The sequence below is a fragment of the Streptomyces kanamyceticus genome (assembly GCF_008704495.1).
Lineage (GTDB): Bacteria > Actinomycetota > Actinomycetes > Streptomycetales > Streptomycetaceae > Streptomyces > Streptomyces kanamyceticus.
This window is the reverse complement of sequence record NZ_CP023699.1, coordinates 2,007,286-2,120,906: the sequence shown is the minus strand read 5'-3', so window position 1 is coordinate 2,120,906 and position 113,621 is coordinate 2,007,286. Positions and strand designations below refer to the sequence as shown.

The window sequence follows — 113,621 nt, the reverse complement described above, 5'->3', positions numbered from 1 at the left end:
GAGCTCCGGCAGGGGCTTGTCGACGCGTCGGCCGTCCGCCCCCACGACGGAGAACTCGTCGCGCACCGGGGCCAGGACCGAGTCGACGATGCGGGCCGCGGGCACGTCCCACAAGTTCTCCGGGACGCCGAAGGACCGGTTGACCGGCTTGGGATTCTTGGCGTAGTCGGCGCGCCGTACCCGGATGCCGTTCACGTACAGCCAGGTCCGGCCCGTGCCCTTGGAATCGTGACCCACATCCGTCAGGAGGAAGCGGCGCCGCTTCAGGCCGAGTTGATCGATGAGGCCGGTCACCAGGGGATGGACGTCCGGGATGCGCATCGCACCGGCCTCCGCGTACTGCTTCGGGTCGGCGAAGGGCTGCTCGGCCTTCTCGTGCCCCCCGGTCCGGAACGTCTTGATGCGGCCACCGGCCCGGTTTCCGTTGGCCTCGATCACGGTGACCTCGTGACCGGCCTCGTTGAGCAGGTGCGCCGCGGTGAGCCCGGCCGCCCCCGCCCCGACGACCAACACCTTCTTGGGCCCCCCTCCGGCCCGCGGCAGCCCACCGCCCAGCAAGATCTTCTTGTAGGCGGGGACGAGTGGCTGATCGTTTCTGTCCAGGACCAGGAGGGCTCGTGCCACGTCCGCGGACGCGTCCTTGGACGATGGAGATGCGGGAGGAACACTGCCGCTTCTGTCCGCGGCACGGCCGGGAAGCGGGGCCACGGTTGGTACGCCGGCCGTGGCCAGACCGGCAACGGTTCTCGTGAAGCCGCGACGGGTGGGGCGATGGATGGGCATCCATCCGGTCTAGGGCCTGGACCGAACTCCCTCGCGGCGGCACACAGGAGCCAGGCACTCAGCTCACCCGACCGGCGGTCAGTGGTGATGGCATCCCAGGACGCGTAGGGGTGGCTCGGTTGACGGCACGCTCGGTCGAGCTGTTCTGCGATCTGATCCTTGTCACGCCCCTCAACGGGCCAGTGGGGCGGTGCCCCGGCCGGGACATTTGCTCATCGCGCGGGTATAGCGTGCTGTCCGTGGGCTGCTACTGACCCCAGCCGTTCAGTGAGACTTCCGGGCCTCCGTCGAGGTAGCGGTGGAGCGCACTGGCGGTGGTGTCCACGAACTCCTCGGGGTATGGCGTCGGCATCTGCCCAGCGGCCCGGGCCTGCTTGCGCGGCTCGCCAGTGCTTGAGGAAAGGTGAACGGGTGGCACAGCACATGCTGTGCCACCCGTTTTAGTCTGTGGACTCCGCGACGAGCCGCCAGGGTCAACTCGTGAGGCTCTTGCGGCGAACACGCCGGGTGTACGTCCTCCTTCCCCCAGGTGGGCCACTGCTGCCCCAGCCGCCGCTCTTGGCCACGTCCCACCCCTGCTGCTCCTTGATCTGAGCAGCGAAGGTACGCAGGTCGTGAATCTCGCAACCGCAGTCCAGCGTGACGTCGACGCTGATGTAGGGGCTTCGAGGGCTGTCGTTCGCGTGGGATGCCGGCTCCCACCGCACGTCGTGGACGTGCTCCTTGAGTCCGGTTCGCTGCTCGTCGTGCTTGACGCCGTGCGCCTTCGCGTACTCGTCCAGGTCGTCGATCACGAACAAGTGGCTCGACCACTCGCCGGGCCAGACCGCGAACAGGCGGGACTTGCCGGTCATGGTCCGCTCGTACGCGGCGTGGCCGCCCCCGTGCGTCACGGTGCCGTCTTTGTGAATCTCGATGTAGCACGTCGTACGTGCGGTGCAGGGGAAGTCCCTCCCTGCCGCCGCGGCACTCCTCGGTTCTAACCAGTCCTCCCCGTGCCGCGGCTTGCGGAATGGCTGGCGATGCGGGCGGCGTCTCGCTCCCCAGCGCCGCTCATTCTCCCCAGATTCCCCCAGGGGGCTCGATGGAGCCCTCAGAGTCCTTCGCATACGCGAAATTGATCAGGTGTCGAGACTCCCTGCTACAGCCAATCCCGCCGCTTGAAGATGAAGTACAAGCTCACACACACCACGGCCATCAGCAGAATCGCGAACGGATACCCCGCCGCCCACTTCAGCTCAGGCATCGTCTCGAAGTTCATGCCATAGATCGTTCCCACCAGCGTGGGAGCGAACAGAATCGCCGCCCACGAAGAGATCTTCTTGATCTCCTCGTTCTGCTCGAACCCCGCTTCCGCCAGCGCCCGCATCTCCGCGTTCTGCTGTTGCGTCACCAAGGTCGCGTTGACCGTGAGGATGTCGGCCAGGGCCTGGCGGAAGCCGTCGACTCGTTCGCTGGTGTGGGTTACGTGGTCGGCGACGTCGCGCAAGTAGCGTTGGAGTTCCTCGTCCGTGCCGTACTTGGCGAAGCCTGCCATCAGGGCGTGGAGCATGCTGACCAGGGGGCGGGTCGCTCGTTGGAACTCGACCATTTCGCGGGAGAGTTCGTAGATGCGGCGCGAGACCTCGGGGTCGCCGCTGAAGACCTCGGTCTCGATCTCGTCGATGTCGTTCTGGACGCCGGAGACCACCGGGGCGTAGCCGTCGACCACCGCGTCGAGTATGGCGTAGAGGACCGCCTCGGGGCCGAGTTTGAGGAGGTCGGGGGTCTCCTCCATGCGGCGGCGGACCGCCGAGAGGTCGGGGGCCGCGCCGTGCCTGACCGTGATCACGAAGTCCGGGCCCACGAAGACGTGCAGCTCGCCGAAGTCGACCTCCTCGGGGGCGTCGAGGTAGCGGGCGGCGCGCAGGACGACGAAGAGCGTCTCGCCGTAGCGCTCCAGTTTCGGGCGCTGATGGGCCTCCATGGCGTCTTCCACGGCCAGTTCGTGGAGGTCGAACTCGGCGGCCAGAGAGAGGAGTTCCTCCTCCGTCGGGCGGGCCAGGCCGATCCACGCCATGCCGTCCCGCTGCTCGCGCAGCTCCCTGAAGGTATCCGCGAGGGTGGCGGGGGTGGCCACCCGGACGCCGTCGCGGTACAGCGCCGCCTGCACCACGCTGTCGGCCGCTTCCGGGTCCTCGGCCGACGTCGGCGTGGCGGAGGTGGGGTGTGCGTTCGTCGGTGGCGGGGGCGTCTGGGGTGTCGTTCGGCGCCACACGTGTTTTCTTCCGTTCTTCGGGGGTGGGGCAGGTGGCGTGGGTGTCGTGGGGCGTGTGGGACGGGCTCGGCGTTCCGCCATGCTGGGCGCCTCCCATGTCGAACGTCTGTCTAGATGGCCACGGAGCAGGATATACGTCCCAAAAGGCGCGGGCGTGGCGACATCGCGGACGCGACGCGGACACCTTGCGGACCGTAGGTGTCCGCAAGGGTCGTTAGCGTGCGGGTATGACGAAGACGAAGGTGCAGGAGGGTGTGGGGCGTGGCTCGGGCGGGTCTGGGAAGCGCGCGGGCAGTGGGGCGCCCGTCCTCGGGGCGCTCGCGCTCAATCGCGCCACCCTCGACCGGCAGCTCCTGCTGCGCCGCTCCACCGATCTCTCCGTCGAGGACGCCGTCGGGCACCTCGTCGGGCTTCAGGCGCAGAACGTCAAGCCGCCCTACTACGCGCTCGCCGCGCGGCTCCAGGACTTCGACCCGGCCGAGCTGTCCGGTCTCCTCGCCGACCGGAGGGTCGTCCGCACCGTCACCATGCGGTCCACCATCCATCTGCACACCGCCGAAGACGCCCTCCCCGTACGGCAGTTGATGCAGAACGCTCTCGAACGCGAGCTGACCGCCTTCCGCGCCGGGCTGGTCGGCGTCGATCTCTTGGAGCTCGCGGGGATCGCCCGCGAGGCCGTCGAGTCCGAGCCCCGCACCATGAAGCAGCTCCGCGAGGTGCTGCTCGTGCGGTGGCCCGACGCCGATCCGGCGTCCCTCGCGATCGCCGCCCGCTGCGTACTGCCCCTCGTCCAGGTGACCCCGCGCGGACTGTGGCGGCGCAGCGGGCAGGTGGCGCTGACCACCGCCGGGAATTGGCTCGGGATCCCCGAGGATTCCGCCGCGCAGGCCGGTCCCGACGCCATGGTGCTGCGCTATCTCGCCGCGTTCGGGCCCGCCTCCGTCAAGGACATGCAGACCTGGGCTCGGCTCACGCGGCTGCGGGAGGTATTCGAGCGGTTGCGGCCCGGACTTCGGACGTTCCGCGACGAGAACGGCGTCGAACTCTTCGACCTGCCCGACGCCCCGCGCCCGGACCCGGACACCCCGGCGCCGCCCCGCTTCCTCCCCGAGTACGACAACCTCCTCCTGTCGCACGCCGACCGCACACGCGTCGTACCCGCCGAGTACAAGGGGCGTACGTGGAAGGGGAATTACCCGTACTGCGTCTTCCTGCTCGACGGGTTCCTGGCCGGGTTGTGGCGGCTTGTGGAGGACGCGGGGAGCGGGGGAGCGGTGCTCGTCATCGAGCCGTTCGGGAAGCTGGGGCGGGCTCAGCGGGACGCGTTGACGCGGGAGGCCGAGCGGATGCTGAAGCGGATCGCGGAGACCTCCACCTCGTACGACATCCGTTTCGGGACCGTCTACGGGACGGTCAAGAACGGGAGTGCCCTCGGTCAATAGGCTGGCCCCATGGAACTCCGGCAGCTCAGCTACTTCGTGACCGTCGCCGACGAGCTGCACTTCGGGCGGGCGGCCGAGCGGCTGCACATCGTGCAGTCGGCCGTCAGCCAGCAGATACGGCGCCTCGAACGGGAGCTCGGCGCCGAGCTGTTCGACCGATCGCCGCGGCACGTGCGGCTCACCGGGGCCGGGCAGCGGCTGCTGCCCGAGGCGCGGGCGGTACTCGCCGCCGCCGAACGGGCTCGGGAGGCGGTCGAACGGCCGAGTGGGCTGCGGCTCGCCACCAGCACCGGGCTCGGGGAGCACCTGGACCGGGTCCTCGCGGAGTTCGCCGCGCGGGCGCCCGGCGTGCCCGTCGAACTGGTGTCGGCGGGAGCGCGCGAGCGGCTCGAACAGGTCGTGGCCGGGCGGGTCGACGCCGCGTTCGTACGATCTTGCGGGCCGGTGCCCGGCGTACGGATCGTGCCACTGTGGGACGACCCGCTGGTGGCCGTCCTGCCAGCCGCGCATCCGCTCGCCGCACGGCCCGAACTGGCGCTCGGTGAGCTCGCCGGGCTGCCCCTGAGCATCACCGCGCGCCGCACCAATCCCGCCCTCGTGGACCTTGTCGTGGGGGCGTGCCACGACGCCGGGTTCGAGCCCGTGCCGGGGCCGGTCGGCGGTTCGCTGCAGGACAGGCTCGCCACGATCGGGGCGGGCGTCGTGCCGCAGTGGACGGTCGTCTACGCCTCGCACGCGCGCGTGCTGCACAGCCCGCGGGTGGCCTTCGTGCCGTTCGGCGGGCCGGGACTCGCGCTCGCCACGGGGCTCGCGGTGCGGGTCGAGCGGGCCGTGGGGGAGGAGCTCGGGGAGCGGTCTGAGGGTGAGCTCGGCGTCTTCATCGAGGCGTGCTTGGCAGTGCCCTCCGCCGCCTCTTCGGCCGCACCCTCGGGTGCCCATACCCATACCCATACCCATGCCCTGTGACCTGCGACGATCACCAAAGCTGATCGCTGCTGTCGCCGACTGACTCTTGGTCGCGGGGCGCGGCCGGGCTGAACTGGGGTCGTACCGAAAACCCGGTCCTGCCGGGAACGGAGCCGGGTGATTCCGGCCCTACGCAAGGGAGTTCAGCCATGCCCATCGTCACCGTCCAGCAGGGTCCCCGCGACATCGAGCTCAAGCGGGAGCTGGTCAAGCAGATCACCGACGCGTTCGTGGACGCGTACAAGATCCCGGCCGAGACCGTGCAGGTCTGGATCCAGGAGACCCCGGCGGACAGCTGGGGCGCGGCGGGCGTGCTGACCGCCGACAAGTAGCGGTTGGGGGCGACTGGGGGCGGCCGGAGGCGGCTGGGCGGAGCCACGGGGGTGTTCCCGCCCAGCTCGGCCTGGCCTTGCGGGGCGGTGGCGAAGGCCCCGCTCAGCCCGCTGGGCGACGGTAGAGACCTCGCCCGGCTCCGTCGGGCCACGGCAAGGGTCCCGCTCGGCCTGTCGGGCGTTGGCGAAGGCCCTGCCCAGCTCTGCCGGGCCACGGCAAGGCCCCTGCCCAGGTCTGCCGGGTGACGGCGAAGGCCCTGCCTAGCTCCACCGGACTACGGCAAGGGTCCCGCTCGGCCTGCCGGGCGATGGCGAAGGCCCTGCCCAGCTCTGCCGGGCCACGGCAAGGCCCCTGCCCAGGTCTGCCGGGTGACGGCGAAGGCCCTGCCTAGCTCCACCGGACTACGGCAAGGGTCCCGCTCGGCCTGCCGGGCGATGGCGAAGGCCCTGCCCAGCTCTGCCGGGCCACGGCGAGGCCCCTGCCCAGGTCCGTCGGGTGACGGCGAAGGCTCAGCCCACCCCCACCCCACCCCCCCCGCCGGGCGGCGGGAGAAGCCCAGCCCCCACCGGACCACAGCCGAAGCCCCACCCACCGCCCTAAGGTAAAAGCCCCGCCCACCCCCTAAGGCAAAAGCCCCGCCCGCCGAGCCGCCACCACCGCCTCAAGGCGCGTATGCGCCCCCAACTTCCGCATCGCGGAGCGTAGATAGCCCTTCACCGTCTCCGGGCGCAGCCCCAGCCGCGATGCGGCCACCGCGTTCGTGACGCCCGTGGCTACGCACGTCAGGACGTCCATCTCGCGCGGGGCGAGCGACACGGGGCGTTCGCCGTCGCGCTCCCGGAGCGTCGATGCCGACTCCAGGCGTCCTGTCACCGAGAGGAGTTCGGCCCGCAGTTCCGGATCCACGATGCGCGGGGCCAGCGCGCGCAGCGCCCCGTGCGCCTCGCGGACCTGCTCCCACGCGCCGGGCCCCGCCACCGGCTCACGGGCCGCCGCGAGCAGTGACCGGGCCTCGTCCCGTACGACGAGGGCCTGTTCCACGTCCCGTGCCGCGGCCACCGCCGCCGAGAGCGTGCGGTCGCCGAGCGGCTGGGCCGCCCGCAGCGCGCCGTACAGGACGCCGCGCACCTGGCGGCGCACCACCACCGGCACGGCGAGCACCGACCGCAGGCCCTCCGCCTCGACCGCCGCGTCGTACTCGTGGCTGATGTGCCGGGATTCGCTGTAGTCGGTGACCGCGCACGGCCGCGACAGGGCGGCCGCCTTGCCGCCGAGGCCGCTGCCCGCCGACACCGCGAGCCCGCACAGGGCGCGCGTCGCCGTGCCGCTCAGCTCCCCGATGCGCAGCTGCCGCTGGCCTTCGAGGAGCCCGCCGAAGGCGACCGGGAGCCCCGTGCCGCGGCGCAGCCGCAGTAGCGCGGCCCGCATCTCCACCGTCTCCCCGCCGTCTGCCGACACGCGTTCGCCCTTTCGCCTCGTGACACCCCCGTCCGGGGGTGGTGAGATCCGCATCACGGATTACACGATGTTACGTAGCGTCCGGCGATGAGAGCGGCAACTAGGTACGGGAGTGCAGATGACGACCACCGGGACGAGTGCCACCGAGCAGTTCCGTACCGCGCGGGACTTCCTCCTGCGCCACCGGGAGGACTACACCACCGCGTACGAGGGCTTCGCCTGGCCCCGGCCCGAGCGGTTCAACTGGGCGCTCGACTGGTTCGACGTGATCGCCGAAGGCAACGAGCGGACCGCGCTGCACATCGTCGAGGAGGACGGCACCGAGTCCCGTTCCTCCTTCGCGCGCCTCGCCGAGCGCTCCAACCGGGCCGCCAACTGGCTGCGCGCGCAAGGCGTACGGGCCGGTGACCGCGTCGTCGTCATGCTCGGCAACCAGGTCGAGCTGTGGGAGATCGCCCTCGCCGCGATGAAGCTGCGCGCCGTCGTCATCCCCGCGACGCCGCTGCTCGGCCCCGTCGACCTGCGCGACCGGATCGACCGCGGCAGGGCCAGGCACGTCGTCGTACGCCCCGGTGACACCGCGAAGTTCGCCGACGTGCCCGGCGACTACACCCGGATCGTGGTGGGTGGCGCGGCGGGCGCCGCAGGCGATGAGGACACTGGTTGGATCTCGTACGACGGGGTCGACGACGCCCCCGCGGCCTTCGAGCCCGAGGGGATCGCCCTCGCCGACGACCCGCTGATGCTCTACTTCACCTCGGGCACCACCGCCAGGCCCAAGCTGGTCGAGCACACCCATGTGTCGTACCCCGTGGGTCACTTGGCGACGATGTACTGGATCGGGCTCAAGCCCGGCGACGTCCATCTGAACATCTCGTCGCCCGGCTGGGCCAAGCACGCCTGGTCCAACCTCTTCGCCCCGTGGAACGCCGAGGCCACCGTCTTCATCCACAACTACAGCCGCTTCGACGCGGGGCGGCTCATGGCCGAGATGGACCGCGCGGGCGTGACGTCGTTCTGCGCGCCGCCCACCGTGTGGCGCATGCTCATCCAGGCCGACCTGACCCAGCTGCGGACCCCGCCGCGCGAGGTCGTCGCCGCGGGCGAGCCGCTCAACCCCGAGGTCATCGAGCAGGTGCGGCGCGACTGGGGCGTCACCATCCGGGACGGCTTCGGACAGACCGAGACCGCCGTACAGGTCGCCAACTCCCCGGGCCAGAAGCTGAAGCCGGGCTCCATGGGCAGGCCGACCCCGGGATTCGTCGTCGAGCTGCTCGACCCGGTGACCGGCGAACCCGGCGCGTCGGAGGGCGAGATCTCCCTCGACCTGGGCGCGGACCCGGTCGGCCTGATGGTCGGCTACCACGGCGACCCGGAGCGCACCGCGGAGGCGATGACGGGCGGCTACTACCGCACCGGCGACATCGGTTCGCGCGACGCCGACGGCTACATCACCTACGTCGGCCGCGCCGACGACGTCTTCAAGGCGTCCGACTACAAGATCTCCCCGTTCGAGCTGGAGAGCGCGCTCCTGGAGCACGAGGCGGTGGCGGAGGCGGCCGTCGTCCCTGCGCCCGACCCGGTGCGGCTCGCGGTCCCCAAGGCGTACGTCGTGCTGGCGAAGGGCTGGACCCCGGACGAGAAGACGGCGCAGGCGATCTTCGAGTACACGCGGTCGGTGCTGGCTCCCTACAAGCGCGTCCGGCGGATCGAGTTCACCGAGGAACTGCCCAAGACCGTCTCGGGCAAGATCCGGCGCGTCGATCTGCGGGGGCGTACGGCGGCGGGGTCCACGGACGAGTGGACGGAGCAGGGGAAGGGCTGAGTCGGAAAGAGGTACTCCCGGCTCGGGTGGCGTTGGACGTCAGTTCGGGCGGTGCCACACCGTCATGTCCGCGGTGAGGAACGCGATGTCCGGCACCGCCGTCGACTTCACCTGGACCACCAGCAGGGCGATGTCTCCGTTGCGGTGCTTGACGCAGATCTCGCTGCCCGCCGCGGCCGCGGCGAGGGGGAGGCGGTGCTCCTTCGCGCCCGTGAGTTCGAAGCGGCACTTGTCGAGGTCGGCGCCCGGCTTGGCGTAGCGCAGGAGCAGGACGCTGGTGTCGCTCTCCAGCGCGCAGCCCGCGTCCTGCGCGCAGGTGAAGCGGATGTCCCCGGTGAGGTTCTCCTGACGGGTCGGCTCCTTGAGGCTGACGGAGGTCTTCGCGTCCAGCCATTGCCCGGGGTGGGCCTCGCCCCGCGTCGAGTCGGCCGCGGAGGCGGGAGCGCGCGATGTTCCCTTGCCCTCGCCGGATCCGCCGGATCCGCCGGACCTGCCGGATTCGCCCGAACTGTTGGATTCGTCGCGGGCTTCGGCGTCCGCGTCGTCGGACTTCGACGACCCCGACCCCGACTTCGACCCCGACCCCGATGCCTTCCCCAACGGGTTGGCGGACGTGTCCGCGTGGCGGGCCCCCGACGCCGTGTCCTTGTCCCGGCCGCGGAACACGTCCGTCGCGTCCATGACCGTCCACGCCAGCGCCGTGAGCACCAGCACGCCCGCCGTCACTGCCGCGGCCGCGACCAGGCCGGTCCTGCGTCTTCGCGGCGGTGCCGCGTCCGGTGCCGTCGGGTACGAACCCGGAGGCAGGTGCCGCGTGGGCAGCGGTGACGCGGGGGCGGGAGCGGGGGCCGTGACCGGTGACGGAACCGTCGGCTCCGGGCCGATGACCGCACGCCAGACCGTCGGCCCCGCTCCCTCCTCGGCCTCCTGGCCCAAGTGCTGCCTGCACCAGTCGATGATCTCCGCCGGAGTGGCCCGCTCCGCCGGGTCGGCGGCCATGCACCGGGCTATGAGCGGTCGCAGCTGCTCGGGCAGCAGGGACAGGTCGGGCGCGGAGTGGACGATCCGGTAGAGCACGCTGACCGCGGGGCCGTCCCCGTACAGCGATTCGCCGAGTGCCGCGAACGCCGCGGTCTGTCCCAGGGCGAAGACGTCGGTCGCCGTCGTGACCGAGCCCCCGGACGCCTGCTCGGGAGCCATGAACTGGGGCGTGCCGACGGCGGCCCCCGTGGCGGTGTACGAACTGACGCCGGAGGCCAGCGAGATGCCGAAGTCGATGACGCGCGGCCCGTCGGAGGAGAGCAGGACGTTCGACGGCTTCAGGTCACGGTGCACGACGCCCGCGTCGTGGATGGCCTGCAGCGCCTCGGCCACGCCCGCCACCAGCCAGAGGACCGCGCGCACCGGCAGCGGGCCGCGGCGCCCGACGGCCTCGGACAGGGAGGGACCGGGTACGTACAGCGTGGCCAGCCAGGGCGGTGCGCCGTCCGCGTCGCCGTCGATCAGCTCGGCGGTGTACGCGCCCCTGACCCGCCGCGCGGCCTCCATCTCCCGGCGGAAACGGCGCCGGAAGTCGGGGTCGTCGGCCAGCTCGGAACGTACGACCTTGATCGCCACCGGTCGGCCGCCCTGGGTGTGGGACAGGTAGACCCGGCCCATGCCGCCCGCGCCGATCCGGGCGGCCAGCCGATATCCGGCCACCACGTGCGGATCGTCCGCCCCCAACGGTGGGAACACCACGTTCGCGTCGGTCATCTACCCGTACCCCCCTGCTCCCCGGAACCCCTGCTCCCCGGAACCCCTGATCCCCTGGTCAAACCCGTGGGTCGACCACGGAAGCAGCCTAAGGCGTGTGGCCGAAACCGATCACGGCCGGACTCGCCCCTCCGCCACTCGGTCCTGCCCCGGCCACTCCCCGCACGATCCGCACCAAGCCGATCCGGCCCCGGCTCCGAATCACCGGTACGGGGCTCGATCGCCCCGACGTCGAAAGAGGGGCGGCATGACGCGCAGGCAGCGGACGGCAGTGGTGGGGAGCGGGGTCGCGGGGCTGACCGCGGCGTACGTTCTGCGGGGCAGACACGAGGTGACGCTGTACGAGAGCGACGGGCGGCTCGGCGGGCACGCGCACACGCGCGACGTGGTCTCCGGGGACGGCAGGGCGCACCCGGTCGACTCGGGATTCATCGTGCACAACGAGCGGACGTACCCCCATCTGCTCAGGCTCTTCGACGAGCTGGGGGTGGTGACGCGGGCCACCGAGATGAGCATGTCCGTGCGGTGCCAAGGGTGCGGCCTGGAGTACGCGGGGGCGCGCGGCCCGCGAGGCCTGTTCGCCAGGACCGCCAACGCGGTCACCCTCCCGTATCTGCGGATGCTCACCGAGGTGCCCCGGTTCCACCGCGCGGCGCGGCGGGTCCTCGCCGACGAGGAGCGGGACGACCGGCTGACCCTGGGCGACTTCCTGGCCGGGCAGGGCTTCTCGCGGTACTTCGTGCGGCACTTCGTGACGCCGGTGGTCTCGGCCGTCTGGTCCTGCCCCGCGGCGACCGCGCTGAGCTATCCGGCCCGCTATCTCTTCCGCTTCCTGGACCACCACGGGATGCTCGCCGTGAGCGGGTCGCCGAGCTGGCGCACCGTCGTGGGCGGCTCGCGCGACTACGTGACGCGGATCGGCAAGCAGCTCGACGCCGTGCACACCTCGACGCCGGTGCGGGCGCTGCGGCGCGGCTGCGACCGGGTCGAGCTGACCACGGAGGACGGCGCCACCGCCACGTACGACTCGGTGGTCGTCGCCACCCACCCGGATCAGGCGCTGCGGCTCATCGCCGATCCGACCGAGGCCGAGCGGCGGGTGCTCGGCGCGTTCCGCTACTCCCGCAACCGGACGCTCCTGCACACCGACACGTCGGTCCTGCCGCGCCGCGCGGGCGCCCGTGCCGCGTGGAACTACCTGCTGCCCGCGTGCGAGGCCGGTGCCGGACAGGTGCGCGTGAGCTACGACATGAACCGGCTGCAGGGCATCGAGGCACCGGAGACGTACGTGGTCAGCCTCGGTGACCACGACATCCCGGCGGACCGGGTCCTGGACCGGATGGTCTACGAACACCCCCTCTACACACCGGAGTCGGTGGCCGCGCAGCGCAGACTGTCCGCCCTGAACAGTCAGGTGGCCGTCTTCGCCGGGGCGTACCACGGCTGGGGCTTCCACGAGGACGGCTGCCGCTCAGGGGTGGCGGCGGCCGCGGCCCTGGGAGTGCGGTGGTGAGCCCGGACGTGGTGCCCGCGCTCTATCCGAGCGTCGTCACGCACGTCCGCACCCGGCCCGAGCGGTACGTACTGACGCACCGCACCTACCTGTGGCTCGTCGACCTCGACCGGCTGCCCGCGCTGCCCCGGCCGCTGCGGGCGCTCGCCCGGTTCGACGGGCGCGACCACTTCGCCGGGCGTCCGGACGGCATCAGGGTCGGACTCGAACGCTTCCTGGCCGCGCACGGCGTGGACCTGGCGGGCGGGCGCGTCCTGATGCTCGCCAACGCGCGCGTGCTCGGCCACGTCTTCAACCCGCTGACGCTCTTCTGGTGCTACGACTCCGGAGGCGAGCTGCGCCGCGTGGTGGCCGAGGTGCACAACACCTACGGCGAGCGGCACGCCTATCTCCTGGAGCCGGACGGCGCGGGCCGTGCCGAAGTCGCCAAGGAGTTCTACGTCTCGCCGTTCTTCCCGGTGGACGGCGCCTACCGGATGCGCCTGCCGGTGCCGGACGAACGGCTGCGGATCGCCGTCGAGCTGGCGCGCGACGGGGTCAGCGCCTTCACCGCGACCGTGCGGGGCGAGCGGCGCCCCGTGACCGCGAGGAACCTGCTGCGCACCCTCGCCCGCCACCCCTGGCCGACGCTCGCGGTGAGCGCGGCCATCCGGCGGCACGGGATCCGGCTGTGGCTGCGCGGCCTGCCCGTCCAGGACAGGCCCGACCATCGCGTACAGAGAGGAATGCAGTGACCACGCACGTCTTCGAACCCGACGGTGGCATCGACGCCGACCGGTGGCCCGACGTGGCGGCGGTGCCGCGCTGTTCGCCGGTGCGGCAGGCGATCGCCCGCGCGATCGTGCTGCGCGCGCTGCGCCGTCTTCCGCTGCGGGTGCGCCTCGGGGACGCCGAGGAGTTCGGTGCGCGCGGCCCGTTGCTGGTGGTCCGCGCGCCCGACGCGTTCCTGCGGCGGATCGCGGTCGGCGGGCTCATCGGCTTCGGCGAGTCCTATCTGGCGGAGGAGTGGGACGCCGACGACCTCGTGGGCGTACTCGGCGTGCTCGCCCGGCACGCCGCCACCCTGGTGCCCGCCCCGCTGCAGCGGCTGCGCGGGCTGTGGGCGCCCCGGCAGCCCGACGCCCAGCGCAACACCCTGACCGGCGCGCGGGCCAACGTCCACCGCCACTACGACCTGTCCAACGACCTCTTCGCGCTCTTCCTCGACGAGACGCTCAGCTATTCGTCGGCGGTCTTCGACCGGTCGCGGGGCAGCTGGCGGGAGCTGCCCGCCGCCCAGCGCCGCAAGATCGACCGGCTGCTCGACCTGTGCGGCGTGACCGAGGGCAGCAAGGTGCTCGAAATCGGCACCGGCTGGGGCGAGCTGGCGATCCGGGCGGCGGCGCGCGGCGCCGTCGTCCACTCGGTCACGCTCTCCGCCGAGCAGCGGGAGCTGGCCCGTGAGCGCGTCAGGGCGGCCGGGTTCGCGGACCGCGTGCGGGTCGAGCTGTGCGACTACCGGCAGGTCACCGGACGTTACGACGCCGTCGTCAGCGTCGAGATGATCGAAGCCGTCGGCGCGGAGTACTGGCCCGCCTACTTCCGCGCCCTGGAAACCCTGCTCGCGCCGGGCGGGCGGGTCGCGCTGCAGGCCATCACCATGCCGCACGACCGCATGCGCGCCTCGGCCGACACCCACACCTGGATCCAGAAGTACATCTTCCCCGGCGGCCTGATCCCCTCCCTGCGGGCCATCGAGGAGACGGCGGCCGCGCACACGTCGCTGCGCGTCACGGCCCGCGAGGGGTACGGGTCGCACTATGCCGAGACCCTGCGCCTTTGGCGCGAGCGCTTCGCCCAACAGGCCGCATACGTGGATGAGTTGGGGTTCGACGCCACCTTCCGGCGGATGTGGACCTTCTACCTCGCCTACTCCGAGGCGGGCTTCCGCTCGGGATATCTCGACGTCCAGCAGATCCAGTTGTCCGGAGGACCGTCATGAACGGGTTCGCCTGGGGTGCGTTCGCCTGGAGTGCCTTCGGGGCCAACCTCGCCGTCGCGGCGGGCGCCGCTCTCGCGGTGCTGCTCGCCGCCTTCGCCGTAGGGCTGCGCACCGGGAAGCACCGGGTCGTCGACGTCGCCTGGGGAGTCGCCTTCACCGCCGTCGCCGTGGCGTCCTGCGTCATGTCCGCGGGGCACGGGGACCCCGGACGGCGGCTGCTCGTCACCGCGCTGACCGCGATCTGGGGGCTGCGCCTCGCCGCGCACATCGCCTGGCGCGGCCGGGGGCACGGCGAGGACCCGCGCTACGAGCGGATGCTGGCCAAGGCGCCGGACAGCAGGGCCGCGTACGCCTTCCGCATGGTCTATCTGCTGCAGGCCGCGCTCGTGTGGCTGGTGTCGCTGCCGGTGCAGGCGGCCGGGTACGTGACCGGGCCGATGGGGCCCGTAGCCGTCGCCGGAACCGCGCTGTGGCTGACCGGCCTCGTCTTCGAAGCGGTCGGCGACCACCAACTCGCCCGGTTCAAGGCCGACCCGGCCCGGCGCGGCCGGATCATGGACAGAGGCCTGTGGTCCTGGACCCGGCACCCGAACTACTTCGGCGACTTCTGTGTCTGGTGGGGACTGTTCCTGCTGGTGTGCGACGCTCCCGCCGCGGCGGCCGCCACGGTCGTGGGCCCCGTGACGATGAGTCTGCTGCTCACCCTCGGCAGCGGAAAGGCGCTCCTCGAACGGCACATGGCACAGCGGCCCGGCTATGCCGAGTACGTGCGGCGCACCAGCGGGTTCTTTCCCCGGCCGCCGCGCGAGAGCGGGTGAGCGGCGGTGCGGTGCGCGGCGGCGCGGCGGCGCGGCTCAGTGCACCCGCCCCGCCCGATGCTGCCGGACCCTGATGCGGACGTCCGCCGCCAGTTCGCGCGGAGCCGCTGCCGCCCGCGCCTCCGCGACGGCGTCCCCGGACAGCGTGCGCAGCACCGCCGACGGTGAGGCGTCCGGGTCCAGGACGAGGGTGATGGAGGCGCGCAGCCGGTGCGGACGGCCGAGGACTTGGACATGGGCCCGGCGCACACCGTCGATCGTCCTGGCCCGGTCGGCCAGCGCGGCGCCGAGGGCGGGCCCCGCCAGCGTGACATCGCCACGGCCGAGGGGCAGCGCGCGCAGCCGCCCCGCGCGGACCTGCGCGACCGTCCCGTACACGAGCAGCAGGAAGACGACGGACAGGACCGCGATCACGGCGGCGGGCCACCACGTGTGGTCGCGCCAGCGCTCCAGGGCGCTCGCGTCGAGCCACGCCCGGTCATCGCCCAGGTGCGGCCACCCGGCGGGGAGCCGGTCCCGTACGGGGTCGGTCGCCGAGGCCAGGGTGACCCCCGCGCCCAGGAGGACCGCCGCCGCGCAGGCCAGTACCGTCCGGTTGGCGCCGCCACGGATTCCGCTCGTCACCGGGTGCTCCCGCTTGTCTCGTGCGCCGTCGGGGCGCGCCATGTCGGTTCGGTGCGGACCCGCACGCGCAGCTTGAGCGGCCGGGCGAGGCCGAAGCCGTCCGTCGCGGCCAGCGCGGCCTGCCGCACCGCCTCGCGGGCGGCGTCCTGGTCCCCGAATCCCAGCCTCGTGCGCACCCGGGCGCCGCGGCGTCCCATGCGGACCCGCACCCGTGTGATGCCCGGAACGTCGCGCACCGCGTCCCTCAACAAGGCGGCCGCCGCGGCGCGTTCGAGCGTGGCGTGCACGCCGGGGGCGGGCGTCGCCAAGGGGATGCGGCGCCGCTTGCCCGGTGTCACCGCCAGGATCAGCAGCCACACGCCGAGGGCGAACACGCCTGCCGCCGCGGCGAGATCGACGGCGGTGACGCCGGGGCCGTGCGCGGACAGCCAGTCCAGCAGGTCCACCCGCCACCGCGCGGGAGCGCGCCCGGCCGCGTGCACGGAGACCACCTCGTACAGCAGTACTCCGCAGGCGGCCGCCGCGGTGAGGGTGAACAGGCCCATGGGCAGGCGGCGTTCGGACCACGGACGCCGCGCGGTGCGCGCCGGGTCCGGGCCCGTCTCCGCCGCCACCGCCCGCGCGCTCCCCGCCGCTTCCGTGCCGTCCTGCCGCGACAGGGCGTGTACGTGGATGCGGGCCGACGGCACCGCGAGGCCGGTGAGCCGCGCGGTGCGGTCCACGACGTGGGAGCGCACCCGCTCGCCCGCCTCGTCCAGCGGACCGGGGTAGGGCAGCGTGACGTTCAGGGCGACCCGGGCCCGGCGGCCCCGGACGGACGCCGAAGCGCCCGACACCAGGACCGGGCCCGCCGTCCGTACCTCCGTCGCGGCGCGCTCCGCGATCCGCCGCACCGCCCGGTTCGCGACGGTCGTCGAACCGCGTTCATCGGGCCGGGTACGGGGCTCGGGCGGCATGCCCGGCGTACTCATCGCCGCCCCCGGTCACGGCCGCCGAGGAACTCCCGGACGTCCGTACCGTCGTCGATCAGCCGACCGATGACGAAGCCGACCGCGCCGAGCGCGGCCACCAGGAGGAACGCGCCGAAACCGCCGAACCATCCGGCGAATCCGAGCGCCATACCGGCCATCAGGCCCACCAGAGCTGTGCTCACCACTCACCTCAGCTGCATAGGAAGGGGGAAGGGGGAAGGGGGGAAGAGGGGCGGGAACGGAGGGGCGTTGCCGTGCTACTCCACGCGGGTCTCGCCCGAGGAGTCCCCCTCGTCGTCATCGGGCAGGCGTACGTCGTTGATCGCCACGTTGACCTCGACGACCTCCAGGCCGGTGATGCGCTCCACCGCCGCGATGACGTTCTCGCGCACGTCGTGCGCCACGTCCGTGATGGGCACGCCGTACTCGACCACGATGTCCAGGTCGATCGCCGTCTGGCGCTCGCCCACCTCGACCTTCACGCCGCGCCCCACGTTGGGCCGCCCGCCGGGCACGCGGTCGCGCACGGCGCCGAGCGTGCGGGACAGGCCGCCTCCCATGTCGTACACGCCGGGGATCTCGCGCGCGGCCATGCCCGCGATCTTCACCACCACGACGTCGGCGATGGAGGTCTTGCCGCGCGTGGCGGCCGGTTCGTCGACACCGGTACCGCCGGTGACGGTGGTGGAACCCGTGACGCTCTTCTGGACGGTGCCGCTCAGGCTCTTCGCGTCGCCCGCGGACGTCGCCGCCTTGGTGGTGAGGTCCTGTGTCGCCATGGTGTCTTCTCCTCGTCAGGTTCGGTTCCGTGCGTGGTCCTTCTCCGGTTCTGACCCGGCCGCCGGTCATCCGTTACGCGCCTGCGTCGGATTTCTTCTTCTCGCGTGTAGTGTGCCCGCGCCGCGTAACGCGGCGCGCTCCCGATGTGTCGTACGAGCACGGTCGAAATGAGAGGAGCCGCGTGTGCCGCGGGACCGGGGCAGAGCACTGGGGAAGTCGGACGCGGAGACGTACGCGGATACGGACTCGGATACGTACGCGGATGCGGACGTGAAGTCGTACGCGCGGTCGGACGCGGCCCTGCGGCGTGAGCAGGACCTGTTGACGGTCAGGGCGGCGGAGGGTGACGAGGAGGCGTTCGAGACCCTGGTGCACCACCACGCGCCCGCCCTGCTGCGACTGGCCACCCGGCTCCTGGGCAGCAGGGCCGAGGCCGAGGACGCCGTGCAGGAGTCGTTCGTGAGCGCCTGGCGGAAGCTGCCGGAGTTCCGTGGCGACGCCAGGTTCGGCACCTGGATCCACCGGATCGTCACCAACAGGTGCCTCAACGTGCTGCGGTCGCGCCGCTCCGAACTGGGCCTCGACGCCGTGCCCGAACCACCGGCGCCCGACCACCAGGTGTCACCCTCGCGTGCGGCGGAGGCACACGCCGCCGTGGCGGACCTGTCACGGGCCATGGAGGGCCTCTCCGCGGAGCAGCGCGTGTGCTGGGTGCTGCGCGAACTGGACGGCGTGTCCTACGAGTCCATTGCCGAGACGGTCGGCATCAGCCCGGAGGCGGTTCGCGGCCGTGTCTTCCGGGCGCGGCGCTATCTGACGGAGGCGATGGCCGCATGGCGATGAACGAGGAGGGCCGCGGGGCCATGGACGACGAGCCCCGGACGGTCGCGGACGAAGAGGCGCTGCCGTGCGGGCGTGAGCTCGCGCAGGTGTGGGAGCGGTGGGAGGCGGGGGAACGGGATCCGCACGTCGACGACTGCCCGTACTGCACCGATGCCGTCGCCGCCCTGCGCGCCCTGGAAGGAGTCGTGGCCCAGGCACGCGTGGCGGAACCGCCGGAGCAGGCGTCGCAGGCCGCGACGCTCGCGGGACGGATCATGGACGTCGTACGTCTGGAGCTGCGGCCCGGCCGTACGCTGCCGCTGGGCGACGAGGACGAGGACGCGTGGATCGTGGAGGCGGCCGCCGCCAGGACGATCCGGGCGGCGGTGGAGACGCTGCCCGGCGTACGGGCGGGCAGCTGCCGCATCGACATCGCGCCCCTGGGAGCGGATCGGGGACGTCCCGCGCCCGTGGTGCCGTCGGGGCGGCTGCCCCGGGGTCCTGTCAGGGTGCGGGTCGAGATCCAGGTCGCCCTCTCGTGGAACCTGCGGGACGTCGCGGACCGGGCCCGGCACAGAGTGCTCGCGGCGGCGGACACCGACCTGGGAATGCGGGTGACGGAGATCGACGTACGGATCGCCGACATCATCGACGACGACGGCGCGGAAGACGGCGGCGTGGGCGACGGAGTGGAAGGGGAGCGGCGGTGACGGAGAGAGATGCTGCCCGCGCGAAGACCGACGCGGTCCGGGACACGGTCCAGGACGCGGTCAGGGACACGGTCCTGCGCACCCCGGGCGTCGCCTTCCTCAAGCCCGGTCTCGCGGAACTCCTGCGCTCCGCGCCGCTGTTGCCGACGGGGCGCTCGGCGGGCGTGCGCGTCTGGCGCGACAGGAGCACCGGGCACTGGCACGCCGAGGTGCAGGTGGTGGTGCGCAGGGACCACCGGGCCCTGGACGTGACCCGGGAGATCCGCGCGGGTGTGACGGAGGCGGTGGCGCGGGAGACCGGGGGGATCGCGGAGACGATGACGGTGACGGTGACCGTGAGCGGGCTCGTGTGAACGAGCTCGCGTGAACCGGTTTCCGCTACCGGGCGGGTGTGAGCCGCGTCAGGGGACCGGAGCGTTGCTGGGCGCGGCGGGATCGGGCGCGGCGGGGCTGGGTGCGGCGGGGCTGGGCGCGGCTGGACTGGGCGTCGCGGGACAGGCTTCGGCGGGATCGGGCGCGGCGGGGCTGGGTGCGGCGGGGCTGGGTGCGACGGGGCTGGGTGCGACGGGACTGGGCGTCGCGGGACCGGCCGCGGCGGGATCGGGCGCGGCGGGATCGGCCGCGGCGGGGCTGGGTGCGACGGGACTGGGCGCTGCTGGACCGGGCGCGGCCAGACCGGGCGTCGCGGGACAGGCTTCGGCGGGATCGGGCGCGGCGGGACCTGCCACCGCAAGATCTGCCACCGCGAGATCTGCCGCCGTAAGACCCGCCGCCGTAAGACCCGCTGCCGCACCAGGCAATTCGGCGAACACCCGCGCCCCCCGGTCCTCGGCGAGGTCGAGTGAGGCGAGTACCGAGGGGATCACGATGCTGGGCAGCAGGTGCCGCATGAGGGCGGCGGCCCTGCGGTCCAGGTCCCGGTACCTGCTGGCCGTCTCGGACATGGACTGCACACCGGCGAAGCCGCCCACGACGACCTCGGCGCTCGCCGCGGTGTCGACGTGCGACAGGAGCTCGCCCTGGTCCTTGGCGGTCTCGAGGAGCTCGCGGACGATGTCCACCCAGGGGTCGAACGGACTCCGTCCGTCGGGCCGATGGCCCACCTCGTGCAGGGAGAGGCGCACTCCGGCCCGGACCATCGGGTCGCTCTGTAACCGATAGCCGTGCAGCAGTACGACATCGACGAGTTCCTGTGCGCGGCAGGTGCGCGGCGGCACCGCCAGGCGCCCGGTCTGCTCGGTCAGTACGCCGAGGGCCAGGTCCTCCTTGGACTGGAAGTGGAAGTAGAGGGCCCCCTTGGTCACCCCCGCGGTCCTGAGGATCTCGGTGATGGTGGCCGCTTGGTAGTCGTGCTCGTCGAAGACCCTCGCCGCCGCTTCCAGGATCGCGCGACGCGTCCGTATCGCCCGGGCTTGCTTGGCCACACTGCCCCTTCCTGGCCAGACTCCTTGGAGCAAGTATCAAACCAGAACGGCGGTTTGTGATCCAGGACTGGTCAGAGCCTTCTGGGCCGGACGTCCGATTTCCACTTGTCCTGCCCGACTGTGTTTCACTACTCCTGTGCCGGGAACGTGCTGGCTGTACGGGCCTTGGGGCGCGGGGGATGTGGATCGCCGCGAAAGATGCGGTGGCGACGGTAACTGGCGCGGTCTTTACGGCAACCTGGCTCCTTCAGTTTACAAACCGTGCAGTCGGTTTATAGACTCCCAACGGGACGCGCAAGCGGTCGGCACTTCGTCCCCCGGCGTGCCGACGGGCCGGTCGCGGTCCCCACCGCGGCCGGCCGCTCCGTGACCTCAGCGGTGGAGGAGTACCTCCACCGACCTGCGCAGGGCGGCGGCTGCGGTGTGCACGTCCAGGCTCTAGTCGGCCCCCGGGTGCCGAGGGCATGCTGAGCGTCATGGTGCAGCAAGTTGCGGAAGGTGCCGGTGGAGTGGCGCGAGGAGGCCTTCGTGACTGAGGACCCGATTGAGGACGCGACTGAGGACGCGACTGAGAGCGCGTACGCGTACGCGCACGGAACCGGTGGGACGCCCCTGCTCGGGGACACCATCGGCCGCAACCTCGACCGGGCCGTCGCGGCCTGGCCCGAGAGGGACGCGCTCGTGGACATGCCGACCGGCAGACGATGGACGTACGGCGAATTCGGCGCGGCTGTCGCCGAGTTGGCGCGCGGCTTCCTCGGCTCGGGTGTCGGCAAGGGCGACCGCGTAGGGATCTGGGCGGTGAACTGTGCCGAGTGGGTGCTCGTGCAGTACGCCACCGCGCGGATCGGCGCGATCATGGTGAACATCAACCCGGCTTACCGCGCTCACGAGTTGGACTTCGTCCTCAAGCAGGCCGGGATCTCCGTCCTGGTCGCCTCGCGGTCCCACAAGAGCAGCGACTACCGCGCGCTCGTCGAACAGGTGCGGCCGGGCTGCCCGGAGCTGCGCGCCGTCCACTACATCGGGGACGACTCGTGGGACCGGCTCGTCGACGCGGGGCAGCGGGTCACGGACGCCGAACTCGCCGCCCACGAGGCCGGGTTGAGCTGCGACGACCCCATCAACATCCAGTACACGTCGGGCACCACGGGCTTCCCCAAGGGGGCCACCCTCTCCCACCACAACATCCTCAACAACGGATACTGGGTGGGCCGTACGGTCGGCTACACCGAGCAGGACCGGATCTGCCTGCCCGTGCCCTTCTACCACTGCTTCGGCATGGTGATGGGAAACCTCGGGGCCACGTCGCACGGCGCGTGCGTGGTGATCCCCGCCGCGTCCTTCGACCCCGTCGCCACGCTGCGCGCCGTCGAACGGGAACGCTGCACCTCGCTGTACGGCGTACCGACGATGTTCATCGCGGAGCTGAACCTCCCCGACTTCGCCTCGTACGACCTGAGTTCGCTGCGCACCGGGATCATGGCGGGCTCGCCGTGCCCGGTCGAGGTGATGAAGCGGGTGGTCGCCGAGATGCACATGGCGGAGGTCTCCATCTGCTACGGCATGACCGAGACCTCACCCGTCTCCACCCAGACTCGCCGCGACGACGACCTGGAGCGCCGCACCGGCACGGTCGGCAGGGTCCTGCCGCACATAGAGGTGAAGGTCGTCGACCCGGCGACCGGCGTGACGCTGCCGCGCGGCGCCTCCGGCGAACTGTGCACGCGCGGCTACAGCGTGATGCTCGGCTACTGGGACGAGCCCGAACGGACCTCCGAGGTCATCGACGCCGGGCGCTGGATGCACACGGGTGACCTCGCGGTCATGCGCGACGACGGCTACGTCCAGATCGTCGGCCGCATCAAGGACATGATCATCAGGGGTGGCGAGAACATCTACCCCAGGGAGATCGAGGAGTTCCTGTACGGCCACCCGAAGATCTCCGACGTCCAGGTCGTGGGCGCCCCCGACGAGCGGTACGGCGAGGTGCCGCTGGCCTGCGTGATCCTGCGCGAGCCCACCGACGTACTGACACTGGATGATCTCCGGGCGTACTGCGAAGGGCAGTTGGCGCACTACAAGATCCCCGCGCGGCTGCGCATCGTGGACTCCTTCCCGATGACGGTCTCGGGCAAGGTGCGCAAGATCGAGCTCAGGGAGCGGTACGGCCCGCAGGGGTGAGGTCGCGGCGCATGCACAGGCGGGGCCAGCGGTCCAGGCCGAGTTCCGCCTCGTGCGCGCGGATCGCCCGCAGCTCCGGGGTGAGTTCGGCCGCGGCGAGCGGGCGGAATCCGATGCGCGCGTAGTACGGGGCGTTCCACGGCACGTCGGCGAACGTCGTCAGGGTGAGCGCGGAACGTCCCGCCGCGCGGGCGTGCCGCGCGGCGTGCTCGATCAGGGCCCCGCCGACCCCGCGGCGGGCGGCCCGCGGATGCACCGAGACCTGCTCGATGTGCTCGGCGTCCGCGTCGTCGACCGGCTCGCTGATCAGGTACGCGACGGGGGCGCCTGCCTCGTCCACGGCCACCCAGGCGCGCCCCGCCCGGCGGAAGCGGTCGAGATCCTCGACGGCGGGTGGCTCGTCGTCGGCGATCCGGGCCATCCCGAGGGCACGGAACGGCTCTCCCGCGGCCCGCTCGATGTCCTGGAGCAGGGGGAGTTCGGCGGCGGTGACGGGGCGGATGAGCAGGGGCCGGGTGTGCATGGCCCGAGTATGCCCCGGCCGAAATCGGTTGTGCGCGGGCGGGTGGCGCGGCGATCGTGGGCCGGTTGGTCCGCCGATTCCGTGGGGTACGTGTGCGTCTTTCGAAACCAGATGAGCCCGGTGAGCCCAAGGAACTTGGTGCACCCGGTGAGTCTCCGCGAGGGATCGGTCGCGGGATGGTGTGGCTGCTCGCCGTGGCCTGCGGCGTGGGCGTGGGCAACGTGTACTTCCCGCAGGCCGTCAGTCCGCTGATCGCCGACGGCCTCGGCGTCTCGCCCGACACGGCCGCCTACGTGGTGACGGCGACCCAGTTCGGCTACGCGGGCGGCATCTTCCTCCTCGTACCGCTCGGCGACCGCTTCCCCTACCGGCCGCTGCTCGTCACGCTGTTCACGCTCGCCGGACTCGGCCTGCTCGGCGCGGGCGCGGCGCCCGGCATCGGGTCGCTCGTCGCCGCGGGTGTCCTCATCGGCATCACGACCGTGATCGCCCCGATCGTCGCGCCCATGGCGGTGGGCCTGGTCGCCGACGACCGGCGCGGCGCGGTCACCGGCACGCTCCTCAGCGGGTCGATCGGCGGGATGCTGCTGTCCCGGGCCTTCGGCGGCAGCGTCGGCGAATGGCTCGGCTGGCGGGCCCCGTACCTGATCACGGCCGCGGTCGCCCTGCTCGTCGCGGTCGTACTCGCCCGCGCCCTGCCACGCACGACAGCCCCGTCGAGGCAGCGCTACCCCGCGCTGCTCACGGCCTCGCTCCAACTGCTGCGCACTGAACCGGAGTTGCGCCGCTCCTGCGTCTACCAGGCCACGGTCTTCGGGGGGTTCTCCGCGCTGTGGACCGGCGTGGCGCTGCTGCTCACGGGCCCGGAGTACGGGCTCGGCGCATCGGCCGTCGGGGTGCTCGCCCTGGTCAACGCGGGGACGATGCTCTGTACGCCGGTGGCGGGCCGGGCGGTGGACCGGCGCGGTCCCGACGCCGTCAACCTCGTCTGCCTCGTCGCGGTCCTCGTCGCGGCCGCGGTGCTCCTCCTCGGCGGGCTCGGCGGGGCGGTGGGACTCGTGGGCCTTGCGGTGGGCTCGCTGCTGCTCGACGTCGCGATGCAGTCGGGCATGGTCGCCAACCAGGTACGGATCTTCGCCCTGAGCGACGAGGCCCGGGCGCGGCTCAACACGGCGTACATGACGTGCGGTTACCTCGGCGGCAGCGTCGGTTCGTGGCTCGGCGTACGGGCGTACGACAGGTTCGGCTGGTCCGGCGTGTGCGGCCTGGTGGCCCTGCTCGCCGCCGTCGCGCTGGCCCGCCACGTGCTCGGCCCGCGCGCCGAGGAGGCGGCTACGCTCCGGTCGCGATGAGCTCGTCCGCCGCGGTGTTGACCGGCTGGGGCGTGCCGGTGAGGTCCATCGTGAAGAGCGGTACGCCGAGTGCGTCCGCACGGGTACGGGCCTCGTCGGTGTACCCCGCGAGCGAGAAGAACGCGCAGGCGACGGCGGTCTCGTCGGCCTCGGTCATCGCGCTCAGCCAGAGACACTCGATGTCGCGCGGCGCGGTACGCCGCAGGGAGGGCTCCACCTGGGCCACGATCCCGCGCGCGGTGATCCGCACCCCTGACGGCGCCCGGAGCGCGGCACTCCGGGTATTGAGGTACCCGAGCCACCGCAGATAGAGCGCGGCAACGGTGACGGCGTCACGCGCGTCGCGGATCGTCACGGGATGAAAGGCGGGCCGCGGGCGCGGAGCTGTGCGGGGGAGGGGAATGTGGGCGGGCCCGTCGGCCCCGGTGGGGCTGGCGGGGGCGGGGAGCTGCGCGGGGTCCACGGGCCCTGCGGGTGGCACCGGGTCCGAACGCGAGGGCGCGCCCGCGGGTGGCGGTGCCACGGGGTAGGGCGGCTTGGCGGAACTTGGGGGCTGGGGTGGGGCTGCGGGGTCCGCAGGGCCTGGTGATTCTGCTGGCCCTGCTGGCTCTGGTGGTCCTGAGGGATCTGCCGGTCCCGCCGGGGTCACTGGATCTACCGAGCCCGCTCGGTTCGCCGGATCTGCCGGATCTGCCGGGTTCGCTGGACCTGCCGGTCCCGCCGGATCCGCAGGGCTCACCGGACCCGCCGGGCCTGTTCGTCGCGGCGAACGCGCCGTTCCCGCAGTGTCGGTAGACGCCACCGAATGCGCCGTCCCTGCCGAGTCCGCCCTCGTCGGTTCCGCCTCCGCCGTGCCGCCCGCATTCGCTGAGCGTGCTGGATCCGCGGGTTCGGCCGGACTCGTCTGGTGTGGTGTGTCGGTGGGGTTGGTTGAGGCTGCTGGGGCCTCGGGGCCTGCCGGGCCTGTCTCGTGTGGTGCGCGGGCAGAGCTTGTCGGGTCTGCCGGACTCCCAGGTCCCGCCAGACCTGGCCGCTGCGCTGCGTCGGCGCAGCTGGTCCGAGCTGCGGATCCCGCCGACCCTGCCGGGTTCGCCGGACCGGTCGGCTTCGCTGGCGTCGCAGGATCTGCCGGACCCGCTGGGCTCACCGCGCCCGCTGGGCTCACCGCGCCCGCTGGGCCCGCCGGATCTGCCGGGCCCGCCGGATCTGCCGGGCCCGCCGGATCTGCCGGACCCGCCGGATCTGCCGGATCCGTCGGATCCTCTGGGCTCGCCAGGCCCTCGGGGCTTGTCGAACTCGCCGGGTCCCCTGGGTTCACCGGACCCGCCGGATCCCCTGGGTTCACCGGACCCGCCGGATCCTCTGGGCTCACCGGGTCCACCAGCCCACCTGGGTTCGGCACCCCCGTCAGGTCACCCGCCGGGCCGCCCGTCGGCCCAACCGGGGGCACCGCTCCCGTCTGACCCGCCGCGTCACCCGGCCCCATCGAGTCCGTCGGTCCCACCGAGTCCGTCGGTCCCACCGTGCCCCTCGGCCCCGCCGAGCCCCTCTCCGCCGACGATCCCGGAAAGCCCGCGCCCCCGGGCGGAGCCCACCGGAAGGGAGGGCGTGATGTTCGGACCGCCGGGATGACCGGGACGCGTAGGACCGCGCCGCACGTGCAGCCCAGTTCCGGCTGGGGCCACTGGGTGGGGCGGCCGCAGGCCAGGCAGCGCACCGTTACCCAGGAGTCCGCCCACGTCTGGTCCGTGATGACCGCCGCCGTCGCGCCGCGGGCGATCGGCGGGACCACGGGGGCGCCGCACGTGCAGGGGAACACCGGGGGCGCGTAGACGTGCTCGCACCGGCAGAGGGGACACCGCACCGGCACGCCGCTGTCAGCCATTACCGCCACCGCCTGCCGTCAGCCTTCGTCGCGCCTCGCTCACCGGGGTGCCGTCCGCCCCGTCGCGCCGTCCTCTCCCATCGTCCACCAAAGTGCCTTGCCGGGGTGTTGAGTTGACGCAATGCGCGGGCGCCGGGCGAGGCTCGCGCAGGCCAGGAGCACCGTCGCCACCGTGAGCGTCTTGCGGCGGCTGCCGGGCAGCGGGTGGCCCACCATGCGCGCGACCGTGCGAGGTGTGGGCCGGGCCGCCGGGTCCTTGGCCAGGCAGGCGGTGAGCAGCGGCAGCAGGGTCTCCGGGGCGCCCGCGAGGTCGGGTTCGCCGTACACGGTGCGCGGGCGCGGGCCGACGGCAAAGGGCGCGTGCCCCGTCGCGGCGAAGGCGAGCACCGCGCCCAGCGAGAAGACGTCGGCGGCGCGCGTCGACAGGCCCTGGGCCAGTTGCTCGGGCGCGGCGTAGCCGAGCGCGTCGGCACCCCCCTCCGAGCCGACAGCCGTGTCGTCCGCCGCCTCCACCACCCGCGCGATCCCGAAGTCGACCACTCGGGGCCCGGCCTCGGCGAGCAGTACGTTCGACGGCTTGAGGCCGCGGTGGACCAGGCCCGCACCGTGGATGGTGTCCAGGGCCCAGGCGAGGGCGCCCGCGAGGGAACGCAACTCGTCGAGGCCCAGTGGACCCCCGACGCCGACAGGACCCCCGCCATCACCCCGACCCCTTACACGCGCATGCAACGTAGGCCCCCGCACGTACTCCATAGCGACCCACGGCACCACCGACCCCACCCCCGCGTCCGCGTCGACGAGCGCGGCCGTGTGGCGGCCGTGGACCGCGGCGAGCGTGGCGACGTCGCGGGCGAAGCGGGCGCGGAACGCCGCGTCCCTGGCGAGAAAGGCGTGCACCACCTTGAGGGCGACGGCGCGGCCCGTCGCGTCGTGCGCGAGGCGGACCGTTCCCGTCGCGCCCTGTCCGAGTGGTGGTCCGGCCGTCCAGCGGCCGTACGTCTCCGGTGCTGTGGCCACGATCGCCCCCCGGTGGTGTCACGACGGTGTGGCCCGAATTCACCGTCTGGGACGCCGTCGCGGCGGGCCCGGTTCCCGGACGTCTCTTGACGGTCTCCGCAGGCCGCCTCTACATTGCTTCCATATAGCAGAACAAAATTTCCACAATGCGGAAACTGAAGCTCACCGCGGGGCGCGACGGGAGCCGAAACCGCCAGCCGTACGCGGCGGCCGCGAGGCCGCCACAGCTGTCGACGTTGTCGAAGCTGCTGTCGAAGCAGGAGACCTCCCATGGCTCGTATGACCGCTGCCCGCGCGGCAGTTGAGATCCTCAAGCGCGAAGGCGTCGTCAACGCGTTCGGTGTTCCGGGCGCCGCGATCAACCCCTTCTACAAGGCGCTCAAGGAGGGCGGTGGCATCGACCACACCCTCGCCCGCCACGTCGAGGGCGCCTCGCACATGGCCGAGGGCTACACCCGGACCAACCCGGGCAACATCGGTGTCTGCATCGGTACGTCGGGCCCGGCGGGCACCGACATGATCACCGGCCTCTACTCCGCCATCGGCGACTCCATCCCGATCCTGTGCATCACGGGACAGGCGCCGACCCACGTGATCCACAAGGAGGACTTCCAGGCCGTCGACATCGCGTCGATCGCCAAGCCGGTCACCAAGATGGCCGTCACGGTCCTGGAGGCCGCGCAGGTCCCCGGCGTCTTCCAGCAGGCGTTCCACCTGATGCGCTCGGGCCGTCCGGGACCGGTCCTCATCGACCTGCCCATCGACGTCCAGATGACCGAGATCGAGTTCGACCCGGAGACGTACGAGCCGCTGCCGGTCTACAAGCCGACGGCGACCCGCGCCCAGATCGAGAAGGCGATCGGCCTGCTCCTGGAGTCCGAGCGGCCGCTGATCATCGCGGGCGGCGGCATCATCAACGCGGACGCCTCCGACCTCCTGGTGGAGTTCGCCGAGATCACCAACACCCCGGTCGTGCCCACCCTGATGGGCTGGGGCACCATCCCCGACGACCACGACCTGAACGCGGGCATGGTCGGCCAGCAGACCGGACACCGCTACGGCAACGCGACGTTCCTGGAGTCGGACTTCGTCCTCGGCATCGGCAACCGCTGGGCCAACCGCCACACCGGCTACAAGCTGGACGTGTACACCCAGGGCCGCAAGTTCGTGCACGTCGACATCGAGCCGACGCAGATCGGCAAGATCTTCGCCCCCGACTACGGGATCGCGTCCGACGCCAAGGCCGCGCTGGAGCTCTTCGTCGAGGTGGCCAAGGAGCTGAAGGCCGCGGGCAGGCTCCCCGACCGCTCCGTGTGGGTCGCCTCGCACCTGGAGCGCAAGTCCACGCTGCACCGCCGCACGCACTTCGACAACGTGCCGATGAAGCCGCAGCGCGTGTACGAGGAGATGAACAAGGCCTTCGGCCCCGAGACGCGCTACGTCACGACCATCGGCCTCTCCCAGATCGCGGGCGCGCAGATGCTGCACGTCTACAAGCCGCGCCACTGGATCAACTGCGGCCAGGCGGGCCCGCTCGGCTGGACCATCCCGGCCGCGCTCGGCGTCGCGAAGGCCGACCCGGAGACCCCGGTCGTCGCGCTCTCCGGCGACTACGACTTCCAGTTCATGATCGAGGAACTGGCGGTCGGCGCGCAGCACCGCATCCCGTACGTCCACGTCCTGGTCAACAACGCCTACCTCGGTCTGATCAGGCAGGCGCAGATCGGTCTGGACATCAACTTCCAGGTCAACCTGGAGTTCGAGAACCAGAACTCCCCGGAGCTGGGCGTCTACGGCGTCGACCACGTCAAGGTCGCCGAGGGCCTGGGCTGCAAGGCGATCCGTGTCACCGAGCCCGAGGACCTGCTGCCCGCCTTCGAGCAGGCCAAGAAGCTCGCGGCCGAGCACCGTGTCCCGGTGGTCGTCGAGGCGATCCTGGAGCGCATCACGAACATCGCGATGAGCAAGACGGCGGACATCTCCGACGTCTCGGAGTTCGAGGAACTCGCGACGGAGCCGGGCCACGCGCCCACGGCGATTCGTCCGCTGAAGGTCTGACGCGACGCTGAGAGCCGACAAAGGGGCGGTCCACCAGAGGGGGGTGGATCGCCCCTTCGGCATGCCGGTTCCACGGCGTGCGCGGGGCGTTGTCAGTGCCGGGCCGCACACTGGGCGGCATGGAACCAAGGGCGGACGTGACGCTGGAGCGGCAACTGGACCTCGCGGCGGAGACCGCCGTCGACGCGGGCGTGCGGGCGAGCCTGGCCGCCGTGGCAGCGCACCTGCGCAGTGGAAGGAACGGCGGCATCAGGGGTGGCGAGAAGCTGCTCGTGCTGCTGGCCCAGGCGCGCGGCACGGCGGCAGCGGCGGACGAGTGGCATGTCGTGCGGCTGGTGCAGGACGCCCTGGACTACGCCGAAGGGCGCATCCTGAAGCCGGAGTTGGACGACCGGCTGCGGCTGTTCAGGGACGGCAGGCGCTCAGTGACCGACCAGACCTTCCTCGCGCGGATGACCGCGTCGAGCTTCGCCCACGCGGCCGACACCGCGGAGCAGTTCTACGCCGAGTGTCCCGATGCCGCCCCGCGGGACCTCGTAGCCCACTTGCGCGCCCTCGGGCAGGACGCGTTGTTCCTGGAGTCGCCGGCCGACCGCCCCGGGCGCTACGTCATCCCACGTGGCCGCGCCGAGACCGCGATCTGGCTGGAGCGCGTCCTGCGCGACGGCCGTGTCGATGTCGAGGACCCCGTCGGGGCCGCCCGGAAGATCGCCACATCGCCGGAGGCCCTCGCGCTGCTCGCGGCCGACGAGAAGGGTCAACTGTTGCTGCAGGCTGCGGAGTTGCGACGCAGGGCCGCGGGGCTTGATGCGTTGCGTACGGTCGTCGAGGACCCAGAGGCGTCCGAGAACGACCTCCAGCAGGCCCTTGAGGGGCAGTACTGGATCTTCGGCGGCCGCTTCGTCGGCGAGGCGGCGCACCGCAGGCTGGTGCCGGGCGACGAGCTGGACATCCCGCTGATCCGCGGCGACGGCGCCCTGCACGTGGTGGAGCTGAAGCGGGCGATGAGCCTCAAGGGCGCGCTGGTTAAGCGGCATCGCAACGCCTGGGTCCCGACCGCGCAGGTGCACGACGCCGTGGGCCAGGCCGTCAACTACCTGGTGGGCCTGGACGAGAACCGTGAGCGCGTACGCGAGGAGTTCGGCATCGAGACGCGCCGCGCCAGCGCCATCGTCCTGATCGGGCACCCCGACCTCCAGGCTGATGTGCCGGAGGCCGACATCAGCGAGGCCCTGCGCACGTTCAACACGCACGTGAACCGCGTCGAGGTCCTCACCTACAAGGAACTCCTGGACAACGCGCACCGCGCGCTCGGTACACAGAAGAGTGCCGGTACGGGACCGTCCGTTCCGGCACTCTGGTCTGACGTCGAATGAGCGTCGACGTTGTTGCCGTCCGACGGCGCGCGACTGGCGGAACATGCGTACGCGCTGCCGGACGGAGTCCGTGGGCCCCTCGGCGCGGGGGGCGGAAGACGGGACCGCGGCGGCTGCGACGGACCGGTGGGTTCCCTCCCTCAGGTCGAGAAGGAATCCGTCGGACCTTTACCACCGCACTGGCTCGCAGAGCCGCCGCGGACCATGCCTGCCCGCGTGTGTCACGTACCACCCCTCATCCGGGTCCGTGACGACGGTGCGGGCTCAGCGCCGATGAACTGACCTCCCGTCAATCCATCGGCGCAGCCTGGGAGTTGCCGCTCGCTCAGTCCTCGCGCAGGGCGCGGACCGCTTCCTGGACGCGCTTGCCGTAGTCGGCGTCGGCGGCGTGGAAGTGGGCGAGGTTCTTCTCGATGACGTCGTCGCGGGAGACCTGGGACAGGCCACCGGCGATGTTCGCCACCAGACGGGACTTCTCGTCGTCCGACATCAGGCGGTAGAGCTCGCCCGCCTGGAAGAAGTCGTCGTCCTTGGTGTGGGCCGGGGCCTCGTGCGTGCCCGTGTGGCCGTTGACGGCGAGCGGCGCGGAGAGCGCCCGGCCGGTTTCGGCGGGACCGTCGTACGAGTTGGGCTCGTAGTTCTTGCGGTCACGGCCGTACGCGTTGGACGCCATCAGGCCGTCGCGGCCGTAGTTGTCGGCCTTGGCCGCCTTGGGGGCGTTCACCGCGAGCTGGGTGTGGTTGACGCCCAGGCGGTAGCGGTGCGCGTCCGCGTAGGCGAACAGGCGGCCCTGGAGCATCTTGTCGGGCGAAGGACCGATGCCGGGGACGAAGTTGTTCGGGGAGAAGGCCGCCTGCTCCACCTCGGCGAACACGTTGTCGGGGTTGCGGTCCAGGACCAGACGGCCCACGCGCTGGAGCGGGTAGTCCTTGTGCGGCCACACCTTGGTGAGGTCGAACGGGTTGAAGCGGTACTCGGCCGCGTCCGCCGCGGGCATGATCTGCACGTGCAGCGTCCAGGACGGGTTGACGCCGCGCTCGATGGCCTGCAGCAGGTCCGTCTGGTGCGAGTTGGGGTCCTTGCCCGCGGTCTCGGCGCCCTGCTCGGCGGAGAGGCTGCGGATGCCCTGGTTCGTCTTGAAGTGGTACTTGACGAAGAAGGCCTCGCCCTGCGAGTTCGTCCACTGGTAGGTGTGCGAGCCGTAGCCGTTCATGTGGCGGTACGACGCGGGGATGCCGCGGTCACCCATCAGCCAGGTGATCTGGTGCGTCGCCTCGGGGGCGTGCGCCCAGAAGTCCCAGACGTTGTCCGCCTCCTGCTTGCCCGTGAAGGGGTCGCGCTTCTGGGAGTGGATGAAGTCGGGGAACTTGATGGGGTCCTTGATGAAGAAGACCGGGGTGTTGTTGCCGACGAGGTCGTAGTTGCCCTCTTCGGTGTAGAACTTCAGCGCGAAGCCGCGCGGGTCGCGGACCGCGTCCGCGCCGCCGAGGTTGTCCGCCACGGTGGAGAACCGCAGGAAGACCTCGGTGCGCTTGCCGATCTCGGCGAGGAAGTCGGCGTGGGTGAAGCCGGTGACGTCGTCCGTCACCTCGAAGTAGCCGTACGCACCGGAGCCGCGGGCGTGTACGACACGCTCCGGGATGCGCTCACGGTTGAAGCGGGCGAGCTTCTCCAGGAGGTGCTGGTCCTGGAGCAGGATCGGGCCACCGACGCCGGCGGTGGCTGAGTTCTGGTTGTCGGCGACGGGGGCGCCGGACTCGGTCGTAAGCACGCGCTTCGACATCGTGACCTTCCGTGCTGTGACTGCTGAGGTGTTCGGAGCGTAAGGACCCCTGAACTGCTACGTCAACAGTTTGTTGAAGTTGATGAGGGTGGTGGTGTTCCGGGCCGCGGCGACGCCTGGGCGCGACAGGACAGGTGTCAGCGCCACCGCGGCCCGGAAGTTCGAGAGGAGCTCTCTCCAGCGAGGTGGCTAGAGCTCGGCGCCCGAGAGGCGCTCGACGGCGCGCAGCAGGGCGGAGTGGTCGAGGCCGCCGTCACCCTGGGCGCGCAGCGAGGCGACCAGCTGGGCGACGACCGCGCCGACCGGCAGGGCGGCACCGACGTTGCGGGCGGCGTCGGTGACGATGCCCATGTCCTTGTGGTGCAGGTCGATCCGGAAGCCGGGCTTGAAGTCCCGGTTCAGGAAGTTGTCCTTCTTGCGGGTCAGCACGGTCGAGCCCGCGAGGCCGCCGTTCAGGACGTCGAGCGCGGCCGTCAGGTCCACGCCGGACTTCTCCAGGAAGACCACGGCCTCGGCGCACGCCTGGATGTTCACGGCGACGATGAGCTGGTTGGCGGCCTTGACGGTCTGGCCCGAGCCGTGCGGACCGCACAGCACGATGGTCTTGCCCAGGGCGTCGAGGAGCGGCTTGGCCTCGTCGAAGTCGGCCTGCTCGCCGCCGACCATGATGGAGAGCACGGCCTCGATGGCACCGGCCTCGCCGCCGGACACCGGGGCGTCCAGGACGCGCAGGCCCTTCTCCTTGGCGGCCTTGGCCAGGTCCACGGAGGTCTGCGGGGTGATCGACGACATGTCGACGATCAGCGCGCCCGACTTCGCGTTCTCCAGGATGCCGTCCGTACCGTACGCGATGGCCTCGACCTGCGGCGACGCGGGCACCATCGTGACCACGACGTCGGCGTCCTTGACGGCCTCGGCGATGGACTTCGCGACGGTGCCGCCGGCGGCGGCGAGCCGGTCCAGCTTGTCCTGCTCCAGGGTGAAGCCGGTGACGGAGTAACCCGCCTTGATCAGGTTCTCGGACATGGGGGAGCCCATGATGCCGAGGCCGATCCACGCGATCTTGGGAAGGTTGCTCATGAGGGTGCCTCTCTAACTGCTGTGTTACGCCTTGGAGTCGGCGCGGAGTATCGGGTGGGCGGGTGGGAAGGATCCGCCGCGGAGCGGCGATCTAGTTCCCAGCGGGCAGCCAACCGAAGGCCTCGGCGCTCGGCCGGTCCCCGGCCTTGTACTCCAGGCCGACCCATCCGTCGTACCCGGCGGCGCGGAGCTGATCGAGCAGCGACTCCAGCGGCAGCGACCCCGTACCGGGGGCGCCGCGGCCCGGGTTGTCCGCGATCTGCACGTGGCCGGTCTGGGCGGCGTACCGCTCGATGACCGACGGCAGGTCCTCGCCGTTCATGGACAGGTGGTACAGGTCCATCAGGAACTTGGCGTTGCCGAGCCCGGTGAGGGCGTTCACCTTGTCGACGATCTCGATCGCCTTGGGCGCGCTCACGATGGGGCAGAGCGGCGACTCGGGCTTGTTGAGGGCCTCGATCAGCAGGATCGCGCCGACGCGGTGGGCCTCGCGGGCCGCACGCGCCAGGTTCTCCAGGGCGAGCTCGTCCTGGAAGGACGGGTCCACGCCGTCGACGCGGTTGCCGTACAGCGCGTTGAGCGCCGTGCAGCCGAGCGACTTGGCGAAGTCGGCCGCCACCGCGAGGTTCGCGCGGAACTTCTCGCTCTCCTCGCCGGGGATCGACAGGGCGCCGCGGTCGGGGCCCGGCAGCTGTCCGGCGTAGAAGTTCAGGCCCACCAACTGGACGCCCGCGTCCTCGATCGCCTTTTTCAGGGCGTCGAGCTCGGACTGCTCGGGGGTGGGGGCGTCGACCCAGGGCCACCACAGCTCGACCGCGCCGAAGCCCGCCTTCGCGGCGGCCGCGGGGCGCTCCAGGAGCGGGAGCTCGGTGAAGAGGATCGACAGGTTCACATTGAAGCGCTGGTCGGAGTATCCCATGGGGCTTCCGCGCTCCTTCCGTATTGCGGAAGTTCATTTCTGCTTGATGGAAGAGTGCATGTGATCCGCGGAAGCTGTCAAGAGGGGGCTGCCGAAAATTCGAGGACCGGCAGTAGGTTGTTCCGCGTGCGATTGAGAGTGGAGTTCACGACCGAACCCTTCGATCTCGACGAGGCCCCCGCGCATGCGCTGGTGGCCCGCGACGTCATCGAGGGGGCCCCGCTCGACGCGGTGGACGTAGGTCCGTTCGGCAATACGGCGGAGGGCGACATCGACGCGGTGCTCACCGCGGTCGACGCCATGCTGCGTCAGTCCCTGGAGGCCGGGGCCACCCGTGTCTCGCTGCAGGTCAACGTGATCGGCGAACCGGGGGAGCCGCGAAAGCCGGGGGAGGCGGATAAGTGACCAGCTTCGGGGACGACCCCTTCGTCACCGCGGTCAAGCCGCTGGTGGACGCCATGGGCGGCGAGCTGATGCCGCCCGCGGAGGCGGGGGCCGACGACGTCGTCCTCGCCTGGGAGGGCGAGGACGTGGTGGCCGTGCGCCTTCCGCAGCTCGCCGACTCCCTGGATCACATCCTGCTGGCCCTGGAGCGCAAGCGGGGGCGGCCGCTGGCCGAGCTGGACCGCAAGGCCAAGCAGGAGGTCGTACGGATACTGGAGGCGCGGGGCGCGTTCTCCGTACGGCATGGTGTGGAGACCGTGGCCGGTGCTCTGGGCGTCAGCCGTTTTACCGTTTACAACTACCTGAACCGGGAGAACGCCGCGAAGGGGGAGTGAGTGCCTTCTGCGGGCCGGTTGTGGCTGGTCGCGCCCACGCGGCGGAGCCGCACGTGTCGCAGCCCCGCGCCCCTGACGGGGCGCTCCGAGTCACTCTTCGCAGCCGAGCCGTCACCCGTATCGTCGGGTGGCGGCTTCTTTGTTCAAGTTATTTCAACAAACTGTTGACGCGGTGTTGTTGAAGGTCTTAGCTGTTCCGCAGCCCGTCCAGCACAAGGCCACGGAGGCTCCCGTGACTTCGAGTACGACACCGGGCATTGCCCGGTTCAACGCCTTGGAGGAGGCCGCGGCCACCGCCGCCCTCCACGAGGTATGTGCCTCATCGGCCTGGGGAGGAAAGCTCCTCGCCCAGCGCCCCTACGCCACCGTCGAAGCCCTTTTCGCCGCCAGCGACGCCGCCATGGCCGAGCTCACCGCCGACGATCTGGCCGAGGCGATGGCGGGGCACCCGCCGATCGGCCGCCCGAAGCCCGGGGACCCGACCTCCGCCCGCGAACAGCGCGGCATGGCAGGGGCCTCCGAGGAGCTCAAGGCCGAACTGCTCGAACTGAACCTGGCCTACCAGGAGAAGTTCGGGCACGTCTTCCTGATCTGCGCGACCGGTGCCACCGCCGAGTTCATGCTCGGACAGCTCAAGACCCGGATCGAGAACGGGGCGGAGGGGGAGCGGGAGATCGTCCGTACCGAACTGGGCAAGATCAACCGCATCCGGCTCACCCGTCTCGTAGAAGAAGGAAGCGACGCATGAGCACCGCCACCACCGCCTCGGTGTCCACCCACATCCTGGACACCAGCGTCGGACGCCCTGCCGGGGCCGTCACCATCTCCCTGTCCGCCCGCAGTGGTACAGGGGAGGACTGGAAGGCGCTCGGCGGCAGCGCCACCGACGCGGACGGCCGCTGCAAGGACCTCCCGGCACTGCCGGAAGGCACCACACACGTACGTCTCGACTTCGAGACCGAGGCGTACTTCCTGGCCAAGAACAACCAGCAAGCCGAGGCGCAGCAGGACGCCCCCGCGAATCGGGACAGCGGTGCGACCGGAGCGTTCTTCCCGGAGGTGGCGATCACGTTCGCCGTCACGCCGGGCGAGCACTACCACGTACCGCTGCTGCTCAACCCGTTCGGCTACTCCGTTTACCGAGGGAGCTAGCAGACATGCCCACCATTCTGGGACAGAACCAGTACGGCAAGGCTGAGAACCGGGTCGTAAAGATCACGCGGGACGGCGACACCCATCACATCAAGGACCTGAACGTCTCCGTCGCCCTCTCCGGCGACCTGGACGACGTCCACTACAACGGCTCGAACGCCAACTGCCTGCCGACGGACACCACGAAGAACACCTGCTTCGCGTTCGCCAAGGAATACGGCATCGAGTCCGCCGAGCAGTACGGCATCCACCTCGCCCGGCACTTCGTGGACAGCCAGCCCTCCATCCACCGCGCGCGGATCCGGATCGAGGAGTACTCCTGGGAGCGCATCGGCGGCTCCGACGGCAACTCCAAGTTCATCGGCGCCGACGAGGTCAAGCACTCCTTCGTCCGCAAGGGCCAGGAGACGCGGGTCGCCCAGATCACCTATGACGGCGAGAACTTCGAGGTCCTCTCGGGCCTGAAGGACCTGACCGTGATGAACTCCACGAACTCCGAGTTCTGGGGCTACATCAAGGACAAGTACACGACGCTGCAAGAGGACTACGACCGCATCCTCGCCACCTCCCTGTCCACCTGGTGGCGGCACAACTGGACCAACGACGAGCAGCGCATGCCGAGTTGGGAGCGTTCGTACGAGCAGGCCAAGAAGCACATCCTGCACGCCTTCGTCGAGACCTACTCGCTCTCGCTGCAGCAGACGCTCTACCAGATGGGTTCGCGGGTCATCAACAACCGCAGCGAGATCGACGAGATCCGCTTCTCCGCGCCCAACAAGCACCACTTCCGCCAGGACCTCTCCGCCTTCGGACTCGACAACGAGGCCAAGGACGGCGCCGTCTACTACGCGGCCGACCGTCCCTACGGCCTCATCGAGGCCACGATCCTGCGGGACGGCGTCGAGCCGAAGATCCCGGTCGACATGACCAACCTCTGACGCGGGACGCGCGCCCCCACCTCACCTACGTTAAGCGGGGGCGCGCCACACCGGAGGGAACAGCAATGGCACAGCCTGCATCGGGGCCCGCAGAAGGTCCATGTTCCACCCCACTGGACATAGCTGACACAGCTGACGGCGGCTCAACTCCCGCCTGTCACCCGGTGGATGAGAAGCTCCACCCCTCGCGGCTCGTCCCCGCCGCGCTCCAGCACATCGCCGCCATGTACGCGGGCGTCGTCACCCCTCCGCTCATCATCGGCCAGGCGTGCGGCCTGGACACCGTGGCCCAGACCCGGCTGATCGCCGCGGGTCTCCTGATCGCCGGTCTCGCCACCATCCTGCAGACCCTCGGCGTCAAGGGCTTCGTCGGCAACCGCCTGCCGTTCGTGAACGCCGCGTCCTCCGCGGGCATCGCGCCCATCCTCGCCATCGCCGAGACCAACGCCAAAGGCGACCAACTCCCGGCGATCTACGGCGCGGTGATGGTCGCGGGCGTCTTCTGTCTCGCCGTCGGACCCTTCTTCGGCCGACTGCTCCGCTTCTTCCCGCCGCTGGTCACCGGCGTCGTCATCACCCTCATCGGCGTCACGCTGATGCCCGTGCCGGTCAAGTGGGCGCAGGGCGGCGACGAGACCGACCCGACCTTCGGCGACATGAAGTACCTCGCGCTCGCCGCCTTCACGCTCGTCGTGATCCTGCTCTTCCAGCGGTTCGGCCGCGGCTTCCTCAAGCAAGTCGCCCTGCTGGCGGGCATGTTCATCGGCACGCTCGCCGCGATCCCGTTCGGGATGGCCGACTTCACCTCCGTACAGACGGCGCCGCTCGCCGCGCTGCCCACGCCGTTCGCCGCCGGGGCGCCCGTCTTCCAGCCCGCCGCGATCCTCTCGCTCTGCATCGTGATGCTGGTCCTGATGACCGAGTCGGCGGCCGGGATGCTGGCCCTCGGCGAGATCTGCGAGCGCAAGACGGACGGGAAGACCATCACGCGCGGCCTGCGCACGGACGGCATCGCCACGCTCGTCGGCCCGGTGTTCGGCGGCTTCCCGACCTCCGCCTTCGCGCAGAACGTCGGTGTCGTCTCCCTGACACGTGTCCGCAGCCGGTACGTCGTCGCCGTCGCGGGCGGCGCGCTCATCGTGCTCGGCGCCTTCCCGGTGCTCGGCGCGGTCGTGAACGTCGTCCCCATGCCGGTACTCGGCGGCGCGGGCATCGTCCTCTTCGGCTCCATCGCGGTCAGCGGCATCCGTACGCTCTCCGAGGCGGGCCTGGACGACAGCTCGAACATCATCCTTGTGGCCGTGTCGCTCGGAGCGGGCATCATCCCGCTCGCCGCGCCCACCTTCTACGCGGAGTTCCCCGCGTGGGCCCAGACCGTGCTCGGCTCCGGCATCAGCGCCGGTGCGCTCGTCGCGGTCACGCTCAACCTGTTCTTCCACCATCTCGGCACCCGTGGCTCCAACGCCGCGGCACTCAAATCTTCCTAGGGTCATGCCGTGCCCACATCGCAACGCCACCAGTAGAGAAGGAAGCACCATGGCTGCATCGGCAACCCAGGAAGGCGCCGTAGAGCGCATCGTCATCGAGAACTGTGCCATCGCCACGGTCGACGCGAATGACACCGAGTACGCCTCCGGCTACGTCGTCGTCGCGGGCAACAAGATCGAGTCGATCGGCGCTGGCAAGGCCCCCGAGGGTCTGGCCGACGTCGTGCGCCGCGTCGACGGCACCGGACACCTGGTCACCCCGGGCCTGGTCAACACGCACCACCACTTCTACCAGTGGATCACCAGGGGCCTGGCCACCGACCACAACCTGTTCAACTGGCTGGTGGCGCTGTACCCGACCTGGGCGCGCATCGACGAGCAGATGACGTACGCGGCCGCGCAGGGCTCGCTCGGCATGATGGCCCGCGGCGGTGTCACCACCGCCATGGACCACCACTACGTCTTCCCGAAGGGCTCCGGCGACCTGTCGGGCTCGATCATCCGTGCCGCCTCCGAGATGGGCGTCCGCTTCACCCTGGCCCGCGGCTCCATGGACCGCAGCGAGAAGGACGGCGGGCTGCCGCCGGACTTCGCCGTCGAGTCCCTCGAAGGCGCGCTCGCCGCGACCGAGGAGACCGTCAAGAAGCACCACGACGCGTCCTTCGGCGCGATGACGCAGGTGGCCGTCGCGCCCTGCTCGCCGTTCTCCGTCTCCACCGAACTCATGCGGCAGGGCGCGGAGTTGGCGCGCCGCCTCGGCGTACGGCTGCACACCCACGGCAGCGAGACGGTCGAGGAGGAGAAGTTCTGCCACGAGCTGTTCGGCATGGGCCCGACCGACTACTTCGAGTCCACCGGCTGGCTGGGTGAGGACGTGTGGATGGCGCACTGCGTCCACATGAACGACTCCGACATCGCGGCGTTCGCCCGTACCGGTACGGGAGTCGCCCACTGCCCGTCCTCCAACGCGCGCCTCGCGGCCGGCATCGCCCGCGTCCCCGACATGCTCAAGGCGGGCGTCCCGGTCGGCCTCGGCGTCGACGGCACCGCCTCCAACGAGTCCGGCGAGCTCCACACCGAGCTGCGCAACGCCCTGCTCATCAACCGCCTCGGCGCGCACCGCGAGGCCGCCCTGAACGCCCGTCAGGCGCTGCGCCTCGGCACCTACGGCGGTGCCCAAGTCCTGGGCCGCGCACCGGAGATCGGCTCCCTGGAGGCGGGCAAGCTCGCCGACCTCGTCCTCTGGAAGATCGACGGCATCGGGCACGCCTCGATCGCCGACCCGGTGACCGCCATCGTCTTCGGCGCGGCGGCCCCGGTCACCCTCTCCCTCGTCAACGGCAAGCCGGTCGTCGAGAACGGCACCCTGCTGCACGCCGACGAGGACGCCATCGCCCGCTCCACGCGGGACCAGGCCCAGCGTCTCGCGCGGATCGCCGCCGGGAGCTGACCCCACGAACTCCGGTTGAGGGGGACGGCCCTCGACCGGACTTGAGCAGCCGAGCGGGCTGCTCAAGTGCCGCCCCGGAACGCGGCCCAAAGCTTCGCGTTCCCGGGGCGGTCAGCACTACCTGGGCGCATTTCCACCGGCCACGCCGGTACCTCTCAGCACCACCCACAACTTCATACCGAGCAAGTCCTTGCACGACGCACCACCTCCCAGAAGCGAAAAGTGCCGGCGCTCAGCCGGGACCGGAAAACAACCGGAGGAGCCACAGTGGCCAATCAGCCCAGGTTCACCAAGCAAGGCACCACCCCAGACCCAGCCGCCGACGAGGGCCCCGTACACCCGGCCGACGTACACCCGGTGGACGAGAAGCTCCCGCCCCTGAAGATGGCGACGACCGGCCTCCAGCACGTGGCGGCCATGTACGCGGGCGTGGTCGCACCCCCGCTCATCGTGGGCGCGGCGATCGGCCTCTCCGCCAAGGAACTCACCTTCCTGACCGGCGCCTGTCTCTTCACCGCGGGCCTCGCGACCTTCCTGCAGACCCTCGGCGTCTGGAAGATCGGCGCCCGCCTGCCCTTCGTCAACGGCGTGACCTTCGCCGGTGTCGCGCCCATGCTCGCGGTCGTCGACTCGACCAAGGACAAGGACGACGCCCTGCCGATCATCTTCGGCGCGGTCATCGTCGCGGGCATCCTCGGCTTCATCGCCGCCCCGTTCTTCTCCAAGATGATCCGCTTCTTCCCGCCGGTCGTGACCGGCACGGTCATCACCCTGATCGGCATCTCGCTGATGCCCGTCGCCTTCGGCTGGGCGCAGGGCCCGGTTCCCGGCGCCGACGACTACGGCTCGATGAAGAACCTGGGCCTCGCGGGCATCACGCTCGTCATCGTGCTGCTCCTGCGCCGCTTCACCACCGGCTTCGTGAAGCAGATCGCGGTGCTGCTCGGCCTGGTCATCGGCACGGTCGTCGCGATCCCGTTCGGCGTCACGGACTTCGGCCCGGTCGGCGACGCGGACATCGTCGGCTTCCCGACGCCCTTCCACTTCGGCGCCCCGCAGTTCGCGGCCGCCGCGATCGTCTCCCTGTGCGTGGTCATGGTGGTCTCGATGACCGAGTCCACCGCCGACATGCTGGCGCTCGGTGAGATCGTCGACCGCCCCGCCGACGAGAAGACCATCGCGGCCGGCCTGCGCGCCGACACCCTCGGCTCGGCGATCAGCCCGCTCTTCAACGGCTTCATGTGCAGTGCCTTCGCGCAGAACATCGGCCTGGTCGCGATGACCAAGATCCGCAGCCGGTACGTCGTGGCGGCGGGCGGCGGCTTCCTCGTCCTGATGGGCCTGTGCCCGATGGCGGCGTCGCTGATCGCGGTCGTGCCGCGCCCGGTGCTCGGCGGCGCGGGTGTGGTCCTCTTCGGCTCGGTCGCGGCGAGCGGCATCCAGACGCTGGTCAAGGCGAACCTGGAGAAGGACAACAACGTGCTGATCGTGGCGGTTTCGCTGGCCGTCGGCCTGATCCCGATCGCGGCGCCGGAGTTCTACCACGCGTTCCCGGAGACCGCGAAGATCATCCTCGACTCGGGCATCTCGACGGGCTGCGTGGCCGCCGTGCTCCTGAACCTGGTCTTCAACCACATCGGCAAGGGCCGCGAGGACGACGACGTCACGGCGCCGATGGAGGGCGGCGGGGCGATCGCCGAGACGCGGGTGCCGGGGCAGGCACAGGGGCAGGCGGCGGTGCACTGAGCCACAGGTCACCGGGTGCTCCGGCGCTTCGGGGCCCTTCGCGCGGTCAGGTTCCGCGCGAGGAGCCCCGCCGGACGTTCCTCAGTCGATGTCCATGGCGTCGCCCTGGCCCGCCGCCGCGCCGCCGCCCGGGGGAATGACCTTGATGACCTTGCCGTCCTTGTCGCACAGCTCCGCGCGCAGGATGTAGCCGGGCTTGACGCCCTTCCAGAAGATGACTTCCTGCTGTTGGACGAAGGACGTGGTGCCCAGCGTTTCCACCAGGTCGATGCCGCCGGGAGCGTTGATCACGTAGCGGTAGCCGCTGCCGTCCGGCTGCCGCGCCCAGTCGGGCACGTATCCGCCGGGGGAGCGGGTGGTGCTGACGAAACCGGTCTTCTGCAGCAGCTTCTGGTAGTGCCGCAGGCTCGCGGGGAGCTTCTCGTTCCAGGGCGCGAACCCCTTGCCGAGGATCTGGTCCGGCGTCCTGCCGTCCCAGCGGTAGAGCAGTTCGTTGTCCTTGCGGTACTGCAGCGGTGGGAGGGGGCGTCCGCCGCCCGCCTTGTCCTCGCGCATCGACTTCACCTTGCCCGGGTCGATGCCGTACTTGCTGTCGCCGAACCCGACCGCCTCCTGGGGCGTCGGCGTGGTGGACCGCGGGTACTTGCCGCGCTCGGCCATGAACGCCGGGAAGTCGGCCTCCTCCGCCTCGGAGTCCATTCCGCCGTCCGAGATCTCCTCGGCATCGGAGAAGTCCAGCTGGTCGATGTCCATGGCCATCGAGTCCTGCCCCGGCGCGCGCTGCACCACGGGCTGCTCGCCCCGCTGTCCGCCCTGCCGCCCGTTCTGCTGGAGCAGCTGGACGACGGCGGCGTTGCCCGCGGCGCCTTGCAGCGCCTGGAGCCGCTGCAAGGGGGAGCCCGCTCCGGCCGGGGCTCTGCGCGCCGCGGCTCGCGACGTCGCTGGGGCGTTCTTCCTGGCGTGGTCGTGTTCGCGCAACGTGAGGCTCCTCGGTGACAGAGGCACCCATGCTTCCCGATGGCCACTGGTCGGGGCCAGAAGTCAAAGGGCAGTGTCGGATGACCGAACGGGCAGGTGGGCGCGGTCGCGGCGATCAATCCGGGTGGCTTCGAGGTCTTCCGCAGCCGGGGTGCGCTGACGTAACGTCGGGGCGCCGCCGATCGCATGGCGGAAGTTACTTTCCAGTCGGTTAAGTCCGCCCGGTTCCGCGTCTCATGAACTCCCACGGAACGGGAGCGACTTCCGGCGTCACGCAACGGAAGAAGCGCCACCCATGAGTTCTGAAGCGAAGTCCACCGCAGCGCCTGCGGACGCCCCCGAAGTCCACCCCGTCGACGAGGTCCTGCCGCCGGGCCGGATGCTCGTCGCCAGCCTCCAGCACGTCGCCTCCATGTACGCGGGCGCGGTGTCCGTCCCGCTCGTCGTGGCCGTCGCGGCGAAGATGTCGCCGGGGGACACGGCCGTACTCATGGGCGGCAGCCTGCTGATGGCGGGCATCGCGACGCTGCTGCAGACCCTCGGCATCGGCAACTTCATCGGCTCGCGGCTGCCGTTCGTCAACGGCGTCTCGTTCGCGGGCGTCGGCGTGATGCTGACGATCATCTCGACCCAGGGCGGCGTCGAGGCGGGCATGCCGGTCGTCTTCGGCGCCATCATCGTCTCAAGTCTCTTCGGTTTCCTGGTCAGTTCGTACTTCTCCCGGCTCGTCCGCTTCTTCCCGCCCGTCGTCACGGGCTCGGTCATCACCCTCATCGGCGTCTCGCTGATCCCCGTCGCGTACGACTGGATCGTGGACGACTCCACGACCGGCACGCCGGAACCGAAGAGCATCGGACTCGCGGGCGCCACCGTCCTCGCCATGCTCCTGCTGCAACGGTTCACGCGCGGCTTCCTCAAGCAGATCAGCATGCTCTTCGCGATGGTCTTCGGCACGCTGCTCGCGATACCGATGGGCCTCGCGGACTTCTCCAAGCTGGACGGCGCGGACCCGGTGGGCATCCCCTCGCCCCTGCACTTCGGCGCCCCGGAGTTCAACATCCCGGCGATCATCTCCATGTGCGTCGTGATGCTGGTGATCCTCACCGAGTCGACCGCCGACATGATCGCCCTCGGCAAGATCGTCGAGAAGGACGTCGACGAGAAGACCATCGCCCGCGGACTGCGCGCCGACGCGCTCGGCTCGGCGCTCAGCCCCCTCTTCAACGCCTTCCACGCCAGCGCGTTCGCGCAGAACATCGGCCTGGTCGTCATCTCCAAGGTGCGCAGCCGCTTCGTCGTCGCCCTCAGCGGCGCCATCCTGGTCCTGATCGGCCTCAGCCCGGCCGCGGCCGCGCTGATCTCGGTGGTCCCCATGCCGGTGCTCGCCGCCGTGAGCCTCTTCCTCTTCGGCTCCATCGCGGTCAGCGGCATCCAGACCCTGTTCCAGGCCGACCTGCACCGCGGCGACAACGCGCTGATCGTGGTCGTCACCCTCGGCGCGGGCCTGGCCCCGGCGCTCTCCGACGGCTTCTACGAGGCGTTCCCCGACTGGGCGCAGATCGTCCTCGGCTCCGGCATCTCCACGGGCTGCATCCTCGCGGTGGCGCTGAACCTGGTCTTCAACCACCTCGGTACGAAGGGGAGTTCGCCCCAGAGTCCGTCGCCCGTGGCCCAGGGACTCACGACCGACGCGTCCTGAGGCGTCGTACGGTCTCGGGCCCCGTGTACTCCGTGACCCCGTCGGCGGCCCGCTCCTCCAGCTCGGCCACGGCCCGCTCGAAGAAGTCGGCACGCACGCCCGCGTCCCGCGCGGCCCGCAGCATGTTCTGGGTCCCGGCCAGTACGACGTCGAGCCCCTGGGCGAGGGCGGGCCCGGCGCCCGCCGCCGGGCCGTTCGGATCGGCGTCCAGGTCGGCGTCCACGTCGGCGGCGAACGCGGGCATCACCTGGGTCATGCTCGTCAGCCACGGCACGAGCAGCTCGGTGAACCCGCCGGCGCTGCCCTCCTCGTGCGAGGTGGCCATGGCGACCGAGTGGAAGAAACCGGCGAACATCATGTCCATCGCGGAGAGCAGCGCCAGGTCGTAGAGCGGGGCGATCCCCGCGTCCGCGCCCAGGTACTTGGCCGCGCCCAGAGCTTCCAAGGTCTCGCGGTGCGCGGCGAAGTGCCGCTCGGCGCCGCTGTAGAGCACGAACGCCCCCGGCGTCCCGACGGTCGCGGGGATCGCCATGATCCCGCCGTCGAGATAGTCGGCACCGGCCCCGGCCGCCCACTTCTCGGCCTCCCTGGCCTCGTCCGGCGTCCCGTTGGTGAGATTGACCAGGGCCCGGCCGCGCAGCGCACCGACGGCGGGCTCCAGAACGGCCCGGTTCGTGTCGTAGTCGAGCAGGCATACGAGGGTCAACGGCGAGGCGAGCAGTGCCTCTTCGGCGCTCGCGGCCCGCACGGCACCGCGCGCCACCAGCTCGTCGGCCTTGTCGGCGCTGCGGTTCCACACGGTCGTGGGATGCCCGGCGGCGAGCAGGGCACCGGCCAGCGCCCGGCCCATGTCGCCGAGCCCGATGACGCTGACGGGTGCTTTGCTGCTCATGGGGGCTCCTTGTGCGCGGGTGGGGGCTGGGAGGGGTCCCTCCACCCTTGGTCAGGCGCGCGTGGGCCACAAGTACGCACTAATTAGTGCGTACTTGAGCACTCGATGCAGGTGCGGGCGCAGACGCCGACGTCACGCCCACGTCCACGTCCACGTCGAATTCATGCCAGACCCCGGCAGGGGCCCGCTGATGGACTCGGCACCATGCTCCTCGTACAGACAACGCCCCGCCTCGGCTGGTTCGCCGTCCTCTCCCTCACCCTGGGACTCTTCTCGATCGTCACCACCGAGATCCTGCCCATCGGGCTCCTCACCCCCATCGGCGACACGTTCGGCGCGTCGGACGGTACGGCGGGGCTGATGATGACCCTGCCCGGCCTGCTCGCCGCCGTCGCCGCTCCGGTCGTCACGATCGGCACCGGCCGCGTCGACCGGCGTCGCATGCTCTGCCTGCTGATGGCCGTGCTCGCCCTCGCGAACTTCCTGGCCGCGGGCGCGCCCGCGTACTGGCTGATGATGGTCTCGCGGGTGCTCGTCGGCTTCGTCATCGGCGCGTTCTGGTCCATCGGTGTGGGGCTCGCGGAGCGGCTTGTTCCGGCGGATCAGGTGGGGCGGGCGACCGCGGTGATCTTCTCCGCCGTTCCGCTGGGCTCCGTCCTCGGCGTGCCCGCGGGCACGCTGCTCGCCCAACTCGCGGGCTGGCGCACGGTGTTCGTCGCCATGGGCGTGCTCACGCTGGCCGTCCTCGCCGCGCTCCTCGTGTCCCTGCCGCCGCTGGCGCCCCAGCAGGTCACCGGGCTCGCCGCCCTGCGCGACCTGCTCGGCACCGCCCGCACCCGCGCCGGTCTCGCCGTGACGTTCCTGGTCGTGACCGCGCACTTCGGCACGTACACCTACGTCACGCCGTTCCTGGCCGACGTGACGCACGCGGGGCCGGGCCTCATCACCGCGTTCCTGCTCGCCTACGGCACCGCGGGCATCGTCGGCAACTTCCTCGCGGGCGCGTGGGTCAGGCGCGCGCTCCGGACCACCTTCGCCCTCGCGGCGGCGCTCATCGCCGCGGCGACCCTGCTCCTGCCGCTCCTGGGCACGAGCCGTCCCGGCGCGCTCGCGCTGCTCCTGGTGTGGGGACTCGCGTACGGCGCCGTGCCGGTCTGCTCGCAGACCTGGTTCGCGACCGGGGCGCCGCACGCGCCCGAGGCGGCGTCCGTCGTGTTCACCTCGTCGTTCCAGGCGACGCTCTCGCTGGGCGCGCTGGCGGGCGGCGCGGTCGTGGACGCGGCGTCCGTGTCGGTGGTGATGGTGGCAGGAGGAGCCGCCGCGGCCCTCGCGGCGATGGCCGTGACGAGGGCCGCGAGGGCTGGCGACAGCTGACTTACAGGTACTCGGCCCTACTCAACCCAGCTTCACCGACGTCACCGAGGCCCCCGCGTTCTCGTCGTCCGTGCCGAGCAGCACCTCCCGCGTGCCCGGCACGGACTCCACCGCCTCGATCTTGTGACCCTTGAACTTCCGCAGGACCTCGGGGGACTTGGCGATGCTGAGCCGCACCTTCCCGGTGCGGGTGACGGACACCTTGCCCGCGTCGCTCACCGCGGAGTCGAAGGGGCCGTCGTCGCCCGCGTCCGACGCCGAGCCGACCAGCAGGCGGCCCGACGAGGTGACGCTGAGGTCGGAGGCGTGGCGTACGGCGCCCTTCGGGTAGGCGGCGCGGAAGCGGGCGGTGGTGACCGGTCCGAAGTCCGCCTCGCCGTATTTGTTGAAGGAGAACGCGGCCGCGCGCACGGTCGCGGGGCGGTCCTTGCCCGCGCCCCGGTCGGCCCAGACCGCCACGGTCTTGCCGTGCCGCGAGGCCAGCGTGAAGCTCTCGTAGTCGTCGCCGTCGGCGATCGCGGGCAGCGGCGAGGTGTCGAGGACCTCGGCTTCTGAGCCTGTGACCTTCAGGTGGTAGACGAGGCCGCGGCTGGCGAGTGCCACGTATTCGTCGGAGGTGCCGGGCACCGCCTCGACCGCCTCCAGGTCGATCGGCTCGGCGCCGCCCGACCAGGCGAGCGGTTCGACGAGCGCGGCCCGCCCCGGGCGGTAGGTGAGTTCGGCGACGCGGTTCTGACCGGGCTTCTTGTTGTCGCGTACGACGAGCGCGTGCGTGGCGCCGCCCGCGCGGCCGGTGAGGGCGAGGCCGCTGATGCCGGTGCTGATGTCGTCGCCGACCTGCTGCCAGCCGTCGTCGGCGACAGGGGCCCCCGATGTGAAGAGCGCGGCAGTAGCGGTGGCGGCGGCGAGCACAGTCGTACGGAGGAACATGGAGATCTCTCACCTCGGTGCAGGGTGACGCGCGTAGACAGGGAGTTGGCCGGGACCGTACCCATTTCAACCTGTCAGAGGCAAGAGGTGTGCGAGGACGCGCCCGAAGGGGCGCGGGGAACTGCGCGACCAGCCACGACATACCCGCAGCAATGGCCCCGCAGCTCCCCTCCGCACAGCGCAGCGGCAACGCTCAGCCGATGTGGTACGGCTCCCCGTACACCTTCCAGTCCAACGGAGTCTTCAGGCTGAGGTTGCCCTTCTTCAGGAAGACCCGCTGCGCGGTGTCGACCCGGCTGGTGTCCTCGTGCGCCTCCTCCTGCTTCATCGCCCAGACGCGCGCGTCGAGGAAGGCGTTGAGGTACTTCACCTCGTCGCCGCCCTGGGCCGGTGTCTTGGCCGAACGCAGCGCGCGCTTGCGGATGTTGCTGAAGCTGGTGGAGTCGCCGCCGTCGCCGTGCATGACGATCGCGTCGTAGTACGCGAACTGCCCGAGCACGCCGACGCCGTCGGTCTTGCCCTGCTTGACGGCCGGGTTGAAGTAGACGCGGTCGCGCTCGTCGTCCTGCGCCTTGCGGAACTCCGGGTCAGAGTCGGCGGCCCGCTCCCAGTCGGGCTTGAAGTTCGGGTCGAGCCCTTCGTGGGAGTCGCTGCCGTCGACCCTGCGCAGCGCGGGCAGGTACTTGGCGAGGATGTTGTTCGGCTTGCGCTTCGTGTAGAGCTCGACCAGGTCGAGCATGTCGCCGGTGCCGGAACAGAAGCCGATGATCCCGGCGGTGTAGCCGCGGCCGTCGTCGATGTCCTCGCAGTAGCGGTACTGCTTCTTCCATTCGAGCGAGGAATTCTCCGCGCTGCAGACGATCTGCATCGCGATCTCCTTCTTCGCCGGGTCGTCGAGCCCGCCCGCGGCGGCTCCGGACGAGGCGCCCCGGGACGAGGTCCCCGTGGCGGTGGCCGTCTGGGTGGCGATGATCGGGCCCGCCACGGCCGCCGCGCCGATGAAGGCGAGCAGGGTGCGGCGGGAGGTGACGTTGGTGCGCGGGGGTATGTGGGGGGTCTCCACGAGGGCCTCCTAGAGGGGGAGTTCGAGACGACTGCTAGGGGAGTGCTGGGGGAGTGCGCAGAGCGGTTCGCGGAGGAGTTCTTGGTTCCGCGTTCTGTTAGGAAGGTTTCCTACCAGAGATTCGACGTGACGTATACCCGTCAAGCAACGATGAGCCTGTGGCGCTCGAATGGCCGGACATCGCGCTGTCCGCCGGACCCATTGGTCCGTACGATCCCCTCGCTCACGCAATCCGCTCCAGGCGCCTGCAGCCCGCTCATCGCACTACAGCACTTCTCCAACTCCCCACCTCAGTAATGGAACGGAGAACCATGCCTGGTGCACTGCTGCTGACCGGCGCCGTCGCGGCGCTGTTCGGCTCGATGCTGCCCGCGCAGGACACGTCGGCGATCCTCGACCCGCCCCCGGACAAGATCGTCATCGAGGTCGCCACGGTGAACGGCTCCGGCTGCCCCGCCGGTACCGCGGCCGTCGCCGTCTCCCCGGACAACACGGCCTTCACGGTCACCTACAGCGAGTATCTCGCTCGTGCGGGTGCCGGGGCCGACCCCACGGCCTTCCGCAAGAACTGCCAGCTCAACCTCATCGTGCACGTCCCGCAGGGTTTCACCTACGCGATCGCCAGCGCGGACTATCGCGGGTACGCGTCGCTCCAGCCGGGTGCCAAGGGCACGGAGAAGGCGTCGTACTACTTCCAGGGCTCGCCGCAGACCGCCGCGATCAGTCACGAGTTCAAGGGCACGTACAACGACAACTGGCAGGCCACGGACAGCACGGACTGGGCTCAGCTGGTGTGGGCGCCGTGTGGCGTGCGGCGCAACTTCAACATCAACACGGAGCTGCGGGTGGATTTGGGGTCGTCCGACCCGGCGAAGTCCAGCTTCATGACGATGGACTCCACTGACGGTGACATCAGTACGGTGTACCACTTGGCGTGGAAGGAGTGCCCCGGTCGTCGTTGAGTTGATGTCAGGGCTGCGCCCCCTTGCCCCGCGACGGGGTTGGGGGGCGTGGCCGTGGGTTCTTTTGCTGCGGGCGCATCGTGGCTGGTCGCGCAGTTCCCCGCGCCCCTTACGGGGCGCCCCCCCGCAGCGCCGCGTTCAGGGTCGCGGCGAACCGTGGGGGCAGGCGGTGTTTTTAGGGGCGCGGGGAACTGCGCGATCAGCCCAAGCGGGCCCGCAGCTTGTGAACCGACCCGCAGGCGCAAGCCCTACGCGCCGGTCAAGAGAACCTTCCGCACCCGCGCCGCGACGGCATACGTGTCGCCCGAAGGGCGGGTAGCGAGGCGGCCGGGGTCCCGGATCCACGCCTCCTCGACGGCGAACCAGTCGATCCTGCCCGGGGCGCGGCCCCCCGCAAGCGCGGCCCGCAACTCCCCGAAGTAGCGCGACCAGCGCACCCGGTAGAGCCCCCCGACCAACCCCGCCCACTCACGGTTGGCGTAGTCCCGCAGACCCGCGTCCGCCCCGGACCGCGTGCCCCAGACCGTGAGCAGGGAGAGCTGGTCGTAGGCGAGTTCCGTACGTTCCTTGTCGGTGGCGCCCCACGCACGGGCGTCGGCGACCCAACGGCCCAGCAAGTGACCCGAGTCGGTGGCGGCCAGGCGCTCCAGCAGGTCCATCAGGTCCAGCCAGTCGCGGGTCAGCCGGTCGAAGCGGGCCGCGTCCCCCGCGTCGTACGCCTCCTTGATGCGGGGGAGCAAGACCCGGCTCCGGTTGGAGAGCGCCTGGCGCGCGACGTCGAGGAGGTCACGGCGGTACGCGGACGAGTCGCGCAACTCACGCCGCACCGCGAGGAGTTCGCCGAGCGCGGGCTCGAAGTCCGCCGGGTCGTAGCGCATCTTCTTGGGCGACCAGGCCGCCGCCGAGGTCGCGGACAGGTCGGGGCGCGCGCCGAACAGGCCGTCGGCGCCCTCGGCCCACTCGTCGACGCGGGTCGTGCCGTAGGCCGTGCGGCGCAGGATGTCCCAGGCGGCGGTGGCGTGCGGGTCCCGCGCGCCGTAGCGGGCCTTTGCCCACTCGCTGAACCACTCCTTCAGGTCCAAGTCGCCATCCCGCCAGGCTAGTTCGGAGAACAGCTCGAAGGCTGCCGGGTTGTTGTCCGCGGCCTCAGGCATGAGCGAAATGCCCCGCATCGTGCTGCCGTCCTTGGTGCGCCACTTCTCGTAGAGGGCCGCCCAGTCGGGGGTGTTGGCGCCGAGGGCGGTGTGTCCGCCGAAGTTCCAGATGGAGCCGAAGGTGTACGGCGTGGAGCCCCAGTCGGCCTCGCGGTCGGTGACGTGCGGGAAGCGGTCGGAGAGCCCGTCGACGACGAGCATCCGCTCCTTGTCGACGGCGTCGGTGATCGCCTTCGGGGGATTGTGCTGCCAGCCGAGGATGACCCAGGTGGCGCCGGGGTGGGCGGTCCGCAGCGCCTTCTCGACGCCCTTCGCGGCCTCGCCGACGGGCACGTCACCGGGTTTTCCGCCCTCGTGCAGCAGGTCCATCTTGTACATCGTGGTCGGGCCGAGGAGCCGGTCCTGCGCGCGGTAGAACGCGGCGGCCACGCGCGCGAACTGGCTGGTGCGCGGATCCAGCCAATCCGGTCGGGTGAAGCCCACCCAGTCGCCCTGGGGCACCGTTCTCGCGCCCGGGTTCCGGTCGGCGAAACCGGCCGGAACGGTGCCGTAGTAGCCGGGCAGGACCGGTGTCATGCCGAGCTCGCGGAGCCGGTCGCAGATGCGGCGGCCCAGGCGGGCGCGGGCGTCGAGCAGCTGCCGGGACACGGGGTGCGGGAACGACGACATGTTCTGGAGCAGCCACCACGGCTGGTGCGCGGGCCCGGGAATCCAGGCGCGCAGCTCCTCGTCCGTGTAGCCGAACTCCTGGAAGGCGCGGTGCTGGACCGCGTCGGCGCCGAGGTACACGAGGACCTCGTTGTAGCCGTGCAGCGCGAGCACGTCGATCTCGCGCTCCCAGTAGGCCCAGTCGCGGTAGGCGCCGGTGTAGCCGTCGTTGGTGTCGTTGAGTACGAAGCGGTGGGGGACGTTGGCGGTGCCGGTGAGCGGGGCGGTGGGCGCGGGCAGCCGCTTCGGCAGGTCGGTCTGGCTGCCCGCCCAGGTGATGTTGGCGTGTGCAGTGTGCTTCAAGTAGTGGCGCAGGCCGGTGAGTTGGGCGACAGGGCCGGTGCCTTCGACGGTGATGTGTCCCGTGCGGCCGGTGACGCGGAAGCTGTCGCCGGACGCGGCTGCGGACGGGGTCGTACGGAAGGTCAGCTGGTCCCGGTGGCGGGGGAGCAGCCGCCGGGCCGCGTCGGCGGCGGCGCCGGTGCGCGGGGCGGGGGCGCCGCCGGAGGGGACGGGGTCGGTGCGGACGGCGCCGGCGGGCGCGCCGTCGGCTGCGCTGCCGGAACAGGCGACGGCGGCGCCTGCGGTACCGGCGAGGCCGGTGAGGAAGGTGCGGCGAGGGAGTGGCATGCGGGCTCCGTGAGGCCGGGGGGTGGGGCGGTGCGGGCCATGGTGTTCCTGCCCCGTCCGGCCCGTGCCGCTAACCGATCGGCCCGTGTCGCTATCCGACCGGCCCCTGCTTAAGTCCGCTCAAGTCCGCTCAAGTCCGCCGAGCAGTGTGGTGAGCGTGAACTCGAAGCGCTCGTGCCCCTCCCCGGAGGTCAGCTCCTCGATGTGGGCGACCGTGTTCGGGAACTTGTCGGGGGGCAGCATGCGATACCGCTCCACGAGCGAGTCCCTGTCCAGGACGCGCTGGTCGGCCCCGCTGTCGGGGCGGTGGCGCAGCGACACCTCGAAGCAGTAGGCCGAGACGTAGAGGAACGCGGCGTCGATCGCCCACGCGGCGGACCGCGGCGGCACCCCCGAGGCAAGCAGGATCGTCAGCATGCCTTCGCTGAGCTGCAGCGCCTCCAGGCTGTTCGGTGCGGCGGCCAGTGCGACGCGGGAGATCCCGGGGTAGCGCAGGTACTCGTCGCGCAGGGACCGGCAGACCTCCAGCATCTGCTCCGTGGCCCGCGCGGGGTCGGGGTCCGGCACGGGCACCCTGGCGCACAGCTCGCTGATCAGCAGCTCGTCCAGCTCGGCCTTGTTGCGTACGTGCGCGTACAGCGAGGCGGGCCCGGTCTGGAGCGCGGCGGCGACCCGGCGCATGGTCAGCGCCTCGAAGCCCTCGGTCTCGACGAGCCCGAAGGCCGCCTCCATGATCCGCGCGACCGTGATGGGGGCCTTGCCCGACCGCTCGGTCCCGCCCGGCTCGCCCAGCGCCGCAATCTTCGCCGCCCACTCGTCACGCGTCTCGGCGTGACCTGGAGCCCTCTTGTTGGCCATGGCGCCCAGCATAGCTTGACCCGAACGCTGTTCCTCTGTAGAACGGTGTTCGTGGCACGAACACCGTTCGTCGCGTCTTCGCGAAGCCTTCCCGAGAGGAATCCCATGTCGTCCCCACACGTCACCCAGGAGCGCCCGGCGGCCGAGCCGTCCGGCGCGTTCCGCTCCCTGCGCGAGGCGTGGGTGGCCCTGGCGGGCCTCTCCGCGGTCTTCCTGTTCGAGATGATGAGCAACACCGTCCTCAACGTCGCCCTGCCCACGATCGGCCGCGATCTCGCGGCCCCGACGGTCGCCCTGCAGTGGGTGACGAACGGCTACTCGGTGGTGTTCGGGGCGCTGATGCTGGTGTTCGGCGTGGTCGCCGACCGGCTCGGCCGCCGCCGGGTGATGCTCGTCGGCCTGACCCTCCTTGGCGTGGCGAGCCTGGCGACGGTGGCCGTCACCGACACGGGCGAGCTGATCGCCGTCCGCGCGGTCATGGGCCTCGCGGCCGCGATGACCACGCCGGGGGCCATGGCGATGGCCTACCGGCTGTTCGGCGACGAGGGCCTCCGGGTCCGGGCGATCACCCTGATCTCCACCGTGGGCATGGTCGGCCTCGCGATCGGCCCGACCGTGGGCGGCCTCCTGCTCTCCTTCGCCCCGTGGCAGCTCCTGCTGGTGATGAACGTGCCGATCGTGGCGCTCGCGATCGTCGGCATCCGGCAGGGCGTCCCGGCCGACGACCCCGCCGACCTGCACCGGGCGCCCGCCGACCTGGCAGGCGGCGTCCTCGGCACCGCGACGATCGTGCTCGCGCTCGTCGCGCCCACCCTCTTCGAGCACTCGGGCGCCGGATCGTGGGCGCCGTGGGCCGCCGTCGCCGGGTTCCTCGTGGCGGCGACCCTGTTCGTCGTACGTGAGCGTTCGACCAGGCACCCGCTGCTCGACCTCGCGCTCGTCGCCAGGCCCAAGGTCTCCGGCGGCCTCGCCTACAAGGCGGCGGCAGGACTCGCGAACGCCGGGCTCGCCTACCTGGTGACGCTGCAACTGCAACTCGACTGGGGCTGGCCGCCCGCCCTCGCGTCCCTCGGCATGCTGCCCCAGGTCGTCGTGCTGATCGCGGGCGGCCCGTTCGTCCACCCCTTCGTCGCGCGGGTCGGCATCGACCGCGCCGCCTGGATCAGCGCGGGCTCGGTCGTGGCCGGACTCGCCGTCTACACCGTGTTCGGCACCCTCGGCTATCCGTGGGTGGCGGTCGCGCTGGTGTTCGTGGCCGCGGGCATGCGGGTCGTCGGCGCCGCCGCCGGGGTCAACGTGCTGGACGGCCTCCCCCGCAACCGCACCTCCACCGGCGCGGCGCTCATCGACACCGCCGCCGAGGTGACCGCCGCGGTCGGCGTCGCCGTGGTCGGCACCGTGCTCGCCGCGGTCTTCGTCGGGAACGTCACCGCGGGGCACTGGAGCGCGGCGCAGACCGGGCAGTTCCGGGAGGCGGTCACCGTCTCCGGGGCGGTGCTCACGGTCGTCTCGGCGGGGCTGGTGGGCTGGGCGATGCGGCGTACTCGCCCCGGGGCGGGTGAGCGGTAGGACCTCCGGTCCGGGTTCCTGGTCACCGGGCCCCTGCTCCGGGGAGTGTCCTGTTCGGGGCATGTCCCGCTGCCGCGATCCCCCGAAAGTGGGACCCCCGAAGCCAAAAGGTGGGGCCTCTCGCGTGCCCGTTCGGCGCGGCAGACTTGTTGGAGAGGGAGTACGGGGAACGGGGAAGAACGGGGAACGGGGGAGATCGTGAAGCGTGGACGGACATCGCCGCACGAGGACAGGGCCAACAGGGCGGCTGCCCAGGTTGGCCGAGGCGTACTGGAAGGGGCGTTCCTGCTCCTGGAGGAACTCGCCAGAACGGGCGACGCCGGACTGACCGACCTCGCGGCGCGCGCCGGACTGCCCAAGGCCACCGCGCACCGCCTGCTCGACCAACTCGTCGCGCTCGGCGCGGTGGAGCGCGGCTCCGGCCGCTACCGCATCGGTGCGGCGGTGGCCCACCTGGCGCGGTCATGGGGCACCTATCACCCCCTGACCAGGGCGGCCGCCCTGCCGTTGCGGAGACTGTCGGCGGCGACCGGGGCGAGTGTGGCCCTCGCGGCTCCTGTCAGCGGCAGCATGGTGATCGTGAGCGGGCGGCCGGGGCCCGCGGACGAGGTCTTCCCGCACATGCCCGGCCTGATCCTTCCGCCCGACAGCGCGGCCAACGCCGTCATGTCCGCGTCCGCGCCATCCGCGGCGCCGCCGCCGGAGCACTCACGGGCCGAGTGGGGCCGCCGCCTGAGCAAGGTGCGTGAGCGCGGTGTGGACCTGCACTGCTGCGAGGTCGAGGCGGACGTGTCCTGTCTGGCGGCTCCGGTGCACGCCCCGTCCGGCAGGGCCGTCGCGGCCATCGGGGTGTGCTTCGTCGGCCACCAGCGCCCGTCCGCCACCACGGTCGACGCGGCACAGCGCGCGGCCCGGATGCTCAGTTCGAGCCTGGCGATCCTGCCGCGCACCCGACGCCTCTGAAACGGCACGTCTTTGCGGGGGTGTTCCGCTGGATGGACCGGAATCTGGGGGTTCGGCGCCTTGCGGGAAACACTGGCTACGCCGCAGCTCGATCAGCGAATTGCGGCCCAACTCGCCGTGTGCTCAGGGGAGTTGGTAAGAGGCGCTTCGCGAGCACGGATCGGAGAGCAGCCATGACGACAGTCAATTCGACCAACGCCGTCACCCCCAAGTTCGAGAAGGTCGTGCAGGAGGGGGCTCGGGACGCGGGTGCCGAGGCGATCGGCGGCAACGTCGGCGAGGTGTGGCGCAGCGCGCAGTGGTGGAGCCCGGGGAACGGAGCCTGGGACCTGCCGATCTCCTTGAGCGTGATCAACGCGAACTCGACCGTGGTCATCACGGCCTCCGAGGTCGACGGCAACGGCAACAGGTTCGTCGGCTCCGCGCCGTTCCAGGTGGACAACATCGCCCCCGGCAACGGGGTCGTGTGGTTCAAGATCAACATCGGTTGGGGCAGCCCGCTTCCGATGCGTACGGACGTAACCGTCTTCAACTGAGAGACGCCTCCCTGGCAGAGGGTCCGGGAGGTGGTGTGCGGGGGAGGGCTCCGGGGCGCGGCAAGCTGCCCCGGAGCCCGGGCCGCAGGGGCCGTCGAGACATCAGTCATCGGATCGATTGCGGTGTCACGATGCAACTTGCCGAGAGATCTGGCGAGTTGGGTCCATTGACATCCGATGTATTCATCCCTACGTTCCCGAGCGACCCCTCAACCTAGGGAACCCCGGGAGCCGCCCCATGCGCCACAGAGCCACTGGAATCGCCCTGCTCCTCGCCGCGGCCCTCGCGGGCACGGCCGCAGTGCCGACCGCGACCGCCGTCCCGAACGACACCCCGGCCCCGAAGCCCGCGCAGGCCCCGGCGCCGGTGAAGACGGGCCCCGGCACCGACCACGCCGCCGACGACCCCTTCACCGCCGACCGCACCAACTGGTTCCGCCAGGACCGCTTCGGGATGTTCATCCACTTCGGGGCGTACTCGAACCTGGAGGGCGAGTACAAGCGGCCCGACGGGAGCGTCTGCCGCGACGCCGAGTGGATCAAGCGGCAGTGCGACATCCCTATGGACGCGTACGAGAAGCAGGCGCAAGGCTTCAATCCGGCGGACTTCGATGCCAAGGCCGTCGTCAAGGCGGCCAAGGACGCGGGGATGAAGTACATCGTCATCACGTCCAAGCACCACGAGGGCTACGCGATGTGGCCGACGAAGGTCAACGACTGGAACCTGCGCGACCATTCGTCCTTCGACAAGAACCGCGACATCCTCGCCGAGCTGAAGAAGGCCTCCGACGACGCGGGCATCAAGCTCGGCTTCTACTACTCGATCTGGGACTGGCACGACAAGGACTTCGCGGACCCGGCCACCTTCCCCAAGTACGAGAAGCGCATGTACGCCCAGCTCAAGGAGCTGGTCGACAACTACGACCCGGCGCTGCTCTGGTTCGACGGCGAGTGGGACACCGACAACCCGCACAACCCGTGGACGTCCAAGGACGGCGAGAAGCTGGAGGCCTACCTCCGCGGCCTGAACCCCGACCTCGTCATCAACAACCGCGTCGGCAAGCGCCGCGTGGTCGACGGCGATTACGGCACCCCCGAGCAGGAGATCCCGGGCGCCCCGGTCGACGGCCAGCTCTGGGAGTCCTGCATGACCCTCAACGGCCACTGGGGATACGCCCGTTACGACGAGGACTGGAAGTCCGCACAGACCCTGACGCGCAACCTCCTCTCCACCACGTCGCGCAGCGGCAACTACCTCCTCAACGTCGGCCCCGACGCACGCGGCCGCGTGCCACAGCCCTCCGTCGACCGCCTGAAGCAGATGGGCGACTGGCTGCGCACGGCGGGCCAGGGCAACGCGGTCTTCGGCGCGCGCTACGGCGGTCTCGTCGAGGAGCCCGCCTGGGGATCGGTGAGCCGCAAGGGCGACAAGCTCTACGCGGCGGTCACCCAGTGGCCCGCGGCGGGCGGCTCCCTGCACCTGAAGGCGCGTACGGAGTTCAAGGTCACGTCGGCCCGCGTCCTCGGCAGCGGCCAGAAGGTGACCGTCACCAAGGCGGGCGACGGCTACGACATCAAGCCGTCCGGCGCCGCCACCAACGCGACCGCGACGGTGGTCGAGTTGTCCGTCGACCCGGGCCCCACGGCACGGCCGGGGCGCGGCAAGGGCCTCAAGCAGGAAGTCTTCGACAACGCGAAGCTCGAAGGCGCCCCGAAGCTCACCCGCACCGACCCCACCCTCAACCACGCGTGGAAGTTCGACGGATCCCCGGCCGCCTCGGTCCCCGCCGACAACTTCAGCGTCCGCTGGAGCGGTTCGATCGAGCCGCGCCGCTCGGAGACGTACACCCTGACGACCGTCTCGGACGACATGGCGCGCGTCTGGATCGACGGCAAACTCGTCATCGACTCCTGGACGCCGCACGAGCCGAAGATCGACAAGGCGCAGGTCGCCCTCACCGCGGGCAAGCGCCACACCATCAAGGTCGAGTACGCGGAGCAGACGGGTGAGGCCCATCTGAAGCTGCTCTGGTCGAGCCCCGGCCAGGAACAGCAGATCGTGCCGCGGAGCCAGTTGTACGCGCGCTGACCTGAGCCAGTTGTACGCGCGCTGACCGCACGACGACACCGGTTCCCTTTGTGGCGATTCAGGCCCCAAGTCCTTCCGCATAAGGGACTTGGGGCCATTGCGGCAAGGACCATTGGCGGGCACTTTCCGGTTCTACGGGTTGGCAGTGTTGATCGACGTCCAGCCAGGAGACGACCGAGAGAGTTGACCCGCCCGTGAGCGCGCCCGAAGCCCCCGAAACACCGGCACCCCCCGCTCCGGAGGCCATCGCGAGACACCGCGCGCTCTTCCGCGCGATCCACCGCCGCAAGAACCCGCGCCTGCGCCAGTCGGACATCACCGTCACCGAGGAAGCCCAGGTCAAGCGCGCGGTGAAGGCGACCGCGCTGGGCAACGCCATGGAGTGGTACGACTTCGGCGTCTACGCCTACCTCGCCGTGATCATCGGCAAGGAGTTCTTCCCCTCGGGCAACGACACCGCGCAGACCCTCTCCTCGCTCGCCACCTTCGCCGCCGCCTTCCTGGTGCGTCCCATCGGCGGCATGTTCTTCGGCCCGCTCGGCGACCGCGTGGGCCGCAAGAAGATCCTCGCGCTCACCATGATCATGATGTCGGCCGCGACACTGGCCATCGGCCTGATCCCCAGCTACACCACGATCGGCGTCTGGGCGCCGATCCTCCTCGTGCTCTGCCGCATGGTGCAGGGCTTCTCGACGGGCGGCGAGTACGGGGGAGCGGCCACCTTCATCGCCGAGTACGCCCCCGACAAGCGGCGCGGATTCTGGGGCTCGTTCCTGGAGTTCGGCACCCTGATCGGCTACACCGTCGCCGCCGTCCTCGTCACCACCCTGACGATGCTGCTCAGCGACGACGCCATGCAGTCCTGGGGCTGGCGCATCCCGTTCATGGTGGCGGCGCCGCTCGGTCTCATCGGCCTCTACCTGCGCATGAAGCTCGACGAGTCGCCCGCCTTCCAGAAGATGGAGGAGGGCGAGGGCCCGGCCGCCGAGCGTCAGAAGAAGTCGTTCAAGGACTCCTTCTTCGGCCAGTGGCGCGCGATGCTGCTCTGCATCGCGCTGGTCGCCGCGTTCAACATCACCGACTACATGCTGCTGTCGTACATGCCGACGTACCTCACCCAGCTCGGCTTCGGTGAAGCGGGCGGCCTGATGTCCATCGTGATCGTCATGCTGATCCTGATGGCGCTCATCAACTCGGTCGGCCGCCTCTCCGACCGCATCGGCCGCAAGCCGGTCCTGATGGCGGGCTCGGTCGGCTTCTTCGTCCTCGCGCTGCCCGCGTTCCTCCTGATCAAGCAGGGCGGCACGGTGGCGGTCTTCTCCGGCCTGCTCATCCTGGGCCTCGCGCTGGTCTGCTACCTGGGCGTCATGTCGTCCTCGCTGCCCGCGCTCTTCCCCACGGACGTCCGCTACGGCTCCCTCTCCATCGGCTTCAACATCTCGGTCTCCCTCTTCGGCGGCACGACCCCGCTGGTGGTCGCGGGCCTGATCAGCGCCACCGGCAACGACCTGATGCCCGCGTTCTACACGATGCTGGCCGGTCTGATCGGCATCATCGCGGTCGCCGCGATGAAGGAGACGGCGCGTCAGCCGCTGGAAGGCTCCCCGCCGTCCGTCGCGACGGACGCGGAGGCGCGGGAGTTGGTGGAGAACCAGCCCCAGTCGCAGCCGCAGTACTGACGACGAGGCTCAGCGGCCCTCGGCGTACGCCACGAACTCCGCCCAGGCGCGGGGGTTCAGGGCGAGCCGGGGGCCTTCGGGGTTCTTGGAGTCGCGGACGTGGATGGTGGTGGGGCAGGGGGCGATCTCTAGGCAGTCCCCGTTGCCGCTGCTGCTGTAGCTGGACTTGTGCCAAGTGAGGGCGACTTCAAGGCAGTCGCCAGAGCTGCCGCTGCTGTAGCTGCTCTTGAACCAGGCCAGTTCGGGGGTGCTCATGCTGCTCCTCGCATCCGCTCCAGCAGGCTCACCGAGTCTTCGAACGAGAGAGCCTGTGCGCGCATCCTGGCATACCGCATCTGGAGCATGCTGACCACTTTCGGATCGGAGATGAGCTGTCCGCTCTCTTGCCCCTCGGAATAGGCGAGCAACCTGTTCTCCGGCGTCTCCAACAACTGCATAGGTCCGTCCAGCCCGGCATGACTCTTCCGTGCCACCGGCATGATCTGCAGCTCGATGTTCCGGCGCTCTGCGAGCCCGAGAACATGGTCGATGAGTTCCATGGTGACTTCATGCCCGCCCATGCCGCGCTGGAACAAGTGTTCCTCAAGGATGAAGCTGTACGCCGTGTTCGGCCGTTCCGTGAGGAGTCGTTGGCGCTCGACCCGCGCGTCCATTCGAGCCTCGATCTGCTCGTCGCCCAGCGGCGGAACGCGGTTGACGAACAGAGTTCGTGCGTACGCCTCGGTCTGCAACAGCCCCGGAATCAACCGGCATTCGTACGTGTAGAGGGCCAGCGCCTCCTGCTCCAGCAGAGCCCACTGCCGGAACCACGTCGCCAGCCCCGGCTTCCGCGTCAGCTGGTTCGCGGCGAGCCTCAGCGTGCCGAACGCGTCAAGCGCGGCCTCGCACCGGTCGACGAAGCCGGTCGGCGGGAACCGCCTACCCTGTTCGATGGAGGCCAGGAAGTGCGAGGAACAGCCGACCTCCTCGGCCAGTTCCTCCTGGGTGACACCGGCGCGTTTGCGGAAGCTCTTCAGTACGGCGCCGAAGGTCTTCAGACCGTCCGACGGCTCGGGCTCTTTACTGCTCGACGACATCACGGGTAACCCCCGACGCTCGTGTGCTGATCCCCGCCAACAGCCCCATGGTCACGGTCCGTTACCCCGTCTGTCCACCCTTTGTACTCGTACGCTGACGGAGCGTACGAGTTTGGTTGCTGGTGGGTGGCCCGCCCGTACGGCCACGGTGAGATCATGCCGACCCAACTCCAACCCGCCGCCCCCGCGCGGGAAGTCACCGAACGTCTCAGCCCCACGCCCCGAGGCGCCCGTCTCGCCCGCAGGCTGGCCAGGTACCACCTGGACGGCTGGGGCATCCCGTACGACTCCGAACTGTCCAACGCCGCCGAGGCGATCGTCGCCGAGCTCGCCGCGAACGCGGTGACCCACGGTCGCGTACCCGGCCGTGACTTCGAGCTCCGCCTGACGCTCCACGCGGACACGCTCCGTGTCGAGGTCTCCGACACCCGTGCCGAGCGCAGGCCGCCGCAGGAGCCCGAACCGCCCGAGCCCGACGCGGAGTCGGGCCGGGGGCTCGTGATCGTGGCGGCGCTGGCCGTGGAGTGGGGCGTGGCGGGGAGGCCCGTCGGCAAGACGGTGTGGGCCGAGCTTTCGTTGGTGGCTCAACATACTTGACGTACACGGGAGTTGGTTCACCCCGTGTACATCCGGGAGGGGCGTTACCGGACGCGTGGCGTACGCCGGGACGACACCGGCGGGCCCCAGTCTCACGCAAGATCCGTCCGCCGTTCCCGGAACGAGGAGACACCACGTGACCAGACGCCGTCCGACCCATCGAACGATCGGCCCGGTCCTGCTCGCACTGACCACCGTCCTGGCGGGGGCGACGGCGACGGCCGCCGCACCCGCCCGTACCACCGCGGAGCCGCTGCCGGGCGTCATGCCCCGGGCCGAGACACCCGTGCTGCACGACGACGACGCGGGCGGCAACGCCGACGCCGACGACCCCGCGATCTGGCGCGACGCGGCGGACCCGGCGCGCAGTCTGGTGATCGCGACGGCGAAGGAGGGCGGCCTGCGCGCCTACGACTTGGACGCGCGCCCCGTGCAGTCGGTCGCGGCCCCGCCCGCCACCGGTCCCGACGACGCGCCGGGCCGCTTCAACAACGTCGACCTGGTCCACGACCTGAAGCTCTCCGCCGGAGCGTCGGGCCGCGCGGACCTCGCCGTCACCAGCGACCGTGGCCACGACCGGCTCCGCTTCTACCGCATCGACCGCGACAGGACCGGCGGCCCGCTCACCGACGTCACGGACCCGGCCGCCCCGCCCGTGTTCTCCGCCGACCAGGCCGAGATCAACGAACAGCGCACCGCGTACGGCCTCGCGACCTGGCAGGACAAGGCGAGCGGTCGCTCGTACGCCCTGGTCAGTCAGCGCGAGCGCACCAGCGTCGCGCTCCTCGAACTGCTCCCGGGGCAGGGCGGCAAGGTCTCGTACCGCAAGATCCGCACCCTTGACCTGCCCTCCTCCTTCCGGCTGCCGAACGGCACCTCGTGGAGCCCGTGCGCGGAGCCGGGTGAACTCCCGCAGGTCGAGGGCATGGTCGTCGACCCGGCCAACGGCACGCTCTACGCCGGACAGGAGGACGTCGGCATCTGGCGCCTGCGCGCCGACCTCACCGGAAAGCCCCAACTCATCGACAAGGTCCGGGAGTACGGCGTTCCCGGCGTCTACGACGAGGAGACCGAGGAGTGCACCCCCGGCGCCGACCCCGGCTACGGAGGCAAGCGGATCGCCTCCGACGTGGAGGGCCTGACCCTGGTCGAGGAGCCGGAAGGCGACGGCTACCTGCTGGCCTCCAGCCAGGGCGACAACACCTTCGCCGCGTACGACCGTGAGCTGAGCGACCGCAACGAGTACGAGGGCGGCTTCCGCGTCACCCCCGCGGGCGGCGCCCTGGACGGCTCCGAGGAGTGCGACGGCGCGGCCGCACTGAACGAGCCGCTCGGCCCCAAGTACCCGCACGGCCTCCTCGTCGTGCAGGACGGTCACGACACCCCCGTCGACGGTGACCGCCCTGCCACGAACTTCAAGTTCGTCGACCTGGGCAAGGTGCTGACGGCCCTAGACGACGACTGAGCCAGTACTTCACGGCTGGCTCAGTACTTGTTGAGGCGCCAGCCGCTCCAGTGGCCGGGGGCACCTCCGGTGTTGCCACCGTTGAACCGCTCGTCGTAGTAGGTCTTCCCGTTGGTGCCCTTGCAGGTGATCGCGAAGTTCCAGCCGTTGACCCAGGCCATGTCGATGGAGTGGTTGCCGGGCTGCGTGCACTGGCCCCCGAGCGAGGTCCAGGCGCTTGTTCCGCTGCCGCTGCCCCACTTCGAGTAGGCCTGGCGGTTCGTGCCGATGACGAAGACCTGCCACTGCCCGTTGGGCAGCTTGTGCTTGAGCTGGCTGTTGCAGTAGAAGTTCCCGCCCCAGTTGCTGTAGTGGCACCAGCCGCCGCTCTGGTAGGTCGTACCGGGGTCCGATACGGCAATGGCGGCGCGGCTCTCGGGGCCCGTGGTGGCCTGGGCGGTTCCGGCCAGGGCGCCGGTCAGGCCGAGGGCCAGGCCGACGGCGGCGATACCGGAAGCGGTCTTCACACGTGTGAGCACGGATGTTCCCTTCCTGTTGGAGAGCCGTGATCGGCTCAGAAGTGCGTTGTGCGAGAACAGCTTTTGCCGGGATGCTCCGGTCGACCAATCCATTCGATGTGCCTCGAATAGCTGGACACCGACGGGGACCACGGGGGGTCCGATGGGTCTGCGGATCCACTTCACCGGTGACGACGTACGGCGGGTGACGATCGCTCAGCACCCCGCGCCGATGTGGGAGATCGAGCGCAGCCTGCGCGCCCTGCAACTGCCCGACACCGGCGCGGCGACCGCGCCCTGGCGGGCCTGGGCGCGGATGCGCCTGCCAAGGACCGCGCACCACCTGTTGACCCTGGTGCCGCCCAGCGGCCCCTGCCCCGACTTCCTGTCCCCGATCGGACACGCCGCCGACCTGGAAAGCGGTCTGGAGCAGGTGCTGAGCACCCCTCGCTCCCTGCTCAACCGCGACATGGAACAGCTCGCCCAGCGGCGTCGACTCCCTGTCTGGGCGCAGGACGTGGGCCGGGGATCGCTCCCGGCCCTGCGCTCCCTGGGACGCGCGCTGCGCGACTACCACCAGACGGTCGTCAGGCCCGTGCACCGCCAACTGGCCGCCGACTTCGACGTGGTCGTGGGCGAGCTGACGCAGACGCTGTCCCGGCACGGCCTGGACGCCCTCTTCGCGGGGCTGCACCCCTCGATCCACTGGAACCCGCCCGTACTCGAAGTCGGGCACGAACTGTTCGACGAGGACGTCTACCTCGACGGCTGGGGACTCCATCTGGTGCCGTCGTTCTTCACCCCCACCAACGCCTTCTGCGTGAACCACCAGCCGCCGATGACGGTGATCTTCCCCATCGTTCCCCGCGAGCCCTGGCACCCGGGGCCCGGACCCGGGCGGGCCCGCGCGGCCGACACGCTCGCCGCGCTCCTCGGCGGCCGACGCGCCGCGCTCCTGCGCCACATCGCCGCCACCGACGGCATCACCACCACGCGCCTCGCCGACAGCGCCGCCCTGGCACCCTCCACCGTCAGCCATCACACCGCGGCACTGCGGGACGCGGGACTCATCACCACTCACCGCACCGGCACGAGCGTCCGCCACTGCACCACGCCTCTGGGCCTCAACCTCCTGCGCGCGCAGCCGGGCGGCATTCTCGTGTGAGGCGTATGAGCACGGCGCCACCGGGGGTTTTCCCCCTGCCGATCGACCGGCCTGCCGGATGTTCCCTGCGGGGGTTCTCAGCGATCGTGAGTTGGCGAAGCGTGTACACACAGAGAGAGGAAAGCCGTGCGACACAGGACTTCCAAGACCATGACGGTCACCGTGGCTCTGGCCCTCGCGGGCGGTGCGATGGTGCCCGTCGCCGCGGCGACGGAGCGGACGGCCCCGAGACCGACGTCCGTCGACGGCGTCTGGCGCGTGGAGGGATACGGCGCCGTCCTGTCGATCGCGGCCGGACGGCTGCGGGAGTACCAGACCACGGACATCAGCTGCCTGAAGGGCGACTCCGCGAAGCGGACGGCGCCGGGGGAGTACCGCGCCGCCGACGGGACGGTCCTCACCGTACGGACGGAAGGGGCCCGGCACGGATCCCTGCACCTGTCCGGATCGGCGGGCGACCGGCAGCTGCGGCGCGTCGCGGAACTCCCCGAAGGCTGCGGCCGCCCGATGCCCAAGGACCCGGTGGCGGCGTTCGACGTCTTCTGGCAGTCCTTCGAGGAGAACTACCCCTTCTTCGCCGCCAAGGGGATCGACTGGCACGCCGTACGGGACGCGTACCGGCCCAAGGTGCACGCCGACACGACGAGGGCCGAACTCTTCGCCGTCTTCAGCAAGATGGTGAAGCCGCTGTACGACGCGCACGTCGCCGTCTTCGACGGCGAGCGCAGGTTCTACCAGGTCCGCCCGGGAACGACCGCGCCCGGCGAGAAGCTGGACACCAAGGTCAAGAACCACATCGTGCGGCGCGACCTCAAGGGCCACAAGCCGCAGGAATTCGCGGGCGGCCGGATCAGCTACGCGGATCTGCCCGGCAGCGGGCAGGGCTATCTGCGCATCTCCGGCTTCGCGGGCTACAACACGAAGGACCCCTCGTACGCGGCCCAACTCGCCGAACTCGACAAGGCGTTGGACACCGTCCTCACCCCCGCGCGCACGGCCTCCCTCAAGGGACTGATCATCGACCTGCGGGTCAACGGCGGCGGCTCCGACGCGCTCGGCCTGCACATCGCCGAGCGCCTGACCGACACGCCGTACATCGCCTACCGCAAGCGCACCCAGTACACCGAGCCGCAGCCGATCCCCGTACGGCCCGCGCGCGACGCGCCCCGCTACACGGGTCCGGTCGCCGTGCTGACCGGGGGTTCGACGGTCAGCGCGGGCGAGACCTTCACGCAGGCGCTCATCGACCGGCCGGGCAGGACGGTCCGCATCGGGCAGCCCACGCAAGGAGTCTTCTCGGACGTCATGGACCGAAGGCTCCCCAACGGCATGGCGGTCTGGCTCCCGAACGAGGAGTTCCTGACCCGCTCGGGCGGGACCTTCGACGGCCCAGGCATCCCGCCGCACGTGCGTACGCCGGTGTTCACGAAGGAGGAGTTCGAGAAGAACAGGGACTCGGCCTTCGACAAGGCGGTCGCGCTGCTGCGGGACTAGGCGCGAGGGACCAGGCTCTCTGCCCTCCCATGACTGAATGAAGGGGTTCCGCTTACCCCGGACAGCTACTGTCTGCCGTTGGCATGTGCACATAGCAACGCGGCGTTTCGGGGGATGGTCGGCCATGGGGGACCTGGGTAAGGACTCGGAGTCGATAGCGAAGGCGGCGCCGCTGCTGCGCAAGGCGCCGCATCACATCGCAAAGCCGCTGCACGACTTCAAGACGGCCTCGCACGACCTGTCCGCGCTGGGCGCGCTCGGTGCGCTGATGAGCGCGACCGATGACGTACGCGAGGGCATGGAGACGCTCGCCGAGGTCGCCGGGGACCTCGTGGACGAGTGGCACGGCGAGGCCAAGCTGATGACGGACCTCTCCGAGGCGTTCGACGTCCTGGACGTGCTGCTCGAAGCCGCCGCGCGCGGCAAGAAGCAGGGCTGAGCGGACATGGTCGACCTCAACCCCCTGCACTACATCAACAAGTTCAACCACATGGCCGGCGACAACATGGCCTCCATGATGGAGTTCCTGGGGATCTCCGACCCGGCCGTCGACCCGGACGGCGTCCGGGAGATCGCCAAGAAGTGGCGCAACCTGGCCAAGGCGGTGGACGCCTCGGTCAAGGACGCCGAGTCCGCCCTCAAGGACGTGACCTGGGAGGGCAAGACCGCCACCGCGTTCAACAAGCGGGCCAAGAAGACCCGTTCGCAGGCCACCCAGATGGCCGACTCGCTGCGCGACGGCGCCGACGCGCTGGACAAGTACGCCGACGAAGCGCACGAGCTGCTCACCGAACTCAACGTCATCATCCTGGAGATCATCGAGGTGGAGATGGCGGGCCTGGCCCTGTCCGTCCTCACCGGCGGCGCCTCCGCCGTGGTCAGCAGCCTCGCCGCGGGCGCCCGTTTCGCGAAGGTGATGGCGCTGCTCGGCCGCATCGAGCACGCGGGCACGGCGATGGCCCGCGCCATCAAGGCGGTCCTGGAGGTCATCCGCGGCCTGCGCCGCGCGCTGCGGGCGCTCAAGGAGATCAAGACGATCGCGCGGGTCGGCAAGATGGCGGGCGAGGGCGCCAAGTTCGCGGCCCTGGACACGCTGTTGAAGGACCCGGCCACCTTCAAGGACCCCGGCAAACTCGCCGAGACCCTCGCGCTCGGCGCGGCCCTGGGGGTGGGCCTGGGCAGCCTGGGCACCTTGCTGGGCAAGGGACTTGGCAAACTCAAGCCCAAGGACCTCTCCAAACTCCGCGGCGCGATGAAGCTCGACTGCGCGGCCTTCAAGCGCCTCTCCCTCCGCCCCGGCTTCGACAAACTGCCCGCCTCGGTGCGCAACGCGCTCAAGAGGTTCGTCCGCGACCCCGTCGACGTGGCGACCGGTGACATGGCGCTGCCTCGCACGGATGTCCAACTCCCCGGCGTGCTGCCGCTGTTGCTGGAGCGCACGCACCTCTCCTCCTACCGCTTCGGCGGCTGGTTCGGCCCGTCCTGGGCCTCCACCCTGGACCAGCGCGTCCAGGCGGACGAGGACGGCTTCGTCTACGCGGCGGCGGACGGCGCCCGGCTCTGCTTCCCGATCCCGGACGCGGAATCGGGCCTCCCGTCCCGCCCGGACACCCCGGGCTCGCGCCTGACCCTGTCCTGGGCGGACGACTTCGACGGCGCGCTCTGCGTGCACGACCCCGACACCGGCCTGACCCAGGTCTTCCACAGCCCGGTCCCGGCCGCCGCGGGCGAGGCGGTGGACGTCCCCCTGCAATCCATCCAGGACCGCAACGGCAACCGGATCACCATCGAGTACGCGGAAGGCGACATCCCCGCGGCGATCACGCACACCGGCGGCTACCGCATCGCCGTGGACCGCGACGACTCCAACTCCCGCATCACGGGCCTGCGCCTGCTGGACCCCGCTGCTCCCTCGGCCCCCGGCACGACCCTGGTCACCTTCGGCTACGACGAGGCAGGCCACCTCGTCGAGGAGACCAACTCCTCGGGCCTGCCGATGCGTTACACCTACGACGACGCGGGCCGCATGACGTCGTGGACCGATCGCAACGGGACGACGTACTGGTACGTGTACGACGCGCGTGGCCGCGTCACCGCGACGGGCGGCACGGGTGACGCGCTGGCCTCGACCTTGGCGTATGAGGACGCGACGCGGACGACGCGGGTGACGGACTCGCTGGGGCATGTGCGGGTCTATGAGCACAACGAGGCGTTTCGGCTGGTTCGGGAGACGGATCCGCTGGGGCATGTCATGGAGCAGGAGTGGAGTGACGATCTCCAACTGACTGCTGTGTCAGACCCGTTGGGCCGGACGACTCGGTACGCGTACGACCAGGTCGGCCGCCTGATCCAGGTGACGCGGCCGGACGGCGCGCACTCCTCCGTCGAGTTCGACGAGTCGGGCCTCCCTGCCCTGACGGTCGAACCGGACGGCTCCCGCTGGGTCCGGGAGTACGACAGCATCGGCAACCCCGTCGCCGTAACCGACCCCGCAGGCCGCACCACACGTTTCGCCTACGACCCGGCGGGCGGCCTCTCGGAGGTCACGGACGCCTTGGGGCACGCGGTGCGGGTCCGTTGCGACGGCGCGGGGCTGCCGCTCACGGTGACGAACGCGCTGGGTGCGGTGAACACCTATGAGCGCGATGCGTTCGGGCGCCTCGCTGTTCTGACGGACCCGCTCGGCGCGCGGACCCTCCTGGAGTGGACCGTCGAGGGGAGGCCCGCCAGGCGCGTCACGGCCGACGGTTCGCAGGAGACTTGGCTCTACGACGGTGAGGGCAACTGCACGCACCACACGGACGCGAGCGGCGCGGTCTCGCGTTTCGAGTACACGCACTTCGATCTCCTGTCGGCGCGCACGAGTGCCGACGGGGTGCGCCACGCGTTCACCTACGACAGCGAACTGCGGCTCACCACGGTCACCAATCCGCAGGGCCTCACCTGGGAGTACCAGTACGATGCCGCGGGCCGCCTGGTCGTGGAGTCGGACTTCGACGGACGCCTGCAGCGGTACGTGCACGATGCGGCAGGCCAGCTGACCCGGCGCACGACTCCGCTCGGTGAGGAGATCCGCTACTGGCGCGACGCGCTCGGACAGGCCGCGCGGAAAGACGTCGCCGGGCAGATCACCGACTTCACGTACGACGCGGCGGGCCGCATGCTGCGCGCGGCCACGCCGGACACGGCCGTCGAATGGCACTGGGACGAGAAGGGCCAGCTCCGCGCGGAGACGGTGGCGGGCAGGGGACTGAGCTACGCCTACGACGAACTCGGCCGCCGCACACGCCGTACGACGCCCACTGGAGCGGTGAGCACCACGTCGTACGACGTGGTCGGCAACCGCACCGAACTGACGACAGGCGGGCGCAGCCTGCGCTTCGAGCACGACGCGGCGGGACGCGAGACCACCCGCCATGTCGGAGGTCACCTCGCCATCGCCCACACGTTTGACCAACTGGGCCGCCCGCAGACCCAGACCGTCACAGGACCCGAGAACCGTCGCGTCCAGGAACGCGCATACCGATACCGCGCGGACGGCTACCTGACGGACATCGAGGAATCGTCGGGCGGCAGCCGGACCTTCGAGCTCGACACGGTCGGCCGGGTCACGGGTGTCAGTGCCGCGGGGTGGCGCGAGACGTACGCGTATGACGCGGCGGGCAACCAGACGGATGCCTCCTGGCCCGCGACGCACCAGGGGCAAGAGTCCCAGGGGGCGCGTGAATTCGCCGGGATGACGCTCCTGAGGGCGGGCGGTGTCCGGTACGAGCACGACGCCGCGGGCCGCGTCGTGCTCCGTCAGAAGACCCGTCTGTCACGCAAGCCGGACACGTGGCGATACACCTGGGACGCGGAAGACCGGCTCACGTCGGTCGTCACGCCGGACGGGACGCGGTGGCGGTACACCTACGACCCTCTCGGTCGGCGCATCGCCAAGGAACGGCTCGCCGCCGACGGGGCGACGGCCACCGAGCGCGTCGACTTCACCTGGGACGGCACGACGCTCTGTGAACAGACCACACGGGGCGCCGACTTCGCCTCTCCCGTCACGCTGACGTGGGATCACGACGCGGTGCGGCCCTTGGCGCAGACGGAACGCATCGCCGCCCACGAAGGCGGTGGCGGCTCCGCGGACGGCAGCGACTTCGCCGATGGCTGGTCGTCGGCCGGTGGTGAGCCGTCGCAGGAACAGATCGACGAACGCTTCTTCGCCATCGTCACCGACCTCGTCGGCACCCCGACGGAACTGGTCGACGAGGACGGTGACATCGCCTGGCGCATGCGCTCCACCCTCTGGGGCACCACGAGCTGGGCCGCCGACAGCACCGCGTACACGCCACTCCGCTTCCCGGGTCAGTACTTCGACCCGGAGACGGGCCTGCACTACAACTACTTCCGTTACTACGACCCCAGTACGGGCCGTTACCACTCACCGGATCCGCTCGGTCTGCGTCCGGCGGACAACGCCTTCACCTATCCGCACAACCCGTGCACCTGGACGGACCCGCTCGGGCTCGCACCGGAGTGCGGTGACGCCGATGTGCCGCCGAGCAACTGGGTGCCGGACGAGAACTATTCGCCGGAAGAGATCACCCGGCGTATCGGTGGGAACAAGGACCGCAAGGCATGGTTCGAAACGCCCGAGGACATTCACAAAATCGTGGACGACATCGTTAAGAATCCCAATAAGGAACAGCGTTACACCGGTCCGGTCGACGATCGTGTGGCCGACAATTATCGGGGCGGAAAATCCCGCGCGGGGCAGCGGTGGAAGGGTCAGCCCATCTATGACAACGGAAATCCGTTTAGTCAGGCGCGAGTTGTGGTGGACCGGGAGGGGAACATCGCCTACTTCGGCAGGAGCAAGGACGGATCACACAACTATGACCAGGTCATCCCGTACCCTTGGGCGAAGGCGCAGCCGCGGTCCAACTAGGCGCGGGCCGCGAACGCTCATCTCGAAGGAATGCCATGCGGGAAGCAGAACTGGAGAATTCGCTGACCAAAGCGGGTCTGCGATATCTGGGAATCGTGGAATCGTCCGACTCGCTCATCCCTCCGCGCCTCGCGCTCTTCGCGGATTCCGTGGAGACCGGTGGCCAGGAATGGGCCGTGAGTGTGGAATCCGACGCGCCCGACCTGCGGGAGAGGCTGAACCACGAGTGGTACATGCTCAGCGCGGACCAGGGCCTGTTCCAGCCGGACGCCCCGGAGTTCCTGCTCGCCGTCGGCGACGGGGGGACCGCGCATCCTGACTCGCTGCGGTGGGCGCGGGTGGCCCTGACAGTGGACTGCGACCTCGCGGGCGCGGGTGCCGAGGCCGGGGTGACGGGGCGCGGCACGGGCCACCCCGACTTCGCGATGCTGTCCCTCGACGGCACCGTCCTCGTGCGAGGGGCGAAGGGGGAGGAGTGGACGGACTGCGTCCTGCTGAGGAACCCCCATCGCCTTCCGTCGCTGAGGGAGCTCGGTACGCGCATGGCGGCATCGCCGGAGACTCCGCAGGCGACGCGGGACGCCCTGGAGCGCTGGTTGTCGCACACGTGGGCCGACTGAATGACGCCCACGGTCAGGAACGTGTGCGGGCCCAGGGAGGGCTGACGACGACCATGCTGCACGAGATCGAGGACATCGAGCAGGAGCGGCTCCGGGTCGCCCGGCGGTCCTCCTCGCAGGACGCGCCCCCGGTACTGAGCACGTTCGACATGACGTTGACCGTGCCCGCGGCGGAGTTCGAGGCACGCCTACGGTCCGTGCTCGATGTCGCCCTTGGCCTCGCCCTCTCGGTGGACTTCGCCGAGGAGGACCTGCCGGTGGCAGCCGTCCCCGCGTGGTTCGCCGAGGTGAGCGGCCCGCTCTCGGCGGAGGCGCCACTGTTCGCGCGCCGCGGCAGAGAGCGCTACGCCGCGGCGATCAGGGGCGGGTCCTGGGAACTCCAGGGCTGGCTCCACGAGTTCGACCCCGACTCCGAGAGCCGGGGCTGGGCGTGGTGGGACCTGACGTACTCGGCGGACGGCAAGGTGCGGATCTGGGCCGACAGTTGGGGTGAGGACTTCTTCGCCTGCGACGAGCTGCGCTGGCTCGCCTACGTCGCGGGCGCCGAGGACGTGAGCGGGCCGCATCTCAGGCGGGTCGACGCCTGGGAGCAGGCGCGGCGAGGCGCGGGAACGCCGGAGACCACACCACGAGAGGGGTGGATCCGGTCCGGAGACGAAGCGGGCAAGTACGTGCGGGTCCAGGAACTTCCCGACTCTCCGCCCAGCTACCTGATCCTGCTGGCCCACGACCAGGAGTTCACGAACGGCTGCGGCGACCACTGGGTGGAGGACCGCTCGTCTCTGGATGCGTTCTTCGCCGAAGGCGGATGGGTCGTCGACTGGTCCGGGTCGGACGACTCCCTGGAAGCGTCGATTCGCTCCCGCCTGCGTTCCCTCGCCGCCGGTGTGGTCACGCCCGACGAGGTGTCCGCATGGGCGCTGCACACCATGGAGGGCGATTCCCCCCAGTTGCGTGATGCCCGGATCTGGACCGCCCTGGACCGGCTGTCCGGAGCGGATCTCCTGGAAGACCCGGGGCAGTACCTGCACGGAAAGGAGGACGTCGATGCCTGGCTCGAGGAATTCGAGGGTGACGGGGCGGTCCGATCGTGGCCGCACCCTTGAGGAGCTGGAAGGCCGGTGCTGGCCGGAGCCTTCCGGGGATGTGACGTCCCTGGTCAGGGACGCGCACGAGCTTCGCCGCCGTCCCGTCGGAACCCTGGAACCGCACGAGCTCGCCCGGCTCATCGGGCAGGACGTCGGGCTGCCCTGGCTGCTGCCGCTCGCCGTGGAGATCCTCCGGGACACCGCGCCGAAGCAGGCGGAAGGCGGCTGGTTCGACGACGAGCTGCTGTACGCCGTCGTCACCAGGAAGCCGGAGATCTGGGCCGTCACCCCGGAACTCGTCCGTGAACTCAAGGAGGCACTGGTCCTGCTGACCGGGGTGTCACGCTACGTGAGGCAGGAGATCGACGCGTTCCTCGCGGCGGTTCCGGCGCCCGGGGAAGGCTGACGACCACCCACGTCGCGCTGGGTGTGGTGGGACCTTACGCACGATCTGGGCAGACCTTCCCGGAGAACCGGACCGACGCACGACACCAGCGCCGTAGAGTATGCGCGGCAAACCGCAAACACGCGGCAGAGCGAGGGGGGAAGCGTGGCCGAGGGCATCGGGGTCGGCGAGGCGGTGCAGGCGTTGCGGGACGAGTTGTTGGCCGCGGCCGCCGCCGGGGCGTCCAGTGACGTCAAGTTCGAAGTCGGGCCCATTGAGCTGGAGTTCGCCTTCACCCTGTCCCGGGAAGGCACGGCCAAGGTGGGCCTGAGCCGGATCTTCAGTTCGGTGGTGTCCGCGGAAGCGTCCGGCAAGGTCGCCAAGGAGGACGTACACAGGGTGAAGTTGGTCCTCACGCCGAAGAACGGCGCCGGTGAGCCACTTCTGATCGGCCATCAGGGGCAAGAGGACGTCGGGGAGTTGGATTCATCCTTCGGGCGATGAGGGTCAGCTGAGGGGCAGGGGTCGCCGTGGAGGAGAGGCGCCGGGTCGCCGTGGTGAAGGCGGCGGCCGGGCAGGGGTCCGGCTACCTGCTCGCGCCGCGCCTCGTCCTGACCGCCCAGCACGTACTGGGCACCCACACGCGCGCCACCGTGCGGACACCCGGCGGCAAACCGACCGGCTGCCAGGTGGTGTGGGCCCGCTCCGACGGCCCGTACGACACCGCCCTCCTGCTCGCCGACGAGGACGTGCTCCCCGCCGTGGATCCGGTGCGCTGGGGCAGGCTGGTGACGTCGGACCCGGCCGACGTGTCGATTCTCGGGTTCACGGCGCTGGCGGGCCGCGACGGGCGTCTCGGGTCCGCCGCGTTCCGAGGGGCGGCCGATCCGCTGGAAGCCGTCGAGGCCGACCGCTACGTGCTGGCCCTGGAGGGCAGCCCGCCGAACGGGCCCGCGCACACGTCGCCGTGGGCCGGTCTGTCCGGCGGCGCGGTCTGGTGCGGGGACACCCTCGTCGGGGTCACCGTCGCGGACCTGCCGGGGTGGCCGCACAGCAGGCTCGAAGCGGTCCCCGCCTACGTGCTCCTCGCGGACGACGGATTCCGCGAGCTGATCCGTCGGCACACCGGCACGGCCGTACACCTCGAACCGGCCGAACTCGCCGACGGCGTCGAGGCCGTGGAGCCCCTGGTGCCACGCTCCGTGGCCACGCTGCTGCACCCCAGAGCGGAGACCGTGCGGTTCACCGGACGCCGTGAACTCCTCGACGAGATGGTGGACTGGAGCACCTCGGGCGACGGCCTGTCGGTGGCCCTGCTGAGTGGTGCCGGTGGGGCGGGCAAGACCAGGATGGCCCGCGAAGTGGGCCACAGGCTCGCCGCGTCGCGGTACGCCGTGGTCCACCTCAGCAGGCGCAGCGGACCCGAGCACCACCGGCTGCTCGCCCGCGCGACGGCCCCCGTCTTCCTCGTGATCGACTACGCGGAAAGCCGCGTGGACGACCTGGGGGACCTCATCGGGCGCCTGAGCAGGCGCCCGCGCGGTCTCCCCTTCAAGGTCCTCCTCGTCGCGCGCGCGGTCGGCCAGTGGTGGGACGACGTACGCGCCGATTGCGGGCCCGAGGCGGCCGACGTGACGAAAGCGGCCCGGCGCTGGGCGATCCCGGACACCGCGTCGCTCGGCGTCGCGGAGGACGAGGCGTTCCGTACGGCGGTGGAGGACCTGACGCGCGGCGCGACCGCGCTCGGCCTCGCCGTGACCGCGTCACCCGAAGCGGCCGCCCTCGATGCGGCCGCCCTCCTCCGCCGGGGCTCAGCGCGCGGCCAGCCGCGGACGATCCTCGACATCCACATGGCGGCGCTGGCAGGGATCCTCGCGCCCTACTCCTCGGCGGAGGTGCGCAGCGCCCAGGAGATGCTGCTCGATCACGAGGGCGTCTATTGGCGCAAGACGTCGCGGCGGGCGCCGCTCGACCAGCTCGGCGACGCCGCCCTGCGGAACGCCGTCGTCGCGGCCACGCTGGTGGGACCGGTGCCGAGCGACCGCGCGCACGACATCCTGCACCGCGTACCGCGCATCGGCGACCACCTGGAATCGGTGCGCTGGGCCGTGGCCGACTGGGTGCGCGACCTCTACCCCCGGCCCGAGCCCGTCGACGGCGGCGCCTCCTGGCACTGGGGTCCCCTGGAGCCCGACCCCCTGGGCGAGTACCTCGTGGGCACCTCCGTGGCGGCCGAACCCGAGATCTTCCTGCGTCTCGTGGGCGTCCTCGACGCCGAGGAGGCCGTGAACTCCCTCCTCGTACTGAGCAGGGCAGCCGCACAGATCCAGGCCGGGGCGCTGGAGAGCGTCCTGCTGACCGCCGTGCGCGCGCAACCGGCCAGGCTCGCGCCCCTGCTGATCGCCGCGGGAACCCGCAGCGCGGAACCCGCCATCCTGATCGCCGCGCTCGACCGGATCCTCGTGGAGGGACTGCTGCCCCCGGACCAGCTGCAGGAACTCTCCCTGCGGACGCCCTTGATGACCCGCGCGCTCGCCTCATGGAGCATCCGGCTGGCGGAACAGCTCGCGCAGCTCGTCGACGAGGAGTCGCCGGACGCCCCCGAACTGCAGCGCGCGGGTTCCCTGCACAACCTCGCCATGAGGCTCATGACGGACTACCGCTACGAGGAGGCCCTCGCCGCCGCGACGACCGCGCTGAACCTCGTCGACACCGTGCCGACCGTACAGCCGGTCTTTGAAGGACTGCTGCTGCACCAGAGGGCCGCGGCCCTCGGAAAGCTGGGGCGGGCGGAGGAAGCCGTGCGGGACGGCAGGAAGAGCGTCGGACTGGTGACCGCCTGGCGGCCGGAGGAACCCACCGATCGGCTGTCCGTCCTGGCGGGAGCGCTGAACAACCTCGCCATCCACCTCGCCGACACGGGTGACCTCGACCAAGCCCTGGAGACGGCCCGAGCTTCGGTCGCCATGCGCCGCGCTCTGGTGGCCCGTCACCCCTTCGCGCTTCCCGACCTCGCCCGGTCGCTCAACACGCTCGCGAAGCGCTACGACGCGGTGGGCCGTCCCACCGAGGCGCTGGAGGCGGCCGAGGAGTCGCTGCGTGTCCGCCGGGACGCCGCCGAGGACAGTCCCGACGCCTATCTCCACGAACTGGCGTCCACGCTGAGCACCAAGTCAGCGATTCTGGCGGGCCTCGGCCACCTCGCCGACGCACGGGAAGCCCTCGCGGAGGTCGCGTCGATCGAACGCCGCTTCGCACGCTCCGATCCGACGGGTCACCGACGGGCGGAGTACGTGCTGACGTTGCACACCCTGGCGGAGCTCTGCATCGAGGCGCGCGCTCCTGCGGAGTCCATGGCGGCGGCGGACGAGGCCGTCGGTCTGGCACGGGAACTGACGGTCACTCACGGTCGCGGCTATCTGCCCCTGCTCGGAGCGTCCTTCCTCGTGCAGACGGGGGCGCTGATCGCCGCGTCGTGCCACGCGGTGGCCTTCCGGGTGTCCAACAAGGCCGCGCAGGTCTTCCGCACCGTCTGCCGCGAGGAATCGCCCGATGTGCGGGGCCTGTTGAGCGCCTTGCGCAACCAGGGCCAGTTCCTGTCCCTCATGAAGCGGCACGAGGAGGCCGAACAGGTCGCGGCGGAAGCCGTGTCCGTCATGGCGGGCTGGTCCGAGGAACTGCGCGAGGAGTACGCCGAGGAGTACGCGGCCGCACTCGCCACGCACACCAGAACACTGCTCGCCCTGGGCCGAGCACGGGAGTGCGGCGAGGCGAGGGACGCCGCGCTCGCGCTCTACCGGCGGCTGGAGCGGGACGCCCCGGGCTCGCACACCCGGCTCATCGCCGAGCTGACGCGCCTCGGGACGTCCCCGGACGACTGACCTGACCTGACCGGGCCGCTAGGCCTTGCGCCCCACGGCCCCGTACGCGTCGACCGCCGTCGAGTCCGCCGTCTCCGCACGCCACCGCGTGACCTGCTCGACGCCGGGCTCCACCAGGTCGAGGCCGTCGAAGAAGCCGCCGATCTCCGCCACTTCGCGTACGTAGTAGGGGGTCGCTCCGCTCTTGTTGTACTCGTTCGACGCGGCGATCATGCCCTCGCTGGTGGCCGTGGAGTCGCTGATGACCAGGTAGCTGCCGGACGGCAGTCCGGCCATGAGGCGGTTGACCAGGTCGCGGGCCTGGGCGTAGTCGGCGACGTGGCCGAGCGTGTTGAGGATGATCAGGGCGACGGGGCGCGAGAGGTCCAGGGTCTTCGCCGCCTCGCGGAGGATCGCCTCGGGGTCGTAGAGGTCGGCGTCGATGTACGCCGTCTCGCCCTCGGACGTGCTCGTGAGGAGGGCGCGGGCGTGCGCGAGGACCAGCGGGTCGTTGTCGACGTAGACGATGCGCGAGTCGGGGGCCGCGGCCTGGGCGACCTCGTGCGTGTTGTCGGCCGTGGGCAGGCCCGTGCCGATGTCGAGGAACTGGCGTACGCCCTGCTCCGTGGCGAGGTGGCGGACGGCACGGCCCAGGAACAGGCGGCTGGTGCGCGCCACGTCGACCAGACCGGGGAAGATCTCCTTGATGTGGTCCCCGAGCTCGCGGTCCTTCTCGTAGTTGTCCTTGCCGCCCACGAAGTAGTTCCAAAAGCGTGCGGAGTGCGGCTTGCCGGTGTCGATGCGGGCGCGTATCGCCCCGGCCTCGGCGGCCTCCGCGGCGTCGATCTCGATGGGGCCGAGCTGGGGTACGTCGTCTGACACGGGAAGCCTCCTGGAACGTACTGGGCGCAGCGGACGCGGCGCAGGCAGTTCAATGATCAAGCAGATCGGGCATCAATCTAGACGGTCCTGTGCCACAGTCAATTGCCTGCCCCGCCCCGGCCGTCGAAATCCAACTCGCGCGCCCGGAGCCCCGCTTGGAAGCGGGACGTGGCGCCGAGCGCCGTCATCAGTTCGGCGACGCGCCTGCGGAACGTGCGCAGCGACATGCCCAGTTCACGCGCCGCCACCTCGTCGGTCTGCCCGGCGCCGAGCGCCCGCAGGACGCGGCGCGCCTCCTCGTCCAGCGCGGGCGGTCGCGTGCGGCGGAACTCGGCGAGATCGGTGGCCGTCTCCCAGGCGGCGTACACCAGCGCCCGCACGCCCTCGACCGCGATCGGGGACTGGATCACCGTGAAGGTCCGCACGCCCCTGACCGGCGCCCCCGCGAGGATCGCCACCCGCCGGTCGATGACGATCGCCTCGTGCGCGAGCGGCGCGGCCGAGATCCGCACCTGCGCCCCCGACGCGGCGATCCTGACGAGGCGCTGCTCGGAGGCGTGGTCCGCGAGCGCGCGCGGCGTGTACAGCTTGCGCATGACCAGGCCGCCGGGGACGAGCGGCGGGCGCCCTCCCTCGGCGAAGGCGGCGTTCACGCCCGGCGAGAAGGTCACCAGGTCGGCCGCCGCGCACAGGAACTCCTCGCGGGCCCCGGTGAACAGGCCGCCCGCCCGGCGCACCAGCTCGCGCTCGCCGCGCAGGGACACGATGTGGTCGTTCGTCGTAGGGCTCGGCATGGTGCGGACAGTCTGCGGCGCGGTCGGCGTGGCAGCAAGTGGCCACGTGATCGCGGTCTTCGGGCGCGGCGCACAGGATCTGGCCATGGCAGCAACCAGCGAAGACATCAGCGGCGGCATCAGCGAGGTCAACAGCAAAGGCAGCGGCAGCGTGGCCGCGGCTGCCGCCGGGCAGTGGCTCATCGGCGGTGAGCTCCCCGTGAACCGCATGGGCTTCGGCGCGATGCGGCTGCCCGCGGGCCGGTGGGAAGGGCCCGCCCACGACCCCGCGCGGGGCATCGAGGTGCTGCGCCGCGCCGTCGAGCTCGGCGTGAACCACATCGACACGGCCGCCTTCTACTTCTTCGAGGACATCGCGGCCAACGACCTCATCCGCAAGGCCCTGCACCCCTACGCCGACGAACTGGTGATCGCCACCAAGGTCGGTCCAGGACGCCTCCCCGACGGCAGCTGGCTCGACCCGGCGGACCCGGCCGAGCTGCGCGCCGCCGTGCACCGCAATCTGCGCGAACTCGGCCGGGACCACCTCGACCTGGTCTATCTCCGCTTCCTGACCACGGACGGCCCCGGCGGCGACCGCTTCGCCACGCTGGCGGCCCTGCGCGACGAGGGCCTCATCCGGCACCTCGGAGTCAGTAGCGCCACGCCCGAACAGCTCGCGGAGGCGCGGGAGATCGCCCCCGTCGCCGCCCTGCAGAACAGATTCAGCCCCCTCACGCGCGAGCACGCCGAGCTGGTCGAACTCTGTGCCGCGCAGGACATCGCGTACGTCCCGTACTTCCCCTTCGGCGGCGCGGGAGCGCCCGACCTCGACGTGCTCCGGCGCGTCGCGGACCGACACGGAGCCACGCCCGCGCAGGTCACCCTGGCGTGGCTCCTCGCCGTCTCGCCCGCGATGCTCGCGATCCCGGGAACGTCGTCACCGGCCCATCTGGCGGAGAACGTGGCGGCGGCCGGACTGCGGCTCGACGCCGAGGACCTCGCGGAACTCGCCGCGCTCGTGGACACTGACGGATAGACCAACTCAAGCGTCGGGGGCGGTAGTTGGGGAAACGTGCGGTCGTGCTGTTGCTCACGCTGTGCGCGGTGCTGTGGCCCGCGCGGGCGGGAGCCGTCCAGGAGTCGCTGGACAAGAGGTGCGACACCGCGGGCCTGGACAAGGCCGAGGCGAGCGCCTCCGTCCGGCTTGCGCACGGCGGCCGCATCCACACCAAGGTGACCGCGAGCCTGACCGTCCACGTCCCCTCGTCCTGGCGGCTCGCCTCGTCGCTCCTGATGAGCGAGGACACCGGCGCGTACCGCAAGGCCATGGGCTGCCTGACCCGCCCCCACGAGTCGCAGCACCAGTGGTGGGGCGAGTGGCGGCCCGAGGGGAGCCCCCGGGTGAGTGCGGAGAAGGGCGGCTTCGAGGTCGCCTTCGACACCTTCTCCTGGATCGACGAGGCCACGGAGTGGTTCGCCCTCGGCCCCTGGAAGGTGAAACGGGGTGTGGCGTACTGGCGGCTGCTCTTCGCACCGGCGCCCGGGCTCCACCGCGTCGACTGGACGGAGATCCTGGTGGACCCCGGCGCCCCGGGAGCCGAGTCCGCCGAACCGGAGCCGACCACGCGGAAGGACGCCACCGCGCTCGTGTGGTACCCCAAGGGCGAGAGGGCCCCGCCGCCCGTCGACGTCCGGATCGAACCGAGCTGGCAGCGGTCGCTCGGGGCGCAGGACGACCGGCTGCTGTTCGCCAACGTCAGCACCGTGGGCGGCATGGCGTGGACGTTCGCGGCGAGCGGGCTCCTGCTGTACGCGGCCCGGCAGGTGCGCCGCCGAGCAGGGGCCAGCGCGGCGGAGACGCGGGCCGCGCGGACACTGAGCGACTGGGCCTGGGTCTCGGCCGGGCTCGTCACCGTCGTCAATGCCGACGAGGTGTTCTACCGCCTGGCCAGGGCCTTGGGCGACGAGGAGGCCTGGTACGACCGTGAACAGCGGCTCAGCCTGCCCATGAGTCTCGGCGCCGCCGTGCTGATGCTCGCCTTCGGACGGCCGCGACGACCCGTCGCATGGGCGGCGGTGGCCTTGGCCGCCCCTCTGCTCGCGGTGAGCTGCGCGCCGCAACGGTTCGGGCTGCCCACGTCACTGGAGCTTCACGGGGGCGCGCCGGACAGGGCGGTGTACGCACTGTTCACCGCCCAAGGCTGCGCGCTGGCCCTCGGCCTCGTCGGATTCGCCGCGGCCGCCTGGCGCGCGGCCCGCGACTGCGGCCTCGTCCCGCCGAGCAGGACGGCCCCCTACGGGCCGCGCGAGTTGCAACTCCGGTACGCGGGACCCGCGGTCCTCGTCAGCACCGTGGTCGTCGGCGTCTGCTACGCCCTGACCGCGGAACGCGACTGGCAGCGTGCCTCCTGGCTGAGCCACCGAGGGGACCCCGCGTACGGCTGGGAGCACCTGGACGACCTCAGGACGAATCTCACCTGGTTCGCCGTGAACTTCCAGAACTGGTGGTTCTGGTACCACTGGCTCATCACCGGCCTCGTCGTCCTCACCGCGCTGCGGGCCGCCAGCGTGCGAGCCACCGAATCGCCGGTCGCGGAAGCGGAGGACCGGCGGCTGTTCCTGCTGTTCTTCCCCGTCATCGTCGGCCTGGGCCTCGGCGCCTTCGAAAACAACTCACTTCTCGAAGCCCTCTGGCTCTTCCTGAACATGGCGGCACTGCGCCTGATCACGGTCGTGGCCCCGGGCCGGACCGTCCTCGGACACGACCTGGAGAGGACCGGTGAGCGGCTCGGCGCCAGCGTCACGGCCGCTCGGCGCTCCGACCTGCTCGGCCGTGCCCGGCGCTACCGCGAGATCCACGCGATGATGCGCCGACTGGAGGCGGGACAGTCGGACGACGACATACTCCAACGTCGCCTGCTCGAACAGGAGGTACGCGGACTGCACACCTGGACCAGCGGCGCGGGAACCACCGACCGGCTGCCCTCCGACGTCTCGGTCGTCGACGTGGCGCTCGCCATGGGACCGCGTGACACCTGGTGGGGCAACGGCTGCAGAGCCGCCCTCATCGCGTGCTTGTTCGGCCTCCCGGCGAGCGCGGTGGTGGTCTGGTCGGGCTGGATCCGAGGCGACAACTGGCGCGGCAGCGCGTACTACGGATTCGGGCTGCCCGACATGGTGAGCGGCTTCGTGACCTGGCAGACCTGCTGGGCAGGCGCGGGGTTCGTGCTCGGCGCGCTCTGGCGCTGCCTGCCGGGGCGGCGCGGGCCGGTGAAGGCGCTGATGGTGGCCGCGGCCTTCGCCCTGCCCGCCGGCGTCGACGCGCTGGGGAACTTCTTGATGGACCAGGGGTACGGAGACATCGGCCTGGAAGTGCTGACGATGCTGCTCGTCCTCACGCTCACCGGCATCGCCCTGGACCTCGATGTCTTCCAGGGCGAACGCCGGTTCTGGCAGAGCCGGTTCGGGCTCCTCCTGTCGATCTACCAGATGCGGTACTTGTCGCTCCAGCTCGCCTATCTGGTCGCACAGGCGGTGGCCATGGTCACGCTCTGGCAGTTCTTCGCCGACACCGGTGGGGGGCCACCGGCCAAGGAGCTCGAGGGCGGTGGCGGGAGGTGAACGGTCAGGTCAGTAGACCTCCTCGACCCACTCCGGGTGGTCGATGAACGGGTTCCTGTTGTGCTGGAACTTGTCGAATATGACCTGGTTCCGGTTCTTCTCGAACGCGTCCGGCGGGTCCTCGTCGCTCCACTGCTTGAGGACGGAGAGGCGGCCGATGGCGGGCGCGCTGCCGTTGTCCACCTTGTCGTTGGGCTCCAGGTCGGGGAAGCCGCTCTCGCCGTCGTAGCGCACGGCCATGTAGAGGATCATGCGGGCCACGTCGCCCTTGACCGCGTCGCGCGGCTCGAAGGAGTCGTCGTCGGTGAGGTTGCCGGGGGCTCCTTCGACGGCGCTGCCGCCGTTGTCGAAGTCCTTGTTGCCGCGGATGCTGTTCACCGTGACGTCCTCGGGACGCAGGTGGTGGATGTCGGTGCCGGGCCCCGTCGAGGTGCCGAAGTCCCCGTGGGACTTGGCCCAGACGTGCTCGCGGTTCCAGTCGCCCTGGTCACCGCCGCTGCTGCCCTTGCTCCGTGAGGTGCCGCTGTAGAGCAGGATCACGTTGGAGCTGTTGGCGGGGTCCTCGTCGGTGGTCTTGAGGGCGTCCCAGACCTGGTCGTACGAGAGCTTGGTCTGCTCGCTGATGATCGTGTGCAGCGCGGACTTGAGCTCGGGGCCTGTCTTGCCGAGCGCGTCCTTGTAGTACGTGTCGTCGTAGGCGCCGACGGCTGTGGCCGCCGGTGCCTGTGTGGGGGATGTGGTGGCCGTCGCGGTGGTCGGCACGGTGATGCCGACGAGGACCGCGGCCGCGGTCAGTGCCAGGGGTTGCCAGCGGCGTACGCGCGGGACGGGCATGTGGGGGGTGTCCTTTCCCGAAGGCCTCGCGAGCCGCGCGCCCGCCCAAGGAGCGTGCGGTCTACGCGAGTTGACTAATCGACCACCGGGAGAGTGGCACGGATGTGCGTGATCTCGTGTGAACGTCGTGGAACGGTTGGGTGACGATGTCATGGACACGGCTAACTGACGGGGCTGCGAGCCGTGTCCACGACGCGCCGCGTGTGGCGTCAGGGAGACTCAGGGGGCGTTAGAGCCCGAGCAGCCCCGGATCGGACGCCAGCGCCCGGAAGTAGTCGAGCGGATCCGACACCATCCGCCGCTCCTTGAGGTCGAGCAGCCCGGCGACCCCGGTCACCGTCGCGGCCACCATGCCGTCCGCCTTCGTTATCGTCTGCTCCGTACGGAACGTCTTGCGCTCGCCCCAGACGAACCTGCAGCTCACCGTGATCTCGTCGCCCGCGCGCAGCTCGCTGCGGTAGCGGACCGTGTTCTCCAGGGCCACCGGGCCGACGCCCTTGTCCAGCAGGTCGGTCTGCGCGATCCCCGCCGCGCGCAGCAGGGACCAGCGGGCGTGCTCGGCGTACTGGAGGTACACGGCCTGGTTGAGATGGCCCTGCGAGTCCGTCTCGTACCCACGGACGCCGACGCTCACGGAATACGGCTCTGCCACGGTGTTCCCTTCGAAGGTCTTCGGGTCGCACTGGTCACGGGGGTTGTGCCCCGTGCCTTCAACTCATCGGTGCCACAGGGAATTCCGCCGGGCCGCCGCTGCTCCTTCCGGCTCAGGTCCGCCGCGGTGAAGCCAGCACGTACCGTCCGCCGCCGCGCGCCTCCGCGTGCTCGCCGACCTGCCACCCGGCCCGCTCCAGGGCCGCCGCGCAGCCGCGCAGTCCGTCCGGCGTCGGTTCCCGAACGGCGACGGCTTCCGGCTGCGGCGTCGCGCCGACCCGGTAGCCGTCACGTCCCGCACCCGCGGGTTGGCAACCGGCCGCCTCCAGGGCCAGCGCGGCCGCCTGCACCAAGTGGCCCCGCTCCCAGGCGCAGGGCCGCTCGCGCGAGCCGTCCGTGTTCGTCATGCGGCGCAGCTCGATCAGGCCCTCCCAGGCGCTGCGCACCTCCCGCGCGCGGGCGGGGCCTTCGGAGCCGACCGGTGCCGTCTCCGTGCCGGTGCGCGCGGCGAAGACCCCGGAGGGCGCGGGGGCCGGTGGCGGCTCGGGGGCGGCGGGGGCGGCGGGGGCCGCGCCCTCCTCACGTACGCGATGGCCCGCCGGCGTCAGGAAATACGCGTGCGGCGGCCGGGGATGGCGGAACGCGAGACGGGCCCGCACCAGGCCCGTGAGCTGGGCCTCGGTGCCGGACAGGCGCCCGGTTCCCGGCTCCGCGGCCTCGATGATCCGTCGCTGGACGGCAGTAGGCGGTCTCACCACGCGCACACCCTTTCCCCGGCTTCCCCGGCTTCCCCGGCTTCCCCGGCTTCCCCGCCTTCTCCGGCAGGTCCCTTCACCTGAGACCGATGGTGCCCTGCGCCACTGACAATCAGGGCGCCGTCGACATCACGAGCTCCAGTACGCGCCGGTCCTCCTCGGCGGACGTCCGTTCCTCGGGGGTGCCGGGGTACGTGTCCAGGAGTACGTCGGTGGCGCCCAGCTCCGCGAGGGTCTCCAGGTCGCCGCGGACCTGGTCGGCGCTGCCGTGCCCGAGCGGCCGCTCGGCGGTGTCCGGCCGCGCGCCGAGCCTGATCTGCAGGCGAGGCACGAGACCGGGGACCGGGCGGCCCGCGGCGTCCGCCTCCCTGGCGATGCGCGGGAGCGCGTCGCGCAGCGCCTCCAGGGTGGGCATGAACGGGTGCCAGCCCTCGCCGAGGCGCGCGGCGCGGACCTGCGCGGCGGGGGAGTTGCCGCCCACCCAGACGGGCAGGTGCGGGCTCGTCGCGGGGGCGGGGGCGGTGCGGACGCCTTCGTAGGAGACGTACTTGCCCCGGAAGGACGTCGGGTCCTCGGCCCAGGCGGCGCGGATCGCCGCGAGGTACTCGTCGGTGATCGCGCCGCGCTCGCGGAAGGGCACGCCGAGCACCTCGTACTCGGCCTGCGACCAGCCCACCCCGGCGCCCAGGATGAACCCGGCGTCGTTCAGCTGGTCGATGTTGGCGGCCATCCGCGCGGTCTGCAGGGGGTGCCGGTAGGGGATGACGGTGATGGTCGTACCCAGGCGCAGCCCCGGCACGCGGCCCGCGAGGTGCGCGGCGAGCACGAACTGGTCGTAGAACGGCGCCGGATAGACCGTGTGGACGTCCTCGGTCACCGCGATGTGGTCGGAGATCATCGCGAACTCGAGGCCGAGGTCGCGGGCGTCGGTGGCCTGTCGTACGAGGGAGTCGGGGGTCGTGCCCGAGCCGAAGTTGAGGAGATTCACGCCGTATCGCATGGGCGCAGTCTTGATGATCAAGACCGGGCCTGTCGAACCGGGCGGGAACGGACATTCCCCTTACCCGGCAAGGAAATTGGCGCTAATGGGGACGGACGTTCCACCCCGCCACCACCGGCCTGCCGTGCTCGGTGCTCAACCGGCTCACCGTGCCCGTGGCGAGCAGGAACATCGAGCCGCCCGAGGTGGGCAGACCGAGGCGGCGGGCCGCGAGGACGCGCAGGAAGTGGCTGTGCGCGAAGAGGACCACGCTGCCCTCGTTGTCGGCGAGCGCGGCGTCGACCTTGGCCAGCATCCGGTCGGCGCGCTCACCGACCTGCTCGGGCGTCTCGCCGGGATGCTCGGGAGGGCCGGGCGCCACGCCGTCCGTGAAGAGGTACCAGTCGGGACGTGTGCGATGGATCTCGACCGTCGTGAGGCCCTCGTACGCGCCGTACTCCCACTCGCTCAGATCCTCGTCGACCCGTGCGTCCCCGAACCCGGCGAGTTCGGCGGTCTCCCGTGCCCGCCCGCGCGGGCTGGTGAACGCCGCGCCGATCCGGTACGTGCCGACGAGCGGCGCGAGCCTGCGCGCCTGCTCCCTGCCGTTGTCCGTGAGCGGGATGTCCGTCCAACTGGTGTGCTGCCCGGAGAGGGCCCACGGCGTCTCGCCGTGCCGGACGAGGAGCAGATCGCCCATGGTCGCGCACGTCCTGTTCTTCAGGGGGTGGCGGAACCGTCCGGTCCCGCCACCCACGAGACTGCCACGCGGTGCAGGTCACACGCGCGCGGGGGGCTCGTCAGAGGCCCTGGGGCACCCGTGCGGGGCGGCCCGAGCCGCGCGTCAGGGCGTAGCCGCCGACGCCCGCGAGCGCCGCGAGGACGCCGCCGCCCGCCGTCCACAGCCAGCGCGAGGACCACCAGCCGCCCGCCCAGCCGTCCTCCGGCTCGGTGACGGCGGCGGGGCGCTGCTTGTCCGAGCCCGCGCCCGGCACCAGCGGCTCGCCGAGCGAACCGTCCACGGCCTGCGCGCCGCCCGCGTCGGTCGTGGTGACCTTCGTCGTGACGCTCACCGGCAGGCCGAGGTCGTCGGCCTTGAGGTCCCTGACCGTGAGCCGCAGGAAGTACGTGCCCGGCAGCGGATCGTTGGCCCACTGCTCCGACCAGGCCCGCACCGTGCGCAGCGAGCAGGAGAGCGAGACCGACTCCGCGTCCTGCGCCGCGGTCCTGGTCGGCGTGCCGAGGCGGCACGCCTGACGGCGCCTGAGGCCGTCGTACACGTCGACCTGCCAGGTGGCGTCGGCGTGCCGGGCGGCGGCGTCCGGCAGCTTCACCGTGGCGTGCACGGTGGCGCGCTGCCCGGTGTCCACGGGGAACGCCCAGTACAGGTAGTCGCCCGTGGACGCCTGCGCGGTGGCCTCCTGGTCGGGGCGGATCGCGGTCGCGGTGCGGAAGGAGGTGCCCGCGTCGGTCGGCGCGTCGGACTTCTCGTCATCGGCCGATGCCACGCCCGCGAGCCCGGTCAGGCCGAGCAGGGCGGCGCCGGTCGCCACGGCGAGACGGCTCACCACACGTGTCGTACGCATCAGTTGGTCCTCCAGACCGCGAAGCGCCAGCGAGAGACCCAGCCCCAGACCAGACCGGCGACGAAGCCGGTGAGGACGAGCAGGCCGAGCAGCCACCAGCCGTGGCCGAGCCCGAAGAACGCCACGTCGGACGCCTCGTCGGGGGAGTCGACCAGATCGACGGCGAGCTCGACGGGCAGGCCCGGCGTCGTCTTCACCGAAGCGGGCGCCGAGAACGAGTTGCTGACGCGCAGACAGACCGTCTTGGCGGTGTCCTCCTCGTCCTCGTCGTCCGCCTCGGGGGTCGGGTGGCGAAGGCCCGTCGAGATCACGTCGGTGCGCCCGTCGCCGGACTCCTGGCCGCGCACGAGCTCGCGCCCGTTCGGTGTCTCGGCCCTGAGCAGTACGCCGTAGTCCGGATTGACGGCCCGGTCGGCCGCGACGCTCACGGAGGCGCGCAGCTCCTTGCCCGCGGGCACGCTCACGCGGTACCAGCGGTGCTCGCCGAACTTCTCACGGTCGGTGTAGAGGCCCGACTTCAGCTCCGGCGCCGCGGAGCACTCGGCCGCGCCCTTCGCCTCGACCGGCGTCACCACCGGGTCGGCCGCACGGTCCACCAACTGCTTGACGCGGCCCGAGAGTTCATCGGTGTGCCGGATCGAGGTGTACGTGCCGCCGGTGGCCTCGGCGATGCAGCTCAGCTGGTCGCGGGTCTTGGCGTCGGGGACCAGGCCGAGGGTGTCGATGGTGAGGTTGATGCCCTTGGCGGAGATGTCGCGGGCCACCACGCACGGGTCGAGCGGCTGGCAGGTGTCCTCGCCGTCGGAGATCAGCACGATGCGGCGGCTGCGCTCGGCGTCGTCGTCGTGGGTGAGGTCGTCGGCGGCCTTGAGCAGCGTCGGGCCGATCGGGGTCCAGCCGGTCGGCGCGAGGGTCGCCACGGCGGTCTTCGCGTCGGTGCGGCCCGCCTTGTCGAGCTGCTCCACGGGGTAGAGCAGCTCGGTGTCCTTGCAGCCCGTCTTGCGGTCGTCGCCGCGGTAGTTGGCGCCGAGGGTGCGTATGCCGAGTGCCACCTCGTCCGGGGTCGCGTCGAGGACCTCGTTGAAGGCCTGCTTCGCCGCGGCCATCCGGGACTTGCCGTCGATGTCGCGGGCGCGCATGGAGCCGCTGACGTCGAGGACGAGCTCGACCTTGGGGGAGGGTCGTGCCGGTTCGTCGCCGTCGTCGGCGGCCGCGGGGCCCGCCGTGACGAGCCCGGCGGTCAGGGCCGCGAGCAGGGCGATCGCCCAGGCCGTCGGCCGTTGTCTTGTGATCATCGCCGGATCCTATTGATCTCGGCGCACATACCCAAAACGACGTCAGATCCGTACGCAGTGCGACCGATTGACCACGTATCACGACCGAGAGAGGACTACTTCCTCAGCTCACGACCACCGAACGCGCCGCCTCCGTCCGCCTGCTTCCACCACGCCTCCGTCGCCGCCTGGTCCATGCCCCGCCAGTCCGGCGTCGCCTGGACGAGCGCACCGCCCAGGCGCCGCCCGAGGTCCACCATCGAACGACCGGAGAGCGTGCGGTCGGTGTCGTACGTGTCCAGGGCGTCCGTCCAGGTGTCCGCCGTGGCGAGTGCGGACTCCAGGACCGTGGCGTCCTGCAGTGCCTTGACCGCGCCCGCGCCGGTGTGCGGCCGGGCGACCGCCGCCGCGTCGCCGACCAGGAGCACGCGGTCGGCGGTGCAGCGCGGCGCCGTGAAGTCGTACATCGGCTGGAGGAAGAGCTCCTCGGGCGCCGTCGCGCGCAGCACCGCGCCCCAGTACGGCGGCAGGAGCTCGTCGGCGACGTACCCGAGATGGGCGGCGAGCGCGTCGGTGAGGCCGCCGGGCGGCAGGCTCGTGGGTCCGGTGAGCCGCAGGTCGAGGCCGAGGCCCAGATCGAGGTCCGCGGGCGGCGCGGTGTAAAGGACCCAGTTGACGCGGCGGCCGCCCGCGCCGTCCGGGATGCGGTAGATGATCACGTGACCGCCGGGGAAGACGGCGTACACGCAGTCCTCGTCGCCCCACAGGCCCGGATCCGCCAGACGGGCCTCGGGGAACGCGCCGCGCCAGGCGAGGTAACCGGCGTAGGCGGGGCGGACGTCGCCGAACGCGGCAGCGCGGGCCGCCGAGCGGTAGCCGTCGGCGCCGACGACGAGGTCGAAGTGCTCGGCCCCCGACGCGGTCTCGACCCGCACGCCGTCCGGAGCCGGGTGCAGGGCCGTCACGGGAGTGCCCGCGCGGAAGTCGGCGTCCGCCGGGACGCGGCTCCTCAACTCCCGCCACAACGGACCCCAGTTGTAGGTACGGAAGGGGAACGGCATGACGGCGATCTCCCGGCCCACCGGGGCGGGTGCCGCGTCGTCCCTGACGTACCAGCGCCGCCGCACGAGCTGCACCCACGGCATGCCCGCGTCCAGGTACCCGGCCGAAGCCAGCTCCGCGTAACGGGAGTCGTGCACGGCGAGCCCCACGCCGCGGTCCGCCAGATCGCCCGCCGCGCGCTCGTACACGGTGATCTCGTCCGCGCCCCCGCGGTGCGCGGCCAGCGCCGCGGCGCACCCCGCGATGCTGCCGCCCACGACGGCGACCTTGCCTCCACGCATCATGGCGCCATCCTGGCAGGCGGGGTGACCGTCTGTCAGGGCAGTGATACCCCGCGTCCGGCGAAGAACGGCTCGAACTCGTCGGCGGAGAGTTCGGCGGTACGGGAGCGGGCGTCGATGCCGGACGGGTTGTGGAAGTGCAGCAGGCCTTCGGCCGTACGCCGGGTCAGCAGGACCAGGTGGCCGCCCCTGCCGGGGGCGGGGCGGTGGGGGCGGCGGATCTCGTAGTGCACCGAGGCGATGACCTGCCGTCCCTCGTCGAGGAGCGTGATGATCTCCTCGACGGAGAGGTGGCGGTGGACCGTGGCGTCCACGCCGTGCGCCTCGCGGGCGTACTCCGCGAAGGGGGCGTAGATGAGCCCCTTGATCGCCCCGTCGACCTCCGTGTACGCGCCGTACTTCAGCGCGCCGTCCCGCAGTTCGAAGAGGGAAGGGGCGGACGGGCCGAGCGCCATTCGGTAGCACGTCAGACCGCACTTCGCCGTGGGCGGCAGGCCGGTTTGGGGGCCGCGGGCCGTCTGTGGCTGGTCGCGCAGTTCCCCGCGCCCCTTCGGGCGCCCTACTGGCGGTAGCCGCTCAGGAAGCGGCCGATGCGGCTGATCGCCGCGTCCAGGTCGTCAGCGTAGGGAAGGGTGAGGATGCGGAAGTGGTCGGGGCGGGCCCAGTTGAAGCCGGTGCCCTGGACGACCTGGATCTTCTCCTGGAGGAGCAGGTCGAGGACGAACTTCTCGTCGTCGTGGATCGGGTGGACCTTCGGGTCCAGGCGCGGGAACGCGTACAGCGCGCCCTTCGGCTTCACGCAGGAGACGCCGGGGATCTCGTTCAGCTTCTCCCAGGCCTTGTCGCGCTGTTCGCGCAACCGGCCGCCGGGCGCGGTGAGTTCATGGATGGACTGGCGGCCGCCGAGCGCGGCCTGGATGGCGTACTGCGCGGGGGCGTTGGGGCACAGCCGCATGGAGGCGAGCATCGTCAGCCCCTCCAGATAGCTCTTGGCGTGCTGCTGCGGGCCGGTCACGACCATCCACCCGGACCGGAACCCGGCCACCCGGTACGTCTTGGACAACCCGCAGAAGGTGAGGACGACGAGATCCGGGGCGAGGGCGGCGACGCTGTGGTGCACGGCGTCGTCGTACAGGATCTGGTCGTAGATCTCGTCGGCGAAGACCATCAGGCCGTGCCGTCGCGCCAGATCGAGGATGCCCTCCAGGATCTCCTTCGGATAGACGGCGCCCGTGGGGTTGTTGGGGTTGATGATCACGACGGCCTTGGTGCGGTCGGTGATCTTCGACGCCATGTCGTCCAGGTCCGGGTACCAGTCGGCGGACTCGTCGCACACGTAGTGGACGGCCTTGCCTCCGGAGAGGGTCGTCACGGCGGTCCACAGAGGGAAGTCGGGCGCGGGGATGAGGACTTCGTCGCCGTCTTCAAGGAGCGCCTGTACGGCCATGGTGACCAGCTCGGAGACGCCGTTGCCGAGAAAGACGTCGTCTACGGAGACGTCGTTCAGGCCGAGCGCCTGATAGCGCTGCGCGACGGCGCGCCGGGCGGAGAGGATGCCGCGCGAGTCCGTGTAGCCGTGCGCGTTCGGGAGCATCCGGATCATGTCCTGGACGATCTCCTCGGGCGCCTCGAAGCCGAACAGCGCGGGGTTGCCCGTGTTGAGGCGCAGGACGCTGTGGCCCGCCTCCTCCAGGGCGTTGGCGTGCTCGATGACCGGGCCCCGGATCTCGTAACAGACCTCGCTGAGCTTGCTCGACTGCCGGAACTCCATGCGGTGCGCCTCCCGTGACGTGTGTTACTTGGTTTTACCAAGCCTCCGCTTGGAAAGTCCAACAACTTGCATAGACTATGCCGCATGCCACCTCAGCCCCGGCCGCAGTCGCGGTCCCGCCGAAGCTACGACCAGTACTGCGCCGCCGCCCGCGGCCTGGACGCCGTCGGCGACCGCTGGACCCTGCTGATCGTCCGGGAACTCCTCGCGGGCCCGCGCCGCTACACCGACCTGCACGCCGACCTGCCCGGCGTCAGCACGGACGTCCTCGCCTCACGCCTGAAGGACATGGAGCAGCAGGGCCTGAGCACCCGCCGCAAACTGCCCCCGCCCGCGGCGGCGTACGTCTACGAACTCACCGACCGGGGCCGGGAGTTGCTGCCCGTCCTCCAGGCACTCGCTGCCTGGGGCGCCCCGGCCCTCGCGGAGCGCAGGCCCACGGACGCGCTGCGGGCGCACTGGTTCGCGCTGCCGCTGCTCGGCGCCCTTGCGGCGGCCGCGGTCGAGGGCGTGGTGGACGTCCGGCTGGCCGAGGGGCAGTTCCACCTGCGGCTCGCCCAGGGCGCCGAGTCCTACGGCGACGGGCCCGCGCCGGACGGGGCCGACGCGGGCATCGCCCTGGACGCCGACACCTGCGTGGCGATCGGCCGCGGCGCACTCACCGTGGTCCAGGGCGTACGGGAGGGCCGGATAGAGGTCTCCGGAGACTCCGTCGTCGCCAAGGCGCTGCGCGGGGCGTGACGGTTCCGGGCAGGCGGCGGGTCAGGGCAGGGGGACTCCGCGCGCTGCGACCCACAGCTCGTACCACTCCTCGTGGGTGAGCTCGGGCTCGCGCCCGACGGCGTCCCGGCAGGCGAGGATCCGCTCGGCCCGACTCGTGCCGATGACCGGGGCGATCCCGGCCGGGTGGCGCTGGAGCCACCACAGCAGGATCGTCTCCGGCGTCGTCCCCTTGCGCTTGGCGAGGTCGGCGACGAGCCGTGCGGCGGGCGAGTCGCCCGTGTCCGGGCCGGTGAAGCGGCCCTGGGCCAGGGGGCCCCAGGCCTGGATCCGGACGCCGTTGGCCCGGCAGTACTCGACCGTCCCGTGCGGGAAGCCGTTCTCGGTGGCGGCCGGGGTGTTCAGGAGGACGCCCGCCTCGACCCAGTCCCGGCTCGCGAGGCTCATCTCCAACTGGTTCGCGACCAGCGGGACATCGAGGTGGGCCTGTAGAGCGGCCATCTGCGCGGCGCTCATGTTCGACACGCCGAAGCGGCGCACCAGGCCCTGGCGGTGCAGGGAGGTGAGCGCCCCGGCGATCTCCGCGGGGTCCGCCAGCGGGTCGGGACGGTGCAGGAGCAGCACGTCGAGCACGTCGGTGCGGAGCCGCGTGAGGCTCTCCTCGACGCGCCGGACGATGGTCGGCCCCCGCAGGTCGTACATGCCGGGGTGGTCGCCGTCGGCCTGCCGGATGCCGCACTTGGTCTGCAGGACGACGCGGTCGCGCAGGCCGGGCGCCCTGGCGAGCAGTTCGCCGAAGACCGACTCGGCCTTGCCCTTCCGGTAGATGTCGGCGTGGTCGAACGTGGTGATGCCGATGGCCAGCGCGGCCTCGACGGCGACCTCCGCGTGCGCGATGTCCGCGGCGGTGTACGGCGCGGTGTCCCAGGTGCCGCCGAGCCCCATGCAGCCGTAGAGCGGCCGGCGCAGGTCGGGCAGGTCGAGCTGTGCAGTCATGTCTCTCCCTCGCTGATGACCCAGTGGGGTCACCGTAACGGCCGGGCGGCATGGACATGGCTGCGCCGTCTCAGCTCCCGGTCTCAGCTTCCGAAGGGGACGTCCTCCGTGGTGGCCATGCGGCGGGTGTCGCCGTGCGCCTCGACGAAGTCGTGGATGTGGCCGATGGCCCGCTTCGCGGAGGACTCGTCCTTGCCGCAGCCGCGGATGCCGGAGACGCCGTCGGGGTAGCAGGAGGCCCGGTGGCCGTAGATCAGTCCGTCGGCGTCGCCCCCGGCGCCGTCCAGCAGGTCCCGGGTCGCGCGGGCGTCGCCCGCGGCGGTCGTCCAGCCGAAGACGCGCGCCAGTTCGCCGCGGTCCCGTGCCTGGGCGCCGAGGCGGACCTGCTTCTGCACCTTCCCCAGAACGGTCGGCAGCTTGAGGTTGAACAGGCCCTTGTCCATGACCCGTTGGTTGTGCTTCACGGAGTCGCCGAACTCGCCGTACTGCCGCGTGACCTCGTCCGTGTCACCGCTGATGTCCACGCCTTCGAGGTCGGTGAGGCCACCCGCGACGTCCTTCCAGCCCGCTCCGCCCGCGGTGCCGTAGAACCCGTACAGGACCCGCACCCCGGCGCTCCCCAGCTTGGCGCGGGCCAGGTCGCGCAGGGCCGCGACCGAGCAGTGGCGCCGCTGCGCGTCACCGCTCGCGCAGTGGTCGGGGTTCTTGATGTCGAGCCACACGAACCCGATGTTCTTGCCCGCCCGCCGCTGCTGCGCGATCCGGTCGAACATCTCCGCCATGGTGTTCCCGGCGCTCGTCGGGAGCCCGTCGTGATCGGCCCACCAGCCCTTCTTCCAGGCGGTGGCGTCGATCTCCACGGCGTTGGCGCCGTGGTCGAGCGCCTTGTCGACGCCGTCGACGGTGAGGACGCGGTGCGCGATGGCCCAGACGGGGCGCTCGGCCCCGGGCTTGACGCCGGACGCGGAGGCGTGGCCGGTGGTGGCGGCAGCCGCGGACGGGGCGGCGAGGGTCATCACCAAGGCGCCGCACGTCAAGGCGCCGCACGCGGCGGTCAGCGTCGCGGCGATGGTGGTCGAGCGGGGGCGGTCCCGATATATCAAGGTTGTCTCTCCATCCGTTCCTGTGCGCTCGGCCGCCTGCCCGTCCCGCCCCAGGTCAAACACCCTTTCCGTATGTCATCGCAGCTCGCGGCCGCCTCAGACGCCGTCCTTGTGCCCGTTCGCGACGAGCAACTCCGCCATGCTCTTGTGGGCGGGGGCGGCCTCGGCGTTGCTCTCGTCGTGGAACATCCTGAGGTACTGGATGAGGACACCCACGCAGGTGTCCCGACCGTCGTACTCCGCGTTGTCGACGAGTCGACAGTCACGCGAGATCTCCCTGATCCGCCCGTCGGGAGCGCTGTACAAGGGGTGCCAGATCAGCTTCACGTCCGGGTTCAGCCGCTGGATCTCCCGCAGGTGCGGGACTTCAAGGCGGATGAGGATGCTGTCCGGGGAGTAGGCCCGCACGAAGATGTGCACGGGGCCGGTCGCGCGGGACACGAAGGCCTTGGAGAGGATGCTCCACATCGGCCCCGTCAGCTTCCAGTTCGGATTCAGCTCCAGGACGTTGAGCACGCTGCCGATCCGGGTCCGCGCCAGTGGCGTGTGGCCTTTCTCGTACGCGTACTCGCTGGTCTCGATGCCGCCCGCCCACAGGGCCATGGTGGGCGTGTCGATCTCCAGATGCTCGGTCATGAGCTTGACGAACTCGTGGTACCACGAGTTCGTCGCACGGAGCTCGCGCTGCTCCTGGCGGTCGTTCGTCTTCGCCATGGCCTCGTCGTTCAGCGCGCCCTGCGAGTCGACCCCGCCGAGCAGCAGTTGCCAGGCGGCGTCGGCCTCGGCCTGCGGGATGCCCGCGGCCCTCGTGAGCTCCTGGTACGTCGCCCACTCGGGGTGCTCGGTGGGCCTCGTGGCGTAGTGCTCGGCCGGATCGCCCGTCTGGCGCTGCACCCAGCGGGTCACCGCCGCGTTCCCCGCGCGCCGCTGCAGCGCGGCCAGGCCGGTGGGGCGCGCCCCACGCCCGGCGGCGGCCTGCGGTGCGGCGGCCTGCGGTGTCGTCTGCCGCTCTGCGGCTCTCTGTGTCGCGCGCACGCTTTCGCTGCCCCTCTGTGATGCCCTTTGTGGTGCCCTTCCGACCCCGATCCTGCCGAGCCTAGGGGCGGCGGCAGCGGCCGGACGAGGTCCGGGAGGGCAGACCCCTGGGCACGCCAAGCCCTTCGGCAAGTCCGCCCCGCCTGGCTGGCTTTGGAGCCGTGGCCGTATAAATCAGTGAGGAGATCGGCCCGCTGCGGCGTCTGAGGGCCATCGTCAACGTTCGAGAGTGGAGTGGCCCATGTACAGCGGCAACGGCAGCGGCAGCGAAGGCGCGAGTGCTCGGATCGACACCTCGACGGCTCATTCGGCGCGGGTGTACGACTACATCCTGGGCGGCAAGGACCACTACGCCGTCGACGCCGAGGCGGGCGACAAGATGTGCGAGCACTGGCCCGCGCTTCCGGTGCACATGCTGGAGAACCGCCGGTTCATGCACCGCGCAGGGCACTACCTGGCCAAGGAACAGGGCATCCGGCAGTTCCTCGACATCGGCACGGGTCTGCCCACGGCCCCCAACCTGCACGAGGTGGCGCAGCAAGTGGCGCCGGAGTCGCACGTCGTCTACGTCGACAACGACCCCATCGTCCTGGCACACGCGCGTGCCCTCCTCCAGGGCACGCGCGAGGGCGCGACCGCGTACATCGACGCCGACATGCACGACCCGGACGCCATCCTGGACAGCCCGGAGTTCCGTGAGCTGATCGACCTGGGGGAGCCGGTGGGTCTGATGATCATCGGCATACTCCACTTCATCCTGCCGCCGGACGACGGCCTCCTGGTGCGCCGCCTGCTGGAACCGCTGCCGTCGGGCAGCTTCCTGGCGATGACCATCGGAACCGGGGACTTCGCGCCCGGCGAGGTGGGCAGGGTGGCCGAGGAGTACGCGCAGCAGGGCATGCCGATGGCCCTGCGCGACCTGGCCACCGCGACCTCGTTCTTCGACGGGATGGACCTGGTGGACCCGGGCGTCACCCAGGTCCACAAGTGGCGCCCCGGCCCCGAGCAGGACGGCGTCGACGACCGCGCCATCGCGATGTACGGGGCGGTTGCTCGCAAGCGCTGAGGGGCGTGCGGCCGGGGGCGACCAGCTTGCGGAGCCAGCTTGCCGTGCTGTCGCAGGAGAGTGGGGGGAAGGGCCTTTGAAAGGCTTGAGACGGGTCGTCGTGACCCGCTATGTCGCACCACGCTGAGGAACGGACATCGAGGGCCCGGGCCGCCCGCTTGTGCACTGTGCGGGCCGTGCCTGCCGGTCAAGGGCACCTTCGGCGGCGCATCACGCCGACCGTCGGTCACCCGGTCCACGGCGTCCCGTACGGTCGACCTGTGATGATCGAATCGGGCACCCCACGTCGTCTCGGCCTCCCTGCCTCCGCAGCGCGGTTGCGCTTCGACACGGAGCTCCAGGAGGTCGGCGGCGGGCCGCGGCGCCGCTTGCTCATGCTCGACGACGAGCCTGCCTTCGAGCTCAGCTTCTACTGCGGAACGTGCCCGTTCCTGTTCCGCCGGCTGGAAGGCGCGAGGGAGAAGTTGTCCTTGGAGGGCGTGCAGGAACGGCTCACCGGCGCGCTGGAGGTTCCGGACGACGGTGGAGTGATCGACGCGTTCGGCACGTTGCTGCCGCAGGGCGAGTACCTTCCCCTGCTCCTGGATGTGGAGCCCCGGTTGGTCGTCCCCGGCAAGGAAGGCGATTACTTCAGCGGCGAGCAGGTCACGACGTGGGGTGTCGATCAGTTCTGGGGCCTCCCGGAGTACCCGCACACCCCGTACTACCGAACCTTCGAGACCGCCGTCGACGCGGACGCCCACCTCTACGAGTTCGTCGTGCCCATGGTGCCCCCGACGTGGAACGAGAGGGAGCGCGTCGAGGAGTACGTCGCGCTCATGGGGCGGGGAACGGTGCCCACGGCGGTGGCGATCTCCACGCTGGACGTGTGCGAACCCGCCTCCGGGATGCCGATCGATCACTACCAGCACTGGGGCCTGACGCACTTCCTCCTCGACGGCCACCACAAGCTGGAGGCCGCTGCCACGGTCGGCCGGCCCGTGCGGATCCTCTCCCTCCTGGCCCTGGGCGAGGGCCTGGCAGGAGCGGACGACTGTGCCCGGCTGCCGGCCCTGCGCGCCCGGCCCCGTTCGGCCCGGCCGAGCGGAACCTGAACCAGCGAACCTGAACCAGCGCCGACGATCACGGACACCGCGCCGCTCGGCGGACTCACTCCGGGTCGCCGCGCGCGCAGTCGGCGACCGACAAGTAGGTCAAGCAAGCAGCTCCAGTACGGCACGCAAGCGCGTCCAACCGATCCGAAGGGGGCAACTGCGGCTGCTTTCGCCTCAAGTCGCATCGGGCGGCGGCGTGACTCCTAGAGTCCCCGCCGGGGCCGGACAACCAGCCTTCACATCTCTCGGAGGAGGACCCGTGACCAGTGTGGAAGTGTCCCTCAAAACCCTGCTGACCGAGGCCGAAGGAGCACTCGGAGCCGCCGTCGTCGACTACACGAGCGGCATGGCGCTCGGCACGTTGGGCGGCGGCAAACACCTGGATCTGAACGTCGCGGCGGCCGGCAACACCGACCTGATCCGCGCCAAGGTGCGCACCATGGAGCTGCTGGGCCTCAAGAGCGAGATCGAGGACATCCTCGTCACCCTGGGTACCCAGTACCACCTCATCCGTCCGGTGACAGGAAGGTCGGGGAACGGTCTCTTCATCTATCTCGTCATCGACAAGGCCCGGTCGAACCTCGCCATGGCGCGCCATCTCCTCAGGCGCACCGAGGAGCAGCTCGAGGTGTGAGCTCCGGCGCTCTTTCTACGCCCGCTACTTGAAGACTTCTTCAAGCCACTACCTCTGCATCTTCCGAAGTCTCGGATCGAGTGACCCGGGCCGGGGAGGATGGGATGTCACGCCGGGCGCGGCGGCGGTCAGGGCCGCCGCGCCCCCATCTCAGGGCCTCATCCGCGTCAGGAGAGTGAGAGATCCCGTGCAGGCGCCCCTCTACCAGGTCAAAGCAGAGTTCTTCCGCATGCTCGGGCACCCGGTCCGCATCCGCGTCCTGGAACTCCTCCAGAACGGGCCGGTATCGGTACGGGACCTGCTCATCGAGATCGACGTCGAGCCCTCGAACCTCTCTCAGCAACTCGCCGTACTGCGCCGCTCCGGCATCGTCGTCTCCACCCGCGAAGGCACGACCGTCACGTACGCCCTGGCCGGTGGCGACGTCGCCGAACTCCTGCGTGCGGCACGCCGCATCCTCACCGAACTCCTCGCCGGCCAGACCGCCTTGCTGGCCGCACTCCAGGACTCCGAGCAGCCCGTACAACCCGCCGCGCACTCACCTCAGCCCTGACTTCAGACGTGCCGGCGGCCCCCGTCCGTGTTCCGTTCAAGGGGCGCTGTCTCAAGCGGTGGCAACGACGGCTCAACACCACCCACGAAGGACGGCTTCCATGTGTTGCGGCACGCCCGTGCCTCGTTCATGCATGCTGGAGTCCGGAGGCAAGGGGGGCACGTACGTCGTGAAGTCGCCTACTTCGGCTCGCTGACCATGGCGTTTGAGCTCCGGAGGTGGCCTGAACTGGGGCGACGCTTCTTTCTGAGTCTTTCGCGCTCGTTCAGCCTTGTGCGGCTGATTCTCCGTGGTCCGCGATCAGCGGTGAGCCGTCCTGGCCCACCATGACCATGGTCAGCAGGCCGAACGCCATCCACGCGCCCAGGCCGCAGCTGCCGACGAGGTCGGAGGCGTCGCGGCGCTTCATGGCGTCACCAGTAGCGGACGCAGGCGGGTGGCCGCGAGCCGAGGCGCCAGGCGCTGCGCACGCCTGCGTGTGGTCGGCAGGACGAGCAGTACGGTGAGGGTGCCGGCCACGGCGCCGGCCAGCACGTCGTGGGGATAGTGCGCGCCGACCCAGACGCGGGAGACCGCCATGGCTCCCGCGGCCACGATCGCGACGGCGCCGAGTCTGCGGGACACGAACAGCAGGGCGACGGCCGCAGCGGTGGCGATGGCCGCGTGGTTGCTGGGGAAGGACCAGTCGCCGGGCGCAGGGCACGCCTCCAGCGTGGTGACGTGCAGGCTCTGGCAGGGTCGGTCCTCGCGCACCACCAGCTTCAGTGCCGCGTCCACGGCGAAGGCCACGACCACGACCAGCGGCACGGCGAGCGCCGTCGCCGCCGCGCCCGCGCTCACCCGGCGTGCCCGCCACCAGGCGATGACCATGAGGACGGCGAACAGGGCCAGTCCGTACGTCGACCATGCCGCGACGGTGTCGTTCAGCCACGGCGGAGCATGCCCGGCCAGATGCACGACAGCGGTGGTGGGCGAGCCGTCGATGGACGAGCCGTCGAAGGCAATGGTCATCCCAGGGTCTCCTCTTCCGTTGCTTTCTGCCCGGCTGCGCGAGCTCCCCGGCGCGAGCGAAGGACCTCGGTAACGAGCGGAATCAGCGACAGGGCCACGATCACCGCGACCAGCGGAAGCAGGTACCTGTCCACGTTCGGCACGGAGGATCCCAGGGCGTAGCCGGCCAGGGTGAGACCGATGCTCCACGCCAGTCCGCCGATGACCTGCCAGAGCGTGAACGTCCGCACCGGGACCCGAAGGGCACCCGCCATCGGGTTCAGGACCGTGCGCACCACTGGGACGAAGCGGGCCAGCACGATCGCCTTCGCATGCCCGTAGCGGGCAAGAAGTTCTTCCGCGCGTCGCGCCCCTACATGCAGGCGGGACGAGTGGCTGCGGGCCAGCAGAGCGCCGCCCGCTCTGCGGCCCAGCAGATAGCCGCACTGCGAGCCCGCCAGCGCCCCCACCGCCGCGGCGGCCAGGAGCGGGGCGAGGGAAAGCCTCAGGCCGCGATCGGCGCTGCCGGTACACAGCAGCCCCGCCGTGAACAGCAGCGAGTCTCCCGGCAGGAAGAAGCCGATCAGTAGTCCTGTCTCGGCGAACAGCACCACACCCACGCCCAGCGCGCCGAACGCGGACAACAGCGAGCGCGCGTCCAGCACATTGACGGCGAGCTGCGACGACAGGTGCAGGACTGGGGTCATCGTCGGGCTCCCTCGTGGTGCGTCGCGCCGGATGTTCCGGTGCGGCAGCACCCGGCCAGTGACTACAATCCTGTAGACGGTCTACATTACTGTAGACGCTTGGGCGGTGAGGAGCGTTCCCATGACCGAGGCGAGGGACGAGCGGCGGCCGGCGGGCGAGTTGGAGACCGCCGTCATGGCGGCGTTGTGGGCCGCCGAGACCCCGCTCACGCCCGGACGGCTGCAGAGCGAACTCGGCTTCGGCCTGGCCCGTACGACGGTGGCGACGATAGTGAGCCGCCTGCACGAGAAAGGGCTCGTCCGCCGGGAGCGGCAGGGACGCGGCTACGCCTACGCCCCCGTACAGGACGCTCCCGGGCTGACCGCCCAGCGCATGCACACCGAACTCGACCGGGACACCGACCGGGAGACGGTTCTGGCCCGCTTCGTCGCACAGCTCGCCCCCGGTGACGAGGAAGTCCTGCGCCGGCTTCTGGAGGGCGACGAGGGATGATCGCCGTGCTGCTCGTTCCCCTGGCCCTGACCTTCCTCGCGCCGCCGCTGGCCCGCCGGACGCTGGACCGGTTCGCCCCTGTCGTCGCGCTGCGGGTGCTCACCGCCTCCGCCCTGGCGCTGGCGGGAGCCTGCGTCGCGGCGCTGGGCGCTCTGGTCCTGACCGGACTACTCAAAGTTCCCGCGTTCGCCGCCCTGGGCGACCTCGTCCACCCCCTGCGTACCTCGTCGGACTATGTGGTCCTTCCTTTGGCGGTCGCGGCGACCGGAGTGCTCACCCTCAGCGTGCTGACGCTTCTGCGCTCGGCCGTCCGGCAGGTCCGCGCGCTGCGCGTCGCCCGTAAGCAGGTCGAGAGCCGACCCGCCGTGGGCGATCTGTGTGTGGTCGAGTCGTCGCACGCGGACGCGTACGCTCTGCCCGGACGCCCGCATCGCATCGTCGTCACCACCGGCATGCTGCGCAGCCTGGGCGCCGCCGAGCGCGAGGCCCTGTTCGCCCACGAACGTGCGCACAACCGGGGCGGGCACCACTACTTCTTGGCCGCCGCGGAGTTCGCGGCCCCTTGCCATCCCGCGCTGCGCGCTGTGCGTGGGACCATCCGGCTCGCCGCTGAGCGGGCCGCCGACGAGGCTGCCGCCACCGCCGTAGGTGACCGGCGACTGATCGCCACGGCCATCGCCCGGGCCGCCCTCGCCGGGCACGCCGCCCCCTCGACCCGACCGGACTTCGCCCCCGCGGCGACGACCGGCCCCGTGCCGCAGCGGGTCGCCGCCCTGCTCACGCCGCCCGAGGGGCACTCCAGTGCCGCGCGCTGTGCCGCGCTCCTCCTCGTGGCCTGCACCGCCGTGTCCGTCACCGCCGGAGCGGCCGGTGCCGTCACCTTCCACCACGCGGTCGAGGTCGCCCAGGGCGAGAACAGGCCATGACCGGCGCGGCTCCGGTGAGCGGCGAGAGGACGGCGCGTGCGGCCGGGCCCGCTTGCCGTGGGCTCGGCCGGCCTTGGCAACTCGCCGTCACCGTGGCTGTGTTGGCCGCGGTCGCCTGGGGCCTGGCCGCGCACCGGCGCACGATGGACGCCGGTGCCGACCAGCTCGCCGGTGCCGACCGGGACTGGCTCCTTGCGGCCGCGGCGGCGACGCTGGCGACCTGGGTGTGCGCGGCGATCACTCAGCAGGGCGCGGTGGTCGAACGCCTGCCCGCTCGGCGTCTGGTGGCCGCGCAGTTCGCGGCGTGCGCGGCCAACCACGTACTGCCCGCAGGGGTCGGCGCGAGCCTGGTCAACCTGCGCTTCCTCACCCGCTGCGGGCTCTCCACCACCCGCTCGGCCACCGCACTCGCGGTCAAGGCCGCTGTCGGCGGCCTGGTCCGCCTCGCGCTGGCGATCCTGCTCCTGCTGACCTCGCCCCGCGTTCCATCGCTCTCCCCGGCCATCTCCCGCCCCACTCTCGCGCAAGGGGCTGTCGGCTGCGTCGTCCTCGCCGTCTCGGCCCTGATCCTGTACGGGCCCGTGCGTCGCCGCGTGCGGGAGGCGGCGCGGCAGGCGCTTGCCGACGTACGGGCTGTGCACGGCAAGCGGTCCCGGGTCTGCGCCCTGTGGGGAGGCTCCCTCGGCTTCGCCCTGCTGCATGCCGCCGTGCTGGTCGCTGTGGTGCGGGCGCTGGACGTCTCCGTGCCCGCCGAGCACGTCATGCTGGCCTATCTCCTGGCCAGCGGGGCCGCCGTGCTGCTGCCGACGCCGGGTGGCCTGGGTTCGCTGGACGCGGCGCTCGTGCTGACGCTCACCGCGGCAGGGACCTCTGGCACCGTGGCCCTGTCGGCGGTTTTCGGCTACCGCTTCCTGACGGCCTGGCTGCCGCTGTTTCCGGGGCTGGTGGTCTGGGGGTGGATGGTCCGGCGCAGCGTGCTGTGACCAGGGCGGCTCAGGGTTCCAGACGGTAGCCGTGTCCGCGCAGCGTGGTGATGCGGGGCAGCCGGGCGCGGGCGCCGGCGGCCTGTGTGAGGCGGCGGCGCAGACCGGCCATGGTGACGTCCAGGGTCTTGGTGGAGCCGAACCAGTTCTCGTCCCACACCTCGGCCATCAACGTCTCTCGGGAGACGGCGTCCCCCACGTGCTGGGCGAGGACGGCCAGCAGGTCGAACTCCTTGGCGCGCAGGGCGACCTCGTCGCCGTCGAGCGTGCAGCGGCGGGCGGAGACGTCGAGGACGAGATCGGCCAGGCGCACCGGTTCCTGCGGCGGTGCCGGGACGGTGCGGCGGCGTAGGTGGGCGCGGAGCCGGGCGAGCAGCACGGACAGGCTGAACGGCTTGACGAGGTAGTCGTCGGCTCCCGCGTCCAGGCCGGCGATCACGTCGATGTCGTCGGTGCGGGCGGTGAGGATGATGATCAGCAGGTCGGGCCGGCGGGCGCGCAGGACGCGGGCGACGTCGAGGCCGTCCATGTCGGGCAGGCCCAGGTCGAGGAGGAGGACGTCGTAGGCGGATTGCGTGGCCTCTGCCAGGGCGGCCGAGCCGGTCCGGCTCCAGCTGGACCGGTAGTCGCTGCCGCGCAGGCCGCTCACCAGGTGGCGGCCGATGGTGTCGTCGTCCTCGACGATCAGGACGCGGGGGCGGCTGGGGTCCGGGACGGCGGGCGTGGGCATGGCCGACAGCGTAGGAGCGGACGGCCAGATGCGCGGGTACGGCGCGGTCACAGGTCGCGCAACTCCTCGACGGCCGGGCGCCGCGCGCGACGGATCCCGTTGAGGGCGGCGGCCAGCACGGCGGCGACGGCGGTGCTCGCGGTGAGGGTCAGGTAGGCGGCCGGGACCGAGAGCGAGGCGGGCGGCGGGTCGAAGACGCCGGTAAGGACCTTGACCAGCATCTCCGACAGGGCCCAGCCGATCAGCGCACCACCCGCGAGCCCACCGGCGATCAGCAGCAGCGCCTCGGTGAGGACCATGCCGCGCAGCTGGCCGCGGCGGGCGCCGAGCACGGTGGCGATGGCGAAGGTACGGCGGCGTTCGGCGAGCCCGAGGGCGAGGACGAGTCCGCCCGCTCCGGCGGCGAGCAGCACGGCGAAGGCGAGTTCGATACGGGTCAGGCCGGCCAGGTCGACGGAGGTGAGGCTGGTGCCGACGGTGCCGCGGGTCTGGGTGAGGTCGGTGACCGTGGCGCGGGTGCCCAACTGTGTGCGCAGGTGCGCGGCGACCTGCTTCTGGTGGGTGCCGCCGGTATCGAGCAGGAACGCGCCGATGGCGTCGCTGCCGGTCGCCTTGGTGATGTACGCGGCGTTGGCGACGAAGAAGCTGTCCTTGGGCGCGGTGGGGAACTCCTTGGCGATGCCCGCGTAGTGGAAGGGCACGGTGCGCAGGGACTTGGTGCGGGCGTCCTGGATGCGCAGGTTGACGGTGTCGCCGACCGAGAGCTGGAAGTCGTGCACGGTCTCCACGCTGACCAGGATGTTGTCCGGGCGCTGGGCGAGGCGGCGCATGAGCTGGTGGGCGGTGCCGCCGGAGAAGTAGGCGTCTTGGAGGGAGGTGGCGTGGGCGATGGTGTCGGGGCGGACGCCGTAGAGGTCCTGGAGGTCGGGGCCGACGTAGGCGAAGCGGTGCTGGAGCGGCTCGACGTGGCGTACGCCGGAGACCTTCAGGGTGTCGGCCGCGCCGGGCGGGACGTGGGCGGCGGGCGGCTCGGTGACCGTGACGTCGGCGCCGTTGGTCAGCCGGGCGTCGGCCTCGGCCTGCTGGTGGTAGGTGGCGTTGAAGACGGCTGTGGAGATCGCGAAGGACACCGCGAGGGCGAGCAGCACCGCCGAGCGGGCCAGCGGGCGGCGGCGCCGGGCCAGGACGGCTGCCGTGGTGTCGGCGAGGGTGGCGGTCAGCGGGCGGGCCAGGCGGGTGATCACCGGGCGGCCGTAGGTGAGGGCGAGCAGCGTCAGGCGCCAGACCAGCAGCGCGGCGCCGATCCACAGCAGCGCCGGGCCCAGGAAGGCCCAGTACGAGACGGACAGAGCGGGCACGCCTTCCGGGGCGAGGACGAGGGCGTACTGGTTGCCCGAGGAGGCGCGGAAGACCAGCCAGGAGCCCACGAGCAGGACGAAGTCCAGGCCGTAGCGCAGCCACCAGGGCGAGCGCGCGGAGCGCCCGCCGCTCTCCTTGCGGGTGTCGGCGACGCTGGCCGACCGCAGGTCGCGCACGGCCGGAGCGAGGACCGCGCCGGCGGCCACGACGATGCCGAGGACGAAGGCGAGTCCGCACCACACCACCCAGGTGCCCGCGCCCGCACCGAAGGACCAGGCGCCGAAGGCCAGATGTCCGGTCAGCGCCGCGACGCCCAGGCCGACGAGCCCGCCCGCGGCGCCCACCAGGGCGGCCTCCAGAGAGGCGAGCGCGGTGATCTGACGGGGCCGCAGTCCACGCAGCCGCAGCAGGCCCTGCTCCTGACGGCGCCTGGCGCCTCCGGCCGATGCCACCGCGCCGGTCAGCGCGGCGGCCAGGATCGCGCCGGGCACGCCGAGGAAGAGGAACAGGATCTGGGCGTAGAGGGCGTCCTGGCGGGCGGAGTCGAGGGCGGCACCGAGGTTGTCGCCGACCAGTGCCGCGCCCGCTGCCTGGGCCTCCAGATGATGGGCGGCACCGGTGACCGCGGTGAAGGCGGCGGCCGGGTCGGCGGGCAGCTGGGCGTCACGGGCGGCATGGACCTGAGTGCTCAGGTCACGCGCGCCCCGGGTCAGGGAAGTGAACCGTTCGGAGGGCAGCAGGATGACGTTGTCGGGGGGCGCGGTCGGCTGGGACTGGGAGGGGGCGCCGACCTTCTGGAACAGGGAGTCGGCCTGCGGCAGGTCCACCACACCGTCCACCCGGACCTGCCGCGCTCCGATGCCCGGCAGCCGGATGCCGACGCTGTCGCCGGGGGCGGCGTGCAGGTTGGCGGCGGTCTGCTGGGCGAGCAGGACGCCGGTGGGGGAGCCGGACAGGAGGCGGATCGCGTCCGGGAACAGCCTTGGGTAGCCGGACGGGAGGCCGAGGGCCATGCCGGGTCCTGTGGTCTGCGTGCTGCCCTGGACCTGGGCGGTGAAGCCGGCGGTGCGGGCGTACCCGACCGGGAGGGCGGCGCGCGTGCCGGGCGCCTTGCGGACCTGCCGGAGCACGGCGGCGGGATCGGCGCCGGGCTGCACCTCGACCTGCCAGTCCACGGCGACCGCGCGGACGGCGCGCTGGGTCATGGTCGCCTTCGAGGCGGTCAGGAAGGAGCCGAGGGAGGCGATCAGAGCGACCGCCAGCGCGATGCCGGCGACGGCGGCCAGCAGCCGTCCGGCGCGGTGGCGGAGCAGGCCGCCCGCCCACGAAGTGATCATGAGCAGTCCTCCGTGTCCGCGATGTCGGCCGTGTTCTCCCGCGCGAGCAGCCGCCCGTCGCGCATGACCCGACGCACGGGCAATCGGGCCGCGACGGCCGGGTCGTGGGTGGTGACGACGAGGGCCGCGCCCGTGTGGTCCGCCACCGCAAGCAGTGCGTCCAGAACCCGGGCGCCGGTGGCGTGGTCGAGGCGGCCGGTGGGCTCGTCGGCCAAGATCAGGCGCGGCTCCTGGGCCAGTACGCGGGCCACGGCGACGCGTTGGGCCTGGCCGCCGGATATCTCCTCGGGCAGCCGGTCGGCCAGGTCGGCCGCGCCGACCAGGGCGAGGGCGTCGGAGACCGTCCGGCGGGTCTGCGCAGGTGGGCGGCCGGCGAGGGCGAGGGGCAGCGCGGTGTTCTCCGCGACGTCGAGGGCGGGGATGAGGCTGTCGGCCTGGAACACCAGGCCGATGTCGGTCCTCCCGGCGAGGCCGGGCCGGGTGACGGTGCCGCTGGTGGGGTGTTCGAGCCCGGCCAGCAGATGCAGCAGCGACGACTTTCCCGACCCCGACGGGCCCACGACGGCCAGCCGGTCGCCGGGCATGATGCTCAGGTCGGCGCCGTGCACGGCCACCACGGCCGTGGGGCCGCGGCCGAAGGTCAGCGCCGCGTCCGCGCAGACGACGAGGGCGTCACGGGCGGACATCGTCGGCCTCCCGCGGCCCGCTCCGGGCGGACGCCTCGCCGACCCGGCCGTCGGCCAGGGCGATGACCCGGTCGGCGCCGCGGACCACCGCCGGGCTGTGCGTGACGATCAGCACGGCACAGCCGCCCGTAGCCCGCTCCCGGATCATCCGCAGCACCACCTGCTCGGCAGCGCCGTCGAGTTCGCCGGTCGGCTCGTCGGCAAGGAGCACAGTCGGTGAGTTGGCGAGGGCGACGGCCAGGCCGGCCCGGGCCAGTTCACCGCCGGACAGCTGGCGCGGCAGAGCCCGGATCCGGTCGGCGAGACCCACCTGGTCGAGCAGCGCCTGCGCACGTGCCGCGGGCCGCCCGCGCACGGCCCGCTGGGCCAGGCGGATGTTGTCCCGCACGGTGAGGTGCGGCAGCAGGTTGCGGCTCTGCAGCAGGACGCCGATGTGACGGGCGCGCAGCCGATCCCGCTCGGGCCCCGACCGGTGACTGATGCGGACCCCGGACACCTTGACCTCGCCGCCCGACGGCTCGTCGAGCCCGGCCAGGCACGCCAGCAGGGTGGACTTGCCCGCCCCCGACGGGCCGACGACGGCGACCGTCTCACCGCGCCGCACGCGCAGCGACACCCCGCGCAGCGCCAGGGTCTCCTCTTCGCCCGCCCGGTAGAAGCGGTACAGCTCGCGGGCGGACAGCGCGTCGTCGCGTTCGTAGGACGGTCGGTCGGGCACGGCACTCACCGCCACGCGAAGGAATCGCTGACGATCCGCCACGGATCGACGTTGTCGGCGTTGAGCGGACCGGACAGCGTCACATCGACCTCGTGCCCCTGCCGGAAGAAGGCGTACCGCTCGAACGCGTCCCGCACCACCTTGCCGGTGACCGGGTCCTTCGCGGAGTCACCCTGGTAGGTGAGCCGGACGACGCGACCGGCATGACGGCTCACCTCGGTCACCTTCGGGGTCGCGAACTTCGCCACTTGGTCCTTGAGTTGGGGCGCCACCGTATGCGTGACGGCGTCGACCGTGGGTCGGGCCGTAGCGGTGCCCGACGTGATCCGGACCGTGTTCAGCTTGTCCGTGAACACCGTCGTCGCGCCCTTCTCGGTACGCGCCCACCCCTCGGGCACCTTGACCGTGAAGCCGTTGAACCCGGTAAAAGCGCTGCCGGGCCGGTACGCCACGTACACCTGGTTGTCGGGGATGTCGCCCGGCGGATTCGACTCGGTGGGCGCCGGGCCGGCCTGCGAACTCCCGCCTCCTGCGGGCGAACTGGCGGGAGAAGACGACGCGGACCGGGTGGACGGGGACGAGCCCGAGTGCGTCCCGGACGACCCGGAACATCCGGCGACCCCGGCGGCGGCCGCCGCCGCGACCAGCGACAGACCGACGGCGGACGTGCGTGCGAGTGCCATGGCCACTGCCCTCCCGGGAGCGTGCGAGCGAATGTCGCTTCGGTCATGCCACCGACGCTAGAGAGCGACCGGTTAAGGCCCGGCACGCCGACGGTTAGCCGACGGCAAAAGCGCGTGGCACCGGACCGGAACACCCGCACAGCCCGCAGGATGAGGGCATGAGACAGCGTGTGGTGCGTGTCGCCCTCACCGCCGCCCTGGTCGCCGTGGTCCTCCTCGCCGTCCCGCTGGCCTTGGTCATCCGGTCCTCGCTCTACGCCGACCAGCGCGACGCCTTGGAGCGGGCCGCCCTGTCGGCCGCGGTGCGGGTCAACACCGACTACCTGAGCGGAGACCCGGCCGAACTGCCCGCGCCACCGGACGGTGGACACCTGGGCCTGTACGACACCCACCTGCGGCTGCGGGCGGGCGACGGCCCGGCGACCGGCGACGCCCCCGTGCGCCGCGCCCTCGGCGCGACGGTGGTGCGCGCCGACTCGGCCGGCGACCTGACGGTCACGGTGCCGGTGCCGCACGCCGAACAGGTCATCGGCGTCGTCCGCGCCTCCTCACCCGCCGACGCCGTACGCGACCGGGTCCTGGCCGCATGGGCCGCGCTCGCGGGAGCCTGCGCCCTCGCCCTGAGCGCGGCCGTCCTGCTCGCCCGCCGCCAGGCGCGAGCCCTCGCCACCCCACTGGAGGACCTCTCCCGCCACTGCCGGGCCGTTACGGACGGCGACCTGAGCGCGCGGGCCGCCCCCAGCAGCATCAGCGAGATCGACCAAGTGGCCCACACACACAACGAGATGCTGCACAGCCTCACCGAACTCCTGCGCCACGAGCGGGACTTCACCACCAACGCCTCCCACCAACTGCGCACCCCGCTCACCGGACTGCAGCTCACCCTGGAAGCGGGCCTCACCCAAGGCGACGCCCGGCTGCGCCCCGTCGTCGAGGAGGCGCTGGCCACCACGCGCCGCCTGCACGACACGGTGGAGGAGGTGCTGCGCCTGTCCCGCTCCCGCGGCCTTCCCCACGCCGTCGCCCCGGACATGGCGGTGTCCCGTCTCGTACGTGACCTCGAGGGACGCTGGCACGGCCTGCTCGCCCGCGACGGCAGACGGCTGGAGTGCACGACCGAAGGCGTCGCCGACGACGCCCGGGTCCCGGGCGCCCCTCTCGCGGAGATCCTCGGCGTCCTGCTGGACAACGCGCGCGTGCACGGGCGGGGCACCGTGCGCCTGACGGTGCGCGACCTCGAGGACGCGCTGGCCTTCGACGTGACGGACGAAGGCGGGATCGAGCAAGACCCGGCGCATCTCTTCGACCGTGGGCACAGCGACGGCGGCCAGGGAGCGGGCATCGGCCTGGCCCTCGCCCGCGACCTGGCCCTCTCTCTGGGCGGCAGGCTTTCCCTGACGGGCCGCCGGCCGAGTACGTTCACCGTGCTGGTGCCGGTGCGCGGCGGCGAGCCGCAGGACGGCGGCTGACGACCTGGTGCCGGGCACCCGCTGTCCGGGGTCCCGGTGGACGAACTTCGGCTCCTCGCCCGCCGCCACCGAGGTGATCGAACTGGTCGGCTCGGCCGGTCGCGCCGGACCGTCGCGGTTCGGCAGCAGGGCAGGGGAGTGCGGGGCCAGTGCCTTTCACGGCCGTCAAGCGGCTGATCAGAGCAGATGGAGAACCGGGACCGGAGTATCTAGGGTCAGCACGTGGCTTTCATCATGGTGTGCGAAGACGACGCGGCGGTCCGCGGCGTCCTCAAGCGCGCCCTGGAGTACGACGGCCACACCGTCTCGGTCGCCGCCACGGCCGACAGCCTGCTGCGGCAGCTCGCACCGGCGCCCCAGCTGGTCGTCCTGGATCTCGGGCTCCCGGACGCCGACGGCCGCGACGTCTGCCTGGCCCTTCGGGCGCGCGGTGTCGACGTGCCGGTGCTGATGCTCACCGCGTTGGACGGCCTGCATCACAAGGTGGGCGGCTTCGAGGCCGGCACCGACGACTACATGACCAAACCCTTCGACGTCCCGGAACTGCTGGTCCGGGTCCGGGCCCTCCTGCGCCGGGCCACCGTGGCGCCCGCGACGCGCCGCGAGGTCGTCCTCGATCCGGCGAAGCACGTGGTGTCCTACGGCTCGGTGAGCGAGAGCCTGACGCCGACCGAGTTCCGGCTGCTGGGCCGCCTGATCGCCTCGCAGGGCGACGCGGTACGCCGCCACGCCCTCATCGCCGCCGGCTGGCCGCACGGAGCGCAGGTCAGCGAGAACACCCTCGACTCCTTCGTGCGCCGACTGCGGAGCAAGCTGGGGCCGCTGGGCGTGGCCGAGCGTCTGGTGACCGTCCGCGGCGTGGGCTACCGATGGCAATGACGGGATTCCGCAGCAGGGTCGTCGCGCTCACTGTGCTGATCGCCACCGCCGTGGTCGCGGTCCTGGTCGTGGTCTCGCACGTGCTGCTGAGCCGGGTGACGGACGCGGACGCGCATGACCTGGCCCGGACCCGTGCCGAGGCGGTCGCGGTGAACGTCACCGCCAAGGGCGGCCGTGTCGTACTGACGGAGAACGACAGCGAGGCACTGGACGAGGTCGCCTGGGTGTATGCCGACGGCCACCTGATCGACGGGAACGTCCCGGCAAGCGTGGTGGGTCGCGTCGAGGAGTTGGCGGACTCGAGGCGATCGCAGACCGCGACGGTGGGCGACTACCTCCTGTACGCGCGGCTGGTGCCGATCGAGGGCCACCACGTCATGGTGGTTGTCCGGGTGGACCTCACGCCCTACGAGACATCCGAGCAGCGCAGTCTGACCTTGTCGTTGATCCTGGGCGGCCTCGCGATCCTCCTCGCCGGGGGTGTCGCGCACCTCGTGGTGCACCGCGCGCTGCGGGTCGTGCACGAGATGGCCGCCCTGGCCGACGACTGGGGCCATCACGAACCCGGACGCCGTTTCAACCTGGGAGTTCCCCGCGACGAGTTCGGGGAATTGGGACAGACCTTGGACCGCCTCCTGGAGCGCGTCGACAACGCGCTGGCGGATGAGCGCCGGCTCACCGATGAAATCGCCCACGAACTGCGGACCCCGCTCACGGTCCTGCGCGGTGAGGCGCAGCTGGCGCAGCTGTGCGGCGAGCCGGTGCCGCCGGAGGCGGTGCTGAGCGAGGTCGACCGCCTCGATACGGCGATCACGACGATTCTGCGCGCCGCGCGCGCACGGACCGACGACGAGGCCCGGTGCGATCTGCGCTCCGCCGCGCGGCAGGCGATCGGCTCCCGCGCGGTCGAGGTCGCCTTCCCGGCGAAGGCCGAGGCGGCCGTGGCGCCCGACGTCGCCGTGTCACTGCTGTCCCCCCTGCTGGAGAACGGCCTGCGGCACGCGCGGTCGCGGGTGTGGATCACCGCGCGCAACCAGGGCGAGACCGTGGTGATCGATATCCTGGACGACGGCCCCGGATTCGATCCCGCGGACGTCGAGCGGGTCTTCGAAGCGGGCGTGACCGGCGGCGACGGGTACGGTCTTGGGCTGCCGGTGGTCCGGCGCATCGCCGCCTCGGCCGGTGTGGAGGTCCGCGCGATCGCGGACGGCCGCGGTCACGTCGAGGTGACCCTTCCGGCCGCGCGTGCGGCCACGTAGTCAGGTTGCTTGCAGGTTCACCCCCGTAGACCTACCTGCATGACATCGACAACGGAAGCACGCACCCGCAGCGGGCGCCTCATGCTCAACAAGGTCCCCGAGGTCACCATCTGGTTCTGGGTGATCAAGATCCTGTGCACCACCGTGGGTGAGAGCTTCGCCGACTGGATCAACATGAAGCTGGGCGTCGGCCTGGTGAACACGGCCTGGATCTTCACCGCGGTGTTCGTGGTGGTCCTGGTCGTCCAGTTGCGGCTGAAGCGGTACGTCCCGTTCCCCTACTGGCTGACCGTGGTCGTTGTCAGTGTCACGGGCACGCTGTACACCGACATCCTCACCGACCAGCTCAACGTGCCGCTGTGGATCAGCTCCGCCGTGTTCTCGGTCCTGCTCGCCGTGGTCTTCGGCGTGTGGTGGCTGCGCGAGCGCACCCTCTCGATCCACTCGGTCACGACGCTGCCACGTGAGTCGTTCTACTGGCTCGCGGTTCTCGTCACCTTCGCACTCGGCACCGCGACCGGCGACTGGACCCTCGAACTCACCGGCTGGAGCCCCGGCGCCTCGGTACTGCTGCCGCTCAGCCTCATCGCGGCGATCACGCTGTTGTGGAAGTTCGGCGCGAACCCGGTGCTGTCCTTCTGGCTCGCCTACATCCTGACCCGCCCGCTGGGCGCCAACATCGGCGACTGGCTCGCGTCCCCGAAGGTCGCTCAGCCGGGCGAGCCGACCGGTCTCGCCCTGGGCACCTTCACCACCAGCCTGGTCTTCCTCGGCCTCATCCTGGCGACGGTGATCTATCTGACGGTGACGCGCTCGGACGTGACCGAGACCTACGAGGCGGCCCACGCCGAACACGCAGGCGGCGACCCGCGCAAGGAGCGCGTCGCGCTGGTCGGCTTCGGACTGCTCGCCGTCGCGACCACGGGCCTGCTGGTCTGGGCCCACGGCCAGCCGCACACCGGCCCGGCGCCGGAGGAGGACAACACCTCCGCCGTCCAGATGGCTCCGGGTGCGGCGGTGAAGAAGTTCCCGCCTGCCAAGGTCTCCGCGCTGCGGACCCTCGCCTCGACCTCGCTCAAGGACGCACACTCGGGCAACGCGAAGGGCGCGCACGCGGCCGCCCAGTCGCTGCGTGACCTGTGGGACGCCGACCAGGCGTCATTGCAGCCGCTGGACAACACCGGCTGGACCTCCATCGACGCTCAGATGGACAAGGTGCTCAAGACCTTCGGCATCGATCACTCGAACCCGCCGATGTCGCCTGCGCG

106 protein-coding genes (2 of these 106 only partly in view) are annotated in these 113,621 nt (G+C 71.2%); 58 read left to right on the top strand and 48 right to left on the bottom strand.

Features of this window, described 5'->3' with window-relative positions; translation table 11 throughout:
• The 3 genes from CP970_RS08465 to CP970_RS08450 form a co-directional block, all read right to left on the bottom strand.
• Positions 1-783, bottom strand: the start of a protein-coding gene (locus CP970_RS08465; protein ID WP_079043464.1) for a flavin monoamine oxidase family protein. The gene continues 1,164 nt to the left of window position 1, outside the view; the window shows 783 of its 1,947 coding nt (coding positions 1-783); it begins with the start codon at positions 781-783; its stop codon lies off the left edge, out of view.
• 473 nt (positions 784-1,256) lie between these two features.
• On the bottom strand, positions 1,257-1,676 hold the full coding sequence (locus CP970_RS08455; RefSeq protein WP_191094886.1) for a hypothetical protein: 420 nt from the start codon (positions 1,674-1,676) through the stop codon (positions 1,257-1,259).
• Between the two features lie 248 nt (positions 1,677-1,924).
• Positions 1,925-3,121 (bottom strand): magnesium and cobalt transport protein CorA, encoded by a 1,197-nt coding sequence (locus tag CP970_RS08450; RefSeq protein ID WP_079043463.1) that lies wholly within the window; start codon positions 3,119-3,121, stop codon positions 1,925-1,927.
• A gap of 146 nt (positions 3,122-3,267) precedes the next feature.
• Here CP970_RS08450 and CP970_RS08445 point away from each other — a divergent pair, with 146 nt between their 5' ends.
• From CP970_RS08445 to dmpI, 3 genes are all read left to right on the top strand, one after another.
• A complete protein-coding gene (locus CP970_RS08445; protein WP_079043462.1) occupies positions 3,268-4,482 on the top strand; it encodes a winged helix DNA-binding domain-containing protein in 1,215 nt (404 codons plus the stop codon).
• 9 nt (positions 4,483-4,491) lie between these two features.
• A complete protein-coding gene (locus CP970_RS08440; protein ID WP_079043461.1) occupies positions 4,492-5,448 on the top strand; it encodes a LysR family transcriptional regulator in 957 nt (318 codons plus the stop codon).
• A 149-nt stretch (positions 5,449-5,597) separates the two neighbouring features.
• Positions 5,598-5,780: a 4-oxalocrotonate tautomerase DmpI gene (gene dmpI, locus CP970_RS08435; RefSeq protein ID WP_055546899.1), complete on the top strand. Its 183-nt coding sequence runs from the start codon at positions 5,598-5,600 to the stop codon at positions 5,778-5,780.
• A gap of 622 nt (positions 5,781-6,402) precedes the next feature.
• Here the strand turns inward: dmpI and CP970_RS08430 are convergent.
• Positions 6,403-7,209 carry a helix-turn-helix transcriptional regulator gene (locus CP970_RS08430; protein WP_224059183.1) on the bottom strand — a complete coding sequence of 269 codons (807 nt, stop codon included), beginning with the start codon at positions 7,207-7,209 and terminating at the stop codon, positions 6,403-6,405.
• 148 nt (positions 7,210-7,357) lie between these two features.
• Between CP970_RS08430 and CP970_RS08425 the strand changes: the two genes are divergently transcribed.
• A complete protein-coding gene (locus tag CP970_RS08425) occupies positions 7,358-9,064 on the top strand; it encodes an AMP-binding protein (protein WP_055556839.1) in 1,707 nt (568 codons plus the stop codon).
• 39 nt (positions 9,065-9,103) lie between these two features.
• Here CP970_RS08425 and CP970_RS08420 read toward each other — a convergent pair whose 3' ends face one another.
• Complete coding sequence (locus tag CP970_RS08420; protein ID WP_150493113.1) at positions 9,104-10,819, bottom strand: serine/threonine-protein kinase; 1,716 nt, start codon at positions 10,817-10,819, stop codon at positions 9,104-9,106.
• Positions 10,820-11,066: 247 nt separating this feature from the next.
• On the opposite strand from CP970_RS08420, the gene CP970_RS08415 reads away from it, so the two are divergent.
• From CP970_RS08415 to CP970_RS08400, 4 genes are read left to right on the top strand one after another with little or no spacing between them, the layout of a single operon-like run.
• On the top strand, positions 11,067-12,332 hold the full coding sequence (locus CP970_RS08415; protein ID WP_055556571.1) for an NAD(P)/FAD-dependent oxidoreductase: 1,266 nt from the start codon (positions 11,067-11,069) through the stop codon (positions 12,330-12,332).
• On the top strand, positions 12,329-13,066 hold the full coding sequence (locus tag CP970_RS08410; protein ID WP_224058324.1) for a DUF1365 domain-containing protein: 738 nt from the start codon (positions 12,329-12,331) through the stop codon (positions 13,064-13,066). Before CP970_RS08415 ends, CP970_RS08410 begins: the two co-directional genes overlap by 4 nt.
• Positions 13,063-14,313, top strand: a complete 1,251-nt coding sequence (locus CP970_RS08405) for an SAM-dependent methyltransferase (protein ID WP_055556575.1) — start codon at positions 13,063-13,065, stop codon at positions 14,311-14,313. Before CP970_RS08410 ends, CP970_RS08405 begins: the two co-directional genes overlap by 4 nt.
• Entirely contained in the window at positions 14,310-15,131 is an 822-nt protein-coding gene (locus tag CP970_RS08400) for a DUF1295 domain-containing protein (RefSeq protein WP_055556577.1), read from the top strand. Before CP970_RS08405 ends, CP970_RS08400 begins: the two co-directional genes overlap by 4 nt.
• A gap of 36 nt (positions 15,132-15,167) precedes the next feature.
• On the opposite strand, the gene CP970_RS08395 is transcribed toward CP970_RS08400, so the two are convergent.
• The 4 genes from CP970_RS08395 to CP970_RS08380 all read right to left on the bottom strand — a co-directional run bounded on the left by CP970_RS08395 (position 15,168) and on the right by CP970_RS08380 (position 17,505).
• Entirely contained in the window at positions 15,168-15,755 is a 588-nt protein-coding gene (locus tag CP970_RS08395) for an alkaline shock response membrane anchor protein AmaP (protein WP_150493111.1), read from the bottom strand.
• Positions 15,752-16,726 carry a DUF6286 domain-containing Asp23/Gls24 family envelope stress response protein gene (locus tag CP970_RS08390; protein ID WP_150493109.1) on the bottom strand — a complete coding sequence of 325 codons (975 nt, stop codon included), beginning with the start codon at positions 16,724-16,726 and terminating at the stop codon, positions 15,752-15,754. Before CP970_RS08390 ends, CP970_RS08395 begins: the two co-directional genes overlap by 4 nt.
• On the bottom strand, positions 16,723-16,908 hold the full coding sequence (locus CP970_RS08385; RefSeq protein ID WP_055556583.1) for a hypothetical protein: 186 nt from the start codon (positions 16,906-16,908) through the stop codon (positions 16,723-16,725). Before CP970_RS08385 ends, CP970_RS08390 begins: the two co-directional genes overlap by 4 nt.
• A gap of 75 nt (positions 16,909-16,983) precedes the next feature.
• On the bottom strand, positions 16,984-17,505 hold the full coding sequence (locus tag CP970_RS08380) for an Asp23/Gls24 family envelope stress response protein (protein ID WP_150493107.1): 522 nt from the start codon (positions 17,503-17,505) through the stop codon (positions 16,984-16,986).
• 271 nt (positions 17,506-17,776) lie between these two features.
• Here CP970_RS08380 and CP970_RS08375 point away from each other — a divergent pair, with 271 nt between their 5' ends.
• Genes CP970_RS08375 through CP970_RS08365 form a run of 3 tightly spaced genes read left to right on the top strand, consistent with a single transcriptional unit; the run spans position 17,777 to position 19,391 of the window.
• Positions 17,777-18,349 carry an RNA polymerase sigma factor gene (locus CP970_RS08375; protein ID WP_398656906.1) on the top strand — a complete coding sequence of 191 codons (573 nt, stop codon included), beginning with the start codon at positions 17,777-17,779 and terminating at the stop codon, positions 18,347-18,349.
• The gene (locus CP970_RS08370) at positions 18,340-19,038 is read left to right on the top strand and encodes a hypothetical protein (protein ID WP_055556392.1); all 699 of its coding nucleotides are present in this window, start codon (positions 18,340-18,342) and stop codon (positions 19,036-19,038) included. The genes CP970_RS08375 and CP970_RS08370 overlap by 10 nt, the downstream gene beginning before the upstream one ends.
• The gene (locus CP970_RS08365) at positions 19,035-19,391 is read left to right on the top strand and encodes a hypothetical protein (protein ID WP_055556390.1); all 357 of its coding nucleotides are present in this window, start codon (positions 19,035-19,037) and stop codon (positions 19,389-19,391) included. The genes CP970_RS08370 and CP970_RS08365 overlap by 4 nt, the downstream gene beginning before the upstream one ends.
• Positions 19,392-19,439: 48 nt before the next feature.
• Here the strand turns inward: CP970_RS08365 and CP970_RS45775 are convergent, their stop codons facing one another.
• Positions 19,440-20,462: a ScbR family autoregulator-binding transcription factor gene (locus CP970_RS45775; RefSeq protein ID WP_317987146.1), complete on the bottom strand. Its 1,023-nt coding sequence runs from the start codon at positions 20,460-20,462 to the stop codon at positions 19,440-19,442.
• A gap of 528 nt (positions 20,463-20,990) precedes the next feature.
• Between CP970_RS45775 and CP970_RS08355 the strand changes: the two genes are divergently transcribed.
• Positions 20,991-22,646: an AMP-binding protein gene (locus CP970_RS08355; protein WP_276204672.1), complete on the top strand. Its 1,656-nt coding sequence runs from the start codon at positions 20,991-20,993 to the stop codon at positions 22,644-22,646.
• Here CP970_RS08355 and CP970_RS08350 read toward each other — a convergent pair.
• Complete coding sequence (locus CP970_RS08350; protein ID WP_055556745.1) at positions 22,618-23,154, bottom strand: GNAT family N-acetyltransferase; 537 nt, start codon at positions 23,152-23,154, stop codon at positions 22,618-22,620. The two genes, CP970_RS08355 and CP970_RS08350, sit on opposite strands and share 29 nt — an antisense overlap.
• Positions 23,155-23,345: 191 nt before the next feature.
• Here CP970_RS08350 and CP970_RS08345 point away from each other — a divergent pair, with 191 nt between their 5' ends.
• Positions 23,346-24,521: an MFS transporter gene (locus tag CP970_RS08345; RefSeq protein WP_055556738.1), complete on the top strand. Its 1,176-nt coding sequence runs from the start codon at positions 23,346-23,348 to the stop codon at positions 24,519-24,521.
• Here CP970_RS08345 and CP970_RS44105 read toward each other — a convergent pair.
• Positions 24,502-24,876, bottom strand: coding sequence for a hypothetical protein (locus tag CP970_RS44105; RefSeq protein ID WP_157877870.1), 375 nt, complete (start codon positions 24,874-24,876; stop codon positions 24,502-24,504). The genes CP970_RS08345 and CP970_RS44105 overlap by 20 nt on opposite strands.
• A gap of 230 nt (positions 24,877-25,106) precedes the next feature.
• Here CP970_RS44105 and CP970_RS44100 point away from each other — a divergent pair, with 230 nt between their 5' ends.
• A complete protein-coding gene (locus CP970_RS44100; RefSeq protein WP_191094885.1) occupies positions 25,107-25,316 on the top strand; it encodes a hypothetical protein in 210 nt (69 codons plus the stop codon).
• An 863-nt stretch (positions 25,317-26,179) separates the two neighbouring features.
• Positions 26,180-26,353: a hypothetical protein gene (locus CP970_RS45770; protein ID WP_157877664.1), complete on the top strand. Its 174-nt coding sequence runs from the start codon at positions 26,180-26,182 to the stop codon at positions 26,351-26,353.
• 92 nt (positions 26,354-26,445) lie between these two features.
• On the opposite strand, the gene CP970_RS08335 is transcribed toward CP970_RS45770, so the two are convergent.
• Complete coding sequence (locus CP970_RS08335; RefSeq protein WP_055544656.1) at positions 26,446-27,423, bottom strand: serine/threonine-protein kinase; 978 nt, start codon at positions 27,421-27,423, stop codon at positions 26,446-26,448.
• A gap of 279 nt (positions 27,424-27,702) precedes the next feature.
• Here CP970_RS08335 and gcl point away from each other — a divergent pair, with 279 nt between their 5' ends.
• Together gcl and CP970_RS08325 are read left to right on the top strand one after the other, a co-directional pair.
• On the top strand, positions 27,703-29,481 hold the full coding sequence (gcl, locus tag CP970_RS08330) for a glyoxylate carboligase (RefSeq protein WP_055544655.1): 1,779 nt from the start codon (positions 27,703-27,705) through the stop codon (positions 29,479-29,481).
• A gap of 119 nt (positions 29,482-29,600) precedes the next feature.
• Entirely contained in the window at positions 29,601-30,857 is a 1,257-nt protein-coding gene (locus CP970_RS08325) for a Shedu immune nuclease family protein (RefSeq protein WP_055544654.1), read from the top strand.
• A gap of 325 nt (positions 30,858-31,182) precedes the next feature.
• Here the strand turns inward: CP970_RS08325 and CP970_RS08320 are convergent, their stop codons facing one another.
• The 3 genes from CP970_RS08320 to CP970_RS08310 all read right to left on the bottom strand — a co-directional run bounded on the left by CP970_RS08320 (position 31,183) and on the right by CP970_RS08310 (position 34,639).
• Entirely contained in the window at positions 31,183-32,640 is a 1,458-nt protein-coding gene (locus CP970_RS08320) for a catalase (protein ID WP_055544653.1), read from the bottom strand.
• Between the two features lie 189 nt (positions 32,641-32,829).
• A complete protein-coding gene (locus tag CP970_RS08315; RefSeq protein WP_055544652.1) occupies positions 32,830-33,720 on the bottom strand; it encodes a 2-hydroxy-3-oxopropionate reductase in 891 nt (296 codons plus the stop codon).
• A 91-nt stretch (positions 33,721-33,811) separates the two neighbouring features.
• Positions 33,812-34,639, bottom strand: coding sequence for a TIM barrel protein (locus CP970_RS08310; RefSeq protein ID WP_055550837.1), 828 nt, complete (start codon positions 34,637-34,639; stop codon positions 33,812-33,814).
• A gap of 126 nt (positions 34,640-34,765) precedes the next feature.
• On the opposite strand from CP970_RS08310, the gene CP970_RS08305 reads away from it, so the two are divergent.
• The 8 genes from CP970_RS08305 to CP970_RS08270 all read left to right on the top strand — a co-directional run bounded on the left by CP970_RS08305 (position 34,766) and on the right by CP970_RS08270 (position 42,191).
• Positions 34,766-35,044, top strand: a complete 279-nt coding sequence (locus tag CP970_RS08305; protein ID WP_079043722.1) for a thiamine-binding protein — start codon at positions 34,766-34,768, stop codon at positions 35,042-35,044.
• Entirely contained in the window at positions 35,041-35,418 is a 378-nt protein-coding gene (locus CP970_RS08300) for a helix-turn-helix domain-containing protein (protein WP_055550841.1), read from the top strand. Before CP970_RS08305 ends, CP970_RS08300 begins: the two co-directional genes overlap by 4 nt.
• A 232-nt stretch (positions 35,419-35,650) precedes the next feature.
• Positions 35,651-36,166, top strand: a complete 516-nt coding sequence (gene uraD / locus CP970_RS08295; RefSeq protein WP_055550842.1) for a 2-oxo-4-hydroxy-4-carboxy-5-ureidoimidazoline decarboxylase — start codon at positions 35,651-35,653, stop codon at positions 36,164-36,166.
• Positions 36,163-36,570: a hydroxyisourate hydrolase gene (uraH, locus tag CP970_RS08290; protein WP_055550843.1), complete on the top strand. Its 408-nt coding sequence runs from the start codon at positions 36,163-36,165 to the stop codon at positions 36,568-36,570. The genes uraD and uraH overlap by 4 nt, the downstream gene beginning before the upstream one ends.
• Before the next feature lie 5 nt (positions 36,571-36,575).
• The gene (pucL, locus tag CP970_RS08285; protein ID WP_055550844.1) at positions 36,576-37,508 is read left to right on the top strand and encodes a factor-independent urate hydroxylase; all 933 of its coding nucleotides are present in this window, start codon (positions 36,576-36,578) and stop codon (positions 37,506-37,508) included.
• Positions 37,509-37,573: 65 nt separating this feature from the next.
• Positions 37,574-38,995 carry a nucleobase:cation symporter-2 family protein gene (locus CP970_RS08280; protein WP_055550845.1) on the top strand — a complete coding sequence of 474 codons (1,422 nt, stop codon included), beginning with the start codon at positions 37,574-37,576 and terminating at the stop codon, positions 38,993-38,995.
• A 49-nt stretch (positions 38,996-39,044) separates the two neighbouring features.
• Positions 39,045-40,445, top strand: coding sequence for an 8-oxoguanine deaminase (locus tag CP970_RS08275; RefSeq protein ID WP_055550847.1), 1,401 nt, complete (start codon positions 39,045-39,047; stop codon positions 40,443-40,445).
• 267 nt (positions 40,446-40,712) lie between these two features.
• On the top strand, positions 40,713-42,191 hold the full coding sequence (locus CP970_RS08270; RefSeq protein ID WP_055550849.1) for a nucleobase:cation symporter-2 family protein: 1,479 nt from the start codon (positions 40,713-40,715) through the stop codon (positions 42,189-42,191).
• Between the two features lie 81 nt (positions 42,192-42,272).
• Here CP970_RS08270 and CP970_RS08265 read toward each other — a convergent pair whose 3' ends face one another.
• A complete protein-coding gene (locus CP970_RS08265) occupies positions 42,273-43,169 on the bottom strand; it encodes a scabin-related ADP-ribosyltransferase (RefSeq protein ID WP_150493103.1) in 897 nt (298 codons plus the stop codon).
• Positions 43,170-43,464: 295 nt separating this feature from the next.
• Between CP970_RS08265 and CP970_RS08260 the strand changes: the two genes are divergently transcribed.
• The gene (locus tag CP970_RS08260; RefSeq protein WP_055550852.1) at positions 43,465-44,868 is read left to right on the top strand and encodes a nucleobase:cation symporter-2 family protein; all 1,404 of its coding nucleotides are present in this window, start codon (positions 43,465-43,467) and stop codon (positions 44,866-44,868) included.
• On the opposite strand, the gene CP970_RS08255 is transcribed toward CP970_RS08260, so the two are convergent.
• A complete protein-coding gene (locus tag CP970_RS08255; protein WP_055550854.1) occupies positions 44,849-45,760 on the bottom strand; it encodes an NAD(P)-binding domain-containing protein in 912 nt (303 codons plus the stop codon). The two genes, CP970_RS08260 and CP970_RS08255, sit on opposite strands and share 20 nt — an antisense overlap.
• A gap of 204 nt (positions 45,761-45,964) precedes the next feature.
• On the opposite strand from CP970_RS08255, the gene CP970_RS08250 reads away from it, so the two are divergent.
• Complete coding sequence (locus CP970_RS08250) at positions 45,965-47,134, top strand: MFS transporter (RefSeq protein ID WP_055550856.1); 1,170 nt, start codon at positions 45,965-45,967, stop codon at positions 47,132-47,134.
• Positions 47,135-47,155: 21 nt separating this feature from the next.
• Here CP970_RS08250 and CP970_RS08245 read toward each other — a convergent pair whose 3' ends face one another.
• Both CP970_RS08245 and CP970_RS08240 read right to left on the bottom strand, forming a co-directional pair.
• Positions 47,156-48,064, bottom strand: a complete 909-nt coding sequence (locus CP970_RS08245; protein WP_055550857.1) for a hypothetical protein — start codon at positions 48,062-48,064, stop codon at positions 47,156-47,158.
• Between the two features lie 193 nt (positions 48,065-48,257).
• Positions 48,258-49,127 (bottom strand): chitosanase, encoded by an 870-nt coding sequence (locus tag CP970_RS08240; protein ID WP_055550859.1) that lies wholly within the window; start codon positions 49,125-49,127, stop codon positions 48,258-48,260.
• A 311-nt stretch (positions 49,128-49,438) separates the two neighbouring features.
• Between CP970_RS08240 and CP970_RS08235 the strand changes: the two genes are divergently transcribed.
• Entirely contained in the window at positions 49,439-50,089 is a 651-nt protein-coding gene (locus CP970_RS08235) for a DUF4360 domain-containing protein (RefSeq protein ID WP_055550861.1), read from the top strand.
• 248 nt (positions 50,090-50,337) lie between these two features.
• On the opposite strand, the gene CP970_RS08230 is transcribed toward CP970_RS08235, so the two are convergent.
• A complete protein-coding gene (locus tag CP970_RS08230) occupies positions 50,338-52,581 on the bottom strand; it encodes an alpha-N-acetylglucosaminidase (protein ID WP_150493101.1) in 2,244 nt (747 codons plus the stop codon).
• A gap of 120 nt (positions 52,582-52,701) precedes the next feature.
• Positions 52,702-53,439: a TetR/AcrR family transcriptional regulator gene (locus CP970_RS08225; RefSeq protein WP_150493099.1), complete on the bottom strand. Its 738-nt coding sequence runs from the start codon at positions 53,437-53,439 to the stop codon at positions 52,702-52,704.
• A 105-nt stretch (positions 53,440-53,544) separates the two neighbouring features.
• Here CP970_RS08225 and CP970_RS08220 point away from each other — a divergent pair, with 105 nt between their 5' ends.
• From CP970_RS08220 to proP, 5 genes are all read left to right on the top strand, one after another.
• Positions 53,545-55,008: an MFS transporter gene (locus CP970_RS08220; protein WP_055549295.1), complete on the top strand. Its 1,464-nt coding sequence runs from the start codon at positions 53,545-53,547 to the stop codon at positions 55,006-55,008.
• Positions 55,009-55,206: 198 nt separating this feature from the next.
• Positions 55,207-55,971 (top strand): IclR family transcriptional regulator, encoded by a 765-nt coding sequence (locus CP970_RS08215; RefSeq protein ID WP_055549293.1) that lies wholly within the window; start codon positions 55,207-55,209, stop codon positions 55,969-55,971.
• Between the two features lie 173 nt (positions 55,972-56,144).
• Positions 56,145-56,507 carry a hypothetical protein gene (locus CP970_RS08210; RefSeq protein ID WP_055549292.1) on the top strand — a complete coding sequence of 121 codons (363 nt, stop codon included), beginning with the start codon at positions 56,145-56,147 and terminating at the stop codon, positions 56,505-56,507.
• Positions 56,508-56,745: 238 nt separating this feature from the next.
• Positions 56,746-58,596, top strand: a complete 1,851-nt coding sequence (locus CP970_RS08205; RefSeq protein WP_055549290.1) for an alpha-L-fucosidase — start codon at positions 56,746-56,748, stop codon at positions 58,594-58,596.
• 194 nt (positions 58,597-58,790) lie between these two features.
• A complete protein-coding gene (proP, locus tag CP970_RS08200) occupies positions 58,791-60,275 on the top strand; it encodes a glycine betaine/L-proline transporter ProP (RefSeq protein WP_055549288.1) in 1,485 nt (494 codons plus the stop codon).
• A gap of 9 nt (positions 60,276-60,284) precedes the next feature.
• On the opposite strand, the gene CP970_RS08195 is transcribed toward proP, so the two are convergent.
• On the bottom strand, positions 60,285-60,530 hold the full coding sequence (locus CP970_RS08195; RefSeq protein WP_055549286.1) for a DUF397 domain-containing protein: 246 nt from the start codon (positions 60,528-60,530) through the stop codon (positions 60,285-60,287).
• On the bottom strand, positions 60,527-61,351 hold the full coding sequence (locus CP970_RS08190) for a helix-turn-helix domain-containing protein (protein ID WP_055549305.1): 825 nt from the start codon (positions 61,349-61,351) through the stop codon (positions 60,527-60,529). The genes CP970_RS08195 and CP970_RS08190 overlap by 4 nt, the downstream gene beginning before the upstream one ends.
• A gap of 156 nt (positions 61,352-61,507) precedes the next feature.
• On the opposite strand from CP970_RS08190, the gene CP970_RS08185 reads away from it, so the two are divergent.
• Both CP970_RS08185 and CP970_RS08180 read left to right on the top strand, forming a co-directional pair.
• Entirely contained in the window at positions 61,508-61,948 is a 441-nt protein-coding gene (locus CP970_RS08185; protein WP_055549303.1) for an ATP-binding protein, read from the top strand.
• A gap of 136 nt (positions 61,949-62,084) precedes the next feature.
• A complete protein-coding gene (locus CP970_RS08180) occupies positions 62,085-63,413 on the top strand; it encodes a phytase (RefSeq protein WP_055549284.1) in 1,329 nt (442 codons plus the stop codon).
• 20 nt (positions 63,414-63,433) lie between these two features.
• On the opposite strand, the gene CP970_RS08175 is transcribed toward CP970_RS08180, so the two are convergent.
• Positions 63,434-63,931 (bottom strand): hypothetical protein, encoded by a 498-nt coding sequence (locus CP970_RS08175; RefSeq protein ID WP_055549282.1) that lies wholly within the window; start codon positions 63,929-63,931, stop codon positions 63,434-63,436.
• Between the two features lie 142 nt (positions 63,932-64,073).
• On the opposite strand from CP970_RS08175, the gene CP970_RS08170 reads away from it, so the two are divergent.
• The 9 genes from CP970_RS08170 (at position 64,074) to CP970_RS08120 (ending at position 77,482) form a co-directional block, all read left to right on the top strand.
• Positions 64,074-65,075: an ArsR/SmtB family transcription factor gene (locus CP970_RS08170; RefSeq protein WP_055549280.1), complete on the top strand. Its 1,002-nt coding sequence runs from the start codon at positions 64,074-64,076 to the stop codon at positions 65,073-65,075.
• Positions 65,076-65,225: 150 nt separating this feature from the next.
• Positions 65,226-66,569 carry a S41 family peptidase gene (locus tag CP970_RS08165; protein ID WP_055549278.1) on the top strand — a complete coding sequence of 448 codons (1,344 nt, stop codon included), beginning with the start codon at positions 65,226-65,228 and terminating at the stop codon, positions 66,567-66,569.
• A 124-nt stretch (positions 66,570-66,693) separates the two neighbouring features.
• Positions 66,694-67,008, top strand: coding sequence for a hypothetical protein (locus CP970_RS08160; protein ID WP_055549276.1), 315 nt, complete (start codon positions 66,694-66,696; stop codon positions 67,006-67,008).
• 6 nt (positions 67,009-67,014) lie between these two features.
• Positions 67,015-71,508: a DUF6531 domain-containing protein gene (locus tag CP970_RS08155; protein ID WP_055549274.1), complete on the top strand. Its 4,494-nt coding sequence runs from the start codon at positions 67,015-67,017 to the stop codon at positions 71,506-71,508.
• 35 nt (positions 71,509-71,543) lie between these two features.
• Positions 71,544-72,128 carry a hypothetical protein gene (locus CP970_RS08150; RefSeq protein WP_055549272.1) on the top strand — a complete coding sequence of 195 codons (585 nt, stop codon included), beginning with the start codon at positions 71,544-71,546 and terminating at the stop codon, positions 72,126-72,128.
• A 53-nt stretch (positions 72,129-72,181) separates the two neighbouring features.
• Positions 72,182-73,234 carry a hypothetical protein gene (locus CP970_RS44830; protein ID WP_224058323.1) on the top strand — a complete coding sequence of 351 codons (1,053 nt, stop codon included), beginning with the start codon at positions 72,182-72,184 and terminating at the stop codon, positions 73,232-73,234.
• Positions 73,176-73,622 (top strand): contact-dependent growth inhibition system immunity protein, encoded by a 447-nt coding sequence (locus CP970_RS08130; protein ID WP_055549270.1) that lies wholly within the window; start codon positions 73,176-73,178, stop codon positions 73,620-73,622. The genes CP970_RS44830 and CP970_RS08130 overlap by 59 nt, the downstream gene beginning before the upstream one ends.
• Positions 73,623-73,766: 144 nt before the next feature.
• Positions 73,767-74,105: a trypco2 family protein gene (locus CP970_RS08125; RefSeq protein WP_063806122.1), complete on the top strand. Its 339-nt coding sequence runs from the start codon at positions 73,767-73,769 to the stop codon at positions 74,103-74,105.
• Between the two features lie 26 nt (positions 74,106-74,131).
• The gene (locus tag CP970_RS08120; RefSeq protein WP_055549268.1) at positions 74,132-77,482 is read left to right on the top strand and encodes a tetratricopeptide repeat protein; all 3,351 of its coding nucleotides are present in this window, start codon (positions 74,132-74,134) and stop codon (positions 77,480-77,482) included.
• Positions 77,483-77,500: 18 nt separating this feature from the next.
• On the opposite strand, the gene CP970_RS08115 is transcribed toward CP970_RS08120, so the two are convergent.
• Together CP970_RS08115 and CP970_RS08110 are read right to left on the bottom strand one after the other, a co-directional pair.
• Complete coding sequence (locus tag CP970_RS08115) at positions 77,501-78,313, bottom strand: SAM-dependent methyltransferase (protein WP_398656904.1); 813 nt, start codon at positions 78,311-78,313, stop codon at positions 77,501-77,503.
• A 128-nt stretch (positions 78,314-78,441) separates the two neighbouring features.
• The gene (locus CP970_RS08110) at positions 78,442-79,137 is read right to left on the bottom strand and encodes a helix-turn-helix transcriptional regulator (protein WP_055549266.1); all 696 of its coding nucleotides are present in this window, start codon (positions 79,135-79,137) and stop codon (positions 78,442-78,444) included.
• A gap of 85 nt (positions 79,138-79,222) precedes the next feature.
• Between CP970_RS08110 and CP970_RS08105 the strand changes: the two genes are divergently transcribed.
• Positions 79,223-80,155, top strand: coding sequence for an aldo/keto reductase (locus CP970_RS08105; RefSeq protein ID WP_079043632.1), 933 nt, complete (start codon positions 79,223-79,225; stop codon positions 80,153-80,155).
• A gap of 44 nt (positions 80,156-80,199) precedes the next feature.
• Positions 80,200-82,740 carry a DUF6185 family protein gene (locus CP970_RS08100; protein WP_055549264.1) on the top strand — a complete coding sequence of 847 codons (2,541 nt, stop codon included), beginning with the start codon at positions 80,200-80,202 and terminating at the stop codon, positions 82,738-82,740.
• Positions 82,741-82,749: 9 nt separating this feature from the next.
• Here the strand turns inward: CP970_RS08100 and CP970_RS08095 are convergent, their stop codons facing one another.
• From CP970_RS08095 to CP970_RS08050, 10 genes are all read right to left on the bottom strand, one after another.
• A complete protein-coding gene (locus tag CP970_RS08095) occupies positions 82,750-83,574 on the bottom strand; it encodes an endonuclease I family protein (RefSeq protein ID WP_055549262.1) in 825 nt (274 codons plus the stop codon).
• A 229-nt stretch (positions 83,575-83,803) separates the two neighbouring features.
• Entirely contained in the window at positions 83,804-84,226 is a 423-nt protein-coding gene (locus CP970_RS08090; protein ID WP_055549260.1) for an acyl-CoA thioesterase, read from the bottom strand.
• Between the two features lie 112 nt (positions 84,227-84,338).
• Positions 84,339-84,983 (bottom strand): hypothetical protein, encoded by a 645-nt coding sequence (locus tag CP970_RS08085; protein WP_150493097.1) that lies wholly within the window; start codon positions 84,981-84,983, stop codon positions 84,339-84,341.
• A gap of 109 nt (positions 84,984-85,092) precedes the next feature.
• Positions 85,093-85,980 (bottom strand): TIGR03619 family F420-dependent LLM class oxidoreductase, encoded by an 888-nt coding sequence (locus tag CP970_RS08080; protein WP_150493095.1) that lies wholly within the window; start codon positions 85,978-85,980, stop codon positions 85,093-85,095.
• Positions 85,981-86,062: 82 nt separating this feature from the next.
• Entirely contained in the window at positions 86,063-86,659 is a 597-nt protein-coding gene (locus CP970_RS08075; protein WP_055549210.1) for a histidine phosphatase family protein, read from the bottom strand.
• A gap of 100 nt (positions 86,660-86,759) precedes the next feature.
• Complete coding sequence (locus CP970_RS08070) at positions 86,760-87,545, bottom strand: hypothetical protein (protein ID WP_055549209.1); 786 nt, start codon at positions 87,543-87,545, stop codon at positions 86,760-86,762.
• Positions 87,545-88,840, bottom strand: coding sequence for a VWA domain-containing protein (locus CP970_RS08065; RefSeq protein ID WP_055549208.1), 1,296 nt, complete (start codon positions 88,838-88,840; stop codon positions 87,545-87,547). The genes CP970_RS08070 and CP970_RS08065 overlap by 1 nt, the downstream gene beginning before the upstream one ends.
• Before the next feature lie 95 nt (positions 88,841-88,935).
• Complete coding sequence (locus CP970_RS08060; protein ID WP_055549220.1) at positions 88,936-90,162, bottom strand: FAD-dependent monooxygenase; 1,227 nt, start codon at positions 90,160-90,162, stop codon at positions 88,936-88,938.
• 35 nt (positions 90,163-90,197) lie between these two features.
• Complete coding sequence (locus CP970_RS08055; RefSeq protein WP_317987145.1) at positions 90,198-90,617, bottom strand: cysteine peptidase family C39 domain-containing protein; 420 nt, start codon at positions 90,615-90,617, stop codon at positions 90,198-90,200.
• Positions 90,618-90,721: 104 nt separating this feature from the next.
• The gene (locus tag CP970_RS08050) at positions 90,722-91,933 is read right to left on the bottom strand and encodes a pyridoxal phosphate-dependent aminotransferase (protein WP_055549206.1); all 1,212 of its coding nucleotides are present in this window, start codon (positions 91,931-91,933) and stop codon (positions 90,722-90,724) included.
• A gap of 84 nt (positions 91,934-92,017) precedes the next feature.
• On the opposite strand from CP970_RS08050, the gene CP970_RS08045 reads away from it, so the two are divergent.
• Entirely contained in the window at positions 92,018-92,674 is a 657-nt protein-coding gene (locus tag CP970_RS08045) for a winged helix-turn-helix transcriptional regulator (RefSeq protein WP_055549204.1), read from the top strand.
• A 21-nt stretch (positions 92,675-92,695) separates the two neighbouring features.
• Here CP970_RS08045 and CP970_RS08040 read toward each other — a convergent pair whose 3' ends face one another.
• From CP970_RS08040 to CP970_RS08030, 3 genes are all read right to left on the bottom strand, one after another.
• The gene (locus CP970_RS08040; RefSeq protein ID WP_224058322.1) at positions 92,696-93,649 is read right to left on the bottom strand and encodes an aldo/keto reductase; all 954 of its coding nucleotides are present in this window, start codon (positions 93,647-93,649) and stop codon (positions 92,696-92,698) included.
• Between the two features lie 83 nt (positions 93,650-93,732).
• Positions 93,733-94,752, bottom strand: a complete 1,020-nt coding sequence (locus CP970_RS08035; protein WP_107098972.1) for a PI-PLC domain-containing protein — start codon at positions 94,750-94,752, stop codon at positions 93,733-93,735.
• A 96-nt stretch (positions 94,753-94,848) separates the two neighbouring features.
• Positions 94,849-95,787 (bottom strand): hypothetical protein, encoded by a 939-nt coding sequence (locus CP970_RS08030; protein WP_150493093.1) that lies wholly within the window; start codon positions 95,785-95,787, stop codon positions 94,849-94,851.
• 241 nt (positions 95,788-96,028) lie between these two features.
• Between CP970_RS08030 and CP970_RS08025 the strand changes: the two genes are divergently transcribed.
• The 4 genes from CP970_RS08025 to CP970_RS08010 all read left to right on the top strand — a co-directional run bounded on the left by CP970_RS08025 (position 96,029) and on the right by CP970_RS08010 (position 99,134).
• Positions 96,029-96,853 carry an SAM-dependent methyltransferase gene (locus tag CP970_RS08025; protein ID WP_055549200.1) on the top strand — a complete coding sequence of 275 codons (825 nt, stop codon included), beginning with the start codon at positions 96,029-96,031 and terminating at the stop codon, positions 96,851-96,853.
• A gap of 263 nt (positions 96,854-97,116) precedes the next feature.
• Complete coding sequence (locus CP970_RS08020; protein WP_055549198.1) at positions 97,117-97,947, top strand: hypothetical protein; 831 nt, start codon at positions 97,117-97,119, stop codon at positions 97,945-97,947.
• A 259-nt stretch (positions 97,948-98,206) separates the two neighbouring features.
• Positions 98,207-98,581 (top strand): roadblock/LC7 domain-containing protein, encoded by a 375-nt coding sequence (locus CP970_RS08015; RefSeq protein WP_055549196.1) that lies wholly within the window; start codon positions 98,207-98,209, stop codon positions 98,579-98,581.
• A 187-nt stretch (positions 98,582-98,768) separates the two neighbouring features.
• Positions 98,769-99,134, top strand: coding sequence for an ArsR/SmtB family transcription factor (locus tag CP970_RS08010; protein WP_055549194.1), 366 nt, complete (start codon positions 98,769-98,771; stop codon positions 99,132-99,134).
• 265 nt (positions 99,135-99,399) lie between these two features.
• Here the strand turns inward: CP970_RS08010 and CP970_RS08005 are convergent, their stop codons facing one another.
• The 3 genes from CP970_RS08005 to CP970_RS07995 are packed head-to-tail and all read right to left on the bottom strand — an operon-like array spanning position 99,400 to position 100,831.
• Entirely contained in the window at positions 99,400-99,543 is a 144-nt protein-coding gene (locus CP970_RS08005; RefSeq protein ID WP_191094884.1) for a hypothetical protein, read from the bottom strand.
• On the bottom strand, positions 99,540-100,145 hold the full coding sequence (locus tag CP970_RS08000; RefSeq protein ID WP_055549192.1) for a phosphatase PAP2 family protein: 606 nt from the start codon (positions 100,143-100,145) through the stop codon (positions 99,540-99,542). The genes CP970_RS08005 and CP970_RS08000 overlap by 4 nt, the downstream gene beginning before the upstream one ends.
• Positions 100,142-100,831 carry a DedA family protein gene (locus CP970_RS07995; protein WP_055549189.1) on the bottom strand — a complete coding sequence of 230 codons (690 nt, stop codon included), beginning with the start codon at positions 100,829-100,831 and terminating at the stop codon, positions 100,142-100,144. Before CP970_RS07995 ends, CP970_RS08000 begins: the two co-directional genes overlap by 4 nt.
• 121 nt (positions 100,832-100,952) lie before the next feature.
• On the opposite strand from CP970_RS07995, the gene CP970_RS07990 reads away from it, so the two are divergent.
• The 3 genes from CP970_RS07990 to CP970_RS07980 all read left to right on the top strand — a co-directional run bounded on the left by CP970_RS07990 (position 100,953) and on the right by CP970_RS07980 (position 103,233).
• Complete coding sequence (locus CP970_RS07990) at positions 100,953-101,324, top strand: BlaI/MecI/CopY family transcriptional regulator (protein WP_055549187.1); 372 nt, start codon at positions 100,953-100,955, stop codon at positions 101,322-101,324.
• Positions 101,321-102,250, top strand: a complete 930-nt coding sequence (locus CP970_RS07985) for a M48 family metalloprotease (protein WP_055549184.1) — start codon at positions 101,321-101,323, stop codon at positions 102,248-102,250. Before CP970_RS07990 ends, CP970_RS07985 begins: the two co-directional genes overlap by 4 nt.
• A gap of 98 nt (positions 102,251-102,348) precedes the next feature.
• A complete protein-coding gene (locus CP970_RS07980) occupies positions 102,349-103,233 on the top strand; it encodes a lysylphosphatidylglycerol synthase transmembrane domain-containing protein (protein WP_240507355.1) in 885 nt (294 codons plus the stop codon).
• 10 nt (positions 103,234-103,243) lie between these two features.
• Here the strand turns inward: CP970_RS07980 and CP970_RS07975 are convergent, their stop codons facing one another.
• Genes CP970_RS07975 through CP970_RS07955 form a run of 5 tightly spaced genes read right to left on the bottom strand, consistent with a single transcriptional unit; the run spans position 103,244 to position 108,746 of the window.
• Positions 103,244-103,963: a response regulator transcription factor gene (locus CP970_RS07975; RefSeq protein ID WP_055549212.1), complete on the bottom strand. Its 720-nt coding sequence runs from the start codon at positions 103,961-103,963 to the stop codon at positions 103,244-103,246.
• A 47-nt stretch (positions 103,964-104,010) separates the two neighbouring features.
• Entirely contained in the window at positions 104,011-106,659 is a 2,649-nt protein-coding gene (locus tag CP970_RS07970) for an FtsX-like permease family protein (protein WP_055549182.1), read from the bottom strand.
• Entirely contained in the window at positions 106,656-107,345 is a 690-nt protein-coding gene (locus CP970_RS07965; RefSeq protein ID WP_055549180.1) for an ABC transporter ATP-binding protein, read from the bottom strand. Before CP970_RS07965 ends, CP970_RS07970 begins: the two co-directional genes overlap by 4 nt.
• On the bottom strand, positions 107,332-108,072 hold the full coding sequence (locus tag CP970_RS07960) for an ABC transporter ATP-binding protein (protein ID WP_107098973.1): 741 nt from the start codon (positions 108,070-108,072) through the stop codon (positions 107,332-107,334). Before CP970_RS07960 ends, CP970_RS07965 begins: the two co-directional genes overlap by 14 nt.
• Positions 108,069-108,746 carry a hypothetical protein gene (locus CP970_RS07955; RefSeq protein ID WP_055549178.1) on the bottom strand — a complete coding sequence of 226 codons (678 nt, stop codon included), beginning with the start codon at positions 108,744-108,746 and terminating at the stop codon, positions 108,069-108,071. The genes CP970_RS07960 and CP970_RS07955 overlap by 4 nt, the downstream gene beginning before the upstream one ends.
• 158 nt (positions 108,747-108,904) lie before the next feature.
• Here CP970_RS07955 and CP970_RS07950 point away from each other — a divergent pair, with 158 nt between their 5' ends.
• The 4 genes from CP970_RS07950 to CP970_RS07935 all read left to right on the top strand — a co-directional run.
• Positions 108,905-110,215: a HAMP domain-containing sensor histidine kinase gene (locus CP970_RS07950; RefSeq protein WP_055549176.1), complete on the top strand. Its 1,311-nt coding sequence runs from the start codon at positions 108,905-108,907 to the stop codon at positions 110,213-110,215.
• A 222-nt stretch (positions 110,216-110,437) separates the two neighbouring features.
• On the top strand, positions 110,438-111,094 hold the full coding sequence (locus CP970_RS07945) for a response regulator transcription factor (RefSeq protein ID WP_055549173.1): 657 nt from the start codon (positions 110,438-110,440) through the stop codon (positions 111,092-111,094).
• Positions 111,091-112,353, top strand: coding sequence for a sensor histidine kinase (locus tag CP970_RS07940; RefSeq protein ID WP_224058321.1), 1,263 nt, complete (start codon positions 111,091-111,093; stop codon positions 112,351-112,353). Before CP970_RS07945 ends, CP970_RS07940 begins: the two co-directional genes overlap by 4 nt.
• Positions 112,354-112,392: 39 nt before the next feature.
• Positions 112,393-113,621 carry the 5' portion of a COG4705 family protein gene (locus CP970_RS07935; protein ID WP_055549169.1) on the top strand. 43 nt of this gene lie beyond the right edge of the window, so only the first 1,229 of its 1,272 coding nucleotides appear in the window; its start codon is at positions 112,393-112,395; its stop codon lies beyond the right edge, outside the window.

What these genes read in the sequence shown, in the direction of transcription:
- CP970_RS08320 (WP_055544653.1), bottom strand. Translation starts at nt 32,640, where the DNA reads ATGTCGAAGCGCGTGCTTACGACCGAGTCCGGCGCCCCCGTCGCCGAC.
- CP970_RS08400 (WP_055556577.1), top strand. Translation starts at nt 14,310, where the DNA reads ATGAACGGGTTCGCCTGGGGTGCGTTCGCCTGGAGTGCCTTCGGGGCC.
- CP970_RS07940 (WP_224058321.1), top strand. Translation starts at nt 111,091, where the DNA reads ATGACGGGATTCCGCAGCAGGGTCGTCGCGCTCACTGTGCTGATCGCC.
- CP970_RS08280 (WP_055550845.1), top strand. Translation starts at nt 37,574, where the DNA reads ATGGCACAGCCTGCATCGGGGCCCGCAGAAGGTCCATGTTCCACCCCA.
- CP970_RS07965 (WP_055549180.1), bottom strand. Translation starts at nt 107,345, where the DNA reads ATGTCCGCCCGTGACGCCCTCGTCGTCTGCGCGGACGCGGCGCTGACC.
- CP970_RS08415 (WP_055556571.1), top strand. Translation starts at nt 11,067, where the DNA reads ATGACGCGCAGGCAGCGGACGGCAGTGGTGGGGAGCGGGGTCGCGGGG.
- CP970_RS08250 (WP_055550856.1), top strand. Translation starts at nt 45,965, where the DNA reads ATGCTCCTCGTACAGACAACGCCCCGCCTCGGCTGGTTCGCCGTCCTC.
- CP970_RS08045 (WP_055549204.1), top strand. Translation starts at nt 92,018, where the DNA reads ATGCCACCTCAGCCCCGGCCGCAGTCGCGGTCCCGCCGAAGCTACGAC.
- CP970_RS08160 (WP_055549276.1), top strand. Translation starts at nt 66,694, where the DNA reads ATGGGGGACCTGGGTAAGGACTCGGAGTCGATAGCGAAGGCGGCGCCG.
- CP970_RS07985 (WP_055549184.1), top strand. Translation starts at nt 101,321, where the DNA reads ATGATCGCCGTGCTGCTCGTTCCCCTGGCCCTGACCTTCCTCGCGCCG.
- CP970_RS08155 (WP_055549274.1), top strand. Translation starts at nt 67,015, where the DNA reads ATGGTCGACCTCAACCCCCTGCACTACATCAACAAGTTCAACCACATG.
- CP970_RS08255 (WP_055550854.1), bottom strand. Translation starts at nt 45,760, where the DNA reads ATGAGCAGCAAAGCACCCGTCAGCGTCATCGGGCTCGGCGACATGGGC.
- CP970_RS08390 (WP_150493109.1), bottom strand. Translation starts at nt 16,726, where the DNA reads ATGAGTACGCCGGGCATGCCGCCCGAGCCCCGTACCCGGCCCGATGAA.
- CP970_RS08050 (WP_055549206.1), bottom strand. Translation starts at nt 91,933, where the DNA reads ATGGAGTTCCGGCAGTCGAGCAAGCTCAGCGAGGTCTGTTACGAGATC.
- CP970_RS08325 (WP_055544654.1), top strand. Translation starts at nt 29,601, where the DNA reads ATGGAACCAAGGGCGGACGTGACGCTGGAGCGGCAACTGGACCTCGCG.
- pucL (WP_055550844.1), top strand. Translation starts at nt 36,576, where the DNA reads ATGCCCACCATTCTGGGACAGAACCAGTACGGCAAGGCTGAGAACCGG.
- CP970_RS08205 (WP_055549290.1), top strand. Translation starts at nt 56,746, where the DNA reads ATGCGCCACAGAGCCACTGGAATCGCCCTGCTCCTCGCCGCGGCCCTC.
- CP970_RS08425 (WP_055556839.1), top strand. Translation starts at nt 7,358, where the DNA reads ATGACGACCACCGGGACGAGTGCCACCGAGCAGTTCCGTACCGCGCGG.
- CP970_RS08245 (WP_055550857.1), bottom strand. Translation starts at nt 48,064, where the DNA reads ATGTTCCTCCGTACGACTGTGCTCGCCGCCGCCACCGCTACTGCCGCG.
- CP970_RS08110 (WP_055549266.1), bottom strand. Translation starts at nt 79,137, where the DNA reads ATGCCGAGCCCTACGACGAACGACCACATCGTGTCCCTGCGCGGCGAG.
- CP970_RS08260 (WP_055550852.1), top strand. Translation starts at nt 43,465, where the DNA reads ATGAGTTCTGAAGCGAAGTCCACCGCAGCGCCTGCGGACGCCCCCGAA.
- CP970_RS08170 (WP_055549280.1), top strand. Translation starts at nt 64,074, where the DNA reads ATGGGTCTGCGGATCCACTTCACCGGTGACGACGTACGGCGGGTGACG.
- uraH (WP_055550843.1), top strand. Translation starts at nt 36,163, where the DNA reads ATGAGCACCGCCACCACCGCCTCGGTGTCCACCCACATCCTGGACACC.
- gcl (WP_055544655.1), top strand. Translation starts at nt 27,703, where the DNA reads ATGACCGCTGCCCGCGCGGCAGTTGAGATCCTCAAGCGCGAAGGCGTC.
- CP970_RS08445 (WP_079043462.1), top strand. Translation starts at nt 3,268, where the DNA reads ATGACGAAGACGAAGGTGCAGGAGGGTGTGGGGCGTGGCTCGGGCGGG.
- CP970_RS08310 (WP_055550837.1), bottom strand. Translation starts at nt 34,639, where the DNA reads ATGGGATACTCCGACCAGCGCTTCAATGTGAACCTGTCGATCCTCTTC.
- CP970_RS08230 (WP_150493101.1), bottom strand. Translation starts at nt 52,581, where the DNA reads ATGCCACTCCCTCGCCGCACCTTCCTCACCGGCCTCGCCGGTACCGCA.
- CP970_RS08220 (WP_055549295.1), top strand. Translation starts at nt 53,545, where the DNA reads ATGTCGTCCCCACACGTCACCCAGGAGCGCCCGGCGGCCGAGCCGTCC.
- CP970_RS08165 (WP_055549278.1), top strand. Translation starts at nt 65,226, where the DNA reads ATGACGGTCACCGTGGCTCTGGCCCTCGCGGGCGGTGCGATGGTGCCC.
- CP970_RS08275 (WP_055550847.1), top strand. Translation starts at nt 39,045, where the DNA reads ATGGCTGCATCGGCAACCCAGGAAGGCGCCGTAGAGCGCATCGTCATC.
- CP970_RS08430 (WP_224059183.1), bottom strand. Translation starts at nt 7,209, where the DNA reads ATGCGGGCCGCGCTACTGCGGCTGCGCCGCGGCACGGGGCTCCCGGTC.
- CP970_RS08225 (WP_150493099.1), bottom strand. Translation starts at nt 53,439, where the DNA reads ATGGCCAACAAGAGGGCTCCAGGTCACGCCGAGACGCGTGACGAGTGG.
- CP970_RS08005 (WP_191094884.1), bottom strand. Translation starts at nt 99,543, where the DNA reads ATGAAGCGCCGCGACGCCTCCGACCTCGTCGGCAGCTGCGGCCTGGGC.
- CP970_RS07955 (WP_055549178.1), bottom strand. Translation starts at nt 108,746, where the DNA reads ATGGCACTCGCACGCACGTCCGCCGTCGGTCTGTCGCTGGTCGCGGCG.
- CP970_RS08105 (WP_079043632.1), top strand. Translation starts at nt 79,223, where the DNA reads ATGGCAGCAACCAGCGAAGACATCAGCGGCGGCATCAGCGAGGTCAAC.
- CP970_RS08040 (WP_224058322.1), bottom strand. Translation starts at nt 93,649, where the DNA reads ATGACTGCACAGCTCGACCTGCCCGACCTGCGCCGGCCGCTCTACGGC.
- CP970_RS07970 (WP_055549182.1), bottom strand. Translation starts at nt 106,659, where the DNA reads ATGATCACTTCGTGGGCGGGCGGCCTGCTCCGCCACCGCGCCGGACGG.
- CP970_RS08065 (WP_055549208.1), bottom strand. Translation starts at nt 88,840, where the DNA reads ATGATCACAAGACAACGGCCGACGGCCTGGGCGATCGCCCTGCTCGCG.
- CP970_RS08315 (WP_055544652.1), bottom strand. Translation starts at nt 33,720, where the DNA reads ATGAGCAACCTTCCCAAGATCGCGTGGATCGGCCTCGGCATCATGGGC.
- CP970_RS08075 (WP_055549210.1), bottom strand. Translation starts at nt 86,659, where the DNA reads ATGGGCGATCTGCTCCTCGTCCGGCACGGCGAGACGCCGTGGGCCCTC.
- CP970_RS08440 (WP_079043461.1), top strand. Translation starts at nt 4,492, where the DNA reads ATGGAACTCCGGCAGCTCAGCTACTTCGTGACCGTCGCCGACGAGCTG.
- CP970_RS07990 (WP_055549187.1), top strand. Translation starts at nt 100,953, where the DNA reads ATGACCGAGGCGAGGGACGAGCGGCGGCCGGCGGGCGAGTTGGAGACC.
- CP970_RS08025 (WP_055549200.1), top strand. Translation starts at nt 96,029, where the DNA reads ATGTACAGCGGCAACGGCAGCGGCAGCGAAGGCGCGAGTGCTCGGATC.
- CP970_RS44830 (WP_224058323.1), top strand. Translation starts at nt 72,182, where the DNA reads ATGCTGCACGAGATCGAGGACATCGAGCAGGAGCGGCTCCGGGTCGCC.
- CP970_RS07995 (WP_055549189.1), bottom strand. Translation starts at nt 100,831, where the DNA reads ATGACCCCAGTCCTGCACCTGTCGTCGCAGCTCGCCGTCAATGTGCTG.
- CP970_RS08020 (WP_055549198.1), top strand. Translation starts at nt 97,117, where the DNA reads ATGATCGAATCGGGCACCCCACGTCGTCTCGGCCTCCCTGCCTCCGCA.
- CP970_RS08420 (WP_150493113.1), bottom strand. Translation starts at nt 10,819, where the DNA reads ATGACCGACGCGAACGTGGTGTTCCCACCGTTGGGGGCGGACGATCCG.
- CP970_RS07975 (WP_055549212.1), bottom strand. Translation starts at nt 103,963, where the DNA reads ATGCCCACGCCCGCCGTCCCGGACCCCAGCCGCCCCCGCGTCCTGATC.
- CP970_RS08450 (WP_079043463.1), bottom strand. Translation starts at nt 3,121, where the DNA reads ATGGCGGAACGCCGAGCCCGTCCCACACGCCCCACGACACCCACGCCA.
- CP970_RS08150 (WP_055549272.1), top strand. Translation starts at nt 71,544, where the DNA reads ATGCGGGAAGCAGAACTGGAGAATTCGCTGACCAAAGCGGGTCTGCGA.
- dmpI (WP_055546899.1), top strand. Translation starts at nt 5,598, where the DNA reads ATGCCCATCGTCACCGTCCAGCAGGGTCCCCGCGACATCGAGCTCAAG.
- CP970_RS08185 (WP_055549303.1), top strand. Translation starts at nt 61,508, where the DNA reads ATGCCGACCCAACTCCAACCCGCCGCCCCCGCGCGGGAAGTCACCGAA.
- CP970_RS08095 (WP_055549262.1), bottom strand. Translation starts at nt 83,574, where the DNA reads ATGCCCGTCCCGCGCGTACGCCGCTGGCAACCCCTGGCACTGACCGCG.
- CP970_RS07950 (WP_055549176.1), top strand. Translation starts at nt 108,905, where the DNA reads ATGAGACAGCGTGTGGTGCGTGTCGCCCTCACCGCCGCCCTGGTCGCC.
- CP970_RS08190 (WP_055549305.1), bottom strand. Translation starts at nt 61,351, where the DNA reads ATGTCGTCGAGCAGTAAAGAGCCCGAGCCGTCGGACGGTCTGAAGACC.
- CP970_RS08060 (WP_055549220.1), bottom strand. Translation starts at nt 90,162, where the DNA reads ATGCGTGGAGGCAAGGTCGCCGTCGTGGGCGGCAGCATCGCGGGGTGC.
- CP970_RS08070 (WP_055549209.1), bottom strand. Translation starts at nt 87,545, where the DNA reads ATGCGTACGACACGTGTGGTGAGCCGTCTCGCCGTGGCGACCGGCGCC.
- CP970_RS08080 (WP_150493095.1), bottom strand. Translation starts at nt 85,980, where the DNA reads ATGCGATACGGCGTGAATCTCCTCAACTTCGGCTCGGGCACGACCCCC.
- CP970_RS08235 (WP_055550861.1), top strand. Translation starts at nt 49,439, where the DNA reads ATGCCTGGTGCACTGCTGCTGACCGGCGCCGTCGCGGCGCTGTTCGGC.
- CP970_RS08130 (WP_055549270.1), top strand. Translation starts at nt 73,176, where the DNA reads ATGCCTGGCTCGAGGAATTCGAGGGTGACGGGGCGGTCCGATCGTGGC.
- CP970_RS08210 (WP_055549292.1), top strand. Translation starts at nt 56,145, where the DNA reads ATGACGACAGTCAATTCGACCAACGCCGTCACCCCCAAGTTCGAGAAG.
- CP970_RS08345 (WP_055556738.1), top strand. Translation starts at nt 23,346, where the DNA reads ATGGTGTGGCTGCTCGCCGTGGCCTGCGGCGTGGGCGTGGGCAACGTG.
- CP970_RS08370 (WP_055556392.1), top strand. Translation starts at nt 18,340, where the DNA reads ATGGCGATGAACGAGGAGGGCCGCGGGGCCATGGACGACGAGCCCCGG.
- CP970_RS08195 (WP_055549286.1), bottom strand. Translation starts at nt 60,530, where the DNA reads ATGAGCACCCCCGAACTGGCCTGGTTCAAGAGCAGCTACAGCAGCGGC.
- CP970_RS08000 (WP_055549192.1), bottom strand. Translation starts at nt 100,145, where the DNA reads ATGACCATTGCCTTCGACGGCTCGTCCATCGACGGCTCGCCCACCACC.
- CP970_RS08380 (WP_150493107.1), bottom strand. Translation starts at nt 17,505, where the DNA reads ATGGCGACACAGGACCTCACCACCAAGGCGGCGACGTCCGCGGGCGAC.
- CP970_RS08055 (WP_317987145.1), bottom strand. Translation starts at nt 90,617, where the DNA reads ATGGCGCTCGGCCCGTCCGCCCCTTCCCTCTTCGAACTGCGGGACGGC.